83 protein-coding genes and 1 riboswitch are annotated in these 89,385 nt (G+C 60.8%); of the genes, 10 read left to right on the top strand and 73 right to left on the bottom strand.

Going from position 1 to position 89,385, the window contains the following annotated elements; translation table 11 throughout:
* The first annotated feature begins 750 nt into the window (after positions 1–750).
* The gene (locus D0T11_RS12265) at positions 751–1,896 is read left to right on the top strand and encodes an FAD-dependent monooxygenase (protein ID WP_182888374.1); all 1,146 of its coding nucleotides are present in this window, start codon (positions 751–753) and stop codon (positions 1,894–1,896) included.
* Here the strand turns inward: D0T11_RS12265 and D0T11_RS12260 are convergent.
* Positions 1,889–2,293, bottom strand: a complete 405-nt coding sequence (locus tag D0T11_RS12260; protein ID WP_245990815.1) for a hypothetical protein — start codon at positions 2,291–2,293, stop codon at positions 1,889–1,891. The two genes, D0T11_RS12265 and D0T11_RS12260, sit on opposite strands and share 8 nt — an antisense overlap.
* Before the next feature lie 236 nt (positions 2,294–2,529).
* Here D0T11_RS12260 and D0T11_RS12255 point away from each other — a divergent pair, with 236 nt between their 5' ends.
* Positions 2,530–3,303 (top strand): 4'-phosphopantetheinyl transferase family protein, encoded by a 774-nt coding sequence (locus D0T11_RS12255; RefSeq protein WP_182888373.1) that lies wholly within the window; start codon positions 2,530–2,532, stop codon positions 3,301–3,303.
* Here the strand turns inward: D0T11_RS12255 and D0T11_RS12250 are convergent.
* From D0T11_RS12250 to D0T11_RS12145, 22 genes are all read right to left on the bottom strand, one after another.
* The gene (locus D0T11_RS12250) at positions 3,248–4,531 is read right to left on the bottom strand and encodes a hypothetical protein (protein ID WP_147374633.1); all 1,284 of its coding nucleotides are present in this window, start codon (positions 4,529–4,531) and stop codon (positions 3,248–3,250) included. The genes D0T11_RS12255 and D0T11_RS12250 overlap by 56 nt on opposite strands.
* Before the next feature lie 23 nt (positions 4,532–4,554).
* Positions 4,555–5,346 carry an outer membrane lipoprotein-sorting protein gene (locus D0T11_RS12245; RefSeq protein ID WP_119656084.1) on the bottom strand — a complete coding sequence of 264 codons (792 nt, stop codon included), beginning with the start codon at positions 5,344–5,346 and terminating at the stop codon, positions 4,555–4,557.
* Positions 5,347–5,412: 66 nt separating this feature from the next.
* Positions 5,413–7,794 carry an efflux RND transporter permease subunit gene (locus tag D0T11_RS12240; RefSeq protein WP_119656083.1) on the bottom strand — a complete coding sequence of 794 codons (2,382 nt, stop codon included), beginning with the start codon at positions 7,792–7,794 and terminating at the stop codon, positions 5,413–5,415.
* 40 nt (positions 7,795–7,834) lie between these two features.
* The gene (locus D0T11_RS12235; protein ID WP_119656082.1) at positions 7,835–8,254 is read right to left on the bottom strand and encodes a hypothetical protein; all 420 of its coding nucleotides are present in this window, start codon (positions 8,252–8,254) and stop codon (positions 7,835–7,837) included.
* The gene (locus D0T11_RS12230; protein WP_119656081.1) at positions 8,251–8,484 is read right to left on the bottom strand and encodes a hypothetical protein; all 234 of its coding nucleotides are present in this window, start codon (positions 8,482–8,484) and stop codon (positions 8,251–8,253) included. Before D0T11_RS12230 ends, D0T11_RS12235 begins: the two co-directional genes overlap by 4 nt.
* 108 nt (positions 8,485–8,592) lie before the next feature.
* Positions 8,593–9,123: a DUF2867 domain-containing protein gene (locus tag D0T11_RS12225; protein WP_119656080.1), complete on the bottom strand. Its 531-nt coding sequence runs from the start codon at positions 9,121–9,123 to the stop codon at positions 8,593–8,595.
* Positions 9,120–9,611, bottom strand: coding sequence for a hotdog family protein (locus D0T11_RS12220; protein ID WP_119656079.1), 492 nt, complete (start codon positions 9,609–9,611; stop codon positions 9,120–9,122). The genes D0T11_RS12225 and D0T11_RS12220 overlap by 4 nt, the downstream gene beginning before the upstream one ends.
* Positions 9,612–9,613: 2 nt before the next feature.
* Positions 9,614–10,699 carry a beta-ketoacyl synthase N-terminal-like domain-containing protein gene (locus tag D0T11_RS12215; protein WP_119656078.1) on the bottom strand — a complete coding sequence of 362 codons (1,086 nt, stop codon included), beginning with the start codon at positions 10,697–10,699 and terminating at the stop codon, positions 9,614–9,616.
* A gap of 10 nt (positions 10,700–10,709) precedes the next feature.
* Complete coding sequence (locus D0T11_RS12210) at positions 10,710–11,948, bottom strand: beta-ketoacyl-[acyl-carrier-protein] synthase family protein (protein WP_119656077.1); 1,239 nt, start codon at positions 11,946–11,948, stop codon at positions 10,710–10,712.
* A gap of 13 nt (positions 11,949–11,961) precedes the next feature.
* The gene (gene fabG, locus D0T11_RS12205) at positions 11,962–12,714 is read right to left on the bottom strand and encodes a 3-oxoacyl-ACP reductase FabG (protein WP_119656076.1); all 753 of its coding nucleotides are present in this window, start codon (positions 12,712–12,714) and stop codon (positions 11,962–11,964) included.
* A 52-nt stretch (positions 12,715–12,766) separates the two neighbouring features.
* Complete coding sequence (locus D0T11_RS12200; RefSeq protein WP_119656075.1) at positions 12,767–13,930, bottom strand: FAD-dependent monooxygenase; 1,164 nt, start codon at positions 13,928–13,930, stop codon at positions 12,767–12,769.
* 3 nt (positions 13,931–13,933) lie between these two features.
* The gene (locus D0T11_RS12195) at positions 13,934–14,848 is read right to left on the bottom strand and encodes an MBL fold metallo-hydrolase (RefSeq protein WP_119656074.1); all 915 of its coding nucleotides are present in this window, start codon (positions 14,846–14,848) and stop codon (positions 13,934–13,936) included.
* A gap of 16 nt (positions 14,849–14,864) precedes the next feature.
* Positions 14,865–15,860, bottom strand: a complete 996-nt coding sequence (locus D0T11_RS12190) for a 3-oxoacyl-ACP synthase III family protein (RefSeq protein ID WP_119656073.1) — start codon at positions 15,858–15,860, stop codon at positions 14,865–14,867.
* A 3-nt stretch (positions 15,861–15,863) separates the two neighbouring features.
* Positions 15,864–16,211 (bottom strand): SCP2 sterol-binding domain-containing protein, encoded by a 348-nt coding sequence (locus tag D0T11_RS12185; RefSeq protein WP_182888372.1) that lies wholly within the window; start codon positions 16,209–16,211, stop codon positions 15,864–15,866.
* Positions 16,212–16,243: 32 nt separating this feature from the next.
* Entirely contained in the window at positions 16,244–17,248 is a 1,005-nt protein-coding gene (locus tag D0T11_RS12180) for a diiron oxygenase (protein ID WP_119656071.1), read from the bottom strand.
* A 59-nt stretch (positions 17,249–17,307) separates the two neighbouring features.
* On the bottom strand, positions 17,308–18,807 hold the full coding sequence (locus D0T11_RS12175) for a phytoene desaturase family protein (protein ID WP_119656070.1): 1,500 nt from the start codon (positions 18,805–18,807) through the stop codon (positions 17,308–17,310).
* A gap of 37 nt (positions 18,808–18,844) precedes the next feature.
* The gene (locus D0T11_RS12170) at positions 18,845–19,105 is read right to left on the bottom strand and encodes an acyl carrier protein (protein WP_147374632.1); all 261 of its coding nucleotides are present in this window, start codon (positions 19,103–19,105) and stop codon (positions 18,845–18,847) included.
* A 44-nt stretch (positions 19,106–19,149) separates the two neighbouring features.
* Positions 19,150–20,184 (bottom strand): 3-oxoacyl-ACP synthase III family protein, encoded by a 1,035-nt coding sequence (locus D0T11_RS12165; protein WP_119656068.1) that lies wholly within the window; start codon positions 20,182–20,184, stop codon positions 19,150–19,152.
* Between the two features lie 4 nt (positions 20,185–20,188).
* Positions 20,189–21,094 carry a beta-ketoacyl-[acyl-carrier-protein] synthase family protein gene (locus D0T11_RS12160; RefSeq protein WP_119656067.1) on the bottom strand — a complete coding sequence of 302 codons (906 nt, stop codon included), beginning with the start codon at positions 21,092–21,094 and terminating at the stop codon, positions 20,189–20,191.
* Positions 21,095–21,098: 4 nt separating this feature from the next.
* A complete protein-coding gene (locus tag D0T11_RS12155; protein ID WP_119656066.1) occupies positions 21,099–22,661 on the bottom strand; it encodes an AMP-binding protein in 1,563 nt (520 codons plus the stop codon).
* A gap of 211 nt (positions 22,662–22,872) precedes the next feature.
* Positions 22,873–23,646, bottom strand: a complete 774-nt coding sequence (locus D0T11_RS12150; protein ID WP_182888371.1) for a thioesterase II family protein — start codon at positions 23,644–23,646, stop codon at positions 22,873–22,875.
* 167 nt (positions 23,647–23,813) lie between these two features.
* On the bottom strand, positions 23,814–24,467 hold the full coding sequence (locus tag D0T11_RS12145; protein ID WP_147374631.1) for a Crp/Fnr family transcriptional regulator: 654 nt from the start codon (positions 24,465–24,467) through the stop codon (positions 23,814–23,816).
* Positions 24,468–24,635: 168 nt separating this feature from the next.
* Between D0T11_RS12145 and D0T11_RS22120 the strand changes: the two genes are divergently transcribed.
* The gene (locus D0T11_RS22120) at positions 24,636–24,857 is read left to right on the top strand and encodes a hypothetical protein (RefSeq protein WP_147374630.1); all 222 of its coding nucleotides are present in this window, start codon (positions 24,636–24,638) and stop codon (positions 24,855–24,857) included.
* Between the two features lie 397 nt (positions 24,858–25,254).
* Here the strand turns inward: D0T11_RS22120 and D0T11_RS12140 are convergent, their stop codons facing one another.
* The 19 genes from D0T11_RS12140 to D0T11_RS12050 form a co-directional block, all read right to left on the bottom strand.
* Positions 25,255–25,815: a histidine phosphatase family protein gene (locus D0T11_RS12140; protein WP_119656063.1), complete on the bottom strand. Its 561-nt coding sequence runs from the start codon at positions 25,813–25,815 to the stop codon at positions 25,255–25,257.
* Positions 25,800–26,594, bottom strand: a complete 795-nt coding sequence (locus tag D0T11_RS12135; RefSeq protein ID WP_119656062.1) for an adenosylcobinamide-GDP ribazoletransferase — start codon at positions 26,592–26,594, stop codon at positions 25,800–25,802. The genes D0T11_RS12140 and D0T11_RS12135 overlap by 16 nt, the downstream gene beginning before the upstream one ends.
* A 15-nt stretch (positions 26,595–26,609) precedes the next feature.
* Positions 26,610–27,653 carry a nicotinate-nucleotide--dimethylbenzimidazole phosphoribosyltransferase gene (gene cobT / locus D0T11_RS12130; protein WP_119656061.1) on the bottom strand — a complete coding sequence of 348 codons (1,044 nt, stop codon included), beginning with the start codon at positions 27,651–27,653 and terminating at the stop codon, positions 26,610–26,612.
* Positions 27,650–28,258: a cob(I)yrinic acid a,c-diamide adenosyltransferase gene (locus tag D0T11_RS12125; RefSeq protein WP_119656060.1), complete on the bottom strand. Its 609-nt coding sequence runs from the start codon at positions 28,256–28,258 to the stop codon at positions 27,650–27,652. The genes cobT and D0T11_RS12125 overlap by 4 nt, the downstream gene beginning before the upstream one ends.
* 25 nt (positions 28,259–28,283) lie before the next feature.
* The gene (locus D0T11_RS12120; RefSeq protein WP_119656059.1) at positions 28,284–28,787 is read right to left on the bottom strand and encodes a bifunctional adenosylcobinamide kinase/adenosylcobinamide-phosphate guanylyltransferase; all 504 of its coding nucleotides are present in this window, start codon (positions 28,785–28,787) and stop codon (positions 28,284–28,286) included.
* A gap of 3 nt (positions 28,788–28,790) precedes the next feature.
* Positions 28,791–31,013, bottom strand: a complete 2,223-nt coding sequence (locus D0T11_RS12115) for a TonB-dependent receptor (RefSeq protein WP_119656058.1) — start codon at positions 31,011–31,013, stop codon at positions 28,791–28,793.
* A gap of 47 nt (positions 31,014–31,060) precedes the next feature.
* The gene (locus D0T11_RS12110) at positions 31,061–32,080 is read right to left on the bottom strand and encodes an ABC transporter ATP-binding protein (protein WP_245990812.1); all 1,020 of its coding nucleotides are present in this window, start codon (positions 32,078–32,080) and stop codon (positions 31,061–31,063) included.
* Between the two features lie 5 nt (positions 32,081–32,085).
* Entirely contained in the window at positions 32,086–33,213 is a 1,128-nt protein-coding gene (locus D0T11_RS12105) for a FecCD family ABC transporter permease (protein ID WP_317127267.1), read from the bottom strand.
* On the bottom strand, positions 33,210–34,358 hold the full coding sequence (locus D0T11_RS12100) for an ABC transporter substrate-binding protein (RefSeq protein WP_182888370.1): 1,149 nt from the start codon (positions 34,356–34,358) through the stop codon (positions 33,210–33,212). Before D0T11_RS12100 ends, D0T11_RS12105 begins: the two co-directional genes overlap by 4 nt.
* 102 nt (positions 34,359–34,460) lie before the next feature.
* Positions 34,461–34,662, bottom strand: a riboswitch (cobalamin riboswitch).
* 39 nt (positions 34,663–34,701) lie between these two features.
* The gene (locus tag D0T11_RS12095) at positions 34,702–35,235 is read right to left on the bottom strand and encodes an AAA family ATPase (protein WP_119656055.1); all 534 of its coding nucleotides are present in this window, start codon (positions 35,233–35,235) and stop codon (positions 34,702–34,704) included.
* Positions 35,236–35,250: 15 nt separating this feature from the next.
* Complete coding sequence (cbiB, locus tag D0T11_RS12090) at positions 35,251–36,204, bottom strand: adenosylcobinamide-phosphate synthase CbiB (protein ID WP_119656054.1); 954 nt, start codon at positions 36,202–36,204, stop codon at positions 35,251–35,253.
* Complete coding sequence (locus D0T11_RS12085) at positions 36,183–37,211, bottom strand: pyridoxal phosphate-dependent aminotransferase (protein ID WP_119656053.1); 1,029 nt, start codon at positions 37,209–37,211, stop codon at positions 36,183–36,185. Before D0T11_RS12085 ends, cbiB begins: the two co-directional genes overlap by 22 nt.
* Positions 37,212–37,236: 25 nt before the next feature.
* Complete coding sequence (locus tag D0T11_RS12080) at positions 37,237–38,709, bottom strand: cobyric acid synthase (protein ID WP_220473727.1); 1,473 nt, start codon at positions 38,707–38,709, stop codon at positions 37,237–37,239.
* 172 nt (positions 38,710–38,881) lie between these two features.
* A complete protein-coding gene (locus tag D0T11_RS12075) occupies positions 38,882–39,517 on the bottom strand; it encodes a hypothetical protein (protein ID WP_119656051.1) in 636 nt (211 codons plus the stop codon).
* Positions 39,518–39,957: 440 nt separating this feature from the next.
* Positions 39,958–40,827 carry a ChaN family lipoprotein gene (locus D0T11_RS12070; RefSeq protein WP_119656050.1) on the bottom strand — a complete coding sequence of 290 codons (870 nt, stop codon included), beginning with the start codon at positions 40,825–40,827 and terminating at the stop codon, positions 39,958–39,960.
* A 122-nt stretch (positions 40,828–40,949) separates the two neighbouring features.
* Positions 40,950–42,275, bottom strand: coding sequence for an ABC transporter permease (locus D0T11_RS12065; RefSeq protein ID WP_119656049.1), 1,326 nt, complete (start codon positions 42,273–42,275; stop codon positions 40,950–40,952).
* Positions 42,276–42,332: 57 nt separating this feature from the next.
* Positions 42,333–43,277, bottom strand: coding sequence for an ABC transporter ATP-binding protein (locus D0T11_RS12060; RefSeq protein WP_119656048.1), 945 nt, complete (start codon positions 43,275–43,277; stop codon positions 42,333–42,335).
* A gap of 81 nt (positions 43,278–43,358) precedes the next feature.
* Positions 43,359–43,997 carry a hypothetical protein gene (locus tag D0T11_RS12055; RefSeq protein WP_119656047.1) on the bottom strand — a complete coding sequence of 213 codons (639 nt, stop codon included), beginning with the start codon at positions 43,995–43,997 and terminating at the stop codon, positions 43,359–43,361.
* A complete protein-coding gene (locus tag D0T11_RS12050) occupies positions 43,997–44,509 on the bottom strand; it encodes an RNA polymerase sigma factor (RefSeq protein WP_119656046.1) in 513 nt (170 codons plus the stop codon). Before D0T11_RS12050 ends, D0T11_RS12055 begins: the two co-directional genes overlap by 1 nt.
* Before the next feature lie 203 nt (positions 44,510–44,712).
* On the opposite strand from D0T11_RS12050, the gene D0T11_RS12045 reads away from it, so the two are divergent.
* Entirely contained in the window at positions 44,713–46,281 is a 1,569-nt protein-coding gene (locus D0T11_RS12045) for a T9SS type A sorting domain-containing protein (protein WP_119656045.1), read from the top strand.
* A 135-nt stretch (positions 46,282–46,416) separates the two neighbouring features.
* On the opposite strand, the gene dnaJ is transcribed toward D0T11_RS12045, so the two are convergent.
* The 7 genes from dnaJ to D0T11_RS12010 form a co-directional block, all read right to left on the bottom strand.
* Positions 46,417–47,562: a molecular chaperone DnaJ gene (gene dnaJ / locus D0T11_RS12040; RefSeq protein WP_119656044.1), complete on the bottom strand. Its 1,146-nt coding sequence runs from the start codon at positions 47,560–47,562 to the stop codon at positions 46,417–46,419.
* Positions 47,563–47,715: 153 nt separating this feature from the next.
* Positions 47,716–48,285, bottom strand: a complete 570-nt coding sequence (locus D0T11_RS12035) for a nucleotide exchange factor GrpE (RefSeq protein WP_119656043.1) — start codon at positions 48,283–48,285, stop codon at positions 47,716–47,718.
* Positions 48,286–48,538: 253 nt separating this feature from the next.
* Positions 48,539–49,534 (bottom strand): GTPase ObgE, encoded by a 996-nt coding sequence (gene obgE / locus D0T11_RS12030; protein ID WP_119656042.1) that lies wholly within the window; start codon positions 49,532–49,534, stop codon positions 48,539–48,541.
* Between the two features lie 171 nt (positions 49,535–49,705).
* A complete protein-coding gene (locus tag D0T11_RS12025) occupies positions 49,706–50,329 on the bottom strand; it encodes an adenylate kinase (RefSeq protein WP_119656041.1) in 624 nt (207 codons plus the stop codon).
* A gap of 121 nt (positions 50,330–50,450) precedes the next feature.
* Entirely contained in the window at positions 50,451–50,990 is a 540-nt protein-coding gene (gene hpt, locus D0T11_RS12020) for a hypoxanthine phosphoribosyltransferase (protein WP_119656040.1), read from the bottom strand.
* A 201-nt stretch (positions 50,991–51,191) separates the two neighbouring features.
* Positions 51,192–53,393, bottom strand: coding sequence for a sodium-translocating pyrophosphatase (locus D0T11_RS12015; protein ID WP_119656039.1), 2,202 nt, complete (start codon positions 53,391–53,393; stop codon positions 51,192–51,194).
* A gap of 157 nt (positions 53,394–53,550) precedes the next feature.
* On the bottom strand, positions 53,551–54,465 hold the full coding sequence (locus tag D0T11_RS12010; RefSeq protein WP_119656038.1) for a M20/M25/M40 family metallo-hydrolase: 915 nt from the start codon (positions 54,463–54,465) through the stop codon (positions 53,551–53,553).
* 112 nt (positions 54,466–54,577) lie between these two features.
* On the opposite strand from D0T11_RS12010, the gene D0T11_RS12005 reads away from it, so the two are divergent.
* Both D0T11_RS12005 and D0T11_RS12000 read left to right on the top strand, forming a co-directional pair.
* A complete protein-coding gene (locus D0T11_RS12005) occupies positions 54,578–55,831 on the top strand; it encodes a tol-pal system protein YbgF (protein WP_119656037.1) in 1,254 nt (417 codons plus the stop codon).
* 12 nt (positions 55,832–55,843) lie between these two features.
* Entirely contained in the window at positions 55,844–57,226 is a 1,383-nt protein-coding gene (locus tag D0T11_RS12000; RefSeq protein ID WP_119656036.1) for a hypothetical protein, read from the top strand.
* A gap of 135 nt (positions 57,227–57,361) precedes the next feature.
* On the opposite strand, the gene D0T11_RS11995 is transcribed toward D0T11_RS12000, so the two are convergent.
* The 4 genes from D0T11_RS11995 to D0T11_RS11980 form a co-directional block, all read right to left on the bottom strand.
* Positions 57,362–58,315 carry a GNAT family N-acetyltransferase gene (locus tag D0T11_RS11995; RefSeq protein ID WP_119656035.1) on the bottom strand — a complete coding sequence of 318 codons (954 nt, stop codon included), beginning with the start codon at positions 58,313–58,315 and terminating at the stop codon, positions 57,362–57,364.
* Positions 58,302–59,159, bottom strand: coding sequence for a carbohydrate deacetylase (locus D0T11_RS11990; RefSeq protein WP_119656034.1), 858 nt, complete (start codon positions 59,157–59,159; stop codon positions 58,302–58,304). The genes D0T11_RS11995 and D0T11_RS11990 overlap by 14 nt, the downstream gene beginning before the upstream one ends.
* Before the next feature lie 57 nt (positions 59,160–59,216).
* Positions 59,217–59,609 (bottom strand): MaoC family dehydratase, encoded by a 393-nt coding sequence (locus D0T11_RS11985; protein ID WP_119656033.1) that lies wholly within the window; start codon positions 59,607–59,609, stop codon positions 59,217–59,219.
* Between the two features lie 147 nt (positions 59,610–59,756).
* Complete coding sequence (locus D0T11_RS11980; protein WP_119656032.1) at positions 59,757–60,827, bottom strand: glycosyltransferase family 4 protein; 1,071 nt, start codon at positions 60,825–60,827, stop codon at positions 59,757–59,759.
* 201 nt (positions 60,828–61,028) lie between these two features.
* Here D0T11_RS11980 and D0T11_RS11975 point away from each other — a divergent pair, with 201 nt between their 5' ends.
* On the top strand, positions 61,029–61,970 hold the full coding sequence (locus D0T11_RS11975) for a glycosyltransferase family 2 protein (protein ID WP_119656031.1): 942 nt from the start codon (positions 61,029–61,031) through the stop codon (positions 61,968–61,970).
* Complete coding sequence (gene rffA, locus D0T11_RS11970; RefSeq protein ID WP_119656030.1) at positions 61,967–63,127, top strand: dTDP-4-amino-4,6-dideoxygalactose transaminase; 1,161 nt, start codon at positions 61,967–61,969, stop codon at positions 63,125–63,127. Before D0T11_RS11975 ends, rffA begins: the two co-directional genes overlap by 4 nt.
* 20 nt (positions 63,128–63,147) lie before the next feature.
* Here rffA and D0T11_RS11965 read toward each other — a convergent pair whose 3' ends face one another.
* From D0T11_RS11965 to D0T11_RS11875, 19 genes are all read right to left on the bottom strand, one after another.
* Positions 63,148–64,281 carry a glycosyltransferase family 4 protein gene (locus tag D0T11_RS11965; protein ID WP_119656029.1) on the bottom strand — a complete coding sequence of 378 codons (1,134 nt, stop codon included), beginning with the start codon at positions 64,279–64,281 and terminating at the stop codon, positions 63,148–63,150.
* On the bottom strand, positions 64,281–65,543 hold the full coding sequence (locus tag D0T11_RS11960; protein ID WP_119656028.1) for a glycosyltransferase: 1,263 nt from the start codon (positions 65,541–65,543) through the stop codon (positions 64,281–64,283). Before D0T11_RS11960 ends, D0T11_RS11965 begins: the two co-directional genes overlap by 1 nt.
* Positions 65,540–66,754 (bottom strand): glycosyltransferase family 4 protein, encoded by a 1,215-nt coding sequence (locus tag D0T11_RS11955; RefSeq protein WP_119656027.1) that lies wholly within the window; start codon positions 66,752–66,754, stop codon positions 65,540–65,542. Before D0T11_RS11955 ends, D0T11_RS11960 begins: the two co-directional genes overlap by 4 nt.
* 3 nt (positions 66,755–66,757) lie before the next feature.
* A complete protein-coding gene (locus D0T11_RS11950) occupies positions 66,758–67,930 on the bottom strand; it encodes a glycosyltransferase family 61 protein (protein WP_119656026.1) in 1,173 nt (390 codons plus the stop codon).
* A gap of 37 nt (positions 67,931–67,967) precedes the next feature.
* Positions 67,968–69,515 (bottom strand): lipopolysaccharide biosynthesis protein, encoded by a 1,548-nt coding sequence (locus D0T11_RS11945; RefSeq protein WP_119656025.1) that lies wholly within the window; start codon positions 69,513–69,515, stop codon positions 67,968–67,970.
* A 32-nt stretch (positions 69,516–69,547) separates the two neighbouring features.
* Positions 69,548–70,474 carry a glycosyltransferase gene (locus tag D0T11_RS11940; protein WP_182888369.1) on the bottom strand — a complete coding sequence of 309 codons (927 nt, stop codon included), beginning with the start codon at positions 70,472–70,474 and terminating at the stop codon, positions 69,548–69,550.
* 1 nt (position 70,475) lies between these two features.
* Positions 70,476–71,075, bottom strand: coding sequence for an acyltransferase (locus D0T11_RS11935; protein WP_119656023.1), 600 nt, complete (start codon positions 71,073–71,075; stop codon positions 70,476–70,478).
* Between the two features lie 377 nt (positions 71,076–71,452).
* Positions 71,453–72,574, bottom strand: coding sequence for a DegT/DnrJ/EryC1/StrS family aminotransferase (locus tag D0T11_RS11930; RefSeq protein WP_317127266.1), 1,122 nt, complete (start codon positions 72,572–72,574; stop codon positions 71,453–71,455).
* A 39-nt stretch (positions 72,575–72,613) separates the two neighbouring features.
* The gene (locus tag D0T11_RS11925) at positions 72,614–73,813 is read right to left on the bottom strand and encodes a glycosyltransferase family 4 protein (protein ID WP_119656021.1); all 1,200 of its coding nucleotides are present in this window, start codon (positions 73,811–73,813) and stop codon (positions 72,614–72,616) included.
* A complete protein-coding gene (locus D0T11_RS11920; protein ID WP_119656089.1) occupies positions 73,813–74,787 on the bottom strand; it encodes an NAD-dependent epimerase/dehydratase family protein in 975 nt (324 codons plus the stop codon). Before D0T11_RS11920 ends, D0T11_RS11925 begins: the two co-directional genes overlap by 1 nt.
* 150 nt (positions 74,788–74,937) lie before the next feature.
* Entirely contained in the window at positions 74,938–76,053 is a 1,116-nt protein-coding gene (locus D0T11_RS11915; protein WP_182888368.1) for a glycosyltransferase family 4 protein, read from the bottom strand.
* 31 nt (positions 76,054–76,084) lie between these two features.
* Positions 76,085–76,954, bottom strand: a complete 870-nt coding sequence (locus tag D0T11_RS11910) for a glycosyltransferase (protein ID WP_119656019.1) — start codon at positions 76,952–76,954, stop codon at positions 76,085–76,087.
* 20 nt (positions 76,955–76,974) lie between these two features.
* Positions 76,975–78,174, bottom strand: coding sequence for a glycosyltransferase family 4 protein (locus tag D0T11_RS11905; RefSeq protein WP_119656018.1), 1,200 nt, complete (start codon positions 78,172–78,174; stop codon positions 76,975–76,977).
* Positions 78,175–78,290: 116 nt separating this feature from the next.
* Positions 78,291–79,418 (bottom strand): glycosyltransferase family 4 protein, encoded by a 1,128-nt coding sequence (locus D0T11_RS11900; RefSeq protein ID WP_119656017.1) that lies wholly within the window; start codon positions 79,416–79,418, stop codon positions 78,291–78,293.
* Positions 79,419–79,705: 287 nt separating this feature from the next.
* Positions 79,706–80,851: a glycosyltransferase family 4 protein gene (locus D0T11_RS11895; RefSeq protein ID WP_119656016.1), complete on the bottom strand. Its 1,146-nt coding sequence runs from the start codon at positions 80,849–80,851 to the stop codon at positions 79,706–79,708.
* A gap of 72 nt (positions 80,852–80,923) precedes the next feature.
* Positions 80,924–82,471, bottom strand: coding sequence for a glycosyltransferase family protein (locus tag D0T11_RS11890; protein ID WP_119656015.1), 1,548 nt, complete (start codon positions 82,469–82,471; stop codon positions 80,924–80,926).
* Entirely contained in the window at positions 82,468–83,748 is a 1,281-nt protein-coding gene (locus D0T11_RS11885; RefSeq protein ID WP_119656014.1) for an ABC transporter ATP-binding protein, read from the bottom strand. Before D0T11_RS11885 ends, D0T11_RS11890 begins: the two co-directional genes overlap by 4 nt.
* 32 nt (positions 83,749–83,780) lie before the next feature.
* Positions 83,781–84,689: an ABC transporter permease gene (locus D0T11_RS11880; RefSeq protein WP_245990809.1), complete on the bottom strand. Its 909-nt coding sequence runs from the start codon at positions 84,687–84,689 to the stop codon at positions 83,781–83,783.
* Between the two features lie 847 nt (positions 84,690–85,536).
* Complete coding sequence (locus D0T11_RS11875) at positions 85,537–86,496, bottom strand: glycosyltransferase family 2 protein (RefSeq protein WP_119656012.1); 960 nt, start codon at positions 86,494–86,496, stop codon at positions 85,537–85,539.
* Between the two features lie 414 nt (positions 86,497–86,910).
* Here D0T11_RS11875 and D0T11_RS11870 point away from each other — a divergent pair, with 414 nt between their 5' ends.
* Both D0T11_RS11870 and D0T11_RS11865 read left to right on the top strand, forming a co-directional pair.
* Positions 86,911–88,257: a hypothetical protein gene (locus tag D0T11_RS11870; protein WP_119656011.1), complete on the top strand. Its 1,347-nt coding sequence runs from the start codon at positions 86,911–86,913 to the stop codon at positions 88,255–88,257.
* Between the two features lie 203 nt (positions 88,258–88,460).
* Positions 88,461–89,162 carry an acyltransferase family protein gene (locus tag D0T11_RS11865; protein ID WP_119656010.1) on the top strand — a complete coding sequence of 234 codons (702 nt, stop codon included), beginning with the start codon at positions 88,461–88,463 and terminating at the stop codon, positions 89,160–89,162.
* On the opposite strand, the gene D0T11_RS22935 is transcribed toward D0T11_RS11865, so the two are convergent.
* The coding region (locus D0T11_RS22935; protein WP_220473726.1) for a hypothetical protein at positions 89,146–89,385 on the bottom strand (240 nt) is incomplete at its 5' end. The genes D0T11_RS11865 and D0T11_RS22935 overlap by 17 nt on opposite strands.

The raw sequence follows: 89,385 nt of genomic DNA, 5'->3' as shown, positions 1-89,385 counted from the left end.
CCGCAACCAGGCGGCTCGACAACCGGGTGTCCCGTATAGGGGATGTTTCAAAAAAGGTAGGTTATTTTTTTAGCACAGAAAAATAACCTACCTTTTTTGAAGAGCAAACGCCTGACCAAACAGCCGAATGCTTTGGCCGCGTCTGAGGTCACTGTGATGAGCGTGCGGCTTCGGAAACGCTCACCGCTACAGTAGCCCTGGAGGCTGAAAATGACAGGACCTACCGTTCATGCGTTTGTTCTGCCTTTTCTAAAGGATGACAGTCCATGTGGCTCGTTTATTCCCGACGTCCGCTTGAATGCTATTCCCATTTCGTGAACAGTTCATCCGGTTGCAATAGAGCCGCCTAGCTGCGCCTCGTTGTTCGCGCCTACATAGCGAGTTTGGCGAACCATAAACCCGCGCCGTAGAGAGGCCTCATTGCGTCTCGGCATCCGCGCTGTTCGGCTGGTTTCGTTCAACGAGCAGGCGCCAAGATGCGTCTCTATAACCGACTGGGGGCACCGTTCTCGAAACCGCTATATCAACTAACTGCGCGCTCACACTTTCAACAACCCTCCCTTTCTACACCGCAAAATCACGTTTGATATGTGGCTGTGCAAATTATTTCACTTGCTGCAAATACAAAAATGTACCGGATATTCAGCTATTTTTTTTCAAGAAAAACAGCTAAGTATCCGGCCCTCCCTTTCATCGTTTTTAAAAATTTAATGAGTAACTAGGCCCGTCATTCATATTATATGTTACTACATGAAAATTGCAATTGTAGGTGGTGGTATCGGCGGGTTAACAACCGCCATTGCCCTGCACCGGAAAGGCATATCCGCCACGGTATTTGAAACCAGCGCGGAGCTAAAACCCGTGGGCGCGGGAATAATTCTGGCCAACAACGCGACGCAGGTATTGCAGCGGCTTGGCCTATTGGCGGCGCTCCGGAACGCGGGTCACCCGATTAGCGAGCTACGCATCACCGATGCGCAGCTGCACCCTATTTCCCGTAGCGACCTTGCTTATTTCGAGCGCCTCAACGGGGCCGGAAGTCTGGCCATTCACCGGGCCGAGTTGCAGCGCATCCTGCTCGAGCACTTGCCCGCCGGCCAGTTCCGGCTCAATAAGCGGGTGGAGCGGGTGGAAGTGGTGCCGGGCCAGGGCGCTGATCTTCAGTTCGGGGATGGTACCCGGGAAAGGTATGATGCCGTCATCGGGGCCGATGGCATTCATTCGGTTGTGCGCAATGCGGTAACCACGGAGAGCACCATCCGCAAAGCCGGGCAAATCTGCTGGCGTGGTATTGCCGCCTACCGCCTGCCGGCGGCGGCGCAGCACTGCCTACAGGAGGCCTGGGGAACGGGCTTACGGTTCGGATTCACGCATATTTCCGCTACGCACGTGTACTGGTATGCCCTGGCTACCGGGCTCGACCTGACTCCGCAGAGTCCCGCGCAGTTGCAGCAGCTGTTCCGCGATTTCGCCCCGCTTGTCGGCCAGATTCTGAGCCATACTTCGGCGGCTCAGATCATGACCCATGAGATTCTGGATTTCAAGCCCTTGAGCACCTGGGAGCAGGGCGCGGTTTGCCTGATCGGGGATGCTGCCCACGCCACTACCCCCAACCTCGGGCAGGGAGCCTGCCAGGCAATTGTGGATGCCTACACGCTGGCCGAATTATTTACGAGCGGCACCGAGGTGGCCCCCATATTTCGGCGCTTCTATGAAACCCGGCACGCTAAAACGGCGCTCGTTACGACCACCAGCTGGAACGTGGGCAAGTTGGCCCACCTGCAAAATCCGATGGCCTGCCGCCTGCGCAATACCCTGATGCGCCTGACCCCGGCGTTTATTAGCCGCAAGCAAAATGAAAAATTATTCGCATTGGAATTAGATTCCCTTACGTAGCATGTTTTAATAAGCCTAGAAAGGAAAATAAAAGCATTTCCGCCGAATTTTCATTTTGATGATTATTTTCCTTTTCCACCCTCTGCTTCAGGGCAAGCCCATAGAGAAAATACCAAACCAGCGTTGCAAGCATATCCGTAGCATGGGGGGCTTGTGGGGCAGGGCCAACCTGTTGCTGAACTGCCACGACAAACCGGGCCTGAATTAATTGCCCGACAGCGGCCATTTCTTTTTCGGCCGTGCTTGCCGAGTGGCGGCCGGCATCAGCCTGAAAAAGCTGGTCGAAAGAATCGGGGCAGCTGCCGGCGAAGCGCAGCAGCCCCTGGCTCATGGCCACCAGTCTGGTGAGGGGGCTCGTGTTGGGACAGGCGTGCAACTGCTCCAACAGCGTTTCCATGCAGCCCTGGTGGATGGTGCAGAGCAGGTCCTGCTTGCTGCGAAAATGATAGTAGATAGCGCCCGGGCAACAGCCTACGTGCTGAGCGAGCCGGCGCATGTTGAGCTGGCGCAGCTCCTGCCCGTGTTGCAGCTGGTGGGCAACCGCTAAAATACGACTTCGAAGATGGTCTTGAGTAACAGGTTCCATTCGCTTTTTGCTGGCGACATATTGCACTAGCGATGCCGGGTGAATATTTGGTTTGCACGCGCGCCCGGCCGGGGGAAAGCCCTCAGCCCGTCGCCATACTGCACCTGGAGCCCCTGGCGCGGGAGCCCCTCGCCCCTGCCGACTGGCTGCACCCCGTGGAGCAACGCACCTACGATGCGCAGACCCGCCGGACCCGGCAGCGGGAGTTTTTGCACGGCCGCATGCTGGCCAAGCGCGGGCTGGCTGCACTGGGGGTGGCAACCCGCGCGCCGGAAATGGCGATCCAACCCGGCTGCTTTGGCCAACCGCTGGTGGCCGGCGACGGCCTGCACGGTCACGGCATCAGTATCAGCCACGCCGGGCCGGCCTGGGTGGGGGCGCTGGCTTTCCGGGAGCAGGTTCCGATGGGCTTGGATATTGAGCTGATCAGCCAGCGGCCGGGCCGGGCGCTGGCTACCCGGCTCACAGCAACGGAGCATGCGTTGATAGCCAACCAGGGCGAGTGGGGCGCGACGGCGCTCTGGGCGGCGAAGGAGGCGCTGGCGAAGCTGCTGCGCACGGGCCTGAGCTCCCCGTTTCCGTTGTTCGAAGTAACCGGGCTGACAGCCATGAACGGCTATTGCGAGGTGCGCTTTCACTTCTTCCCCCACCTGAGCGCCGCCGTTTTTCACCTGGGCTCCGCCATGCTGGCCTTGGCGGTGCCGGCGGCGGCCACCGTGCAGGCCGATGGCTACTGTTACGCCTTCGAGGCGCTGGCTGCTCAGCTTACCAGTAACGGCGCAGGCCCAGCTGCACCGCGCTGTTGTACTGAATCACGCTGAGCGCATCCGTAGCCACCAGGGCCGGGCCGACGTAGCTCGTCCAGCCCAGGGTGGCCTGCCAGTGCTCAGCAAAATGCCGCTTCGCTTCCACGTTGAGCAAGGGCGTCCAGGATGCGCGGTTCGTGAGCAGATGGATGGCAAGCTCGGATGTGTGCAAGCCCCCCAGGGTCAGGCGGGCCGCCGTGAAAAACATATCCGCGAACGGGTACTGGTTGTCCTTCTTCCACGGGTCCCGCAGGTATTCGGCCGCCAGCAGCACATCCAGGTTATGCCCGCTCAGGTTGGCAAACAGGTATTCGAGGCCCGCGTTGTAGCTCAGGTAGTTTTTGCCATCGGCCCGGTAGGTAAACTCGGCTTTGGTGGTGAGGTTGCCCCGGATCCATTGCGTTTCCAGGCCCGTTTGGTGGATGGTCCGGTAAACGGGCACCAGCAGGAACCGCTGGCGGTCGAAGTGCATGACCGGTGCCCGGTTGGTGCCGTAAAAGTGCGAAAGGGCCAGGTCGAAGTTGCCCGCCCGCTGCGTGTAACGGGCCGCCAGAGCCGGCCGGTTTTCGTGCTCAATGGTTTGCTGGTCCGTGGCAATGGGGAGCGGGAAGTAGAACAAGCGGCTGCGCACCCCCGGAAACGCCTTGGGCCGGAACCCGGGAGCCACGTACAGGCGCAGGCTGCTGGTTTCGCCCACGTGCGCCACATCCAGCAACGGTTGGCCCAGCCGCTCGAACTTGGTGAAGTCCTCCCGCTCATCGGTCTGGTTGAGGATGTTGACCAGCGAAGGGCCGAGCATGTTGCCCCAGGCCACCGATTGCACGCCCGCATTCACTTCCCAGGCATGATGGCTCCAGCTCGCGTACAGCTCGCGCACATCGGCGTGGGTGCGGCTGGCGTCCACGGCGTCGAGCCGCACGAATGGGCGCACCGTGAGCTTCAGGCCGGCCTGGGCCGCAGTCAGGATGTATTTGGGCTGGGCAACCAGCGAGGCGTAGGAATCCCGCTGGTCGGGAAAGTAGGCCGCATCGTAAAACCACGCTCCCTCCAGCGCTATCTGCCCCGACCACTCGCTCTGCAACCGGCGCGTTCTGCCAGCGGCGGCAGATTGTTCGGGGCGGGCCGCCGGTTCGGTTTCCGGGGTGCCCAGGCTGTCGGCGCGCAGCGGTGCGGGGGCCTCCTGGGCCAGCAGGCCCGCCGGCAGCAGCCAACAGGCCGCCAGCAATTGTAGTATCCGAGACATAAGCAGGCAGAAGAGCAGGCGCGTTACTCCATTTTCATGAACTTCTCCGGGGCCAGATAGGACGGGTCGATCTGGTAGGTGAAGTCGTAGTTAGTCCAGGTCGTGACAGTGGTGCGACCGTTCTGCACGTTTTTCATATCCTGGCGCACCGGCAGCCAAATGGTATTTTTCTTGAACTGCCGGTACTGCGGCACATCCACCTTGTAGAGCTTTTCCTTTTTGTCGAAGTAGCGCACCTCCCCATCCAGGTAGGTGGCTTTGTCGATGTATATTTCAATGAAGGAGTAGCTGGTGTACTTGCTGGCGGGCGTGCTTTTCAGCACGTAGTAGTTGCGGCCCTTGTATGTTTCTTCCCGCACCAGATGGTGTTCCATCTTCTTTAGTTTGGCGTTACCCAGGTCTTCAAAGGCAATTTCGCTCCCGAAAAAAGCGCCCGACTTGTTCTCGTTGGCAATGCGTTTGGGCCGGTTCAGGGCGGGCAGAAAAAGCCACTGGTCATCGGGCCGGTCGGCGTGGGCGTACATGAGTATCTTGGAGCCTTTCACATCGGCCGGCGTTTTAAATACGCCCACAGTGCGCTCAAAATCATCGGGCTGCTCCACCACGTATTGCCGGATCTGGCGCTGGAAGCTTTTGCCATTTTCCAGGATCAGCTGCATCTGCATGTCCACGGCGTAGTGGTCGTAGCCGGTGGTGTTTTTCAGCACGTGCCCGATAATTTCCTTGGCGCGGGCGTCAGAATTCTCGTAGCTCTGGGCCTGGGCGGCGGCGGCCAGCAGAACGGCCGGCACTAGCGCGGCAAGCATCTTGTTCATAAGAAAGGGCGGAAAGTGGTGAAGGCCGGCTGGCCGGCGAAGAGCCGGCCAGCCGGCATCGAATACTCAGGTAGTAGCCATTGCAGGCTTGGCGTCCGGGGCAGGCGCGGCGCGGGGGGCAGGCGTGGCGCGCTGGCGCAGGCCGCGCTCCAGCAACAGCACCAGCGAAGGCGTGAGCAGGAAGTCGTAGAACAAGGAAAGCGCCAGCGTGAGGGCACTGAGCATGCCCATGTGCGAGTTGAGCTGGAACGGGGACAGCACCAGAACCAGGAAGCCCACTACCAGAATCAGGGTGGAGACGAACATGGAGGAGCCCGCCACGCGGAACGTTTCCACCGTGGCCTCTTCGGGCGTTAGGTCCTGCTCGCGCCGGATGCGTTTGTATTTGGTGATAAAGTGAATCGTGTTGTCTACCACGATGCCCAGGGTGAAGGACGTTACGAAGGCCACGGCCATGCCTACTTTACCCACCAGCAGCCCCCAGATACTAAAGGCAATGAGACTCGGCAGCACGTTGGGCAGCAGTGTAATCAGGCCCAGCCGGAACGAGCGGGTGGCCAGCATCAGGCAGATAACGATGGTCAGGATGCCCAGCGAGAACCCCTCGATCAGGAAGCGGATGTTTTTTTCGGACAGGTAGCGGAACATCACCGAGGTGCTGGTCCCGTCGAAGTACATGGTGGCCGGGGCATGGTCGCGCAGCCATTGGTTGGCGGCCAGCTCAATTTTCCGCAGGTCCTCGGTGTACATGTTCTGAAATACCACCCGGAAGCGGGACGAGGACTTGTCGATGTTGATCTGGTTGGTCAGGTTCTGTCCCTGGGGCAACGACATTTCGTAGGCCAGCAGGTACTGGGCCCCGAGGGCGTCGGTGGCCGGCAGCCGGTAGTAGGAGGCGCTGTCGCCGTGCATGGTCTTGTTGAGGGTCTTGACCACGTCCACCACCGAACTCACCTGAATAACGTGGGGCTGCTGGCGGAACCACTTGGCAAACTCCTCCGTCTTGCGCAGGTAGGCCTGGCTCGTAACGCCCCCGGCCCGGCCCGCTCCCAGGGAGTACTCGATGGAGTAAATGCCCGTCAGGTTGTTGACGGTAAAAGTGGTGGCTTGCTTCACCGGCAGCGAGTCGCTGAAGAAGTCCAGGAACATATCGTTGAGCTTGTTGCGCGTGATAAAGGGCAGCATCAGCGCGCTGGTCAGGGCCGTTACCACCAGGATGCGCCGCCAGTTGCGGGTGACGAATACGCCCACGAAGTCGAAGTTGAACACCTTGGCCTGGGTACGGGCCATTTGCTCGCGCAGGGGCAGCACCAGCAACAAGGCCGGCAGCCAGAGAATGGACAGCACCCAACCCACGGCGGCCCCGATGCTGACCAGATTCCCCAGGTCGCGGAACGGGGGCGAGTCGCTCAGGTTCATGGTCAGGTAGCCCAGCACGGTGGTGAGGGTCGTCAGAAACAGCGGCACCATGTTCAGGCGCACCGCTTCGCGCACGGCCTCCTCCTTGCCCAGCCCCCGCTTCATGGCCAGAATCACGGACGTGAACACATGAATCCCGTCGGCAATCACGATGGTCATAATCATCACGGGGCCGGAGGTCAGAGAGGCCGTTACTTCCATGCCCATGTAGCCGATAATGCCCATAGAAACCGCCGCCGACAGCAGCACGATGGCAAGCGAGGTGAGGGTGCTGATCCAGGAACGGCTGAAGTAGTAGACCAGGGCCGTAATCACCAGAATCATGAGCGGAATGAGCGTGGCCATGTCCTGCGCGCCCGATTCGGCAAAGGCATTGTCCACCATCACCGTGCCCGTCAGGTGCACGTCGATATCGGGGTGAGGGTGGCGGGCCAGGGCCTCCTGCATGAATTTGATGAGCGTGGGGCCTTCGGAAATGAAGTCCTTCTTCGGAAAATTGGCGGTCAGGAACAGGCCGGCCACGTGCCCCGAGGGCGACACCAAACGCTTGAGCAGCATACTGTCGGCGAGGGCAATCCGGCGGACTCGGGCCAACTCGGCGGGCGACATCGTCCGGGCGTTTTCCACCAGACTCCGCACCGTCAGATCATCACCCGAGCTGCTCACGTGCTGGTACGAGGTCAGGGCATCGACCCGCGCCACGAAGGGTGCCCGCTGGGCCTCCGCCACCAGCTGCTCTATAAAGTCCAGCGTTTGGCGGGTGAATACGTTGCCGTTGCGCGGCGCCACCACCACCAGCAGGTTATCCGTTTTCTCGTACTCGCGGTGGATGTGCTCCAGCCCCTGCATCTGGGGGTTGTCCTTGTCGAAGTAAACGTTCAGGTCGCCGTTGATGCGCAGCAAGCGCACGCCCGAAGTCAGGGCCACCACCAGGAGCAGCATCCCCCACACAATGAGGTGACGCCACTTTCTGAGGAACTCAAAGTACGCATCGAAGAAGGCTCGGGGAGCCGCGGAAGAAGCCGGCATAACACGTCAGGACGAAAGGATGGGAAGAATTAGGATAGCGCTAACCGACAAGCACCGCTTCGGGAGCCGGCACGGGTGCCGCTGCCGCAGTTTGGGCCGCCGCCGCGTGGCCCTGCCGACGCAGCGCCCGCACCTGGCCGATCAGCGTGAACAGCCAGCCGCCCATGCTCAGGCTCAGCGACATGATGGAAGCCCGCATGATCCAGTCGCGGTTCACCAGGGCCGGGTTGTCGCTGAGCGCGTAACCGGGGGGACCAACAATGCCGCAGGCCATCAGGCCCCCGATGAAGAGGAAGATGTAGCCGAGCACGGTGGCATTGGAGTACGGATGGGCAAACTCCGGCCTACGGCAGCTTTTCACCCAGTTCCACAAAAACACGGAGTACGCCAGGGAACTGACCACCCCCATTGTTCCGAAAGCCACCCATACCAGCGGTTGATAATTAGCGGGGAAGGTCATGAGCGCGCGATTTTTTTGGTGAGAGTACCGGCGAAAAACACCAGGGACATGGCCCCAAACGGCAGGAAGCCTTTGAGCAAGGCCCACCACCCGTCCGTAGGATCGAGGGGAAAAGTGGCTTTAATGCCCACCAGCGACCAGAAAAAGTGCACGGTAGAGTGGTAGTGGAACAGCACCATAGCCAGCGAAAAGAGCAGCAGTGGCCCCCGGTAGCGACGCGAAACAGGCATAAGAGAAGAGAGGTTGAGGAAGCAGGAAGAAGGCGGACAGTGGGAGTACCCCGGCCCTGGCAAAGCGGCGGGGCCGGCGGCGAACAGACGCCCGCTCAGCGCGGAGAATCAGGCAGTGGGAGCGGCTAGCAGTGCCTGCCGGATGTTGCGCATCATGCTGCGCACCACCAACCGGTGGGGGCGCTTGATGAGGCCGAAATACAGGCGGCCCATCGTGTTGTGCAGCTCTACCGTGGTGGTGATGTAGAGCCAGGTGCGGGTTGGCTCCTGGTCGAGCAGAATGGAGACGCGGAAGTTGAGGTGGCGGTCGTCGCTACCCATAATCAGCTCCCGCTCGTGGCGCTCGTAGATGTGGAACAGGCCCAGGGTGGTGCCCGGCTCGAAGCGCACGCCCTCCAGACTCTGCGCCGGCTCGGGGCCTTGGGTGTGGTAGCCGAGGCGGCCCATCACCCGGTCGCGCAGGGCCATGGCCTGCCGTACCCAGGCGGGCGCCCCATGAAAAAAGGCCCGGACCGCATCGTCCAGCGTAACGTCCGTGGTTGGCACGTCCATGCGGTAGCAGTCGCGGTAGTGCGCCCGCTGGGCCGTGGCGCGCAGGGCCGACTGCGGCGGCACCCGTACTTCCTCCAGGCTGCTCATGCGGGAATGAGGGCCGTTTTGGGGGCCATCGCCACGATGATAGAGCCGCGGGCATATACCGAGTGCTCGTCGCGGGCTTTCACTTTCAGCGAAGAGGCCGCTCCCCGGCTCCAGTCCAGCTCGGCATGCAGCTGAATCATGGCTCCCGGCAACACCGGCCGGGTCAGGTGCACGTTAATGGCCCCCAGCACTCCCAGCTCAGCCGCTTCCCCGGGGCGGCCGTCCAGCGGGTCGCCGGGGCTCCAGTCGAGGCGGGTGAGCTCCAGCAGCAGGGCGCAGGTCTGGCCCAGCGCTTCCACCAGCAATACGCCCGGGAAGATCGGAAACCCCGGAAAGTGCCCCCGCAAGGCCGGTTCCCCCACGCCTATTGCTTTGAGGGCCACAATGCGCTGGCCCGGCTCGAACTCAACCACCCGGTCTACCAGCTGAATGGGGTAGCGGTGGGGCAGCAGTTGCTGAATCTGATGGTTATGAAGTAAGGTATTCATACTTAGTTTTTAGAGAAGAGGAGCACGATGCCGTAGCCCAGCGTATCGATGGTGGCCAGCAGGTGGCAGCCGGATTGTGGCGCGCCGGGAAGCTGATCATTATACACCCCGTCGAGGTAAGCCGCCGGCAACCCGGAGCCCCGGCCCTGCTGCAACCCCAGGCCAAAGAGCAGGCCGGCCAAGCCCCCCGCGTTGTCGCCTACCCCGTACACGGTTTCGGGAAACAGCACCTGCGCCTGCACTCCGGCCGCTTGCAGCGCGGCACGAAGCTGGCGCGGGTCCAGGTTGTGGCCGCCCCCCCCCACGATGCAGTAGTCGGCCGCCACCTCCGCCACCGGCCCCTGGCATGTTTCGACCAGCCGGGCAAGCAAGGTTTCGTTGGTTTCCCCGGTCAGGCGCTGGCCCGAGGCCACCGACAGAATGCGGCCATAAGGCGCGGGCATTGCATTCTGGGAGCGTTCTACCCCTACGGCAATGCCCATTTCGGGGGCGGCGGGCAGGGTAGTGTTGCGCTGCTCCCCGCGGCGCACCGCTTCATGGTAGCGGGAGGTCACTTCGGTGGTGCCCACGATGCCGTAGCTCGTCATGCCCTGGGTGAGGTGGAGCAAGGACACGTCCAGGGCCTGCAAGCCCGCGCAGGCCCCGCCGCACACCGTCACGTTGGGGCCTTTGATTTGCGCCTTGATGGCCATCTGGCTCGACGAAGCATTGTCGATGGTATTGGGCGCGCTCATGGGGCTGGCCTTATCGGGGCCTTCCACTTTTGCTACCAGATCGAAAACGAATCCGTCCTCGATGTTCGAGAGGTCGGACCCGTCATACAGCCCTACCTGACTGGGGTGCTGCCGGATAAACTCGCCCAGGGTAGGGTGGTCGGCGATGCACTGGTAGGCCACGTTCCCGTAGAGCAGCGTGGCGCGGTTGAGGTAGCGGATACCCTTGGCCCCCATGTAGCCCTGGGGGTCGTAGTGGCGGATGCTGGTGGTGAAGCCGTTGCTTTGCACTTGCTGCCAGAAAGCTTCCAGGCCGGTTCCGGCGGCAGAAGTGTAGCCGACGGAAGAGATGGTAATGTCGAGCGGGGTAGCCATCGGAGAAGAGTTAGCGGGGAATATACTGGCTGAAAATCACGGAGCAGATGTTGCCGCCAAAGGCAAAAGCATTGCTGAGCACGTGGCGGACGGGCGTTGTTTCGCTGGCCGCGCGCAGCGGGAAGGGAATGGCAAAGGAGCTGTCGAGCTTCTCGGTATTGCGGGTGCCCGGCACCCGCTGGTCGCGGATGGAGAGCACGGACGCCACGGCCTCGAAGGCGCTGGCCGCGCCCATGCAGTGGCCGAGCAGAGATTTAAGGCCGCTCACGGGAATTTCCTGGAGCCGCTCGCCAAACACCTTGGCCATGGCCTTGGCCTCGTGGGCATCATTGGCCTTGGTGCCGGTGCCGTGGGCGCTGATGTAGCTGATGTCGTCGGCCGTCAGCTGGCCGGTCCGCAGGGCTGCTTCCATGGCCAGGATTGCCCCGGAGCCCTCCGGATCGGGGGCCGTGGAATGGTAGGCGTCGCAGGAGAGGCCGTAGCTGGTTACCTCGGCATAAATGCGGGCTCCCCGGGCCAGGGCGTGTTCCAGCTCTTCTACCACCAGCATGGCGGCCCCCTCCCCCACTACCATGCCGGTGCGGTTCTCATCGAAGGGCCGGATGTCCTGCTGCGTCATGGCCCCCAGGCGGTAGAAAATGGTGTAGCAGGAGCGGGTAAACGGGTCGGCTCCTCCCGCCAGGGCCAGTTGGGTGCGGCCCTGCTGAATCAGGGAGTAGGCCGTGCCGATGGCGTAGTTGCCGGCCGCGCACGCCGTTGGAATAACCAGGTTGGCTCCCCCCAGGTTGTAGTAGCTGGCTACCGTGGCGCTCAGTTCCAGGGGCCGGAAGTGGGCCAGCATCTGCGCGGCCTCATCCGAGAGCTCGTCCTCCGTCGTTTGCAGGTCGAAGTGGTTGATGGTGCGCTCCACCATGTCCTGGTTGCCGCTGGTGGTACCGATAATAACGGCGTGGTTGTTCGGCGAGGGCAGGTAGGTGGGCAGGCCGGCGTCTTCCAGGCTCAGGCGGGCGGCGGCCACGGCGTAATGCACCGCCTGGCCGTAGGGGGCCAGATCCTCTCCGTCGGCCAGGTCCACGTCTTCCAGCCCCTGCACTTCGGCCGCCAGCGGGTTGCCCCGGTACTCCGCCCGGTCCAGCTTCGTGAGCGGCCGGACGCTGGTGGTGCCGCTGGTCAGCTGGTCCCAGAATGCTTCCAGCTGGCAGCCCAGCGGACTTACGACTCCCAACCCGGTGATAACTACTCGTTTCATACAATTCAGAAGGTTAAGCGGTGAGCCCGCCGTCGATGACAATAGTTTGGCCGGTGATGTAGTCGCTGGACGAGGAGAGCAGGAAGGCAACCACCTCCGCCACTTCGGCGGCCTGGCCCATGCGGCGCAGCGGCACCATACTCCGGATCGACTTCTGCACCCGCTCGTCCAGCTGCGCCGTCATTTCGGTGGCAATAAAGCCCGGCGCCACGGCGTTGGCTTGCAGGTTGAAGCGGGCAAACTCCACGGCCAGGGTTTTGGTGAAGGCAATCAGGGCCGCTTTGGTGGCCGCGTAGTTGGCCTGCCCCGCGCTGCCGCGCAGGCCCGATACCGACGACATGTTCACGATTTTGCTGGCGTCCCGCCGGATCAGCCCGCCAATGGCCTGCTGAGTTAAGTGAAACACGCCATTCAGATTGGTATCGACCACCTGCTGCCAGGATTCGGGGGCCATCTGGTGAAAGGGTTGGTCGGCGGTGATGCCGGCATTGTTCACCAGTCCATCGAGCGGGCCGAGCTGGTCGGCCACGCCCTGGAGCAAGGCGGGGGCGGTGGCCGGCGCGCACACATCGTAGTGGAAGGCCACAGCGCGGCCAGTACCGGCCGCCGCCACCTCCTGTTCCAGGGCCTCCGATTCGGCCTGACCCCGCTGGTAGGTGAAGGCCACCTGAGCGCCCGAAGCGGCGAGCTTGCGCACCACGGCCCGGCCTATTCCGCGGCTGCCGCCGGTCACCAGAAATACTTTGCCCGATAAATCAACTTGCATGCGGAGGGGGAATAAGGAGCGACTGAAAAAAATGGGCGGGCGGAGCCGGCGCCTACACCATTTCGAGGTGCTGGGGCTGGCGGCCGCTGGTTTGGATGGTCAGGTTGAGGCAGCCGGCAAACTTGGCCACATCCGCGAGGCTGGTCGCCAGCTGATCGGCGTAGCGCACAATCTTGTCGTTGATGAAATGGCGCTGCTCCTGGTAGGCCTGCAAGGCGGCGGCCACGCTCTGAGTACCGGCAAAAAACAAGGTTAGCTGGTGGGCCAGCTCCCCGGCGTCTTCAATAGCCAGGTTCATGCCCTGGCCCGCTATCGGATGAATGGCGTGCGCCGCATTGCCGAGCAGCACGGCATTGCCGTGCACGTAGGCTTCCAGGTGAAGGCGGCACAGGGGGAAGGTGTTGAACTCGTGCAAAGGCCCCAGGGCCGGCAGCACATCCGGGCTGGCGCTTACGAAGCGGCGCAGGCGCTGCTCCAGGGCCTGGGCATCCTGGCCCTGGCAGAGGGCCTGGCCTTCGCTGCTGAGCAGGCCAACCACGGCCCGGAACTGGGTGCGGTTGATGGGGTAGAAGTAGGCCAGCCCAAAGTCCTCATCCACGTACAGCCGGTTGATTTCCCGCACGCTCGCCACCATCGGGCGCTGCTGGTAAAACATCATCTGCTCGTAGAAGTGGGGCCTGGCCGTCACGCCCAGCAGATTGCGCAGCGTGGAGTTAACGCCATCGGCCCCTACCACTACGGCAACAGGCACCACGTGCTGCTCATTCAGCACCACGGCCTCCAGTGTGGCCGGCGCGCTGGCGGAGTAGCGCAGGCCGGTCAGGGCCGTATTGAAGCGGATTTCGACATTGGAAAAGGCCCGGAGTGCTTCCAGCACCGTGCGCACCACCACCTGGTAGGGCACCAGGTAGAAGTACGGGCGGGCATTGTTGTCGCGCCGGTAGTCCATCACCTCCAGCAGCGTGCCGTTGTGGTAAATTTCTACCTGCTCCCGGCGCTGGGCCTCGGCCGCGAGCAGGGCGGGCAGCAGCCCCAGCTGCTCCAGCACGGCTATACCGGCCGGTTTGAGCACGTCGGCCCCGTTCAGGTTGATGGTCGCGTTGCGCTCGGCCACCAGCACGCGGCACCCGGTGGGGGCCAGGCCCAGGGCCAGCACCAGGCCCGCAATACCGCCGCCACTAATGCACACATCCACGGAGTCTGACAGGGAATTCATACGCTATACCGTTTGGGGTTCGGAAAGAAAAGCCCCCTGCTCCAGTACCTGAAGCAAGCGGAGCATACTACTATGGTGGAGGCCGGCGGGCAAAAAACCGGCGCTAAGGCCCCCAAACTGCGCGGTTAGGGCCGCCGCCAGTTCCGGCGCACCAGCTCCCTGGGCGCGGCGCCGGGCAAGCCAGCGGCAGAGGCAGTACAGGCTGCGCAGGCTGCGGCGCGGGGCCTGCACTGCCGCCCGGCCCTGCAACACCTGATGATGGGCCAGCGCCAGCGTAGTTGCCCCCAGCGTTTCGATGCGCCGGATAGAGGCCACGTAAGCCGGCGCGTCGTCGAACACCAGCGGGCACCACTCCCCCGACTCCTGGAACTCGCCCAGCGCGTCCGACGCGAACAGGCGGTGGTGCGCTACGTCCCACAGGCTTATGTGGCAGGCGCTATGGCCCGGCGTAGCCAGTACCTGCAAGTGCTGGTGGCCTCCCAGCGCCACGCCCGCGCCCTCGTGCAGGGGAGTGATGGGAACCCGGCTCAGGCACAGGGCCGCTGCTGCCGGGGCCAGGCCCGGGCACTGGGTTACTGCCTGGTTGAGGCGCTCTATCACCCGCCGGCTCTTCTCCTGCTGAAACACCCGGGCCGTGGCGGCGGAAGCATACACCTGCACCCGGGGCAACTGAGCATACAGGGTGGTGAGCAGGCCGCAATGATCGTAGTGAGAGTGGGTGATAAACCAATGGCGCACACACGCCAGCTCCGGCACCACCTGGAGCAGCTGCCAGCGCACCAGGTCGGCCATCCACGCCAGCCCCCCCTCAATCAGCGTCCAGCTCAGCCCCTGCCCCACCAGGTACACCGGGACTTGCGGGGTGCCCAGCACGTAGAAGTCCGGGGCCAGGCAGCGGGGAGCAATGGGAGGGAGCATCAGACGGGATGTAGCGTTAGAATTGGTAGAGGGCCGCCCCCCAGGTAGCGCCCGAGCCGTAGCCCACCAGCAGCACCAGCTGCCCGGGCTGGTAGCGGGCACTGTGCCGGTAGCGGCTCAGCGTAACGGGCAGGGAGGCGGAGGCCATGTTGCCCAGCTCCGCCACGTTGGTTTCTACCTTGCCGGGGTCCAGTTCGAGGCGGGCAATTACCTCTTCCAGGATGCGCAGATTGGGTTGGTGGGGAATAACCACGTCAATGTCAGCCAGGCGCAGGCCATTGCGCAGCAGAATCTCGTGGCACACCGCCGTGAAGTTTTCCACGGCGTGCGCAAACATGGGCTTGCCGTTCATGCGGAAGTAGGGGCAGGCGGCGGGGTCGTTGAAGTGAGGCGCCGCCGTGCCGGGACCCTGGGTCCAGAGCAGCTCGTAAAAGCGGCCGTCGGCTTTCACGATAACGTCGCGGAAGCCCTCTGCACTGCCCTCGGGAGCGGCCGTGAGCACCACGGCCCCGGCTCCGTCGCCCAGCAGAATGGACAGGTTGCGGCCGCTGTCCGACGTGTCCATCCGCTTGGACAGCACCTCCCCGCACAGCAGCAGCACGCAGCGGTGGGCGCCCGTGGCAATCAGGTTACGGCCCAGGTGCATCCCGTAGATCAGGCCCGTGCACTGAGCCCGGATGTCGAAGGCGGGTACCGCGCCGAGCCCCAGGCGCGCCTGAATCAGACAGGCCTCGGACGGGTCGTGGAAGTCGGGGCTGAGCGTGTTGACGATGAGCAGGTCCACGTCGGCCGGGGTGAGGCCGGCCTGCTCCAGGGCCATGTGCGCGGCCGGCACAAGCAGATCCTGCAAGCCCATACTGGGCTCCACGTGGTAGCGGTTGAGCACCCCCGTCCGCTCCTCAATGAAGCGGACCGTGGTGTTCATGCGCGTCACCGTTTCTTCGTTGGAAACGGCCCGCTCCGGCAAACAGTGGCCCGTTCCGGCAATAAGAGTTTCCCGCCAGCTGCGCATCACCTAAATGAATATGCGGTTGAGTTTCTGGGCCAGGCTGATGCTGCCCCGCACCCGCAGCTTGCCGGTTACCACGGCCATCACGTCCTTCATCTGCCCGTTCACCAGCTTGAGGTACACCTCCTCCGACGACTCGATGCTCACGCTCGGGTCGGGGTGAGCCCCGTCGTGGATGCGGAACGTGCCCTTGTCGATGCTGATGTGAAAGGTGCGGTCCGGCTGGCTGAGCTTCCACTGGTAGGTAGCCACCAGGTCCCGGCAGTTTTCGGGATGAAACCGGGCCGGCATCGACGCAATGACGTCGTCCACGGAGTGAAGAAGGGTATCGGGTTTGCTGATGTCCGTTGCCACAGGCGTAAGGATGTAAAAGATGGAAGAAAAGCCTAAACGGGCGTATCGAGCAGGTTGTCGTTCGCGTCTGGCCGGCCGTTGTGCCGGGCCAGTACCTGCTCGAGGGCGGGGCCAAAGCGGGCCGCCTCCCATAGTTCGTGGAGGGCAGGCGTGTAAATGGTCGTCTCGACGAAGAAGCGCAGCAGCGGCTCCATGATCCGGCGGTTGATCTGGTCGCGGTTTTCGCAGAACAGCGCGGCCTCAAACAGGCGCTCCTGATCCTGGAAGGCAGGGTGGCTAAACCCGACCCGCGCATACGTTTCGGGGTTCACCGTCGACATATCGAGCAGGTTGCGCATGAAGGGGGCGGTGTACTCCTGGGCTTCCTCCAGGAAGCCGGGAACGCGCTCCGCAAACTCCCGAATCATGGATTTGCCCCACTCAATGTGGCGGGCTTCCTCCTTGTGGTGCTCCACGGCCACGGCCCGCGCCAGCGGCGAAACGAAGTCGTTGTTGCAGTCGAGCATGGCGTTGTTTTCCGCGAACCACTCGATGATGATGGTCAGGAACACGGCCTTGAGCGGAAAATCCGCCAGGGCCGCGTTGTCCTTGTAGAAATCCTTCAGGTTATCGGGCACGGGGAAGGGCGCGATGCTGAAGTGCTTCATGGCCTTGCGGAACACGAGGGCGTGGGTAATTTCCTCGCGGCAGAAGTGATGCATGTACTTAATCACGGCCGGAAACGGGGCCAGGCTTTCGTGATTGATGATCTTCATGTAGTACTCCGTCACCAGGTTCTCGAAAATGACGAAGGTGTGCCACCAGCAGCCCGTTTCGTACACCGACAGCAAGCGCCGCTCCTCCTCCGTGGCGAGGTCGTAAAATTCGGTGCCGTAGATGGAGAGGTTTTCGCGCTTTTTCAACCACGCGCCCTCCGGCGAAAGGTCCCAGGGGTGGTCGTGCAGCACCGACATTTGCTTGCGGTCGGATACTTCGTTGAGCCGGTTGATGAGCTTGCTGAACTGCGGACTGAGCGTAGGTTCGAGGGTAGTTTCCAACGTAGTAGCTTGAGGGAAGAAAAGGGAAAAACTGACAGATTAGAACGGGGCCGCCGCCCTTACACTGGCACGGGCGCGGTGCGCCGCTGGCGCTCCAGAAAGGCGTGGGTGAAGCCCAGGCAAAGGCCCGTTTCGTAGCCCGGCCCCGTGCCCCAGCCGCCCACGAAGCGCAGGCCGTCCACGGGCGGGCGACTCAGAAAGCGCATGTTGTCGCGCGGCAGCACTTTGTAGCCAAAAGCAGAGCCTTTGGGCGAGTTGGTGTAGCGGAAATTGGTGCGGGGCGTGGAGGCCTCGACGTAGGTGATGTGCCCGCGCAGCGCCGGAAAATACCGGTAGGCACGCTCCAGCAGCAAGTTTTGCACCCGCTCCTTCTCGGCCTTGTACTCGGCTTTGGTCAGGCAAAACCAGCGGCCATCGTGGTCGAGGATAGTTAGCTGCACCACCATACCACTCTGCGGATCGAGCTGATGGTAGTTGGTGGCACTGAGCGTCAGCTTTTCGTAGCGGGCATCCGTGTGCCACTCGCTGGCCGGCAGGTCGTCACCGGCATCGTGCACCAGCAGGTATTCCGCTTCCGTGAGGCCCAGTTCCGCCGGGGGGCGGTCCGTTACCAGGTACAGGCTGATGTGGCCCCAGCCTTCTTCCAGCTGGCTCAGCTTGTGCTGGAAGCTTGCGTACTCGGCAGCCTGCGGGGCGGGCAACAGGCTCATCACCACCGCCGGAGCGCAGGTAGCCGTTACTTTGGTCGTCAGAAACCGGCACTTCTGGGTGGTCACGGCCACAATGCGGCCCTCGTGGGTTTCGATGCCCAGCACCGGGTTGCGCACCGTAAGCTGCCCGCCCCGGCGGGCAAACTCCCGGGCCAGCGTATCCGACAACGACTGGGACGTACCGCGCACGTAGGCGGGCCGGGTTTCGAAGGCCGCGTAGAGGTAGTGCAGGAAGTAGAAGGCGTTGGCTTCGTGGGCAATGGCTCCCAGGTAAATGGCCAGGGAGCTCAGAATTTCTATCAGCGCGTCGTCGCGGAAGCGCTGGCGGAAATACTCCTTGGTGGTCAGCTTCGACAAAGCCCGGCTTTCGGGCAGCAACTCCTTGTCCAGGGCGTATTCGCCGAGCATCATGCGGGCAAACATGTAGTTCTGACGACCGTGGGTGTTGATGTCGAGGTGAAAATGCCGGATTCCGGCCGCCTCGTGCGGAAACTCCCGGAGCAGGAACGCCTCAATCTCGGGGCCGGTGGCCGGAAAGTGGTAGGCTTTGCCCCGGTGCAGCACCGTCGCCAGCTCGTTGAAGTACTCAAACCGGAGCTTGTCCCAGAGGCCGGCCCGCACCAGGGCATTGCGCAGGTTGCCGTTGGGGCCAACGCCGGTAATCTTGTGCTGGCTGCAATCAAACGCTACCCGGTTTTTCAGGCGCCTGAAATTGGTGGCGTACCCGCCGGGCTTGAAGTGGCTCTCGGCCAGGGCCACCCGGTAGTCGGGGGCCACGGCCACGTTGCCGTACATCAGGCCCGTGAGGCCGGCACCAATAATGAGTTCGTCTACTTCCAGGGTTTGCATACCAGTGAGGGGCGGCGTGGGGAGCGGCGGCGGGTATTTAGGCGGCTACCTCGGTAGCCAGCACTTTCTGCACGGTCGCGTAAATGTCCTGGGCCGTTGTCATGCGGGCCAGCTCGCTTTCCGAGATTTTGATTTTGAACTTGCGCTCCAGCGACACCAGCACTTCCAGGCCCATCAGCGAGTTCAGTCCCAGCTCCTCGGGCAGGTTGGTATCGGGCTTGATGTCTTCGACCTCGCACTCGGCTACATCGGCCAGAATGGCGACAATCTCTTGGTAAACAGCGTCAGCGTTGCTCATGGGGATAAAGGAAAAAAAGTGAAGAATGAAGTAAAAAAACCGGGTTAATTCCACTGAATAGGGCCTACTTCCCAGACCTGGGCCCCGAAGCCCCAGCCCGTTGCCGCGCCGGCAATAACCACGCGGTTGCCCGGCTTGATGAGACCCTGGCGCAGGGCTTCGTACAGCGTTACGGGCATCGAAACGGACACCATGCAGCCGTACTCGCCCAGCGTGAGCAGGAAGCGGTCCTCGTCTACGCCCAGGTTGTTGGCCCACAGCGACACCAGGATTTTGGACGGTTGGTGGAACACGTAGAAATCAATGTCGTCCGGGGTCAGCTCCGCCTTGGCCAGGGCTTTGCGCACCACGGCGGGCACGCCCTCGGGCACGAACTTCTGCATCTCGGCGGGCGCGTTGCGGTCCAGCGTGAAGTAGGACCAGAACTGCTCGGGTTGGGGGGGGCCGTTCACGGGGTAGCGCCATTTCACGGTCGCCAGATCGTAGAAGTCGGCGTTGCTGGCATAGGACGAAGCCAGCAGCTTACCGGCCGACGCCGAATCGGCTGAGACAACCGCAACGGCCGCCCCATCGCCGAACGTAGTGCTGGACAGGTCGCTGAAATCCAGCACGCCCGAGATGTACTCGGAGGCGCACACCAGCACGTGGCGGGCCTGGCCGGAGGCAATGTAGTGGGTGGCCATCTGAAGCGAAATCAGGAACGTGATGCACTCCTGCTCCACGTCGATGGCCAGGGCACCGACGCAGCCCAGCCGGATTTTCAGCTGCTGGGCAAAGCGGGGCAGGGCCTTGGAACGCTCCGTCGACCAGCCGGCAAAGCAGGTGCTGTTGCACAGGATCAGGTCGATGTCCTGGGGGCGGAGGCGGGCCTGAGCCAGGGCTTTTTCGGCGGCCTGCACCGCCAGGGTTTCGGCCGTTTCGCCCTGCTCCCGATCAATGAGGTAGCGGGCCTTGATGCCCCAGAAGCGCCACCAGTTGTGCGGAATGTCCGGAATGCTGGCGTAGGGCTCCTCGTCGTTGCGCACGTGCCGGGAGGGCATCTGAATGGCGAGGCTGCGGATGGCGGCGTTGGGTAGCATAGCGTTACAGAGTCAGGCGCCGACCAGCGTAGCGCATCAGGAAAGGATTGAGTGTGACGCTGACCAGCTGGATGGGCGCGGCCGAGGGCCGGTCCTGGAGCAGCTGCTCGGCGTAGTAAGGCAGTCCGAACGGCCCCAGGTAGTCGTAGCAGGCATGCGGCTTCAGCTTTCCGGGGTCTTGCAGCACGGCGGGCTGGCCCGGCAGCCAGGCTTCCGTCAGCACAACGTCTGTTGGGTTGATGCCAATTTGCCGGGCCATGTCGGAGGCCCGTTCCGTGAGCATTTCGGCCTTCCCGGCCTCGTAGGCGAAGGTGAGCTGGCAGCGCCCACTGCCACTACCCAGCGTTTCGGGGGGCAGCAGGTCAATCCGGAGGCCTTCCCAGCCTTCGGTGTCCTGCTCGTAGCGCACGGGCGTGGCGCTCAGGCTTCCGTCGGCGGGCAGCGTCACCAGCAGGGCTCCTACCCCATCGGCCAGGCCGAAGCCAGAGTGGGCATCGGGGAGCATGGAGACGGAGGTATGCTCGGCCCGGATGAGCAGCGCCCAGCGGTAGTCCTGGCTGCGCATGAAGCCCTCGGCCACATCCAGCGCCGTCGTCCAGTCCGCATCAATCAAGTCGAATACAAAGGCATTGCGCGCGCCCAGGTCGCGTTGCAGCGGGTGGCAGAGGCGCGGGGCCGCCACCTCCTTGCTACCCACCAGGTGGTCGGGCGAAACCGACACGCTGATGAGCAGGTCCAGGTCCAGCGGATCGAGGCCCCGGGCTTTGAGAATGCGCCAGCACACGGGCAGGGCCATGCCCACCAGCAGTTCCTCATCGGCCGCCTGGGGGCGGCAATACGCGTAGGGCCGGCCGCAGGCAACGCGCTCGGGGGCCGATGGAAGGTAAACGGAAGCTCCGGCAATGTGCATAAAATCAGATGTAGTGCTCGGCCAGCTTGACGAGCTCGGCGCGGAGCAGCTTGCCATTATCGTTGCGGGGAAATTCTTGCAGGCGGAAACTGTGCTTGGGCATTTTGTAGCCCTCCAGTTGGGGGCGCAAATGCTGCATGAGGTGCTCCAGACCAATGATGGTTTCCTTGGAGGAATAGAAGAGCGCGGCTTCCGTGTTGCCATCGGCCCCGGAAATACCTACCAGGGCGCACTCCTCCACTTCAAAGTGATGGATAACCAGGTCCTCCACTTCGCCCGGCATCACCCAGCGGCCGTTAATTTTGAACAGGTCGTCGTTGCGGCCCAGGTAGCGGTAAGAGCCATCCTCGGCCCGGCTGAATACGTCGCCGGTTTTGTACCAGCCTTCCTGAAACTTGCACTGGTTGGTTGGCTCGTTTTCCCAGTAAGTGCCGGGCGTAAAGCTGGGCTTTACCCACAGCTCGCCCCGGCACACGTCGGCCGCTAGCGGTACCGGCCCGGCGGGTACCAGCTTCACTTCGTAGCCCGGCACGGGCAACCCGGTTTGGCCGGGAGTAACCGCATCGGGCCTGTTGCTGAGGTAGACGTGGCCCATTTCCGTGGTCCCGATGCCATCCGTAATGTACTTGCCCGTTAGCGCATACCACTTCTGGTTCAGCTCGGCCGTGAGGTAAGAGCCGGCCGAGAAAAAAACGCGCACCTGTTGCCACGCCGGCAGGGCCAGCATTTCGGGGTACTGGCTGAGCAGGGAGTACACCTTGGGAACGCCAAACAGCACGGTAGGCCGAAATTCCTGGATGTCGGCGTCTATGCGCTGCACGGTGGGCCAGCCGGCGTCCAGCCACACAACCGCGCCGGTAGCCAAAGGAAAAAACAAGCTGTTGCCCAGGCCATAGCCAAAAAACATCTTGGCAACGGAGTATATCCGGTCATCCGGACCGAGCTGCAATACGCCCTGCGCGAAGTGCCTGATGGAGCTCAGCATCACCTCCTGGGAGTGCTGCACTGCCTTGGGTGGCCCCGTGGTGCCCGAGGTGTATTGCCAGAAGGCAATGCTGGTCGGCTTCTTGGGATAGAATTCAAAGCCGTACGCCAGTGCGTCATCCTGCAGAAACCACTCCAGCGGAAACCGCCGCAGCTTGTAGTTGTACACCTGCCAATGGTCGGCCGCGCCATGCGTAATGTGCAGGTTCACGTAGCTGGAGCGTTCGATAACGTCCGTTAGGCGGTCGGCCTCCTGATCATCGACAATCACGACCCTGGCCCGGCTGTCGAGGAGCAGGTGGCGCAGGTTTTCCGGACTGATTTTCGGGTTTAGCAGCACCGGAATGGCCCCGATAGCCAGCATAGCCAAAAAGCTGACGATCAGGTAGGGCGAATCGTGCATCAGCAGCAACACCCGGTCATCGGGCGTTACCTTCAGCGAGGCCAGATTGCTGGCTACGTTCAATACCCGCTGTTGCAGCCACTGGCGGCTCAGGTGCTGCCCCTGCCAGACGATGGCCAGACGCGAGTTCTCCAGCGCCGGTTGGTAGAGCAGCACTTCCGCCAGATTGCAGTGGTCCATGGCTATGCGTTTAGGGAAATTGGATAGGGGCAGGCCGGATTCGCCAGCCCAACGAGCAGCAGCAACGGCGGCCCGTGTGGTAGCCGGACAGAAGGCAAGGCGCGGCCACTCCTTCAAAAAGAAGGAAGCAGAAGGCCTGATAGGAAACGGCGGCGAAGAAGGGCACCGGGGGCCAGAGCGCCGGGGGCCGCTGAGCACCGGAACAGGGGTGCTAGGGAGAGATAGTGAACCGGTCCGGAGCCCGCGCCGGGCCAGGTGCGGGCCGCCCGGCCGCTACCCCCAGCCGCAGCTGCTCCCCCACTGCCGGCCGGTTCCGATAGATGAAAAAGTGGTCACCCGCCACCTCCTGATAGGCGACGCTGGCGCTGCTTTCCTGCTGCCAGCGCCCCCACTCGGTTGGGGTAGGGCGCTCCTGCCGACTCACCAGCACGCGAATGGGCACGGGCAATCCGGTAGGCGGGGGTTGGGTATATGATTCGAGGGCCCGGATATCGGCCCGGATAATGGGGAGGAACTGGCGTAACAGGTCCGAGCCGTCGGAGAGAAAGGCGGGAAGTCCGCCCAGCTGCCGCAACTCGGCAATAAACTGCTGTTCCGGGAGCCGATGCAGCACCAGATCAGTGGGTTGGCGGGTGGCCACTTTGCTGGTGTGCAGCAAAAACAGGGGTGAGCGTACTTGTTCGCGCAGGAGCCGGGCCGTAAGCCAGCCGGTGATGGCGGCCCCCATACTGTGACCCCATAGCACGTAGGGCTTCTGCGCAGCCGTTACCAAAGGCACCAGTTGCTGCCAGTAGTCGTCCAGAATGGCTTCCAGACAGGTGAGCAACGGTGCTTCGCCGCGTAAGCCGCGCCCCGGAAGCTCCAGGGCCTGGAATTGCAGACCCGGAAAATCCTGGGCTTTATAGGTGCTGAACGAGTTGGCACTGCCCCCGGCAAAGGGGATGCAGTAAACGGTTACCGGGTCTGCGGGGGAGCCAGCTTGCACAGAATGGACCTCGTTTTTCAACTGCTAAACACTGTTCAGATTGATGTTCCAAACTTACCAGCATTCGCAGGGGCAGTGCTTACCGGAAAACAAAAAGCCAGTTGTCGAAAAGCAATTTATTACTGGATTGCAGTCAATAAAAACGAGTAATTACCTGATAATCAATTTTATAACGAAGGAGAAGCGCGCAGCCTACTTAGCGTCGACGGCGTCAGACTGAGAAAGGAAGCAATGTATTTCAATGGTACCCGGGAAGAAAGGGCCGTGTGCCGCCGCTCAAAATCGCGGAACCGGTCCTGCGCTTTAGGGATCTGTAAGAACCGGATGCGCTCCTCACAACGCGCCAGCATCTTCTCCTTGAGTAAGCGCCCGAACAGGTTAAGCTCGGTGTGCTCCTGGTACAGAGCTTCTAACTGGTGAACACACAGGGCCACGACCTCGGCTTTCTCCAGCATTTCCATGTACTCCAGCGAATCCGCAGCGCGGGCCTCCTTGACGGCAGGCAGAAAAAACTCGTTTTCGCTGATAAACCACGACGTCACGTCCTTGCCTTCGGCATTGTAATAGAATACCCGGGCTATTCCAGACCGCAAAAAAAACAGCTTCTTGCTCACCTCGGCGTCGAGCACTATAATAGCTCCTTTGGGAAGCTGCTGCGTAACCAGCTGCTGCTTGAAGTTTTTCACCGACTCGCAGGAGAAAAAAGCAGCTTCGGTATCGGGGCAGGAGAAGAAAAGTTTTGCAGTTAGCTCACACAACGATACTGAACAGGAACTACGAGGGTGCACGACCGGTGCGGGTAAAGGAAGTTTGGCAGACACAGCGCTAGGATAAGGGAAAGGGAAGGGAGCGGAGCAATGAGCAGTTCAGGCAAAGGCGGGATGCAGGAAGCGCGGATAAGTAGGGCACGGGTATAGCGAACCTCAAGCCGTCGGGCTGACAAGCCCTGAAACCACAGCAATAAAGAGAAGGAGTTGCGGGTAAATAAGATGACGCAGCACAAGCTTGGTCAAATAGGGCTGGAGAAGTTAGTCCAGCATAAGTTTCAGATCCTTGGAGCAGGGCCGCAGTGCAACGGCGGTAAAGTTTCAACTAATTATAGAAACAATATCAATTCTGTAAAACTTTTTTACTGCTTTTGTGTGCTGGTGGCGCGCGGGCTTCAAAAAGCCGCTTTGGCTGCGTCAGAAAACATCCTTTCCAGCCAATGAGCAGCGGACAGTGCACGCTACCTGCTTTCTGCCACTCGATAAAGCTGGTCGGCCTCCTGCCTCACCAGCCACGACAGGCCAGGCCAGTGTTTCAGGAGAGCTTTTTTACTGGGAACCCAGGCCCTGCACGCCGGGCCAGCCGGGCCAACTACCTGAGGTGCGCAGCGGATGCAATGCTGCCCAGTTGCAATGCCTCCGCGCACTGGTTGATTGCACCTTTTCACCGCGAAATATATCCGCTGGCTGGCTGGCCCTGCGTGCCCGCACCAAAGGCAGGCGCAGCGCTTACCAGGGGCGGTGGCAAGGGGGCATCAATTCCCGCAAGGGCAGCTCCTGCTCAACGACGATCTGCGCCGGGAGCCGGCCCAGCTTCCCTGGGTTGCGCGCAGGTTTTGGGTCAGCTATTGAAGGCCGACAGGTTCCAGCGCTCATGCTGGTAGTGCAGCCGGGTGATGGATGCAAAGTCAATCCGCAACTGAAATGCGTTGCGCAGGGGTATTTCCAAACAGTGGCACAGTATCGCCCGGATGGTGCCGCCGTGCGTGAATAGCAGGGCAGGCGTCTGGTCTTGCCCTGCCGTCAGCTCCGCCAGAAACGCCGCGGTACGCTGCTGCACCGCGCCAAACGTTTCGCCGCCGGGCGGGGCCAGGGTGACGTAGTCGGCCATCCAGGACGCGGTTTCCGCCGGGGGCAGCTCGTTCCAGGCGCGGTTTTCCCAGGTGCCGAAGTGCATTTCGCGCAGGCGCTCATCGGGGGTGATGTCCGTTGTGAACTCGGCCGCCAACGTCAGGCAGCGCAGGGCCGGGCTGCTGAAGACCCGCTGGCCGCTGGCCGGGGGCAGGCGGGTGCGCAACGTCGCTACTTCGGCGGCAAACGTGTCGGCTAGCGGCACATCATAATGGCCGTAGCAAATACCGGGTGCCTGCACCGCAGTGTGGCGGACTAAAGAGAGCTCCATGACGTCAGAAGAAGGAAAAACAGGTACACCGTGACTTCCGCCGTTTGCTGAATGGCTCCCAGACAGTCGCCGGTGTAGCCGCCAATCCAGCGTTGGAAGTAGCGGGCCAGGTAGAATTTTACGGCGAATACGGGCAGCAGCATTAAAAAAACGGCGGGACTACGCGCCCAGCCCGCATACACCAGCAGCGGCAGCGCCCCTAGCACCAGCCCCGTGGCCAATTCCGCCCGACTGATTTTTTTGGCCACCGGCTTGGCCTTACTGTCCTCGTTTTCGCGGGCGTACTGATGGCTGAAAATGCAGGTAAGCGCCGTGGCCCGGCTCAGCGGATGGGCCACCAACAGCGCGATGCTAACCCCGGCGGGCGACAAACCGCGCAACGCTGCGAGCTTGAGAGCCAGTAGCAGCAGCAGACCCACCGCCCCGTAGGTCCCGAGGCGGCTGTCCTTCATGATTTCCAGGATGCGCAGCTTGGTCCAGCCGCCCCCGAACCCGTCGCAGGTGTCGGCAAAACCATCCTCGTGGAAGGCGCCGGTGAGTAGAATGCCGGCCCCCAGGCTCAAGACCAGCGCCACATCGTCTTGGTGAAAAAGCAGCCGCCCGCCCGCGTATACGGCCGCCGTGAGTCCCCCCACCAGCCAGCCAATGACCGGGAAGTAGATGGTGGCTTTATTGAGCAGCTCGTCGGAGTAGCCTACCCAGGCGGGTATCGGCAGGCGGGTATAAAACTGCACGGCTAGCAGCAGCAGGCGCAGATGGTGCCGGAGCAAGGAGGTCATGGGCTGGCAAGATACTTACGCGCCGGAGTCATCCTGCACGCCAGCGCTTTCAAAGGACGCCATTTGGTTGAGGAAACCTACGGCGGCCTGCACCAGCGGGTAGGCCAGGGCGCAGCCGGTGCCTTCGCCCAGCCGCAGGCCCAGCCGTAGCAGGGGCCGGCCACCCAGCTCGGCCAGCAGCAGGCGGTGGCCCAGCTCGTCCGACTCGTGGCAGAATACGCAGTAGGCCAGCACTGCCGGGGCCAGCCGGGCCGCCACCAGCAGCGCCGCCGAGGCAATAAAGCCGTCGATGAGCAGCAGCATCCGGTGTTCGGCGGCCCGCAGCATGGCCCCGCACAGCTGCGCGATTTCGAAGCCGCCGAAGGTCGCCAGCACCGCCAGCGGCTCCGGCCCCACGGCCGGGTGCGCGGCCACGGCCCGCGTGAGGGTGGAAAGCTTACGGGCCAGGCCCGCCGCATCGAGGCCGGTGCCGCGGCCCACGCACTCGGCCAGCGGCCGGCCCGTGAGCCGGTGCAGCAGCAGGGCGGCCGACGAGGTGTTGCCGATGCCCATTTCGCCCAGCCCCAGCACGTTGCAGCCACCGGCGTGCAGCTCATCCACGAGGCGCGCCCCGCGTTGCAACGCCTCCTGGCACTGGGCAGTGCTCATGGCCGGCTCCTGCAGAAAGTTGCGGGTACCCTCGGCTATTTTCTCGTCGCGCACGGCGGGCAGGTCCGCGAAGCTGCCGCGTACCCCGGCGTCCACGATGGTGAGGGCCAGGCCGTTTTGGCGACAGAACACGTTGATGGCCGCGCCGCCCGCCGCGAAGTTGCGCACCATCTGGTGCGTTACTTCGGGCGGGTACTGGCTCACGCCGGCCTGGGCAATGCCGTGGTCGGCGGCGAATACTACCAGGTGGGGTTGGCGGAGCTGGGGCGTGAGGGTTTGCTGCACCAGGGCCACTTGTCGGGCCAGGGCTTCCAGCTCACCCAGCGCGCCCACCGGCTTGGTTTTGGTGTCGATTTTGTGCTGAATGGCGGCGCTCAGCTTGGAGTCGGGGGAGGGAATGTGCCAGCTCATGCGGTGGGCTCCTGGGGTTTGGGAGCGTCTTCCGGACGCTTGAAGCGCTTGTAGAGGAATAGCTGCCACTTTTCTTCGGCCACGCCGGCCTTGTCCATCTCGGCCCGGGCCAGGGTGAAGAACAAATCCGAGAGGCGGTTGATGTAGGCCGGGATGATGGGGTTCACCTCGTCGGTGGCCATCAGGCTCACCAGCCGCCGCTCGCCCCGGCGCATCTGGGTGCGCACCACGTGGCACAGAGCCGATATTTCGTTGCCGCCGGGCAGCAGGAAGTAGTCGGAAGGCGACGTCATCTGGCCCTCCAGCTCGTCCATCCACTCCTCGCAGAACTGCGCCCCGTCGGCGGGCATGGGATTGGTGTTCACCTTTTTGGCGTCCGAGGGCCGCGCCAGGTGCGACATCATGTCCATCAAATCCTTCTGGATGCGGTGCAACTGCGGCTGCCAGGCGTGGGCCGCGCCCAGTTTCACGCGCAGCAGGCCCAGCGTAGAGTTGGCTTCGTCCAGGTCGCCCATGCACTCCACGCGCACGTCGTCTTTGGGCACGCGCGAACCGCCGAACAGGCCGGTAGTGCCGGCATCACCCTTTTTAGTGTAAATTTTCATGTCAGAAATTCAAGTTGAAAAGAACTTATTTTACCACTAGCGGCAGCCCCGATACCATGAAAATGGCGCGGTCGGCCCGCTGGGCAATGTGCTGGTTGAGCCAGCCCTGCAAGTCGGCAAACTTGCGGCCCGCCTCGGTGGGTGCGTGCAGGCCCATCCCGATTTCGTTGGAAATAACCAGCAGCGTGCAGTCCTGCCGCATTAGCTCGTCGAATTCCTGCTGCGCCTGCCCGAGCGTGGCATCCACGTCGTAGGCGGCGTCGGCGAAGAAATTGGTCAGCCAGAGCGTCACGCAGTCCAGCACCACGGTACGGCCCGTCAGGTCGCGGCGGCTCAGGTACTTTTCCTCCTCCCAGGTGGTCCAGCGGGCGTCGCGGTCGGTTACGTGGCGGGCAATGCGCTGGTGGTGGTCGTCGTCCCAGGCCCGCGAGGTGGCCAGGTACACGGGCGCGGGGCTGAGTTGCAGGGCCAGTTGTTGGGCGTACCGGCTCTTACCCGAGCGCTGCCCGCCCGAAATGTAGGTGAGCATGGGCTAGAAAGTGAGCGTGTAGCGGCCCGTGACGGTGCGGCCGGGCAGGTTGTAACCGCGCTTCTCGTAGTAGTTTTCGTCGGTCAGGTTGTTCACCAGCACCGCCAGCGTGTGCTTCCGGGCCAGGGTGTAGCCCGCCGAAAAGTCCAGGGTCATGTAGCGCGGGTACTCAATCTGCGGCGACCGGACGTCGGTGAAATCGGTGTCGCGGCGGCGGCCCACGTAGTGGCCGCCCAGGCGGGCGCGCAGGCCGCGGTTGTTGTCGAAGGCCACGCCGTAGTTGCCGCTCAGGCGGGCCACGTTGAAGATGGCGCGGGTAGTCTGGGTGCCATCAGCGGCATTGGTCACGTCTTCCGCCTTAAAAATGCGGGTGCCCCCGGCAAATACCCGCAGCGAGTAGCGGTTGTCGGCGGCCACTCCGAAGTCGTAGCCGGCTTCGGCCTCCAGGCCCCGGATACGGCTGTCGTTGGCGTTGACGTAGGTAGTGCGGGCCCGCACCACGTAGCCCTCGGCGGTGGTTTCGCCCACGGGGTTGGCGGTGCGGGTGGTGATGCGGTTTTTCACCTGCGTGGCGAAGTAGGCCGCGCTGGCCGAGAAACCGCTGGTAGGTCGGTCGAAGCGCAGACCCGCGTCCCAGGTCACGCTACTTTCGTTTTTCAATCCGGCATTGCCCGTCGTGATGGACACTTGCCGGGCCGCGTTGGGGGCAGTCTGGGAGTAGCCGGCCACGTTGTAGGCGTCGGGCGTCACGTAGGCCCGCCCAATGGTGCCGTGCACACGCAGGCCCCTGAGCACCTCGTACTGCGCCCCCAGGCTCGGGCTGAAAAACGGATTGGTGGTTTTGCCGGGCGTGAAGGTGGTGAGCAAGTCGGTCCGCTTCACGTTGTAGGTAATGAAGTCGTAGCGGACCCCGGGCGTCAGGACCAGCTTTTCGGCCAGCAGGCTCAGTTGGGCCTGGGCGTAGAGGCCGGTCGTGTTGAGTTCGTAATTGGGGTTGTAGGGCGCAATGGCCTCGCTGGTGGCACTAAAGCGCTGCGAGTTGCTGCTGGCTTCGTTGCGGTCGAGGCCCACCGTCAGGCGCTGGCGGCCCAGCGTCAGCACGTCCTTCACCTGCAAGCCCCGCCACGCGTACTGGCTCTGAAACGAGCGATAGGGCGCAATGGGCACGTTTTTAGCCCCCGACAGCGTGTTGTTGTCGTTGGTTTCCCGGGAGGCGTAACCGCGCACGAACAGTTCGTGCCGCGCGTAGGTGCCGGTGGCGCTCAGGTCGATGTTCTGCCGCTCAATATCCTTGCTCGAAGGCCCCAGGTTGCCGTAAAAAACATCGTTCGGCGACTCCACGTTGCGGGCCACGAACCGTTCGCCACGCACATCGGCGCGCCAGTGCTCGCTTAGCTGGTAGCCCAGGCGCAACGCCCCGGAGTAGTAGCCCAGCTTGGTAAACTGGCGGCGCTGGCCGTCGGCGCGGCGGTCGTCGGTTTGGGCGCTGCTGTCGTTGGCGTAGGTTTTGGTGGCGCTGCCGCCCTTGAGCCAGCCCCGCAGCACGCCGTCCTCGCCCAGCTTGTAGTCCTTGGCGCGGTCGAACAGGCCGAAGGAGAGGTCGAAATCCAGCTTTTGCGTGATGTTGCCCCCGGTGGCCCCACCTACTTTAAAGGTCTGAAAGCTGCCGTATTCGGTGAACAACGACGACCGGACGGCCCCGCGCGACTGGCGCGTGACGACGTTCACGACCCCGCCCATGGCCTGGGAGCCGTACAGGGCCGAGGCTGGTCCTTTGAGCACTTCCACCTGCTCCACGCTGTTCAAATCGAGGGTAGCCAGGTTGCTGGTGCCGGCCGGCCGACCATCCACCAGCAGCAGGGCCCGCTGGTTCAGCCCTCCCGTTTGGGGCCGAAACCCGCGGATGCCCACCCCGGCCAGCAGGCCGGGATACTGGATTACATCGACCGAGGCATTTTTTTTCAGCGCGTCGGTAAAGTCCTGGGCGGGCGTCTGTGCAATGTCTTGGCGGCTGATAATCTGGAGCTGCTGCGGGATTTTGCTGCGCTCCGTGGCTGCACGGGTAGCCGTTACCACCACCTCGCTCAGGCTTTGGCGGCGGAGTGTATCGGCCTGCGCCTGCGCCTGAGCGGGCCGGAACGGACCGGCCACGAGGGCCGTGCTCAGCGCCAGTGCCGCGCCGAAGCGGGGCGTCGCGTTACCGCTGCGAGAGTTTTTGGGTTGCATAAGGTGCGTAATCAAAAGCAGGAAAAAGATGCGGGTAACTCCCGGAACTACGGGGTAGAAGTCGGCTTCAAAGCGCGGAGTAAGGCGCTCATCGTATTGTGCGAGTACTCGGGGCCGCCGGCTAGCCGGCTGGTCCAGCGGGCGGGGTCGAGGGTGGCCGTGACGCGCCAGGCGGCGGGGGCGGCCGTGGGCACGAACCCCTCGCGCTCCAGCGCCCGGCGCGTCCAGAAGGCCGCAGCCCCGTCGCCGACCAGCTGCACTGGCGGGCCCGTGGGGGCGTGCAGCTCGAAGGTGCCGGTGGCCGGATTGAAGGCCAGCCCCTCGCGGGCGAAAGCCGCCGCGAAGGCTCCGCTCAGCACCAAATCTTCGGGAGTGCCCGTGCGCAAAGCGTCCTCGGCCGACAGCAGCCACACGCGGTCGGCGGCCTGCAAAGCCAAATCCAGCTCGTGGGTCGAAAGCAGGATGGCCTTGCCGGTTTGGCGGGCCAGGCGGTGGAGCAGCCGCATGAGGGCCACGCGGTTGGGCAGGTCGAGGTGGGCGGTGGGCTCGTCGAGCAGAATCAGGGGCGTATCCTGGGCCAGGGCGCGGGCCAGCAGGATTTTCTGCCGCTCCCCGTCGCTCAGCTCCCCCACCGGGCGGTGGGCCAGGCCCGCAGTGCCGGTAGCGGCCAGGGCAGCCTGCACCTGCGCTTCGTCGTGGGCCGAGAGGCTGCCGAGCCAGCCCGTGTGGGGGTGCCGCCCCAGCCGCACCAGCTCGTGCCCGGTGAGGTTGCCGCCGTCTACCCGGTCGGTGAGCACCACGCTGAGCTGCCGCGCCCGGGCCGGCGCATTCAGGGTCGCCAGCTCCTGGTCGCCTAGCCGGAGCTGGCCGCCGAGGGGGGGCTGCAAGCCGGCCAGCGTGCGCAGCAGCGTCGATTTGCCGGCCCCGTTCGGCCCCAGCAAGCACACCAGCTCGCCGGGCCACAGCGCCAGGCGCAGGGAGCCGGCCACGGGGCGGGGCATCTTTTTGCGGCCGAAATAGCCCACCGTCAGATCCTCGGCGGTCAGCAGTGGAGTAGCAGGGCGCATGAAACTCAGGAAAACGAGGAACGGATATTTTGGCGGCGCAGCACCACCCACAGCACCACCGGGGCTCCCAGCAGCGAAGTCACCACGCTCAGGGGCAGGGTGGTTTGGCTGCCGGGCAGCTGCGCGATACAGTCGCAAGCCAGGGTGAGGGCCGCCCCGGCCAGGCAGCTGGCGGGCAGCAGCGCCCGGTGGTCGGCGGTGCGCAGCAGGGCCCGGGTGAGGTGGGGCACGGCGATGCCCACGAAGCCAATAGGGCCGCAAAACGCCGTGATGGACCCCGCCAGCAGGCTGGTACTCAAAATAACGAGCAGGCGGGAGCGGCCCACCACCAGGCCCATACTCCGCGCGTAGTTCTCGCCCAGCAGCAGGGCATTTAACGATTTCGCCGAGCTAAATGCCAGCCCCAGCCCAACTGCTACCACGCTGGCGAGCACGGCCAGGTGGCTGCCCGTTACGCCGCCCAGCGAGCCGAAGGTCCAGAGCAGGTATTCCTGAATCTGCTCGGGGGCGCTGAAATACTGCCACAAACTCACCAGCGCCCCCGTCACGCTGGCTAGCATCATGCCCACGATGAGCAGCACTACGTTGTCGCGCACGCGGCCGGCCAGCGCCAGCACCAGGCCCATCACCAGGGCCGCCCCGGCCGTGGCGGCCAGCACCAACCCCCAGCTACCACCCACGCCCAGGGTCCGGATGGCGAGGCTGCCCGCCACGCTGCCACTGGCCAGCATCACGGCCGCCACGCCCAGCCCGGCCCCGGCCGTGAGGCCCAGCACGGAGGGTCCCGCCAGCGGATTGCGGAACAGCGTCTGCATCTGAAGGCCGCTCACCGCCAGGCCGCTGCCCACGGCCAGGGCCGTCAGGGCCTTGGGCAGCCGGATTTCCCGCACGATGAACTCCCAGGCCGCCGTATCTGCCTCGCCCGGTTGCCCGAGCAGGATGCGCACCACCGCCGGCAGCGGCACCGCCACCGAGCCCAGGGCAATATCAAGTACGAAGCCCAGCCCAACCAGCAGCAGCAAAACCAATAGCCAGGCCGCAGACCGCCCCATGCCCGCCGCCGGTGGCGGACCGAGGGATGGAGCAGGTACCGGCGGGGCGGCCGGGGCCACCCGCATCGTGGTAGTCCTCACTTGAGTTGCTGGTAGTAGTAGAGCGAGCCGGCGGGCAGCAGGCCGGGGTGCAGTACGCGGAGCAAGTCGGCCAGCACCAAATCGGGCCGCACCGCCCCCGATTCCCAATAGTCGTTGGAGCCCTCGGCGTTGGTGCGGTGGTTGTTGTTGAACACCCGCCCCTTGGCGAAGGGAGCGAAAACCGCGTAGCGGGAATCCTGGGCCAGCATATCGGCCTTGGAAACCGCCGAGCCCGTGTGCAGCCAGTAGTCGGCCGTGAGGGCTACCGGGGCCACGGTTTCAAACGACAGCGCGAGGCTACCCTGGGGCGCTTTGGTCTGGTCCCAGGCGTAGGTCGCGCCCGCGTCGCGCAGAAACTGCGCCATGTAGCTGTCGGCATCGGGCACGTACCACACGTCCTTGAAGGGCATCCCCACCACCACCTGGGGCCGGGGGGTGGCCCGGCGGCCCAGGGCGGCCAGGCGCTGGTACTCACGGGCCACCTGTCCGAATTTCTGGTTTACCAGGTCTTCCTTATTGAGCAGTACGGCCAGCACTTTCACCCACTCGGCGCGGGCCAGTGGCGTGTTTTCCACCCACTCTGAGTTAATCATGACCGGAATTCCGGCGGCGGCCAGCGTTTGGAAGCGGCTCAGGTTTTCGCCGGGCCAGCCGGTGGCCATCACCAGGTCGGGATGCCGGACCACCAACTGCTCGTTGTTGAGTTCCTTGCCCTGGCCCACGGCGTACACCTTGCCCTCGGCAATACGCTGGCGCACCTTCGGGGCCGACGCGTATTGGAAGCTACCCAGGCCCACCACGACATCCTCGGCCCCCAGGAAACCGGCCAGCGCCACGTGCATGGACGAGAGGCCCACCAGGCTGCGGATGGGGGTGGCAATAACGTGGGCATCGGGGTAGCCGGCGGGACGGGCCATGCCGCGGGGCACCAGCAAATAGCGCGTAACCGTGGTAGTGCGCTCAAACGGACTCCGAATGGTGACGAGCTTGCACCGGCCGACGTAGGCAATTGAGAAGCCCTTGGCGTAGATGACGCTCGTGCGGCCTTTGGTGGGAGCCGCCGCCGGGGTTGGGCGGGCCTGCGGGGGGCGGATTTGCTGGCCGAAGCCGGGCAGGGTAGTCAGCCACAACAAGCTGACTAGCACGAGGCCGCGGCTAGCGGCTAGATGCGTGAATATGCCTCCGGCACGGCCGGGGGGAAGCGGGGGTCTGGGCATGGTACGACGAGCCTTTCTGCCGAAAGCTGTGACTGTATAAAGCAAACGGCAGGTCTTCTGACTCCCTCCCCGGACCGATGGCCTTCCCATTCCTGCTGGAACAGTGGCGCCACGTATCGGCCGAGTTTTAGATAGAGGTTACAGCAGCGGAGACTGTCCCGGATTCGCACCGGATTCCCTTTTAAAGCCGTCCCGCACCGCGGAAACGACTACCAATTACTGCGGCGAAGGTAGGAAAAATTCCTGCGCGACGGGCCGGGGAGGCTTTTTGCTAGAGTCCGGTGGCCGCCCGCACGAAGGTCACCCGCGCCGCCACGGTGGTTTGGGGCAGCTCCAGCACTGTGTACCCCGCCCGCCCATACACCCGCCGCAGGGCCTGGTAAATAGCCACGGCTTCGTCGAAGGTTTGCCAGCGCTCGGCATCGTTCACGTAAATTTCCGGCCACGGCGGGGCCATGAATACCTGGGGCTGATACGGATGGGCCGCCACCGCTGCCTGGCAGGCGGGCGGGGCCGGGTGGCCGGCTACTTCCAGGTAGGCCAGCAAATCGGGCAGGCCCCGGTCGAAGAAGGTGGTGCCGCCACGGTGGGTAGCCTGCTGGTGCTGGGCCACCATGCGCGCCAGGGCCAGCTCCGCAAAGCCGGCCAAATCCCGCCACGGCACCTGGTGGCCGCCCAAAGCTACCTGCTCCTGAATCAGCCGGCGCGACACCTCCTCGGCCACGGCAAAACCGGCCTGATGTAATGCAGTTAGCAGAGTAGTCTTGCCGGCTCCGGGGCTACCGGAAAGAACATAGAGGGCCATAGTGTGGTGGTTAACCTACTGTTGAGTACGGCGGCGCTGCCCCCACAACAGCCCGGCAATACCGGCCACCACCACGGCGCACACGGCGTGGTTGAGCCGCGCTACCTGGCCAATTTCGTGGTGCCCGATTAGGCGTGGGTTGGTGCCGAGGTAGGGCTTGGGCACCAGCTCGCCGTGGTAGTAATTCGGCCCGCCGAGGCGGCAGTTGAGTACGCCCGCCAGAGCGGCCTCCGGGTAGCCGGCATTAGGACTTTTGTGCTGGTGGCCGTACCGGAGAATGAACCGGAACCCGCGCCAGCTCCCGCCCAGTAGCGCCAGCAGGCCCGCCGTGAGCCGGGCCGGCACGAGGTTCACCACGTCGTCGAGGCGGGCGGCCACCTTGCCGAACTGCTCGTAGCGCGGGCTGCGGTAGCCCACCATCGAGTCGAGGGTGTTCACCATTTTGTAGGCCATCAGGCCCGGCACGCCCGCCAGGGCGTAGTACAGCAGGGGGGCAACCACGCCGTCGCTCAGGTTTTCCGCCAAGCTTTCAAACACGGCCGTGCGAATTTGCTGCGGGTCGAGCCGCTGCGTTTCGCGCCCCACGATGCGGGCCAGCTGCCGGCGGCCGGCTTCCAGACCATCCCGCGCCAGCACTTCAAACACGGCCCGGCCTTCCCGCACCAGGCCCGTATTGGCCAGCCCATAGAACACCCACAGGCCATTGAGCAGCAGCGGCCCCGGCGGCGGGAGGCGGCGGCCGGCGCGGTCCAGCAGCGTGAAGGCCCCGAACGTGCCGCCCACCAGCCCGCCCGCCAGCAGCGCCCCCTTGGCCAACCGATAGGAGCCGTGGTTTAGCCGCCGCTCACCCGCGGTAATGAGGACCCCGTAAGTGCGCACGGGGTGGGGCCAGCCTTCGGGGTCGGCCAACAGCAAATCGAGGGTGTATCCGAGCACCAGCGGGCCGGTCAGGCGGGTAAAGCGGTCCATTCGCGCAGGGCGTTGATGAGCAGTTGGTTCTCGGCCGGGGGACGGGTGCACAGCCGGAAGTGCGCGGGCGTGAGCCCCCGGAAGTTAGCGGCGTCCCGAATCAGCAGGCCGTGGTGGGCCAGCAGCCAGGTTTTCAGGTTGGCGGCGGTTCCGCGCCGCAGCTGTCCCACGAAGTAGTGGGTGTGGCTGGGCTGAATTTCCAGGGCGTTGTTGCCCGCCAGCTGGGCCGCGAAGGTAGCGCGGTCGGTCAGCAGTTGCGCGGTGGGGGGCTGCACGGCGGCGAAGTGCTCAAACAGAAAATGTCCGGCGGCGGCAGCCAGGGCACTCACCGTCCAGGGGGCTTTGCCGCGGATTAGCCGGATAATCAGGCTTTCCGGGGCCGCCACGTACCCCAGCCGTAGCCCCGGAATGGCGTAGGCTTTGGTCATGGAGCGCAGTATTACCAGGTTGCTGAACCGGCTCAGCAGCGGCAGCGTGGTGGCAATGCTGGTGGTGAATTCGATAAACGCCTCGTCGAGCACGAACACCGTGTGGGGGTTGCGGGTCAGCAGCTCTACTACTTCGGCCTCCCGCAGCACGCTGCCCGTCGGGTTGTTGGGGTTGCAGATAAACACCAGGTCCGCCGCCAGCGGCGGACCCGAACACAGGTGCTCCCAGGCCCGGAAAGTGAGCTGGTGGCCGTGGAGCCGGGCCGCGTCCTCGTACTCGGCAAAGGCCGGCGTGACGATGGTGGTCCGGGAGCCGCCCCAGGCCTGGGCCAGCAGGTAGATACTCTCGGTGGTGCCGCTGCTCATCAGCACCTGACCCGAACGCAGGCCGTGGTGGGCGGCAATGCGGGCGGCCAGGCTTTCGGCCAGCACCTCCGGGTAGCGGTTCACAGTGGCCCATTGGCCGAATACGTAGTCTTTGAGGCCTGCCGGCTCGCCCCCGTACCAGACGTTGGTACTGAAATCGGCTACCACCTGGTGGGCGTGGCGGTATCCGTCGTCGCCGTGTCCGTAGAGCATACTTTGTTTTGTAACGGCGTTGGACTCAGTGTTGCAGCGCCGCGTAAATCTGCTGCATGTCCACGTTTTCGCGGATAAGCGCGGCCAGGCGGTCGTACTGCTCTTGCTTGAAAGCGGCAAAATCGACCGGGGCGCTGGCTGCTTGCCGGGTGTGCGGGGCCAGCAGCGCGTCAATCACCACCGGATTGTCCAGAATGCCGTGCAGGTAGGTTCCCCAGCAGTGCGGCCCGGCAAAATAGCCGTCGGGCGTGCCGTCGTCGAGGGTGGCCACGGGCTGGGGCGGCCCCTCGGCCAGGGTCTGGCCCATGTGAATTTCGTAGCCCCGGCAGCTGGCCGGGCGCTCATCGCGGAAAGCGAACTGCCGCTGACGGGTGGTTTTTTCGCCCTGGAGCACCGTGCGCACGGGCAGCAGCCCGAGGCCGGCGGCGGCCCGGACCGGGCCTTCTACCCCGTCGGGGTCTTCCACCGAGCGGCCCAGCATCTGGTAGCCCCCGCAAATGCCCACCACGGTTTTGCCCGCCCGGTGCGCCGCCACAATGGCCGCCGCCAGCCCATTCCGGTGCAGGGCCAGCAAGTCGGCAATGGTGTTTTTGCTGCCGGGCAGGATGATGATGTCGGCCTCGTTAATCTCCGGGGCCTCGTGGGTAAAAAACACGTCCGTCCGGGCATCGTGGTTCAACACGTCGAAATCGGTGAAGTTGGACATGCGCCCCAGCAGCACCACGGCCACGCGCACCCGGCCCGCCGGCCCGGCCCGCCGCTGCTTGTAGGCCAGCACCACGGAATCTTCCTCCTCCACAAAAATGTCGCGGAAGTAGGGCAGCACGCCCACTACCGGCACGCCGGTCAAGTCTTCGAGCTGCTGGCGGCCGTCGGCGAACAGCCGCGCATCGCCCCGGAATTTGTTGATGATGATGCCCTTGATACACGCTTTTTCGGCTGGTTCCAGCAGGGCCAGCGTGCCGAACACGCTGCCGAATACGCCGCCCTTGTCGATGTCGGCAATCAGGTAGGTAGCGGCCCCGGCGTGCCGGGCCATGCGCAGGTTGGTGATGTCGCGGCGCTTCAGGTTCAGCTCCGAAATGCTGCCGGCTCCTTCCAGCACGACGGGCGAAAAACGGGCCGCCAGCCGGTCGTAGGCCTGGGTAGCGGCGGCAAACAGCTCGTGCCGGTCGTTTTTCCGGAAGTACTCGTAGGCCGTCTGCGTACCGATGGGCCGGCCGTTTAGCACCACCTGCGAAGCTTGGTCGGAAGTGGGCTTGAGGAGCACCGGGTTCATATCGACGTGGCAGGCAATACCCGCCGCCTCGGCCTGCACCGCCTGGGCCCGCCCGATTTCGTGCCCCTCCGGCGTGGCGTAGCTGTTCAGGCTCATGTTCTGGGCCTTGAAGGGCGCGGGCTGGTAGCCGTCCTGCCGGAAAATCCGGCAGAACCCGGCCGTAATAACGCTCTTGCCCACATCGGACGCGGTGCCGACAAACATAATGGAACGAAGCATAGACGATACCAAGTGAAAGCTGCCAACCAGCGCAACAGCTGCGCCAGCAGTTCAGTCGGCCAGGGGCCGGAATCGGGTACATAAGCAGTCAGACGGCCCGGAAGCTGACCGGCAGCACACGCTGGCCGGGCCGAACAGCAACGCCCTGCTAACGGACAACGGCGGCCGCGCCCTAGCCCAACTCGTGCGGGTAGCCGATGGCGGCGAGGTCGGCGGCCAGCTGCGGCCAGTCGCTGAGGTCCGGGTTCAGGGTTTCGGCCGTGGCGCGGGTCAGGGGCTCGTGGCGGTAGAGGCGGGCCACAACGGCCGTTTCGAGGGGTTCGCGCTCGGTTTCGTCCAGGTAGTACTCGTTGGCCCAGTCGGCGTAGGTGGCCGGGTCCTGGTCGAAGATGGCCAGCAGCTCCTCGGAGCCGTCGTCGTCGGTTTCTACCACGCCGGTTTGCCAGCCGTGGGCGGGCGTGCACCAGAGGCAGAACGTGGTGCCGATGGAGCTGACCGGTTCGCCGAAGATAAACTCGTCGAAGGCGGCGGGCAGGCCCCGCGTAATCTGGGCCTTGGCGGGCTGGTCGTATTCGTGCAGGAAGCCGCTGATGCAGCAGCCCTCGGGCCGGAACAGCACCAGCATCTGGTCGCCTTCGCCGTCGCTCATCTCAAACAGGGCTTCTGCTTCGTCCCAGGCCGGGTTGTAGGTGTAGTAGCGGAATTCGGGGTCGGGGGAGTTGATGGCATCGAGGGCGGCCAGGGCCTGGCAGAGGCGTTGCAGGTCGGCGGCGGCGGGCAGGGCGGAAAGGTCGAGGGAGGAAAGCATAGGGAAGAGCTGAAAAGCAGGAAGCGGAGCGGGGCCACGGGCGCCAAAGATAACGGGGAATTCCCGGGCGCGGTGGCCCGCCTCCCCCCCACCCTGCCCCGAAACCCAACCCCGGCAAGTGGTAGCGCCGGCCCGGCACACCTGGCTTACCTGCTGGCTGCCTGTAGGGTTTGGCGCGTTAAATTGAAAAATACCCTACAACTAGTGTAGGGTATTTTTCAATTTAACGCGCCAAACCCTACAGATAGAAGTGCTCGAATCCGGTCCAGACCAGCTTTTTTGTATATCAGCGTCATACCGGCCGGTACTACCAGCACTTTCATCTGTATAGTTTGGCGAACAAAATCGGAGAAAACTATACAGGTAGCGTATAGTTTTCTCCGATTTTGTTCGCCAAACTATACAGGCAGAGGAACATGAATCCGGCCCCGACCGACCCTTTAGTATGTCCGGGTCATGTCGGTTGGCACCACCAGCACGAAGTCGGCCTTCTGCTGATTCGCCTGTTCGAGCTTTGCCAGCTGCTCCTGCGAAACGGTGCTGATGGTGAGCACCTTTAGCTGGGGGTTCTGCTGACGCAGGTAGGCCAGAATGCCATCGTGGTTGTCGGAGTGGTAGCTGCCGTTGAGGTGGAGCAGCAAGTGGCCCGGCGGGCGGGCCTGGTTGAGGTAGTAGGCCATGGTGGCATCTTTGAGGGCCTGGGCCGCCACCATCTTCTGCGGGCTCGTGTTGCCGTGCGTACTCTCGCCCATCAGGGCCGCCATTTTTTGGTATCCCGGCAGGTTGTAGTCGACTCGCAACGGGAGCGGCATGAGCCAGGTTTTGGCCTGGGCCGAAATGGTATCCAGCGAAGCGGGGCCGTAATACGCCACCTGCCGGGCGTAGGGACGCGGCACGTTGGTGCCCACCACCCGGAACTTCTGCTGCCGGGCCAGGCGCAGCAGCGGGCGGTAGTCGGTGGCGTAGTTGGGCCAGGGCCGGCTCTGCGCCTCGAAGGCTTCGTCGGTCAGCTCGCCGGTCGTGTAGGCGTCCACCAGGTGCTGCACGTCGCGCTCGAACATTTCCAGGCCCAGCACCAGCCGGCCCTGCTTCAGGCGCAGCAGGTCGCGGGTGAGCTGCAATTCCAGCCAGTGGCCGATAGGGTCGTTGTGCTGCTCGCCGAAGAACACCACGTCGGTGGCGGCCAGGGTTTTAAGCATCGCCTCGTAGCGTACGGGCTGGCCGGCGGCCGTGAACAGGCGGTAGGCCGGCCGGTCCTGGCCGTGGGCGGCGGAACCCAGCAGCAGCAATAACAGAAGCAAGATGCGCATAGCCCAAAGATACGCGGCCACTGCGCCTTCCACGAAAACACCGCGCCCTCGGCGGGCCATAATCGGTGGAACGACTCAGCCCACCGAGGACGCGGTGTTTTCGTGGAAGGCGCGGCGCGCGGTTAGCCTTTATAGAAGAGCCACTTCGACAGCTCGCCGTAGGTGATTTTCTTGCCGTACATCAGAATGCCCACGCGGTAGATGCGGGCCGCTACCCAGATGGCGAACACGAATCCTCCGATCAGCAGCAGCATCGACAGGGCCAGCTGCCAGGTCGGCACGCCGCCGAAGGGCAGGCGCATCATCATGGCAATGGGGGAGGTGAACGGGAACATCGACATCCAGAAGGCCACCGGGCCGTTGGGGTTGGTGGTGAGCACGGCCTGCGAGACCACGAAAGTGAGCACCAGCGGCATTGTGACGGGCAGCATAAACTGCTGGGTGTCGGTTTCGTTGTCTACGGCCGCGCCAATGGCCCCGAACAGGGCCCCGTAGAACAGGTAGCCGCCCAGGAAGTAGAACAGGAAGCAGCCCACCAGCAACGGCACGTTCAGGTCGGCCTGGCGCAGGGCTTTCACAATCTTGTTGCTTTCCTCCTGGCTTTGCTTGGCCGGCCGGGTGCCCGTAACCGACGCGCTGTTCACCCGTTCCACGCGGTCCTGCACCATTTTCTCGGGGCTCATGGAGCCGGCCATGGCCGTGGCAATGCCCAGCGAGAGCAGCACCCAAATCAGGAGCTGGGTGAAGCCCACGGCGGCAATGCCCAGCACCTTGCCCATCATGAGCTGGAAGGGTTTCACGGAGGAAATCACCACTTCCACGATGCGGCTGGTTTTCTCCTCCATCACGCCGCGCATGATCTGGATACCATACATGAAGATGAAGATGTAAATCAGGAAGCCGCAGGCGTAGGCCACACCCGTGCTCACGCCCGTGCTGGAGCTTCGCTCGCCCTCGTCGCTGAGGCTGATGGTTTGCAACTCCACCTTCACCTTCATGTTGTCGAGGGTGGCCCGGTCGATGCCGGCCTGGCGCAGGCGCTGGTTTTCCACCGCGTCTTCCACGGCCCGGCGCATGTCGTTTTCCAGCGACATGCCCAGCCCTTTGCGCGAGAACACCTGAAACCCGTTGGGGTTGACCAGGTCCAGCTTGGGCACGTGCAGCAGGGCATCGTACTTGGTTTTGTTGAATTCGGCTTTGGCCGTGGGCAAATCGGCCGAAACCCGGGTGAAGCGCAGACCGTCGTTGTCTTCGGGCAGGGTCTGGAACAGGCCGCCCGCGTCGGAGATGGCCACCACCTTGCCGCTGTCCGACATTTTGGCAATCATCACGGGCACGGCAAACAGGGCCACAGTAAGCAGCGGCCCCACCAGGGACATAATCAGAAAGCTTTTTTTGCGCACCCGGGTCAGGTATTCGCGCTGAAAAATGAGGAGCAATTTATCCATGAGTCGGGAAGACGGGCTAGGGCTGGGGTTGGGGAAGGAAGCGGCGACCGGGCGGGCTTAGGGCACCAGTTCGCCTTCGCGGATGGTTTCGGGCATTGTTTCGCGCACCCGCCGGATAAAGATTTCGTTGATGCTCGGAATCAGCTCCCGGAAGGCGTGCACCTCCACCTGGCCGATGAGGTAGCGCAGCAGGTCGTTAGGGGCGGTGCCGGCGTGCAGGCGGATCACGTCGTAGAAGTGGCCGTTTTCGCGCTCGTGGTGTTCGAGCACCTCAAAATCGGGGTGCACTACCAGCAGGCGGCCCCGGCCCTCCACGGCGTAGGTCTGGGTCCGGAACGTGTCGCGGATGGCCCCCACCGAGCCATCGAGCACTTTGCGGCTGCGGTTGATGAGGGCAATGTTGTCGCACATCTCCTCCACCGATTCCATGCGGTGGGTGCTGAAGATGATGGTCGCGCCCTTGTCGCGCAGGGCCAGAATCTCGTCTTTGATGAGGTTGGCGTTGATGGGGTCGAAACCCGAGAACGGCTCGTCGAGGATAATGATTTTGGGCTCGTGGAGCACGGTAGCCACAAACTGCACCTTCTGCTGCATACCCTTGCTGAGGTCCTCCACGTTCTTGTCGGCCCAGGGCGTGAGGTCCAGGCGCTGGAGCCAAGCCTTGATGCGCTGGGTGGCGTCGGTGCGGGTCAGGCCTTTGAGGCGGGCCAGGTAGAGGAGTTGCTCGCCCACCTTCATCTTTTTGTAGAGGCCGCGCTCCTCGGGCAGGTAGCCGATTTCGGCAATGTGGCGGGGGGCCAGCTTCTCGCCCCGGATGCGGATTTCGCCCTCATCGGCCCCGGTAATCTGGGTGATGATGCGGATCAGGGACGTTTTGCCGGCCCCATTCGGCCCCAGCAGGCCATAAATGCTGCGTTCGGGAATGTCGAGGCTCACGCCGTCGAGGGCCACGTGCTGGCCGTAGGCCTTGCGCACGTTCAGGGCTTGTAGAATAGGTTGCACAGAGTGGAAACAGGAAGGTTGGAAGGACTAATGTAGCGTTTTGCCTATACTACCGGGGCAGATTTCAACGAACCGGCCGCTTTACTCCCGCAACTCGCGCAGGGCCGCCGCCAGTTGGTCGAGGTGGCGGCCGTACCGGTGTTGATGCTCTTTTTGGCCAACACGATACGCGGCATACATCAGGATCAGCAACAGGATGATGCCCACCCCCMCCATACTCACGTGCCAGCCCCAATTGGGTTGGGCAGGGTGCAGGTAGGCCCTCAGGTAAGCCCACCGCACCACTACCCCCGTTAACGCCAGCAGCGCCAGGGCACCTACGCCTACATAATCGTGCAGGCGCATGAGGTAGCGGAACCGGCCGATCCTGCTCTGTAGAAAGTGATACAGATCATCGTGTTGCTGCTCCATCTGGCGAATGAGTTTCAGGCGCTGGTACACAATGAGCCCCACCAGACAGATTATCAAAAAAACACCGGCGGCAAACAGCAGCATTTTAGATGCATTACGGAAGAATACCAGCGCATCAAAGCCAATCAATAGCATTGCTGCCAATACCAGCTTTAGCTCCCGGGAGGCATTTTTTTTCAGCCTGACCAGGGGGCTGGAGGCGTTGTGGGAAGTAAGCATGGCGCGGAGGTCTTGTTCGGAAGTAAGCGTATCAGCAGGCAGCTCAACGGGCTGGGCCTGCCACTGCCGCTTCAAGTCATCGAGTTCCATCAGGCGGGTTGGGTTAGCAGGTGGCGCAGCTTATCCTGCACGCGATGCATTTTCACGCGCACGTTGTTTTGGGTAATGCCGAGAATGTCGGCCATTTCGGCGTAGGAGCGCTCTTCGAGGTAGAGCAGCACGAAGGCCTTCTCCACGTCGGAGAGCCGCTCAATGGCCCGGTAGAGCTGGGCCAGATCATCGGGGTCGGGGCCTTCGGGGGGCGGGGCGGGCAGCTCGGACCAACCGGCGGGGCCGAGGCGGGCGGCGGCGGGGCGGCGGGTGCGCTGGCGCAGGTCGGAAATGGCCACGTTCAGGGCCACCCGGTACAGCCAGGTACCCACCTGCACCTCAGGCCGGGCCTCGTAGCGGGGCCACGCCCGCCAGAGTTGCAGCATAATGTCCTGGTACAAATCCTGGCGGTCATCGGCCTCGGGGCAGTACAGGCGCGCCACCCGCCGCAGCCGGGGCTGGTGGGCGGCGAGCAGGTCCAGAAATTCCGGCGTGAACGGGGCAGACGACATCAGGGAGGAAGTTTTGCGGGGTATATCGGCCGTTTTCAGCCGGCATTACAATCAGTAGGAGTTTTTTTTCTCGCGGCGGGCCGCACGGCTTCCCAAAAAACATTCCCCCTGTGGTCCTCAACTCAATTGCAAGGCTTTGACAGGCCGCCCGGCCGTCCTACCTTGCGGCGCAATTGTATTTTTTTATCCCTTCGTTTCCTTCCATGAAACCACTTTATTCCCTGCTGCTATCCGCCACGCTGGCAGGCACCATTTCACTCGGTATGGCCCAGTCGCGGCCCACCCCGCCCCGGCCAACCCACCAGCTCTTTAAGCGAAGCGCGCACCCGGCCCCGCTGCCCCGCGCCCCGCACCGCCCCCAGGCCGCCGGCCTGGCGGGCATCGTGGTAGAGCACCAGTGGGACCCGAACGCGGGCGTGTGGAGCAACGGCATCAGAACGGCCTTCACGTACGACGGCCAGGGCCGGATACTGGAAACCGTGCGCACGGACACGGCCACCAGCCAGGTGCTCGACAAGCAGATTTACACCCTTTCGGCCCAGGGGTTCCTCACCCAGCGCCTGACCCAACGCTACGACAATGCCGCCCGCACCTTCGTTGACGAAGCGCGGGAGCTGATTGCCTACAACGCCGCCGGCCTCGACACGCTGCGCCTGGCCCAGCGCTACGACCTGCAAACGGCAACCTTCGTGGATGAGCGGCGCGAACGAAAGCGCTACAACGCGGCCGGCCTCGACACCCTCTCCCTGACCCAGCTATACGACGCACAGGCGGGCGCTTTCGTCAACGAGCAGCGCCTGCGCCAGCGCTACGATGCCCGGAACAACCCCAGCCTCTACCTCTACCAAACGTGGGATACCGGCCGCAGCGCCTGGCAAACCCGGTCGGGCTCCCGCACTGCCAGCGTCTACAATGCCACGGGCGGCCTGCTTCAGGAAACGACCGATTACTACGACAACTTAACTGGCTCCTTCGAGCCCGATCAGCAGTTCAACTACCTGCTCAACGCCCGCAACGAACCCACCGCGGCAGTCTACGCCGGGTGGGATGAGGTGGCCAGAACGTTTGTCAACCGCCTGCGCTTCCACAACATCGTTTGGTATGACTTTTCGCGGGAGCAGGTTGCCTACGCCGAGTCCCAGCAGTGGGAGCCAACCACCGCCACCTGGCTGAATTCGGAGCGTAGCACCGGCGTGTACCAGCTCAATGGCAGCAGCGTGGTAATTATTCAGGAATTTGTGGCGGCTCCCGACGTTTACCGCAACGCAAGCCGCGAAACGGAAACCTACGACAACATCGGCAACCTGCTGCTGACGCGCTACGAAGAGTGGGACAACGGCCAGTGGGAAGTGCAGAACGAGGGGCGGGCCCTGATTGCCTACACCCCCGACAACCAGGTGCGGCGGCTGGTGCTCCAACAGCTCGACCTGACCACCAATCAGTACGAGAACCTGGCGCTCACCCGCTACGATAATTTCAGCCCCGTTACCAAAGCCCAGCCCGCCACCAAGCTGGCCGCTGCAACGGCGGTATTTCCGAATCCGGCACCGGGCAATACCGTCACGGTTCGTTTGAGCAGCCTGCCCACCGCGGCTCCCGTCCCAACCGAGCTCTACAATTCGTTGGGCCAGGTAGTGCGCACCTTCAGCCTCCAGCCCCGGCAGGGCCGCATCGAGCAGGAGCTGAACCTGACCGGCCTCCCCGCCGGCCTCTACATCCTGCGCCTCCACCCCGGCTCCGAGTCCATTAGCCAGCGCATCGTGAAGCAGTAAACCAACCCGCCCATCTGCCCCTTGCGCGTTCATTTCGCGGGAGTTGGCAGCCACCAAAAAAGAGCCAGCCACCCCGGATGAGGTGGCTGGCTCTTTTTTGGTACACCCACGCCAACGGCGCGGCTGCGCGCGGTTTTACTGGAAGTACTCCTTCACTTTCTCGAAGAAGCCCTTATCGTTTTTACCGGGGCTGGGCACGAAGTTGCGCGAGTCGCGCAGCTTTTCGAGCAACTCCCGCTCCTCCCCGCTCACGGTCTTGGGCGTCCAGACGTTGAGGTGGATGAGTTGGTCGCCGCGGCCGTAACCGTTGATGTCCTTGATGCCCTTGCCACGCAGGCGCAGGATTTTGCCCGGCTGGGTGCCCGGCTCCACCTTGATTTTCACCTTGCCCTCAATGGTCGGCACCTCAATGCTGGACCCCAGGGCGGCATCCACAAACGAGATGTACTGCTCGAACATGATGTTGTTGCCGTCGCGGCGGAGCAACTCGTGGGGCTCCTCCTCAATCTGGATGAGCAGGTCGCCGGGCACGCCACCCCGCTCGGGGTAGTTGCCCTTACCGTTCATGCTCAACTGCATGCCCTCGGCCACGCCGGCCGGAATATTGATCGGAATAACCTCCTCGTGCAACTGGCGACCTTCGCCGTGGCAGACGTCGCACTTGCTGGTGACCACTTTGCCCTCGCCCTCGCAGGTGGGACAGGTGGAGGCACTCACCATCTGGCCGAGCATGGTGTTCACCACGCGCTTCACCTGGCCCTGGCCGTTGCAGGTACCGCAGGTTTTGAGGTCGGTGCCGTTCTTGGCGCCCGTACCCGAGCAGGGCGGGCAGGCCACGTAACGCTTCACTTTGATCTTCTTCTCGACGCCGTTGGCGATTTCCTCCAGATCGAGTTTGAGCTTGATGCGCAGGTTGGAGCCCTTGCGCACGCGCCGGCCGCCCTGCTGGCCCCGGCCGCCCCCGAAGAAGCTCTCGAAGCCGCCGCCGCCGCCCCCAAAAATATCCCCGAACTGGCTGAAAATATCCTCCATGTTGGGACTGCCGCCGCCGCCACCCATGCCCTGGTGGCCATGCCGGTCGTAGCGGGCGCGCTTCTGCTCGTCGCTGAGCACTTCGTAGGCTTCGGCCGCCTCCTTAAACTTGTCCTCGGAGGAGGGGTCGTCGGGGTTTTTGTCGGGGTGGTACTTGATGGCCACCTTGCGGTAGGCCTTCTTGATTTCGTCGCCCGCCGCGTTTTTGGCTACGCCCAGCACCTCGTAATAATCTCGCTTCGTTGCCATAAGTAGGGAGCTTTTAGCTTAGAGCGGCTAGCTGTCAGCTTTTGTTCTGTTCGACTATTGATTACGCCGGAGACAAGAGTGTGTTTGTGAGCAGTATTCTGGTAAACAAAAAGAAAGCTACCCGCTACTTCCTGCCAGCCAACAGCTTAGCACTTATTGTCCCAGCACCACTTTGGCGTGGCGGATTACTTTGTCGCCGAGGTAGTAGCCCTTCTCCACCTCGTCCACGATTTTACCCTTCAGGTCCTCCGACGGAGCCGGAATCTGGGTAATGGCCTCGTGCAGCTCGGGGTCGAAGGCATTGCCCTGAGCGTCCATCGACACCAGGCCCTTCTGGGTGAGCGTCTTCTGGAGCTTGTTGTGGATGATGTCAACAGCTTCACGCACGGCGTTGGCGTCGTCCGTATTCTGGGTGTGGTGGCGGGCCCGGTCGAAATCGTCGAGCACGGGCAGCAGAGCCACCATCAGCTCCTGGTTGGCGGTCTTGAACAGGTCGGTGCGCTCCTTGGAGGTGCGGCGCTTGTAGTTCTCAAATTCGGCGGCGAGGCGCAGGTATTTATCCTTGAGGTCGGCCAGCTCGGCTTCCGTTTTAGTGGCGCCGGCAGTTTCCTCCGCCGCGTCAGCCACGCTGGTTAGCGGGGTTGCATCGGTCATTTCACCGGTTATATGCTCAGCGGAGCCCGACAGATTGTCGTCCTGGGGCAGTTGTTGTTCGTCAGCCATTTTCGAAAAGTATCGTCGGAAAGGGTTTTTCACTTGATTAGCCTAAGGGCAGATGCCCGGGCGCAAGGAGTAGGCCAAAGGCATTTTGGCTGTCAGTTTGGCACGGGGAAGTGCGAAAGTTAAAAAGGTGGAAAGTTAGCAAGTGCTGGCCAGCACCCTGGATTCGAGCGGCTGAATGCTTACTGCACAGCCAAACACCTGACCACGGCACCGGTCACTTTCTACCTTCTCAACTTTTTAATTTCTCAACTATCTACTCTGCGTGCAGCGCCGTCCAGATCAGATCCTTGAGGGGCTGGATATTCTTGTTGGTGAGGCTGGAAATGAACACCGTGGGCAGCTCCGTGGGCAGGGTTTCGCGGATTTCAGCTTCCAGCTCCTCGTCCAGCATGTCGGATTTGGTGATGGCCAGCAGGCGCTTCTTGTCCAGCAGGTCGGGGTTAAACTGCTCCAGCTCGCTGAGCAACACCCGGTACTCGGCGTTGATATCGGGCGAGTCGCAGGCAATCATGAACAGCAGGATGGAGTTACGCTCCACGTGGCGCAGGAAGCGGTGGCCCAGGCCTTTGCCTTCGGCCGCGCCCTCAATAATGCCCGGAATGTCGGCCATCACGAACGACTTATAGTCACGGTAGGCTACTACGCCCAGGTTGGGCGTGAGGGTGGTAAAGGCGTAGTCGGCAATTTTGGGCGTGGCGGCCGATACCACGGAGAGCAGCGTGCTTTTGCCCGCGTTCGGGAAGCCCACCAGGCCCACGTCGGCCAGCAGCTTGAGCTCCAGAATTACCCACTCATCCACTCCCTCCTCGCCGGGCTGGGCGTAGCTGGGGGCCTGGTTGGTGGCCGATTTGAAGTGGTCGTTGCCCAGGCCGCCCCGGCCGCCGGGCGTGAGAATAATCCGCTGCCCGTCCTCCGTGATTTCGAGTTTTTTCTCGCCCGTTTCGGCGTCACGGGCTACCGTGCCGAGAGGCACCTGGATGATAATATCCTCGCCCTGCTTGCCGGAGCGCAGGTTTTCGCCCCCGCCTTCGCCGGCCTGGGCAATCAGGTGCTTGCGGTATTGCAGGTGCAGCAGGGTCCAGAGCTGGGAGCTGCCTTCCAGGATGATGTGGCCACCCCGCCCCCCGTCGCCGCCGTCGGGGCCACCGTTGGGCAGGCCCTTGGCCCGGAAGAAATGGTGCGAACCCGCGCCCCCCTTGCCCGAGCGGCAGTTGATTTTGACGTAGTCGATGAAGTTATTGGAAGCCAATTTGTGAGGAGCTAGGAGGTAAAGAAACGGTCATTCCGACGAAGGAGGAATCTGGGCAAAGCCGATGAACTAAACTGTTCAACGAATTGCCCAGATTCCTCCTTCGTCGGAATGACAGTGCTGTATTTGACAAAATACGGCCGTTGCCCGGGGTGGGCAGCGGCTACAAAGTTACGCTTTTACTTCTTTGGTAGCCGACTGGCTGCTTTCGGCGGCGGCGGGCTGCTGCTCGTCGAGAATAGCGCAGATCTGGCCGAAGATGTCCTCAATCACTCCAATGCCGTTCAGGGCGTGGAATTTATTCTGCTGGGCGTAGTAGCCGGCCACCTGGGCAGTTTCGGTGTTGTACACCGTTACGCGCTTGCTGATTTTGACTTCGTCCTGGTCATCGGGGCGGCCGGAGGTTTTGCCGCGCTCCAGCAGGCGCTTCACCAGTTCGTCTTCCTTCACTTCCAGCGCCACCATGCACGAGACGTTGGTACCGTGTTCGGCCAGCAGCCGGTCGAGGCTTTCGGCCTGAGGCACGGTACGCGGGAAACCGTCGAAAATGAAGCCGGAAGCCTGTTTGTTTTCCTTCAGGGCCGAGCCGATCATGCCAATTACCACTTCATCGGGCACCAGCAGACCTTCGTCCATGAGCTTTTTAGCCCGCAGGCCGAGTTCCGTACCTTGGGTTATCTGGGCGCGCAACAGGTCGCCGGTGGAAAGATGAACCAGATTATAGCGGGCAATCAGCTTCTGGCTTTGCGTTCCTTTACCGGCCCCGGGAGGGCCGAAGAGCACGAGATTCAGCATGAGTAGCGAAGTAGTACGCGGGGAGTAGAAAACGAGTGGGTTCTGGAAATATAAGCAAGGAATGGCAAAGCCCCTCCGCCAATCGGCCGGCAACGGCCCCGGCGTAGCGCCCCCAACACCCCTATACGGCCTTGTAGACGTCGGGGTAGTTGCGGCCCAAACCGTCGAAATCCAGGCCGTAGCCCACGATAAAGTCGTTGGGAATGCTCAGGCCCACGTAGCGCAGGGCCAGTTCGTGCTGGAGGCATTCGGGCTTGAGAAAAAGCGTGGCCACTTCCAGCGAGGCCGGGGCCTGGGCGCCGAGCGTATCCAGAAGCATGCGCATGGTGTGGCCGGTATCCACGATGTCTTCCAGAATAACCACGTGGCGGCCGCGCAGGTCTTCGGTCAGGCCCAGCACCTGCTTCACCTCGCCGGTGCTGCTGGTGCCCTGGTAGGAGGCCACCCGAATAAAGCAGACCTCGCAGGGCAGACTGATTTCCTTCAGCAAATCGGCGGCGAACATGAACGATCCGTTGAGCACCACCACGAACAGCAGCTGCTGGCCGGCGTACTCCTGGTTGAGGCGGGCGGCGACGTCCCGAATGGCCGTCGTCAGCTCCTGAGCCGACAGGTAGGGCTCGAACTGCTTGTTATGCAGCGAAATATGGTCCGGAGTCATCCGTTTGGGGTTGGGCCGTGGGTGAGCGGGCCGGGCAAAGGTAGCGGAATGGGTGGATTGGTGACTGATTCGACGCAGGAACTGTCATTCTGACGAAGGAGGAATCCGGGGCAATTCGTTGAACAGTTTCGTTCACCGGCTTTGCCCAGATTCCTCCTTCGTCGGAATGACAGCCCCTTATTTCAACGCTATTTCCCTCCCCTAACGACGCACCAGCACGGGCGCATCGGGGGCGGGGGCCATTACGGCGCGCACGTGGGTAGCGGGGGCGGCGGGTTCCTGGGCCACGCCGCGCTCGGGAGCGGCAATGTGGGGGGCAATGACCAGCGACACGATGCTCATGAGCTTGATGAGGATGTTCATGCTCGGGCCGGAGGTATCCTTGAACGGGTCGCCCACGGTGTCGCCGGTTACGGAGGCTTTGTGGGCCTCGGAGCCTTTGAACTGCATTACGCCATCAATCATCACGCCCTTCTCGAACGACTTTTTGGCGTTGTCCCAGGCTCCGCCGGCATTACTCTGGAACATGGCCATCAGCACTCCGCTCACCGTCACGCCGGCCAGGGTACCGCCCAGCACTTCGGGGCCCATTGTGAAGCCCACCAGCACGGGTACCACCAGGGCAATGGCCCCGGGCAGCATCATTTCCCGGATGGCAGCCTGGGTTGAAATGGCTACGCACTTCTCATATTCGGGGCGGCCCGTGCCCTCCATGATGCCCGGAATTTCACGGAACTGGCGGCGCACTTCCTGCACCATCGCCATCGCCGCCCGACCCACCGCCGAAATAGCCAGGGCCGAGAAGATGAACGGAATCATGGCCCCCACAAACAGGCCCGCCAGCACCCGGGCGTTGCTGATGTCGATGCTCGTGATGTTGGCCGTGCCCATGAAGGCCGCGAACAAAGCCAACGAGGTAAGGGCGGCGGAGGCAATGGCGAAGCCCTTGCCGGTGGCGGCGGTGGTGTTGCCCACGGCGTCCAGAATATCGGTCCGTTCGCGCACTTCCTTGGGCAGCTCGCTCATTTCGGCAATGCCGCCGGCGTTGTCGGCAATGGGACCGAAGGCGTCGATGGCGAGCTGCATGGCGGTAGTAGCCATCATGCCGGCTGCCGCAATGGCCACGCCGTAGAGGCCGGCGCACTCGTAGCTGAAAATGATACCCGCCGCCAGCACGATAATTGGGAGCACGGTGCTTTCCATGCCCACGGCCAGCCCTCCGATAACGGTGGTGGCGTGGCCCGTGGAGCTTTGGCGCACGATGCTCAGCACCGGCCGCTTGCCCATGGCCGTGTAGTACTCCGTGATGATGCTCATCAGCGTGCCCACAATCAGGCCCACTACCACGGCGTAGAACACGTTCATGGCGTTGAACGTGACGCCCCGAATCAGCAGGTCCTCGGTGGGCAGCATCCAGCGGATGATGAAGAACGAGGCGATGCCCGATACCACCACCGACACGTAGTTGCCCAGGTTGAGGGCCGCCTGGACGTTGCCGCCCTCCTTCACGCGCACGCACAGAATCCCGATCAGGGAGGCCACAATGCCCATGGCGGCAATTACCATCGGGAGCAGAATGGGTGAAAGGCCCTCGAACTGGTCGCCGCGGGCCACTACTTCCCGGCCCAGCACCATGGTGGCCAGAATGGTAGCCACGTAGGAGCCGAACAGGTCGGCACCCATACCGGCCACGTCGCCCACGTTGTCGCCCACGTTATCGGCGATGGTGGCGGGGTTGCGGGGGTCGTCTTCGGGAATGCCGGCTTCTACCTTGCCCACGAGGTCGGCCCCCACGTCGGCGGCCTTGGTGTAGATACCGCCGCCCACCCGGGCAAACAGGGCAATGCTTTCGGCCCCTAGCGAGAAGCCCGTGAGGACTTCCAGGGCTGTTTCCATCTCAATGCCATTGGCTCCGCCGCCCCGGTTCACCACGAACAACTGGTAGAACACGATGAACAGGGAGCCCAGGCCCAGCACGGCCAGTCCGGCCACGCCCATGCCCATCACCGAGCCGCCCGAAAACGATACGTTCAGGGCCTTACTCAGGCTGGTGCGGGCCGCCTGGGCCGTGCGCACGTTGGCCTTGGTAGCAATCTTCATCCCGATGAAGCCCGCCAGGGCCGAAAATACGCCTCCAATCAGAAACGCCACCACGATAACCGGGCTCGACTTTTCGCCGGTACTGCCTAAGTAGAAGAGAAACACAGACGCGAGGAGGCCGAAAATAACCATCACGCGGTATTCGGCTTTCAGAAAGGCAATGGCCCCGTCGGCAATGTAGCCGGCAATGGTGCGCATCCGGTCGTCGCCAGCATCCTGCCGGCTTACCCAGCCCGAGCGAATCCAGGTATATACAAGAGCCAGTACGCCCAAAGCGGGCACTGCGTAAAGAACAGACATCATAAGCGGTGGGAGATGGGTGAGTTGGTTGAGAGGTAGGAAAGAGCATTTTGGACGGGTAAAATAGAGTTTATTACCTAATACTCAAGCTTTACCTTTCTGCCAACTTTGCCCCCACCGTTCCCCCGGCCCACGCCGCTTTGGGCGGATCAACGCAAGCCTACAATTCCCGCAGCAGCACCTGATACAGGGCCAGCATGCTCTCGATGTCGCGCTTGTCCACCATTTCGTGCGGGGAATGCACGTTGTCCTCCGCAGCCCCGATGAAGCACCAGTCCCAGGGCTGGGCTCCGTGCTGAAGCTCTTTGGCATCGGAGCCGCCGCTGCCTTCCACTTCCAGCTGGTGGGGCACGCCGGCCGCCTCGGCGATGCGCCGGATACGCTCCACGTAGCTGCGGCGCGGAATCAGCGAGTCGCGTAGGGAAATGGCTACGCCCAGCCCGGGCCGCACACCTTCCGTGACCCAGGTGATGTCGGAAATCAGGGCCTGGTGCACCCCGTAGGTTTCGTAGATGTACTTGGCCAGGTAGGCCACCGAACCGCCGCCATGCTCTTCCCAGCACGAGAAGGCCACGATGCCGTCGGTCAGCGTTTCGCAGAGGCGCAGCGCGTTCCAGACGCCGAGGCGGTTATCGAGGTAGCAGCTTTGCACGGTGGTGGCGGTTTGTCGGAAGTCGCAGTGAAAGGTGAGCTCCGTCCCCCGGTCCAGGTCGCGGTGAAAGTCGTAGCTCAACGCCCCGGTCTGCTCGTCCACGACCAGCGTGCAGTCAATTTCCCCCTGGCTGTCCTGGCCCACCAGACGGTAACCGGACTCCACGGCGGGTCCTCCTATTTTCACCAGCTGCCGGCCGTAGCGAACGGTAAAGCCGATGCTGTCGAGGTGGGCAAAAACGGCCGTTCGCGGCGTGCCGAATATCAGAATAATGCAATCCTGGAACTCTCCCCCTGCCAGCACGGTTGGCGGAGTGTCCCACTCCGCCTGGTGCTGGTCAATGTAGCGCAGCAGGAACTCGGTCAGGGGGGCTTCGTTGCCAGCCGGGGCAGGAATCTGGCAAAGGGCTTGTAAAAGGTGCATGGGCCGTATCTTATTTGTCCAAAACTACGTCAAATGTTCTACTTTAGCCTCTCAGATGGGCGAGGTAGAGCATAGTTCAGCTACTGTTTGAAGCCACAACTTTACTCCAGATATGCGCCAACGCCTCCAATTTGTCCTGTTGCTTCTCCTCTTGCTGCCCCTGGCTGCACGTGCGCAGCAACCCGACACAATTGCCCCGGCTCCCCTGCCCGATACGGTGCGGCAGGTACGGCTGGAGAACGTGGATGTAGCGCCCGCCGCCGTCGACACCAAGGGCTGGCTGCTGCTCGACAAGGATATTCAGACCGAGTTGGAGGGGGCCGTGTACAACCTCTACAACTTCAAGTACGATAAGGCCGAGCGGCAATTCCGCAGCCTGCGCCGCCGCTACCCCAACCACCCCATGCCCTACTTTCTGCTGGGGCTGAGTACGTGGTGGAAAATTGTGCCGGCGGGCATCCGCACCACCCTCTACGACAAGCAGTTCTTTGCTTACATGGATACCACCATCGCCAAGGGCGAGGCCATGTACCGCGCCGACAAAAAGAACTACGAAGCCTGCTTTTTTCTCGCGGCCGGCTACGGCTTCGATGCCCGCTTGCACGCCGAGCGCCACGACTGGCGCAAAGCTACCGTGGGTGCCAAACGCGCCCTGGACTATCTCGAAAAAAGCAAGGAGGCCAATGGCCTGAGTCCCGAGTTTCTGTTTGGCCAGGCCCTGTTTAATTACTACGCCGTCTGGATCCCGGAAAATTACCCGCTTCTGAAGCCCGTATTGCTGTTCTTTCCCAAGGGCAACAAGAAACTGGGCTTGCAGCAACTGCGCAACGTAGCCGACAATGGGGTGTACGTTGGTCCGGAAGCCCGGGCCTTCTTGTTACGCATCCTGTTCAATGAGGAGAACAAGCCCGAGGAAGCCTTGCCCGTGGCCCGGTATCTGGCAACTACTTACCCCGAAAACGGCTATTTCCAGCGCATATACGCCAATGCCTGCTTCCAGGCAGCTGATTTCCGCGAATGTGAGCGGGTGAGCCGCGATATTCTCGACAAGCTCAACCGCGGTATGCCCGGCTACGAGGCCAACAGTGGGCGTTACGCAACCTATTTTCTGGCCTTCCTGCTGCAAAACCGTTACAAGGACCTCCAGAAAGCCCGGGAATATTACCAGCGGTGCATCGTCTTCGCCGAGATGAGCGGTGAAACCAACTACGGCTTTTACATGTTCGCCAATCTGGCCCTGGCCCGCCTGGCCGACAAGGCCAACGATGCCGCCGCCGCCCGCCGCTACTACTCCGTGGTTCTGAATAAATCGGACCGCAAATCGGAACAGTACCGGGAGGCTAAGGCCTACCTGAAGGCTAAATAGTTTGCCCCCCGCATGGAACTGAAGGATCTTTTCTTGACGCCGCTTTACCTGGGCTTGCTCTATGGCCTGGCCTTCGCGCTGCGTAAACGTTTCACGAATGCATTAACCAAAAAATATTTTATTCCGGCGCTAACGGTAAAATTTTTCGGAGCTATTTCACTGGGCCTTATTTATCAGTTTTATTATGGTGGCGGCGACACCATGAATTACTATAACGAAAGCAAAACAATTCATGAAGCTTTCTTTGATTCACCCAGTGTAGGAATCAAGCTTCTACTCTCCGCCGACGGTATTGCCGATGGCTCCATGGCTAAATATGCCGTGCAGATGCATTGGTTTGCCGCTGAAACAGAATATTTTATTGTGAAAGTATGTGGCTTTTTGGGCTTATTCTGTTTTCACACATATTCTGTTATGGCACTCATGTTTGCCTTCATTAGTTTTTCTGGGGTATGGGCTTTATACAATACATTTCTCAGACTTTACCCTCGCCTTTATAAACAATTGGCTATTGCAGTATTTTTTATTCCTTCAGTATTTTTTTGGGGTTCTGGAATTTCTAAAGATGCTCTTTGTTTAGGTGCGTTAGGCTGGATGTTTTTCGCCTTTTACAATCTATTTGTTGCTCGTACTAAACTAATTCATGCTATAGTAGCAATACTAGTTGCGGGGTTTGTTTTGAAGTCAGTCAAGATTTATATCCTGATCAGTTTTATCCCACCGGTCATGTTGTGGGTAACTACCCAGTATAGTGCCCGGATTAGATCAGGCGCACTGCGGGCACTGGTTATGCCCATCATGATTGTGTTAGGAGGAGCAGTCGGGCTGGCCGTGAGTCAGTCGGTTGCTTCTGGTAATAAAAACTACGATTTTGATAAGATTGAGGATCGCGCAACTGTAGCGTCAACTTATCATAACAGCATCAGCCATAGCGATACTGACAAAGGCCGAGGCATGGGAAACTCTGGCTATGCCATGGACGATTTTACCGGACCGGCAGATATTCCTAAATTAGCTCCTAAAGCCATTGTGATCGGCCTTTTTCGACCTTTTATGTGGGAGGTAAGTAATCCAGTAATGCTTCTTTCAGGATTAGAAATTCTCTGGATTACTTATTTAACTATCCAAGTATTTCGCAAAACTGGTTTATTCCGCACATTCGGTCGAATTGGCAGTACCCCGCTCGTGCTATTTTGTATAGTTTTTTCTCTACTCTTCGCTATCGGCACTGCTATTACTTCCGGCAATTTCGGCAATTTAGTTCGCTATCGGATTCCGATGTGGCCTTTTTATGTAACAGCCTTGTTCATACTACAGGATAGCATTCCCGTTAAAAGCAAGAAGAGGCGGCGCCTGATTGCCCAACCAGTAAACCGGCAGTTTGCAAGCATCTAAACAGACCCATTGTTTTAATTGTTCTACGTGCAGTTCAATTCAGATGAATTGCTCCGCGCACTAAAGAGAACAAGGCCGGTATTTACGCTATGGCGTAAATACCGGCCTTGTTCTCTTTAGTGATTATTTAATTATTTACACAAAATCCAGGTCACCAAAGAAAAAATTAAAATTCACTTTAGCCAACTCATCCGTTTCTTCCTGGCTCTTACCCTTTACCAGAAAGTCAAACTGGTTACGCCACACTTTACGCGCCACACCTTTACTGGCTGCGTCGATGAGTAGATTGCCCATATAGAGCAAGCCTACCGATACCTGTTTGGCGGCATATACTCGGGCCTGTTTGACGAGATAAGCCAAATCAGTCTGCTGATGAAACGCCACGTCCATGAGCACGAACACGGGCAGGCCTTTCTTCTGAATTTTCTTCAGAAATGCATACCCGATCAACTTACCGGCCTTTTTCACGGCCAGCGCTATGTACTTGTAGTGGTCCGATTTGAAGGTGAGATAGCGCCAGTTTAGGAACTTCTCATCCTTTTTCATGGCGTTTTCAAACTGGAAGGTGGGCGTTTGGAAGAACGCGAAGTCCAGTTTGGTTACCACTTCGTACTGGCTCCCGGCAGCCAGGTGCAGGGGGTTGGTGAAGAGCAGCGTCAGATCGGGGTAGATGCCGTGACTGTAGCTGTATTTGGCCAGGTAAATGGGCTTGGCTACGGCGTTGGGGAAGGCCAGAAAACAGTCGCCGCCACGCTCCAGAAAATCGGTGTCGGTTTTTACGTAGAGCTTGCCGAACAGTCCTTTACCGCGCACTTCGTTGCTGGTGAGCACCTTCTGAATGAACCCTGCTTTCCAGGGCCGTCCGTTAATTTCGAACTGGGCATCGTTGGAGGAGCACATGCCGCAGGCCCGGCCACCAATGCGCGAGAGGAAGAAGCTGAAGGAATTGAACGGGTTGTTGAAATACCACCAATCGAGGTAGCCCGTGGTCATGCGGTCGTCGTCGTTTTCGACGCGGTTCAGCTCCACTACATCTGCCAGATCAGCAGCGGTAGCGCGGTGCAACGTGATTTCGTCAGAGTTGGCCATAAGTAGTCAGGGTTACGGTGGGGTCAGCGGCGAACAGGGGCTGACCAGTGAGGATGCGGTGTTCCGCGTAGCATTTCTCGAAAAACGGCTGACGCTGAGCCAAATCGGTGGGGTACAGCTGGTCCAGTTCCGGGCCCGGAATGTAGGGGTGAACCATCAGTTCGATTACCTGCACCGAGGCCGGTGCTTCGTGGACCAGCGCCCGGAGCGTATCGGCGGTATAACTGGTGGGCGGCGTGCTCAGGTCGTGCACCGAAACCAGCAGGTCGTCGGTGCGGGTGCTGATCTGGCGGCGGAACCGTTGGCTGGCATTGTAGAGGATGCCCTGCTTCACGAATTTCGGCGGCCGCGAGAGCAGCAACTTCAGACTCGGGCGCACCGGAATAGCGAGCCTTACGGGCAGCTTTTCGCGTTTCAGCAGGGGCAGCATGGCCCCGAATACCACCGGGTTCATGTGGGTGTGCTGGTGCGAATCGGTATGGGTGGGCCGGATGCCCAGGGCTACCAGCCGGTTGTACTGGGCCTCGAACTCGGCGGCTACCTCGGCCTGCTCCACGCGGCCCAACAGCAGCTTTTTCATCAAAGCGCCGCGTTCCAGAAAGTTACCCTCCGCATCCACCAGGGAGGCGGCTTTGGTGAGCGGGCGACCCTCCGTCAGGCAGAAGTGCAGCCCGATGGCCAGCCCCGGGTTTTCCGCTGCCAGCTGCGCGCCTCCCTCCGTCCCGGGCATGGCCACCATCATGGTGGTGCTGGTGAGGTTGCCCGCCCGGAAGCTTTCCACAATGGCCCGGTTGACGGGGGCACAGAGCCCGAAATCGTCGGCGTTGATGATGACTTTGCGCATAAGGCAGAAAACGGCCGCCTCCCGAAAGGAGCCGGCCGGCGGGTAAAGCGAAAAAAATCAGGCGTACTTCATGGTGGCCTCGCCGGTCAGCACGAGCTTACCGTCCTGATTCACGCAGGTGGTCTGCAAGGTAGCAATGTGCTTCTCCTCATTGAGCGTCAGCACTTCCACTTCGGCCGTGATGGTGTCGTTGAGGAATACCGGCTTAAGAAACTTGAACGTCTGGCCCATATAGATGGCCCCGGGACCGGGCAGCTGGGTGCCCAGCACGGCGCTGATCAGCGAACCGTACAACATCCCGTGGCTGATGCGCTGCCCGAACAGGCTGGCCTGGGCGTACTCATCGTTCAGATGAACCGGGTTCGTATCGAGGGAGAGTTGGGCAAAGGCGCGCACGTCGGCGTCGGTGATGGTTTTGGAAAGCCGGGCTCTCTGGCCGATTTCTAACATAGCTGCAGAAGTTGATGAGGCAACAAGGTACGGACTGCCACCGGGGTATTCATCACCCGGCAACCGACCTCCCCTACGCAGGTGCCAATGGGTAGTTGCCTTACTGTATAGAGCGTGGGCTAGCGGGCGGGTCAATGGGTGATTAGCTCAGGCAAACAGCCGGATGAAATTATCCGTGTTCGAGAGCACCGAATACCGCTCCCGGACGGTACGCTGGGCATTCGCGCCCAGTTGCCGGCGCAGGTCCGCATCCTCAATCAGCCGGGCCAGAGCCTGGTACCAGTCCTCTTCGGTTTCACAGAGGAAGCCATTCGTGTTGTTGGCCACGATTTTGGTGTTCACTCCCACCGGCGAAGCCACGGCCGGAATACCCAGCGCCATGTACTGCAACGCCTTGAAGCCGCATTTGCCCAACGAAAGCGGGCTGACTTTTTCCTCCAACGGCATCACGCCCGCGTTGAACGTCACCAGATCGGCGATTTCAGTGGCCTTGCGCCAGGGCACATAATCGAAGCTTTTGAGGTCGAGTTGAGGGTCCTGGTTGGAAATCACCCGGAACGTGAAGTCGTAGGTGGCCTCCAGGCGGCGCAGTACCGGCAGCAGCGAGGCCAGGTACACCATATTAGAGTGCGTGCCCGTCCAGCCCAACACTACCTTTTCGCTGGTTTGCGGGTTGGTGCGGTTGTGCAGGTTCACGGTGTCGATGGTGGTGGGATTGAGCACCACGCTGGCGTTGAACTGGCGGGCGTATTCGCAGAGGAAGTCGTTGCCGCAGCTCACCTTGTAGCTCCACCCGCAAATGGCGGCCACCTTGCTGTGCCACTTCACTATGGCCGCCATCTGGTTGTGCTGCGAGGTGAGGGCCATCCAGATGGCATCGTCGAAGTCGTAGATGATTTTCTTGCCCAGCACTTTCGCAATCAGCCACTCAAAAACGGGCGGTCCGATGGGTGTTACTTCGCGGTGAATAAACACGTAATCATGGCCCGGCACTTCGAGCAGATGTTTCAGGCGGCGGCCAAAGCCCTGCACGATGCCCCAGATTTTAGCCACCTGATGGCCCGGCTTATACAAAATGCGCCAGGTAGCGAGGTTGAGAAAGGAACGCTCGGTGAACACAATGCCCCGCTCGCGCAGGGCCGGAAAATATTGCTCGAACCGAAAACGCTGCGACGGGGCTTCCCCGGCGGGGTACGGGGTCAGAAAAAGAATCTTCATTAGAAACAAATCAGGATAGCGGCCCGGCATACGGCATTCTGCCCCGGCCGAAGCAAGCCTACGCTGGCTGGTGCTGGCAGGCCGCGCCCCTCCTACGGGGGGGCGGCACAAAAGTACGAAACTATTCCGGCGGCTTTTGGTGCCGGCGGCCGGCCCCAACCTGCCGAAGTGGCTATATTTGGCCTCTGCCCTCCCTGCTCTATGCCCATTGCCACGCGCCTGCTTTCCGTTGTGATTCCCGTCTACCGGGCCGGCAGCGTGCTACCGGCGTTGCTGGCGCGTTTGCAGGCCGTTCTTACCCCCCTCACGCCCGCCTACGAGGTGGTATTGGTGGACGATGGCAGCCCCGACCCGGCCGACTGGCCCACTATTCAGCAGCACGCCGCCCTCGATGCCCGTGTGCGGGGCCTGCGTTTGTCGCGCAATTTCGGCCAGCACCACGCCCTCACGGCCGGCCTCGAAGCCAGCCGGGGCGAGTGGGTGGTGGTGATGGACTGCGACTTGCAGGACCAGCCCGAAGAAATTCCGCGCCTGCTCGCCAAAGCCCAGCAAGGCTACGAAGCCGTGCTGGCCCGCCGCGGCCCCCGCCCCACTGACGCCGCTTCGGTGCGGGGTGGCTCCCAGGCCTTTTACCGCGTGCTGGCCTACCTCACGGGCGAGCCCCAGGACCCCGAAGTGGGCAACTTTGGCATCTATCACCGGCAGTTGATTGCGACAGTACTGCGGCTGCGCGAAAGTACCCGCTACTTCCCCACGATGGTGCGCTGGGCCGGCTTTCGGCAGATCAGCCTGCCCGTGGCGCACGGCGCGGGCACCCGCCCCTCCTCGTACTCGCTGGCCCGTCGCCTCCAGCTGGCCCTCGATATTCTGCTCACCTACTCCGACAAGCCGTTGCGGCTGGCCGTGTATTTCGGGCTGCTACTATCGGGCGGGGCCTTTCTGCTGGGGCTGATTATGCTGGGCCGCTACTTGATGGGCCAGATTACGGTGCCCGGCTACGCCAGCCTGATTGTGTCGATCAGCCTTTTTTCGGGCATCATCATTTCGGTGCTGGGCATTGTGGGCCTGTACGTGGGCAAAACCTTCGAGGGCGTACGCAACCGCCCGCTCTACGTGCTGGCCGAAACCACCGACCCGGCATGATTCCCTCGCCCCTGCCTCCCGACTTCATTCCCTTCAACCGCCCCCACCTGGCCGGGCCGGAGCTGGAGTACATCCGCCAGGCCGTAGCGGCCGGCAAACTCTCGGGCAACGGCCTGTTCACCCAGCTCTGCCAGCATTTTTTCGAGCAGCACTACGGCATACCCAAAGTGCTGCTGACCACCAGCGGCACCGATGCGCTGGAAATGGCGGCCCTGCTGCTCAACCTGGAGCCCGGCGATGAAGTTATCGTGCCTAGCTACACGTTCACCTCCACGGCCAACGCCTTCGTGCTGCGCGGGGCCCGCATCGTATTTGCCGACAGCGGCCCCGACCACCCCAACTTGGACGTGGCGCAGTTGGAAACGCTCATCACCCCACGCACCCGCGCCATCGTGCCGGTCCACTATGGCGGCCAGCCCTGCGATATGATAGCGCTGCTGGCCCTGGCCCGGCGGTATAATCTGTGGGTGGTAGAAGACGCGGCCCAGGCCATTGAGGCCCGCTTCCAGGATCGGCCGCTGGGCACGTTCGGCCACTTGGCGGCTTTTTCCTTCCACGAAACCAAAAACCTAAGTGCCGGTGAGGGTGGCATGCTGGCCGTAAACGACCCGGAACTGGCGGCCCGCGCCGAAATCATCTGGGAGAAGGGCACCAACCGCGCCGCCTTTGCCCGGGGCGAGGCCGCCCGCTATGAGTGGGTAGACGTGGGCTCGTCTTTCCTGCCTTCGGAGCTCAACGCGGCCTACTTGTGGGCGCAGGTGGAAGCCCGGGATATAATCCAAGAGCAGCGCAAGCGGCATTGGGAAACGTATGCCGCCGCCCTGGCCCCACTGGCCGCTGCCGGCGCTTTCGGATTACTACCCGTATCGCCCGATGATAGTCAGCCCAACTGGCACCTGTTTGCGCTGGTGTGCAAATCGGAACCGGAGCGCGACGCGCTGCTGGAGTTCTTGCGTCAACGACACATCTTAGCCGTTTTCCACTACCTGCCCCTTCACCGTAGCCCCTATTACGCGTCCCAACACGATGGCCGCCTGCTGCCCCACGCCGACCGCTTCGGCCGGACCCTGCTTCGGCTACCCCTCTACCACGACCTGCAACCCGAACAGCAGAACCGGGTGATTGAAGCAGTCCGGACTTTTTACGAAACTCGTTGAGGCAACCAAACACTTACTGGTTACCCGAGCAACTCGTCGTAGAGCTGCCCCAGCTGCTCGTAACTGGCAGCGGCCCGGAACTTGTGGCGCACGAACTCGCGGCCCGCCGCCGCGAATTCCCGACGTAAGTCCGCATCCGCCGCCAGCCGGAGCAGCGCCGCCGTCATGGCGGGCACGTCGCGGTTGGGCACCAGCAGGCCTGAGCGGCCCGATTCGAAAAGTTCGGCCGGTCCGCCGCAGTCGGTGGCAATGAGGGGCGTGCCGAAGTAGAGCGCGTCGAGGCAGGTGAGCGAGAAAGACTCTGATTCGGAGAAGTTCAGCACGATGTCGGCCTGCTTGATGGCGGCTTCCACATCCTGCACGAAGCTGCCAAACGTGACGACTTCCCGCAGGCCAGCCGCTTCCACGGCCGCTTCGAGTTGGCGGCGGTAGTCGCGGTTTTTCTCCAGGCCCATGTCGCCGCCGGCAAAGTGCAGGCGCAGGTGGGGTTGCTGGGCATAAGCATTCTTAAATGCTTCCACGGCGAAATTCTGGCCTTTACCTACAATGTAATTTCCCAGGAACAACACCCGCACGGTCCCGTCGGCGCGGGGAGCCAGGGCGGTTGCCGGGTACTTTTCGCCTTCCGGAATCGGGTCAAAAACAACCTGAACATGGGGTAGGGGCTGGAAGTACGAGTACACGGCCCGCGACACGCACACTACCCGCTGGGCCAGGTGCTCGGCCACCCAGCGCCAGGTGCGGGCCAGAGGCTGCATTTGGGTGTGGGGCAGAAACCGCACGTGCGTTACCAGGGGCCGCCCGGTGAGCAGCCGCGCCATTACGCCCGTCAGGTTGTAAAAGTCGTTCATGTGCACCACGGCGGCCCGCTCCCGCCGCACCAGGGCCGCCAACCGCCAGCCATTGAGCAGCAGCATGGGCACATAGAGCAGCAGGTTGCGCACCCGCTTGCTGATTTCGACGAACGGCACCTCATGCACCCGGTAGCCTGCCGTTTCCAGCACCGCGCGCCCCGTGCTGCCGCTGGGCAGTACGTACACGAACTCGTAGCGGCCCCGCAGCCGGTCGGTGGCGTTGCGGATGGCCATCAGGGCTCCGGTTACGGCCGTGGAGTTATCGGCAATCAGAATAACGGGCTTGGTTAAATCAGGCATTATTTCGCGAGTACGTCTTCGAGCACGGCCACCCACTGGCGGAAAATCTTTTCCCGGGTGAAATCCTGCATGCGCTGGCTGGCCAGCTGGCCCAGCCGTTCCCGCTCGGCCGTGTCATTGAGCAATTGATAGAGTGTTTCAGTCCAAACCCGCTGGTCGGCGGCCAAGCTGGCGGGTTGGTTGAGCATGGGCATCAGCATCCCAAATTCGGCGCGTTCGGCTGCCCGAATGGGGGTACGGGGCGTGGTGGTAGTGGGGGCCAGAATTTCGCGGGGACCGGTAGGGCAGTCGGTCGTTACGGCGGGTACGCCGCAAATCATGGCTTCGCCCAGCGCCATTGGGAAGCCTTCCCAGGCGGAGGGGAATACGAACAGCGAGGCCGGCCGGATATACTTGAACGGATTCTGCTGGAGGCCCAGGAAATACACGTCGTACTCCGTCGTCAGCGGGGCCTCGCCCCAGGCCTCGTACACGCGCAGGCCCAGCTGGCGGGCGTGGCGGGTCAGATCGTCGCGCAGTTCCCCATCGCCCACGAATACCAGCTTGGCCGGCCGCCGCTTAATGAGGGCCGCAAAAGAATCCAGCAGCGGGGCCTGGTTTTTCTGGATCGTCAGCCGCCCCGACGTCACGAGCACCGGCGCCGAATCGTAGACCGCCTGCTCCGGCGGCGTCAGCGGCTCCCGCGACTTCTCCTCGATCTGGGCGACTTCAAAGAAGTTGTTGATGGTAATCAGCTTTTCCGGCTTCACGCCGAAGCCTTCGATGAGTTCGGGATTGATGTCGCGGCTCACTGTCACGATTTTGTCGGCCCGGTTGTAGAGGCCCGGCATGAGCACTTTCTTGCGCAGCCAGCCCACCAGGCCCGTAATGTTGCCGTCGTGCAGCTTGGAGCCGTGAATGCAGAGCACCACCTTCTCGGACCCTTTGCTGAGCAGATTCACGTAATCGGCCCCTTCCAGGTGGCTCACGCACACGGCGGTGCGCAGGCGCTTCTTCAGGGCTTTCAGCCGCCCGATACGGCGGCCAAAGTTGCGGATTTTATCCACCGGACTACCGCCCCCGGCCACCTCCAGGCTTTGCACTTCGTTGCCGCTGGGGTACATGTCGCCGCCATCCAGGTTGAAGACGGCCTCCGTTACGGCGTAGTGCTTGGCCAGCTCCACACTATGGTCGTGAAACACGCGTTGCGCGCCGCCCAGGCCCAGGTTGGAAATCAGCAGGAGCAGGTTGCGGGGGGAAGAATTGGAGTTGAGGGAGTTCATGCGGATTGACTTTGGACGGCTTGAGCCTGCTGAAACAGCTCTTCGTATGCGGCCAGGCAGTGCTTCATGCGGAATTTCTCAAAAGCCTGCGGAGCCCGCTGCTCATGCTCGGCCAGCAGGGCCGGCTGCGTCAGGTAGGCGCGCATGGCTTCCGTAAGTTGCCCGGGGTCGGTGAGCTGCCAGTTGGCCTGATCTAACAATACGCCGGCCAAGCCCTCTTCGGAGGCCAGCATGGCGGGTACTTCGCCAATCCGGCTGGCAATGACCGGCTTGCCGCACGACAGATATTCGGCAATGGAATTGGGCAAGCTCTCGGCGTGAAAATAGCTAGGCAATAGCCCTACGTCGAAAAGGTCCACCCAATCAATGGGGTTACGGGAGAAGCCGGTGAAGTGCAAGCGCGGATGCGGGTGCTGCTGGCGTAGGTGTGTGAGGTAGTCGCTCTCGCCCACCAGCACCAAATGCAGTTCCGGGTGCGCCGTTTCCAGGGCCAGAAATGAATTTACGGCGTGGCCCCACCCCTTCTCAGGGATGCCGCGTGCCACCATGCCAAATACAATGGCTTCAGCCCCAATACCCAGGGCCGCCCGATTATGCGTCAGCTTCTCGGCGGAGAATTGACCATCGAACCCGTTGTAGATTTTTCGGTTGAGGATGGAGTTCAGAGGCCGTACGCCACTCTGCTCAAAAATCTCCAGATTCTTGCTGGTCAGGTACACCACGGCCGCCGCCTGTTGCAGCGCGAAGTTTCCCTTAGGCGTCACCTCCGGAGCGTCGGCCTTGTGTAGAAACAGCTCGTAACAGCCGTGCATAGTAATTACCAGCGGAATACCGAGGCCCTGCAATGCCTTGGCGGCGGCATAGTCGGCCTTGATGGTGTGGCTGTTTATTACATCGGGGGCCAGGCGCTGAATCGTCTGGCGCAGGTGCCGTACCACCTGCTCCTCCCGTAACCAATCAGCCCGACCCAGTCGCCGGCCCAGCCCGGCGGCTTTCCGTAGCACCGCATCCAGCTTCGGCGACTCCGAACCATAGGAAATCACCGGCACGTTGGGTGCCAGCTGCTGAATCAAACTTTGATTTACGAGGTGCGCATACTGATCGTACAAGTGTACCGTGTGGCCCGCTACGTGCAGAGCCTGCGCTAAGCGTAAGGCAAACGTCTGGGCACCACCCGTGCGCAGATCCTCCAGAACGATGAGAATTTTCATGCTTTACGAAACGGCTGAAGCGGGCGGCAGTTCTGTGAGGCCGTACACGCGGCCGGCGTGCTGGTTACCGAGCATGCGCTCCACGGCGGCTTCCAGGGCGGCCACTTCTACCGGGTACTCCTGCCCATCCCGCATATCGCCCCCCACTACCACGTCGTAGTAGCGGATGCCCATTGCGTAAGCCTGCCAGTAATACAGCGGCATCAGGTAGTTGCGCGGCATAATTTCGATGACGTGGCTGTGGGCGTAGTTCATGAAAAACTGCTGAATCATGCCCGCCCCGTGCAGGGCCACCAGGTATTCGGTTTCCTGAAACAGCTGGGCCTGCTGCTCAATGGAGAGGTTTTCGGCAAACATTTCCTCGAAGCCGTGGCGCTTGAGCATGGCAACTACCTCGGATTCGTTGTCGAGGTAGCGGCCGTAGCGCTTCCGGTCCCGGTTCAGAAATACCTTGCGCCAGGGCTTCACGCTGGGCAGCGCGTACAACTCGCGCATGGTGCGCCAGGCCGCCGGACTGAAAGAGGCCGTTTGCAGCTTGTACAGCTTCTTTACCTGCACCCACTCCGCATCCGCCACCACGTGCCAGTTGAGTTGGCGCACCTGCGGGCTGCCCTGGTACAGGTACTGGAAGTACACCGTATCAAACATCTTTTTGGTAATGAGCAGGGGCGTATCCCGGGGCAGACCACTGCGCTCCCACTGTTGCAGGCTGATGAGGGCATCGACCAGATGGTGGTAGTAGTTGCGGGTGGCCGAGCCGTCGTACCAGATGGCTTTCTCCAGGTGCGTTACCTTAGAAGGGCGCAGCAGATAGGGCAGAATGTACGGATACTGCCGGTCGTGCTTGTAGACCACCGTTTGCTCAACCAACTCCCGGCCGGCCCGGATGCCGAGTAACCGCTCGGGCTCCAGGAGCACATCTTCCACCTCCACCACGAAGCTTTCCTGCATGGTCCAGCGCTTGCTGTCGTCGCCGACAAAGGCGCTGAAGACCGGGTCGGTGAACCGGGTGGGCAAGTGGGCAAAAATATCGTCCGTCTGGCGGTGCAGATAGCGGAAACCGGCCCCGTCCTGGCGGTTTTTCCAGTAGCCGGCCGCCGCCTTGCGGCCCAGGCCGGTACGCCAGAGCAACGTGCGGGTGGCTTTAGTCAGGAAGCTGGTAAGGGAAGTGGTCATGGCAGGCAGAAAAACGGCCGCATCGGCGGCCGCGAAACTAGGATTGAACGAGCAGGTAGCGGCGGAAGCGGGGCGGGACGTATTCGCCCAGCGTTTTGCGCAGGTACACCAGCCAGACGAAGCTACCCATGAGCAAAGATACGGCCGCGCCAATGGGCAGGAACCACAGCCAGTTATTGAGAAACGGCAGGGTATCCAGCTTCTGCACCAGCCAATACATCCCGATTCCGGCCGCGCTGATGCCCAGCGTAGGCCCCAGAATGGGCCGCACCAACGAGTCCATCCACGAAATTTCCAGGTGCTTACGCAACAGGAAGGGCACGTACCAGAAAGACGTGAGCAAGGCCGCGATAATGGTACCGAGCAGAATTCCGCTCATGCCCAGCTTGTAGCCCAGCCAGATGGAAAGCGTCAGGTTCAGGGCCGCCTCCACCATGGCCGCGAAGCTCAGGGGGCGGGCAATGCCCTTGGCATTGAGGAAGAAAACACCGGTTCGGGTAATGGTTTGCTGCACCATAATGATGAGGGCCAGGATCAGCACCTGCTGCCCGGCGAAGAAATCCGGCCCTACCCACAGCCGGATAAACCACTCGTCCAGGGTTAGCATGAGCCAGAACGCGGCCAGGCTCATGACCACAATCAGCAGCATCATGCGGTGAAAGTAGAGGCGGGCGCGGGCCGGCCCTTCATGCACCACGATTTCGGCAACTGCCGGCAAGGCATTCTCCGTGACGCGGCCCAGCAGATTCATCCCCACTTCCGGAATGCGCACCGTCAGCGAGAACACGGCCACCAGCGACAACGACAGCACTTTGCCGATAACGAGCCGGTCGGTGTATAAAATCACCTGCGTAGCGAGCCCGTGCAGAAACATGAAGAAGCCGTACCCCAGCATAGAGTGCGTCAGGGCCTTGTCAAAGTATTTTATCCGGATCCGGACCTCGGGATAGTAGCGGTACAGGAGTACAATCTGCACAATACCGTTGCCAAAGAGCTGAAACAGGTTGGCGTATACAAACGTCCAGAGGCCAATGCCCCGGGATAGCAACACCAGCGTCAGACCGGTAGTGAGCAGATTGACCGCGAAAATAGGCGTGGCAATGAGTGCCTGCCGGTGGTGGGCGAAGAAAATGCCGCCCAAACCCCGCTGAATAAACTGCCCCCCCACCAACAGGCTGAGCGTGATGATAATTGGAACGGCTGGTGCGGCCAGTTCCGGCCGCAGGTCGTAGGCCTTGGGTAGCAATGGGGCCAACCCAATCCCGACGCCGGCCACCAGCACCCCGAACCCGGCCGCTATCAGCACCCCCGTCGACATGATTTTATTAACCATCAGCCGGTTTTGCTCATCATCACCCCGGTGCAGGGCCAGGTTGCGGATGACGGCCGACGAGAGGCCAAAGTCGAACAGGGCCAGGTAATTTACTATCTGAAAAAAGATAATGGACAAGCCATAGGCATCCTTATCCAGATATTTTACCATCAGGGGCGTGCTGACGATGGACACCACCATGGAAATAATGGTGAATGCCTGCGTCGAGATAGTGCCCCAGAAGGCGGATTTTGTGCGCGAAATTTCAGACATGCAATCGGGTAGCGAACAGACCTGTGGCCGTTCTATCGACTCATCAGAGGACGAAGAGTTGAATACTTAATTCCCAGTCGGGCCATTAGCCAGAACAGCCCTACTTTGGGCAGGCGGGTTTCCTTAAAAGCATACCAGAGACGGGCTACGGCTTCTGGCCCCTCACTGGCGTAGTAGTGCTCTGCATGATCGGCCAGACTATGCCGGGCGGCAGCCCATTCCTCCGGTCCTTCAAAGTACGCTTTGCGGTAAATCCGAAAATACGTTTCATTCAGCGACAACCGGTTCGTGTGAATGGCCGACCGGTTATGCACCCGATACGCTCCCAGCGTACCCGGCAAATGGACAAAACGAAACTTACGGGAGATGCGCAACCACATATCCAGGTCTTCGGAAAAAAGGGTTTCATCATGCGGTCCCACGGCCTCCAGCGCCTCTCTGCGCACAGTAGTGGTTACGGTAGGCAAATAAAGCCCCCGCAATAGCGGAACAATCAGGTTTCCCTGGGGTGGCTGGTCGGCGTAAGCTGGGTTAAAGTAGCGCAAAAAGCTGGACGCAATTTCCTTCCCATCTGCATCGATCAACCGGCAATCAGTATATACTACCCCACAGGAAGGTGGTTGACGCGCGAATTCAGCTACGGTCAGGGCAATCAGCTCGGGCTCCAATACATCATCCGACCCCACCAGGGATAAATAGCTGCCAGTGGCCAACTGAGTGCAGTGACTGAAGGTGCGCACTAAGCCCTGATTCTGCTCATGCCGCACAAAAGTTACGGGATACCCCGTGCGCTCCATCCACTGCTGCACCACAGCCACCGAATTATCCACCGAACAGTCATCAACCACAATCAGCTCAATGGCCGGATACGTCTGGGCGCGCACGCTATCCAGTAGTATCTCCAGGTAGCCTGCGTTATTGTAGGAGCCAATACCGATACTGACGGTCGGGTAAATCATATTAGAGTGATTCCGGCACCAGACCGTGCGAAGCTTCGCGGTAGCGCTGCCCGGTAACTGCTGAAACCCAATAACCTGATTCCGGAGCAGCTTCCAGTTTCTGGCCCTGCTCATCTATCCACCCGTGCTGCCGGGCCGGATTTCCGTACACCAACGCATAATCCTTCACGTCGCGGGTAACTACGGAGGCAATGCCGGTCAGGGCATATCGGCCGACCGTAACGCCGGCCAGAATAGTGGAGTTGGCTCCCAGCGAACAGCCATGCTTGAGCAGAGTGGAAGAAAATACCGCCTCTTTGTTTTTACTCCGCGGCCGGATGTCATTCGTGAAAACTACATTCGGACCAATAAACACGTTGTCTTCCGCAACAATACCCGTCCAGAGATACACGCCGCATTTGAGCGTCACGTTGTCGCCTAAAACCACACCATTCTCCACGAAACAATGGTCGCAGATGTTGCAGTTGCTCCCGATACGCACCCCATCCAGTACATGAACGAAGGCCCAGATAGTAGTACCCGGACCAATGTCCATCGTATCAACGATAGCGCCGGGATGAACATAATGAGCAGGGGGAGTACCGGTATTAGGAGTAGGCATATTAGAAAATCTGAATGTCTGTGGGTTGTCGCCTAGCCACTAGCTGCCAGGTATTGGCTGGAAAACCAAGACAGCAACACTGAAGTGGTAACCCCGGCAATGTGTGGTTAGGACCGATGCAGAATGTGTGCGCTTCGATCTGAGTGGCTGAATCGGGGCGGCTGAAAATGAATTTATTCTTATCCTTTCGGAATACTCTTTCTGTCTGCCGGCAGTCTGTAGTTTGTATGCAGAGAACATCAGGTACATCCGGCAGAGGCGACGGATATCAAAAGACGTTCCAGAGTTTTGCGCGACAGACAGACTTTAAGTGCTTGTTGATATCCGGCGTATCTGCCGGATATCAACAAGCACTTAAAGTCTGATCTTCGGGCCGCTTACTTAAAGTAGGAGCGAATAGCAGCTACCACTTTCTGTACCTCCTCTTGCCCCATTCCAGGCCACATGGGCAGGCTCAGACTCGTAGCCGCCAATTCTTCGGCAATCGGAAACTGTTGGCTGGCCATGGGTTGATCAGCGTAGGCCTGCTGCCGGTGAGGGGGTACCGGGTAGTGAATCAGTGTCCCGATACTCTGGTCCGTCAAATGTTGCTGCAAACTGTCGCGCTGGGCAGTTCTCACTACGTACAAATGATAGACGTGGGTACAGCCCGCGGCAACGGACGGCAGTTGTAAATCGCCTATTCCAGCCAGCTGCTCATCGTATAGAGCCGCTACCATCTGACGTTGCCGGGTCCAGTCAGCCAAGTAAGGCAGCTTTACCGAAAGAACGGCTGCCTGCATTTCATCCAGGCGGGAGTTGTAACCAATTACCTCGTTGTAATACTTTTTCTGAGAGCCGTAGTTACGTAGGGTCCGCAGCCGTTTCGCCACCTCCGCATCGTTGGTCGTGATGGCTCCGGCGTCGCCTAGGGCCCCCAGATTTTTACCTGGATAAAAGCTGGTACCATTCGCCTGACCAAAGCTGCCCGTAAGGCCCCCATCACAGGCCGCTCCCTGGGCTTGGGCGTTATCCTCCAGTACCGCTAAATTATGCCGACGGGCAATGCCCATGATGGCCGTCATCTCGCAGGCTTGCCCGTACAGGTGAACCGGCATGATGGCCTTCGTGCGCGGCGTAATTGCCGCCTCAATCAGGTCTGGATCCAGGTTATAAGTAGTGGCACTGGGTTCTACTGGCACGGGCGTAGCTCCTACAAAGGATACGGCTAACCATGTAGCGATGTAGGTGTTGGAAGGAACGATAACCTCATCACCAGGACCAATATTTAAAGCGATAAGCGACAGGTGCAGCGCATCCAGTCCATTGGCCACACCTACGCATTGCGTTACCTGATTGTACGTGGCATAAGCCGCTTCAAAATCAGTAACCGACTGTCCGAGTACATACCACTGGCTGTCGTACACCCGTGCCATTGCAGCGAGTACTTCTTCCCGAATGGGGTGATGCTGAGGCGAAAAAGAGAGAAAAGGAACTTGCATGAGTAAAGTAAAGGTCAAATGCAAAGATACGGGAATATGCTGCTAAACCCGGCAATTTCATGGGCAAGGAAGTTCAGCTACGGGCCACAAATCCCGGGCTACCAACTCCTGTTTGAGGTGTAGTGCCCATTGGTCCCAGTTGAGAGTAGCCTCGTAACGCTGGCGGGCCGCTACGCGCATTAGCTGATAGAGCGTCTCATCCTGGTACAAATCCCGAATAGCCACGGCAAAATCAGTTCCAGTGGCACTCAATGGAAGCATCAGACCGGTTTTGCCATGCTCTACGAAGCTGGAGATCCCCCCGACGTCGGTTGTTACGACAGGTAAACCGAAAGAGTTGGCATCGGCAAACGCAATGGCAGCGCATTCGGCCCGCGACGGCAGAATGAAGAAGTTGGCCGTTCGGAATAACTCATCCAGGCGGGCCAGATCAGCCGGCTCTCCCATATTCAGGTAAGGGATGGTTGTAAAGCCCGGGTGCTGGTAATTAATCCGCTCCTGAGGCGGCGGAGCACACCCTACAACGGTAAGTGTAGCCGGTATCCCTTGCTCGTTCAGCGCTACCATGGCCTCGTAGGCAATGGCGCCCCCCTTACGTTCCCATTCCCCCCCGAGTAGAAATAGCCGGCACTCTGAGCCATTAGGTTTCGCGACGATTTCGGCAGGTTGCGGAGGCGAAGGATAGTTGGCACCAAAGGGAATAACGACCACCTTGGCAGGGTCGGCCCCGTAATCCCGAATGGCCGACTGGGCTGCCCACTGCGAAGAGTAGCAAATGAGGGTGGCCTTGTTCAGGGCACGTTTTTCGATGTGATTGAGTTCCCGCTTCGAAATTTCCAACAGACCGGTCAGGCCCGGATAAAAATCAATTAGTTGGTGTAGAGTGGAATCCTCGATATACACGATAGGGATAGTCGTATGCAGGTAGGCTATTTCCGTGAACGAAGCCGGAGCCAGTAGTAGGTCGAACGACTGCCGCGCCAACCGCTGCCCAAATTGCCGGGCGTACAGACGGGCTAGCATAACACTCCAGGAGTGATGATAGCGTTTGCCGGTAAGAGGAGTAATCAGATAATGATTGAGCTTATTGCCAATGCGCAACGGCCATACCATAGGGGCTGGTCCTAACGCGGTAACGGGTCCGAAGATGCGCTCAGCTGCCCGAAAAATAGAATAATGCACGCCGGACCAAGAGCGTCGGTCAAGTGGGTCGGTACTCGTCAGAAAACCGATGCGGGCGGGCAGTTGCGAAGTCATTATAACGCCGTTTGATAAGGCACTTTGCTGGTTTGCCCCGCAAACCACGCCCAAGTCTGAGCCAGCCCTTGTTCCAGGGACACCTCGCGTTGCCAGCCGGTAGCAGCCTGCAATTTATGGCAATCCAGAATATTGGCGGGCACATCGAACGGGCGCGGAGGCTTTATCTCTACCACCACCGAGTGGCCTGATACCTGCGCCAGGGGTGTCAGCATATCCAGCACCTGCCGGTTGGTAAAGCCTTCCCCACTTCCCAGATTATAGACTTCGCCGGGGACGCCCTCCAGCAATGCCGCCACAATACCGGTCGCCATATCGGTTACGTGCAGGTAATCCCGCACCGTGCCCTGCTCGCCAAACAGCATTAAGGGCCTCCCATCCAGAATGGAGGCAATGGCCGTAGCAACGAAGCCCTGCCCGCTGTAGGGCCGCTGCCCTTGGCCGTAGGCGTTGGCCGGCCGCACGCACACGATGGGCAGTTGCCGGGTTTCAAAATACATGTGGGCGTATTTTTCCAGGGCCAGCTTGGTTATTCCGTAGGGTGAAAGCGGTAGAGTCTGATGCAGTTCGCTGATGGGCACGGCCGGCGTACGGCCATAAACGGTCCCCCCCGAAGATATCCAGACGAATTTACGCAAGTGCGACATCGTAGCGGCAAGCTCGAACAGGCGTACTGTTTCCGGAACATTCACCAGAATATCATTTACCGGGTCCTGAAAGCTCGTTCCCGGACTGGTCGCGTACGCCAGGTCCACTACCTCCGTCGCGGCCTCCAGGGCTATGCGCACGACGTCAGTACCCGCTTCTACCGAATTTTCCAGGTAGCGCACGCCGGCGGGCAAACCCTGCGGTGAGTCGCCCCGGCCCACTACGATTACCTGCCGGCCACGGGCGACCAACTCCGCCACAACGGCCCGCCCGATAAAGCCCGCTCCCCCGATAACGCACGTGGTAGTACTTATAGCAGCAGGCATTGAATGCAACATAATCAGCACAATGGGTGAGTACTCAAAGAGGAGCCATTCGAAAGCAGGTGGGCAAAAATACTCGTTTTGGGGGATTCGGGTCGTTGTCTTTTCCAAAAGCCCCTCTCCGGCAGAGCCGCAAATCCCCTCATTGCCTCCTTATCCGGCGGCTACCAGATGCTGTAGCAAGTCTCCGGCCGGATCTGTCAGCATTTTCTCACTGGCCCAAGCGGAGCCAGCCTGGCCCATGCGGCCCCACTCCGAGCGCCGGGCCCAAGCCCGCTCCAGACTTCGGCTCAGCGATGATACCGAAGCCATGTCGGCAATGAAACCGGTTACTTCGTCCTGTACCCAGTCGCGTACCAGGCCCACGTCGGCAGCTACCATCGGCCGGCCGCACAACGCGGCTTCCTGCACCACCATCGGCCCCGACTCGATACGGGAGGGTAAGATGAGCAAATGCGTAGTGGCCCAAAGAACGTTGCTGTCGGCTACATGCCCGTGCCACGTTACCCGACCTTGCAGGTGACAGAATTCAATCAGCCTTTCCAGATAGCGCTGGTCCGGCCCCCGGCCGTACAGGTTCAGGTGCCAGGCCCGCGCCAGCCATTGTGGTTGGCACAAGGTATCCAGCAGCACATCCTGCCCTTTGCGGTCCGTATCAAAGCTACCAACCACGGCAAGCTGGACAACCGTATCGGCGGCCAGCGGTGGGTAGGGCACCGGCCAGTTGGCCGGCAGATTCAGAGGATTCTGCACCACCCGGGCATTTTGGATAGGAGCCGCCAGTTGGCGGCGTATTACCTGCTGCTGCAAATCCGAAATCATCAGCACTTCGCGGGCCTGCTCGTATAGCGTGATCATGCGCTGCCGCTGCGCTTCGCCCTGACGTACCGGGTCGTGGTAGTTGTGGCAAATGAGCAGGAAGGGCACCGACTGCAACCACGTGGCCAGTTGCTGATGAAACAGCAAATCATTCCACCCCCCCTGGCTGACCAGAACCACCTGGGGCTTGAAATGCCGTAACGCGTCGATTTCCGGCAAACGTCCCTTCCGTGGTAGGCGCGCGAGCCAGCTACGGGTCCGGAAACGCAAGGTAGGTTCGTAGCGCGGCCGCCGGCAGAGCGTGGCCCCGGCGGCAGCTAAGGCCTGGAGTGGCGGCGGCAGCTCGGGCCAAGCGTTGGTAATCACCAGCACCTGGTGGCCTTCGGCCAGCGCCCGCGCCGCCGTTTGCGCCCACAGCACTTCACTCCCACCCCACGGGGCATCGTACATTAGGGATACAAAAGCAATTCGCATCGTGCAATCAAGCGCCAAATCGTGACTGGATCAGTTGTTTCGCCAGCCACAAAGTATCCCGGTTGAGGGGGGCCAGCAGCAGGCACCGGGCCAAGTATTTCGTGACTGTGGCTGCGGCAAAACGCTGCCGGATCAAAAGCCCCGTAAACTCCTGTAATGCCCGCAGTTCCAACGCGTGGCGCTCCGGCGGCGACGGGGTTACCACGCCGAAAGGCAGCTGATTCATTCGCTTTCGCTGATATTTCAACGCGTTAACTACCCACTGCGCGTTGATATTTCCCCGGGAATGATGTTCGATGAGTAAGTCAAAGGTAACACATACGCGCAAGCCACTCCGAAAAATCTCCGTGCAATAATCCACATCGTAGAAGTGGAAATCGGTAAAGGTGTGCGCATCAAACGGGTGCCGCGCCCAGACGTCCTTCCGCGAGCACATCCACATGCCATCTATCACCGCCACATCCGTTAGCGTGGCGGCTTCGGGGTTGCGGAGCTCGCGCTCCGTGTGGCCGTCGGGAAAAACGTTGAGCACGTTCTCGCGGCAGTAGGGCAACCCACAGCCCCACCAGGCGGCGGGGGCAGCCAGCTGAAATTGCCCGCCCGTTACGCCCAGCACCCCAATGGTATCGTCGCGCAGCACGTCCACCACGGTTTGCCCCCAATCGGCCGTGCGGAAGCGGATGTCTTCGTGCATAAAGCACAACACGTCGTAGCGGGCCTGGGCCGCGCCCAGGTTGTAGGCCTCGCAAATGCCGTATTGGCCCCGGCTGTTGTCGATGGGTACGATTTCGAAGGGCACGCCAATTGTGGCGGCGGCACTCTGGCTAACCGCCGCCAGTGCCGCCGGGTCGCGGGTGCAGATAATGAGTGAGATCATACGCGTAGTCAGCGGTACGGCTAGTCGTTTACTGCTTCAGTTGAAGACGCGGCGAAGGAGCCCGCCAGCAGCTCGGCCAGCAACTGGCTCACCCTGCTGCCGGCCTGCTCCACGCTGTGCCGCTCCCGCAGCTTCCGGGCCGCGTTGTCGCCCAGGCGCTGACGGAGCGGGCGGTCGGCGCGGAGTTGCAGCACGGCGGCGGCCATCAGATCGGCGCGCAGGTAGGGCAGAATAACGCCGCAGTCCTGTTCCACGAATTCGGGCATCCCGCCGGCCCGGTCAAAGCACAGCACCGGCTTGCCCAAAGCGGCGGCTTCCAGGCACACCAGCGGATAGGGGTCTTCGCGGGACGTGAGCAGGAATACGTCGGCCGCGCTCAGGTAATCATGCGGGTTGGTCTTGCTGCCCAGAAACTGCACAACATCGGTTAGGCCGGCCCGCTCCACGTCGTGCCGGACCCGCCGCCCCTCTTCGGACTGTAGTTTTCCGCCGGGCCAGATAAAGTACACCCGCTGGCCGCCGGCAGCTACCACGTGCTGGGCTACCTGAATAAACACATCGGGGGCCTTGCGCCAGTCGATGGTGCCGGCTCCGGCCACCACAAACGCGTCCGCCGGAATGCCCAGCTCCTGCCGGACTTGTTGCCGGGCAAGCGTGAAATCGGCGGCCGCCAGCACCGGCACAAACTCGTGGATGGTGCGGATGCGGGCGGCGGGCACCTGGTAGCTGCGGCGCAGGTTCTCGGCCACGGCTTCCGACGCGGCCACGAAACAGTCGATGCGCGGGCTGAGCTGCGTAAACCGTTCCGCGCCGATGAAGGCATCAATCACCGTGGCCAACTCGTGCACGTGGCAGACCACCGGACAGTTCAGCACGGGCTTGAGCAGCAGGGCCAGATCGGCCGATACGACGGTGTTGGCGTAAATCAGCTTCGGGGCCAGCTGGTGCAACCGCTCCCGCACGCGCTGCTGATGCCGGGCCGTGTGCTTACTCACTCGCCGCAGCCGCTGCTGCCAGATACCACTCGGGGCCGCTGGCGGCTCCCAGAGTAGCGTTTCACCGATTTCGCGGAACTCCGGCTCCATTTCCCCGCCCTCCTGCAACAGCACCGTCAGCTGATAAGGCGTGTGCTGCTTGAGCCACCGCAACAGGTGCAGCAGTACAATGGGCGCGCCGGTGCGGGAGGCCTGGTGCGAAATAAAAAGAAGGTTCTTATTCATGCTTGCTCACTGAACGCGGAAAAAGGCAGGTGCTGTTTTATTTCCAATAAAACCGACCCGAAGAAAAAACCCGCTACCCCACCCGTATTTTTCCGGCTGGTCGGGCAGAAACTATTTTACGCCGGTTCTGCGGTTTTAAAATAGTTTGCCACGCTCGCATTAAAGTATTCCACTGCATCGGCGGGGTATTTGGCGGCTAGCGTAGCTGCGGCCTTCTGCCCGAGTTGGTGCCAGTCGGCCCGGCCCGCCCAGGCTCTTTCCAAGGCCTCCGCAATAGAACTGGTCGTGGCGGCGGCGGCAACAAAGCCGTTGTCGTTGTCCTCGATAAGTTCCGTGGCCCCTCCCACATCCGTTACCACGGCGGTCCGGGCGCAGGCCATTGCCTCAATCAGGGCCAGGGCCTGCCCTTCCATCCGCGAAGGCATTACCAGCAGCTGATTGGCCGCCCAGATAGCGGCTACATCGGCCTGATGGCCGTGCAGCCGCACGTTCTGAATGCCCAAATGGGTGATCTGCTGCTCCATTAGCAGGGAGTGAGGTCCGGTGCCGTAGATATTAAACAGGACGGGGCGTTTTTTCCATTCCGGCCGCCCAATCACCTGAAGAAACAAGTCGTATCCTTTATGCCAGCAGTCGAGCCGCCCTACCAGGGCTACCTGGTACACCCCCGACGGGGGCTGCGTGATAGCAGGCACGCTTTGCGCTATTTTACACGGGTTATAAATAACTTCCGCGTTCGACAACGTACCGCCCAGCATGAAATCCGTCAGGCGCTTGTTGTGTTCCGACACGAAATAGTTGCAAGTCGCACTACGGTAGGCTTGTTGAATAGCCAACAAGCGGTCATTCGTAAAGGCCCAAAAGAATGATTCTGAAGCTAGTTGAGTTACCGTCACGAAGGGCAAGCTCATACTACCCAAAAGCTGCATCACTTCCAAAGACTCATAATTATTACCCTGGGAAACAATTACGAAATCAGGGGCATACTGCTCAATAAATTGCCGGACTTTATCTTTTGGTTTGACAATTTTTCTCCATACTCTTTCAGGAAGCCCCGTTGATGCAGCCGAGGGCGGAAGCAACAGCAACTTTTCGCCGGGAACGGCACGCAATTGCTCGTGAGCGTAGGAAGTGATACTGGCTATTGCAAAACCCTGCGCCGAAAACAGGCGGGAGGAGCGCGCCCACAGCTCCTCACTCCCGCTCCAGTCCCTGTTCGTTGAAATATACAACAGCTTGATCATTTTTCGAAAGTGTGCTTTATGCGTGTTTCCTATTTTAATGAAAGTCACACTATTTATAAAAAGCAGTTTTTTATCGTTTCCACTGTATCATTTCCCTATATTTCATACCGCACAACTGCGGTTTCGGGAACGGTGCATATCCAACATAGCGGTGCGTCCTGGCATTTTTTCATCCGCGCCCCTGGTCCGTTCCCGTTCCGCGAGCCGCCGCCAGGATGCGTCGTTACAACCAGCTGGATACACCATTCGCGAACCGTTATACACCACTGGTCGAGCCCACCGTACTATCAGCGCAAGAAGCGTTCAATCACCTCATACATCTGCGGGCCGATAGTGGCAATGGTATGTTCGGCGCGTACGCGGCGGCACCCGGTCTGCCCCCGTTGCCGGGCCAGGTCGGGCGTGTTCAGCAACAAGCGGGTTTTCTCGGCCATCTGCTCAACATCCAGGTAAGGCACCACGAAGCCCGCGTCGTCGCGCACGAATTCCGGCATGCCGCCCGCGTTGGCGAAGCACACGAGGGGGGTACCGATCTGGGCCGCTTCCAGGCATACGAGCGGGAAGGGGTCCTCGCGGGAAGTGAGCAGCAGCACATCGAAGGCCTCGTAGTAGCCTTTCAGATCGCTCTTGCCGCCCACGAACAGAATCCGGTCCGTCAGGCCGATTAAGCGGATATCGCGCACCAGCTCCTTGTAGTGGTAGTCGCTGGGCTGGCCCCCCACCCACACGAAATACACGTCCGGATCGGTCCGGAGCACGTGTCGGGCCACCTGAATGAACAGATCCGCGCCCTTGCGCCAGATTAGCGACCCAATAGCGCCCACCAGCTTTGCCTCGGCCGGAATGCCGTGCGCGTGCCGGATATCGTGGGCGGTGCTGGTGCCGCGCACTTCGCTTTCAATGAAGTCATATACTACGCCTACCCGCTCTGCCGGAATAGGGCAGAACGTCGCAAAATACTCCTTCACCGCATACGAGCCGGGAATAAAGAAATCTACCTGAGCCGTATTTTTTGAAAATTCCTCTTTAGACAAAAAGAAAAACGAATTTTCCAACTCGTGCACATTCATGACCAACGGAATATGCAGGGCTGCTTTCATTTCCACGGCCAGGGCCAACGACACGGCGCTATTGGCGAATAGCATGTCGGGCTTACGGCGCGCAATACTCCGCACCATCTGTTTGCGACGGTACTGGGTCAGGCGGTCCAGCTTAGCCAGGGCTCTTTCCCGAATCGTTACGGCCGGTTTGCCCTGTTCCAACACGTGCACCTCCGCCAGTTTAGCAAATTCCGCTTCCAGCCCTCCCCCCCACATGAGTAACAATACCACCTCGTGATCGGTATTTTTCCGAATCCAGTTGATGAGATGCAGTTGCGTGAACGGAGCACCGGTTAGCGTAGCTTCGTGTCCGATGAAAAGAAGTGTCGCCATTGGAAGCCAGGAACGAGAGGAAACTTATGAAATGGGGGAAGACTACTATTAACAACCAAAAAATATACACTATTACAAATTTCCAACATCGGCAAGTTTAGAAGATTTGAATAAAAACCAAACAATATCTTTAAAAATCATCTTATCTGTTGTAATTATATTTACAATATCTCTTGCAAACAATTTACATTTCAAAGTAAAAGAAAGTCCGTAAAAATGATACGGAATAATACCCACATTAAAAACCGGCTGCATCTTATATAGATAAATGTCATTTTCATCCAGAAAACTCTTCTCTTTTTTCAGCCTTTTAAACTGGTGCTTTAGCCGGGGCAGCATATTATAGAAGTTACCCACGTATGCCTGCCAGTTGCTCACGTCATGCAACGCCAAATTATGCTTTTCGGCTTGTCCCTGGATTTTCCGCGCATCTGGCTCTTTAATAAGCCGTTGCAGGTCCCGTTTCCACTCCTTTAAGTCGGCGGGGTACTGAACCGGGTTTGGATAGTCCGTTAGTTCGTAGCGGTTCAGCAGTGGGGCGTTGTACATGCGCTGTACCGGCTTGCCCAACCGGGCGACTTCCAGGTAAGCCGTAAAGGAGGAAAATGGGTAGCCCTCCACGTAAACATCACAGGCATTACGGAACACATCCAACTCCCTGGTGGGCGCTACGAACGTGAGGCGGGGATGCCGGTACGCGCGCGCAATTTCCGTGTCGGGTGCAATACCGACCACGAACATTTTCGCCCGCTCGTCCTGGTCCAGCATGCTGCATATATCCAAGAAGAAATTCCGATCATCAATGGGCTCGTACTTGTAGCTGGCCCCAATCGACAAGAGCATCACGTCCTCTTCCTTTATGTCCAGCGCAAGCCGGCTAGCCGTGTATTGCGGGGTGGTCAGGCGGCGGGCGGCTACCGGGATGGGTAGCAGGCAGAGCTCGTTTACCTGCCGGTGTAAGCGGTCCGGTACTATCAGGTTGTCCCGGATTTCCACGAGCACGTCGCAAATACCCGCGCCCAGCCAGTAGCGATGGTCGCCGTGGTTCATCACGGCCACGGGCGTGCCGCCATCCGCCGAAAAGGCCAGCGCGGGCAACAGGTCGTTCGGGTGATGGTGCAGGACGACAACATCGTACTGCTCTTTCAGGAGCGCCAAGTACCGGGCCTGCTCCAACGGACTTTCGCCCGTTAACCGAAGTAGTTGCCCCTGCACCAGCGCCAGGGCAGCCGTGATAAAGTCGGGAACCGGCTCCTCGTAATTCGCCAGCACCAGATCATGGTGATTCCCGGCATCATTCGTAATCCAGTTTTCAATCAGGCGGGTATGGCCGCCCACCGCGTACACGTGGGTAGCGTAATGCAGCACCCGCAGCTTCTCCCCTACGGCCTTGGGCAGTTGGTCCGGCTGGGTTTGGCGGTTACTTATTTTCGCGAGCAGCACTTCCAGCCGGCCCTCGGCGTAGAAACCGCAGTAGTTGAACGTGGCAAAATCCGCCGCCTTCTGGCAGAAGAACAACGACTTATCCAGCAGACTTTTAGCGTGATAGTAGTACGCGCAGTCCACCAGAAAATCGTAGGCTTTTCGGTGGAGCCTGATTTGCCTGATTTCCTTCCTCATACCTGCACCGCATCGACAAAGGAAACCGCGTACTGAATATCCGGCCGGAGTATTCCCGGCAGAATGCTGTTGTTGCTGCCCAGGCTCTCGTTCAGCATCTCGAACTGCAATACGTCGTCCGTTGCAAACAACAGGTGGCGCTGGCTCTCCCCGAACAGTAGCTTGAACTGGTAGATACCGGCGTTCAGCAGATAGCCCGGCAACTGCCCTTTCACGGTGTAGATTCCCTGCTGGGAGTCGTTTTGCGTGGTGAGGAGGGCTCCGTGGTGGAAGATGGGAATCTCGTCGAGGTTGCGCAGCTCGAAGGTGGCGTCGAGGTTGATGCCGGCTTTCTGGTTGAAGAACGTCAGCTCGAATTCCAGGCCCGAGGAGATAGTGAGCAGCTCGCCGCGCAGGGGCTTCACGGCGAACTTGAGCAGGCGGATGTTGTCGTTGCCGGGCGCTTCCGCCAAGGGGCCGGAGTGCTCGAAGTAGGAGTTGGTGTCGCTGGAGTTCTGGTAGTAGTTGACGGCCTCCAGGGCCGAGCCCTCGAAAATGGTACTGCCGTAGCGCATCACCAGGCCCTGGGTGCAGAGCTGCTTGACGGCGGCCATGTTGTGGCTCACGAACAGCACCGTGCGGCCGTCGTTCACGCTCACGTCCTTCATGCGGCCCAGGCACTTTTTCTGAAACTCGGCGTCGCCCACGGCCAGTACTTCGTCCACGATCAGGATTTCGGGCTCCAGGAAGGCCGCCACCGCGAAGGCCAGGCGCACGTACATGCCGCTGCTGTAGCGCTTCACGGGCGTATCGATGTAGCGCTCCACGCCCGAGAAGTCCACGATTTCATCGAACTTCCGCCGGATTTCCTGCTTGGTCATGCCCAGGATGGCCCCGTTGAGGAAGATGTTCTCGCGACCCGTCAGCTCGGGGTGGAAGCCGGTACCTACTTCGAGCAAAGAGGCAATGCGCCCGCGCACTTTTACGCGGCCGGTGGTGGGGGCCGTTACCTTGGAGAGCACCTTGAGCAGGGTGGACTTGCCGGCCCCGTTGCGGCCGATGATGCCCAGCACCTCGCCCTGCTTCACCTCAAAGTTCACATCCTTCAACGACCACACGAAGTCGCTGCTGCCCTTGGTGGTGCGGTCGTTGGTTTCCCCGATTTTGGCAAACGGGTCTTCCTTGCCCCGCAGCCGGGCCCAGGTCCGGCTCAGGTCGCTGCCGAGCGTGCCGGTCCCGATTTCGCCCAGGCGGTAGAGTTTGCCCAGGTTTTCTACTTTAATGGCGACGTCGCTCATACGCTTGGCGGTAAGGGCCGGGTGGCCCGGCACTACACCGTATCGGTGAAGCTTTTCTCTACTTTATTGAAAATAATGGTGCCCACCAGCAGAATAACGGCCGTAGCCAGGGCACTGTAGCCCAGGTAGGCCCAGCTGAAGGAGCCCGAACCCAGGAAGCCGAAGCGGAACGTTTCCACAATGGCGTTCAGGGGGTTGGCCAGAATGAACCAACGGTATTTTTCGGGCAGGGCTTCCAGTTTCGCCAGCGGATAAATAACCGGCGTGGCGTACATGAGCAGCTGCACCCCGAAAGCCAGCAGCATGGCCAGGTCGCGGTACTTGGTGGTGAGGGCGCTGAAAATCATGCCCAGCCCCAGGGCCAGCAGCCCCATCAGCACCACCAGCACCGGCGTGAGCAGCAGGTAAAGGTTCGGGTGCAACGCATCGGTCGTGAGCAAATAATAGGACCAGATAAGCAGAAACAAGCCCAGCTGAATGCCGAAGCGCACCAGGTTGGACAGCACGATGGACAGCGGCATGGTCAGGCGCGGAAAATACACCTTGCCGAAAATGGCCGCGTTGGCCGTAAACACCGTGGAAGTAGCCGTCAGGGCCTGGGCGAAGTAGTTCCAGATGGTGACGCCCGACAAGTAAAAGACCAGCGGCGGCACGCCCCCGGTACTCATATTGGCAATGCCATTGAACACCACCATGTAGGTAATGGTAGTGAGCAGGGGCTGAATGAAAAACCAGATGGGGCCGAGAATGGTCTGCTTGTAGGTCGAAACAAAGTCGCGGCGCACAAACAGCAGCACCAGGTCCCGGTAGCGCCAGACCTCCTTCAGGCCCAGGTCGAGCAGCCCAACGCGGGGCTCAATAATTTCCGTCCAGTCCTCTTCGGCCGGCGGCGCGGGGCTCACCCGGGGGTCCGCCGCAGGCGACGCTTCAATAGTTTGCACGATGACCGGTGTTAGGTTCAGTGGCGGGTAGCAACGGGGCTTATTTCCGTGCCGTTTACCCGTGGACAGGTTGATACCGACCGCAAAGATAGATCAATTCAGATAGAGGATTTACCGCTTCGCCCACATCCGGCCGAAGTGCCGCCGCAGGATGTTACCGGGCGTACGCCCTGGAGTTGGTTGTGAGCCCCGGCGGGGCGGCACAATGCGTTGGCCGATTGCTGCCGCCCCGCCGGGGCTCCAGGGCTCCAGACGTATCAGGGGCTATAACCATCGCGCCCCTGCGGGGCTCGAAAGCCATTCATGTGCGGAAGTGCCAGAGCGAATTTCAGCTCAGTACAGGAGCGTCAGAACGAGGGAGGAGCGGGGCTTGCCCCCACCCCTCCCTCGTTCTTCGCAAATTGGGTTACCCATGACGCCCCACCGGGCCTCAGCCGCTGCCCCAGGGCGTGTGGCCGGTAGAGTTGCCCGCAAAAAGCAACGACACGGCACGCCCGCTCATCGGGCGGCAGTACGCAACGGTGGGCCTCCGCAACAACGCCCCGCGACGCCAGCCCCTCCCCTGCATCAACCGGAAAGCCGGCTGGAGCGAAGCATCCGGGCGGCGGCTCGCGGAACGGCAACGGGCCAACGGCGCGGATGAGAAGCCGCCCGGATGCGGCGCTCCATCGGGGCACCCCGTTCCCGAAACCGCCCTTACGGAGCTAACGCCCCGCGAAAACGGAAGCCCGGACAACCCGCCGGAAAAATCCTGAATTCGACCTGGAGCATTAAAACCAACCCGGCAGTTGAATGCTCCAACCAGCCTGGAGCATTAAAACCACACCGCGTTGTTGCGCAACGTGGATCAGGTGAGCCGCCCCGTTGCCGCTGGCTCCTGCTCATATACTTCCTTCACCACGTAGAGCGGGCGGTTGCGGGCCGCGTCGAGGCCCCGCCATACGTACTCGCCGATAACGCCCAGGGCCGTCATCTGGAAGGCCGACACGAACAGCACCACTACCATCAGGGCCGACCAGCCTTCCGGCTCCTGGCTGCCGAACAAGTGGAGGCCGATAATGTAGAGGCCGTAGGCAAACGCCGCCAGCCCCAGGGCCAGGCCGAGCACGGAAATTGCCCGGATCGGAAAAAACGAAAAGGCCAGGATGGAGTCGATGAAGAGCTTCATCTTCTTCTTCAGCGTCCAGCGCGACTTCCCGATTTCGCGCTTGCGGCGCACGTAGGGGATATTCACGTACGGATAGCCCAGCCAGACCATGAGGTAGAACAGGTTGCTGTTGCGCTCATGCAGGCGCAGAATGTGCTCGGCCACCTGCCGGTCGAAGAACACAAAATCAAAGCCGCCGTCGGGAATGTTGGGCAGCGCGATTTTCTTCATCAGGGCGTGGAAGGTTTTAGCGAACAGCTGTTGCAGGCCCGTTTCCTCCCGGTCCTGCCGGTTGCCGATGATGAGTTTGAGCCCTTTCTGCCAATAGTCGTACATCTGCACCATCAGCTCGGGCGGGTCCTGCATATCGGCCGTAATGATGGCCATGCAGTCGCCGGTGGCCTGGGCCATACCGGCCACAATGGCGTTGTAGGAACCCACATTACCGGCCAGCTCCACTACCCGTACTTTTTCGGGATACGCGGCCCGGAAATCGAGCAGCGCCTGCAACGTGCCATCCTCAGAGCCATCATCGACGAGTATATACTCAAAACTCAGATCCGCGGGAAACAGGGCCTCGTTGGCCAATAGCTCCCGGCCAGTAACGGGAATATTGTCTTCGTTAAAGTAGCAGGGGATGATAACGGAGAGCTTGGGCATACACAGGAAGCAAGGCAAAAAGTACTCGAAAGCCAGCCGGCCAGCCTTCGCCGGTGCAAAGACGCGGAATCAGCCGTTACCTTTTGCCAGTTGACACGCTAGCATAGGCAGTTCCAAAACCAGGGTTACGGGCAAAAGCAGGGAAAGCGGGTGCTTGTCATCGGCCCGGCAGTAGCCCAACCAAAGTGCAGCACCCAACGTTTTTTCACCGAAACAGGCCTGCTTTTGTCCCTAGAGTACCGGCGAAATGGCGTAATTTGCGCATCATTTTATTTGTGACCACCCGGATAATTGAATAACGGTTGTCACTGGCCCCGTTTACTGGCCGGAGCCACCCCGGTCATTTCCCACGCCCACCCATCGAGTGGGGTAGCAAGTACAGTCCTCTCAAAACCAACGTTAGCCGTTTACTATATGCTTCAGAACGTGTACCGCAATCCTAAAGCATTTTTCGCGCTATGTATTCTGGTCATTACCATATTCTACTGGATATTTCCGGATATCATGCCGTTTCATCAGGGCTTTGCCTTCGAGGGGTATACCATCTATAAGCCGATGGCCAAGGATGTGCATGAATACCTCATTGCCCACCGCATGAACAGCTACAGTATTCAGCGCATTTTTCCCTACGTATTACTACACGTTACCTTCAAGGTATTCGGAATTGCTTTTTCCGACTTCAACATGATTTTATTCTTCCAGGTTTTTCAACTTGGCATAGCTCTCATCATCATTTACACCTGGGACAAGCTGGCAAATCACTTGAAAATTGGCTTGCCAGGGCAGTGGATTGGCTACTTGAGCATGCTCGTCAATTTTGCTACCCTCAAGCTCGATTTTTATGTACCATTTACCTACGACCGACTAGCGATGGCCTCCGGCCTGATTAGCTTCTACTGTTACCTTACGCATCGGCCGCTGGGCTTATTTATTAACGCAATCATTGCTCTCACCATCTGGCCTACGGCCTTATTGTTCAATTTGCTCATGCTGCTGGTGCCGGCGACTGAACCTGTTCCCGCCACCCGCAACCCCTGGCTAAGCCGGATTTGGGCAACGGGTATTGCCAGCGCGGTATGTGGCCTATTCGTTTTGGTCATCTACGTCAAGCACATTCCCGGTTCGCTCTACATGGCCCCCGCGGTGCGGCCGCTGCTTCCGTTAAGCATCCTGCTGATTGGGGTTTATCTGGTTTACACCCAAACGACACTGGCACAAAGACTTTTCCCGGGTTGGCAGGAAATTATTCCCCGGATAACGCAACTGCTCCGCCCCCGCCTCAGTTGGCTGTACGCGCTCGGTATTGTGGGAGCTTATATCTTCCTGACCCGTTATCTCGGTGATCCGACCCATCCGTATCTCACCCCCCAGCAGTTTGCCATCAACCTTACCTACGGGGCTTTGCAGCGACCGGCGCAGTCGTTGGTGTTTCACGTGCTATACTATGGCTTACCCTTCCTCTTCATTGCGCTGTTCTGGCGGCGTACGCTCCAGGCGGTTACGCGGCTGGGCTTGGGCATGGGGCTACTGTTCATGGCCGTCCTGATTCAAGCGGTAAATACCGAAACCCGGCAAATGGCTAACGTGATTCCGCTGTTAGCAACTCTTGCCGCGCTGGTAGCCGATGGCCTAAGCCCGCGCCCTAAAATTTTAGGCATTACTGCGGTGATAGCCGCTTTACTTTCTAAAGCCTGGGTAATATCACTTAACTATTTTGATCCAGATTATGAAAAAAATAGGCAATATATATCCAATGAATAATTTTGATCGTGGCGATTTTTTAAGATAGCCTCAACAAGCTTATTTTATGAATTTCGGTCCTTGGGCAACTATACCTTTCTTACTCATCCAATCATTGGCGGTGATTTTATCTTCTGTTGTAATCTATCTGATTTGGAGCAAGAACCGTCTGTCAGTCATAGGAGCAAATCCGTATTCTGGCAATTCAATAGTTTCATAGTAGCATGAATATTTCTTCTAATAAGCAGTATTTCAAAGCATTAACTGGCATCCGTGCTATTGCCGCTTACCTAGTATTTTGGTTTCATTTCAATCCTTTTCACAAGGGAAACTTCGCTTGGAAGCTTACCAACGAAACACACATCGGAGTAGGCATTTTTTTCGTACTCAGTGGCTTTCTTATCACAACCCGTTACTCTAACCATGTTACACTGACACGAGCTTGGTGGCAACGATACATGCAGAATCGAGTAGCCAGAATATATCCGCTTTATGCCATAATAACCGGCCTGACGTTTACTGCTTATGCTATTGCTCCCAGCTTGGATTTGACCGGCCAATGGCTGGCTTACCGAGGGTATGACAAGCTTATTGTAATAGGACTAAATTTAAGTTTTTTACGAGGATTTTTCGAAAAATTTGTCTTTACCGGCATTGCGCAGGGCTGGACATTGAGTGTGGAAGAATGCTTCTATTTATTTGCTCCACTGGCAATGTGGCTTCTATACAAAGTGCGGATGCGGTACTTGCTTCTTGTAGCAGGAGCGGTAGCACTAATGTTGCTAGGTGCGGCAATAGTTACTATCACGCGTCATCCTTTTGGCTTTTTTTCCTCATACAAATTCATGTTTCTATTCACTCTACCTGGTAGAGTAGCAGAATTTGCTATTGGTATGGCATTGGCCTACTCTACCCTACTATTTTAGTGGGTTGTCCACGAGCAAGATAGCGACTAAATACATCCAGTAGGTTCAGAATTTTGCGTGCCAGCGGCTGGTCAGGGGCCGTATGTGGCCGGGTGAGTTGGCGCAACAGATTCAGGCCGTGCCGACTAAATACATCCAGTAGGTTCAGAATTTTGCGTGCCAGCGGCTGGTCAGGGGCCGTATGTGGCCGGGTGAGTTGGCGCAACAGATTCAGGCCGTGCCG

This window comes from Hymenobacter rubripertinctus (assembly GCF_003583925.1).
Classification (GTDB): Bacteria; Bacteroidota; Bacteroidia; order Cytophagales; family Hymenobacteraceae; genus Hymenobacter; species Hymenobacter rubripertinctus.
The sequence above is the reverse complement of the archived record's forward strand: the minus strand, read 5'-3'. Positions and strand labels throughout refer to the sequence as shown.

Excerpts from the sequence above, each read along its gene's own strand:
- D0T11_RS12265 (WP_182888374.1), top strand. The coding sequence starts at position 751 with ATGAAAATTGCAATTGTAGGTGGTGGTATCGGCGGGTTAACAACCGCC.
- D0T11_RS12260 (WP_245990815.1), bottom strand. The coding sequence starts at position 2,293 with ATGGAAACGCTGTTGGAGCAGTTGCACGCCTGTCCCAACACGAGCCCC.
- D0T11_RS12250 (WP_147374633.1), bottom strand. The coding sequence starts at position 4,531 with ATGTCTCGGATACTACAATTGCTGGCGGCCTGTTGGCTGCTGCCGGCG.
- D0T11_RS12245 (WP_119656084.1), bottom strand. The coding sequence starts at position 5,346 with ATGAACAAGATGCTTGCCGCGCTAGTGCCGGCCGTTCTGCTGGCCGCC.
- D0T11_RS12240 (WP_119656083.1), bottom strand. The coding sequence starts at position 7,794 with ATGCCGGCTTCTTCCGCGGCTCCCCGAGCCTTCTTCGATGCGTACTTT.
- D0T11_RS12235 (WP_119656082.1), bottom strand. The coding sequence starts at position 8,254 with ATGACCTTCCCCGCTAATTATCAACCGCTGGTATGGGTGGCTTTCGGA.
- D0T11_RS12230 (WP_119656081.1), bottom strand. The coding sequence starts at position 8,484 with ATGCCTGTTTCGCGTCGCTACCGGGGGCCACTGCTGCTCTTTTCGCTG.
- D0T11_RS12225 (WP_119656080.1), bottom strand. The coding sequence starts at position 9,123 with ATGAGCAGCCTGGAGGAAGTACGGGTGCCGCCGCAGTCGGCCCTGCGC.
- D0T11_RS12220 (WP_119656079.1), bottom strand. The coding sequence starts at position 9,611 with ATGAATACCTTACTTCATAACCATCAGATTCAGCAACTGCTGCCCCAC.
- D0T11_RS12215 (WP_119656078.1), bottom strand. The coding sequence starts at position 10,699 with ATGGCTACCCCGCTCGACATTACCATCTCTTCCGTCGGCTACACTTCT.
- D0T11_RS12210 (WP_119656077.1), bottom strand. The coding sequence starts at position 11,948 with ATGAAACGAGTAGTTATCACCGGGTTGGGAGTCGTAAGTCCGCTGGGC.
- fabG (WP_119656076.1), bottom strand. The coding sequence starts at position 12,714 with ATGCAAGTTGATTTATCGGGCAAAGTATTTCTGGTGACCGGCGGCAGC.
- D0T11_RS12200 (WP_119656075.1), bottom strand. The coding sequence starts at position 13,930 with ATGAATTCCCTGTCAGACTCCGTGGATGTGTGCATTAGTGGCGGCGGT.
- D0T11_RS12195 (WP_119656074.1), bottom strand. The coding sequence starts at position 14,848 with ATGCTCCCTCCCATTGCTCCCCGCTGCCTGGCCCCGGACTTCTACGTG.
- D0T11_RS12190 (WP_119656073.1), bottom strand. The coding sequence starts at position 15,860 with ATGCGCAGCTGGCGGGAAACTCTTATTGCCGGAACGGGCCACTGTTTG.
- D0T11_RS12175 (WP_119656070.1), bottom strand. The coding sequence starts at position 18,807 with ATGCAAACCCTGGAAGTAGACGAACTCATTATTGGTGCCGGCCTCACG.
- D0T11_RS12170 (WP_147374632.1), bottom strand. The coding sequence starts at position 19,105 with ATGAGCAACGCTGACGCTGTTTACCAAGAGATTGTCGCCATTCTGGCC.
- D0T11_RS12165 (WP_119656068.1), bottom strand. The coding sequence starts at position 20,184 with ATGCTACCCAACGCCGCCATCCGCAGCCTCGCCATTCAGATGCCCTCC.
- D0T11_RS12160 (WP_119656067.1), bottom strand. The coding sequence starts at position 21,094 with ATGCACATTGCCGGAGCTTCCGTTTACCTTCCATCGGCCCCCGAGCGC.
- D0T11_RS12155 (WP_119656066.1), bottom strand. The coding sequence starts at position 22,661 with ATGGACCACTGCAATCTGGCGGAAGTGCTGCTCTACCAACCGGCGCTG.
- D0T11_RS22120 (WP_147374630.1), top strand. The coding sequence starts at position 24,636 with ATGACGCAGCACAAGCTTGGTCAAATAGGGCTGGAGAAGTTAGTCCAG.
- D0T11_RS12140 (WP_119656063.1), bottom strand. The coding sequence starts at position 25,815 with ATGGAGCTCTCTTTAGTCCGCCACACTGCGGTGCAGGCACCCGGTATT.
- D0T11_RS12135 (WP_119656062.1), bottom strand. The coding sequence starts at position 26,594 with ATGACCTCCTTGCTCCGGCACCATCTGCGCCTGCTGCTGCTAGCCGTG.
- cobT (WP_119656061.1), bottom strand. The coding sequence starts at position 27,653 with ATGAGCTGGCACATTCCCTCCCCCGACTCCAAGCTGAGCGCCGCCATT.
- D0T11_RS12125 (WP_119656060.1), bottom strand. The coding sequence starts at position 28,258 with ATGAAAATTTACACTAAAAAGGGTGATGCCGGCACTACCGGCCTGTTC.
- D0T11_RS12120 (WP_119656059.1), bottom strand. The coding sequence starts at position 28,787 with ATGCTCACCTACATTTCGGGCGGGCAGCGCTCGGGTAAGAGCCGGTAC.
- D0T11_RS12115 (WP_119656058.1), bottom strand. The coding sequence starts at position 31,013 with ATGCAACCCAAAAACTCTCGCAGCGGTAACGCGACGCCCCGCTTCGGC.
- D0T11_RS12110 (WP_245990812.1), bottom strand. The coding sequence starts at position 32,080 with ATGCGCCCTGCTACTCCACTGCTGACCGCCGAGGATCTGACGGTGGGC.
- D0T11_RS12095 (WP_119656055.1), bottom strand. The coding sequence starts at position 35,235 with ATGGCCCTCTATGTTCTTTCCGGTAGCCCCGGAGCCGGCAAGACTACT.
- cbiB (WP_119656054.1), bottom strand. The coding sequence starts at position 36,204 with ATGGACCGCTTTACCCGCCTGACCGGCCCGCTGGTGCTCGGATACACC.
- D0T11_RS12085 (WP_119656053.1), bottom strand. The coding sequence starts at position 37,211 with ATGCTCTACGGACACGGCGACGACGGATACCGCCACGCCCACCAGGTG.
- D0T11_RS12080 (WP_220473727.1), bottom strand. The coding sequence starts at position 38,709 with ATGCTTCGTTCCATTATGTTTGTCGGCACCGCGTCCGATGTGGGCAAG.
- D0T11_RS12075 (WP_119656051.1), bottom strand. The coding sequence starts at position 39,517 with ATGCTTTCCTCCCTCGACCTTTCCGCCCTGCCCGCCGCCGCCGACCTG.
- D0T11_RS12070 (WP_119656050.1), bottom strand. The coding sequence starts at position 40,827 with ATGCGCATCTTGCTTCTGTTATTGCTGCTGCTGGGTTCCGCCGCCCAC.
- D0T11_RS12065 (WP_119656049.1), bottom strand. The coding sequence starts at position 42,275 with ATGGATAAATTGCTCCTCATTTTTCAGCGCGAATACCTGACCCGGGTG.
- D0T11_RS12050 (WP_119656046.1), bottom strand. The coding sequence starts at position 44,509 with ATGTCGTCTGCCCCGTTCACGCCGGAATTTCTGGACCTGCTCGCCGCC.
- D0T11_RS12045 (WP_119656045.1), top strand. The coding sequence starts at position 44,713 with ATGAAACCACTTTATTCCCTGCTGCTATCCGCCACGCTGGCAGGCACC.
- dnaJ (WP_119656044.1), bottom strand. The coding sequence starts at position 47,562 with ATGGCAACGAAGCGAGATTATTACGAGGTGCTGGGCGTAGCCAAAAAC.
- D0T11_RS12035 (WP_119656043.1), bottom strand. The coding sequence starts at position 48,285 with ATGGCTGACGAACAACAACTGCCCCAGGACGACAATCTGTCGGGCTCC.
- D0T11_RS12025 (WP_119656041.1), bottom strand. The coding sequence starts at position 50,329 with ATGCTGAATCTCGTGCTCTTCGGCCCTCCCGGGGCCGGTAAAGGAACG.
- hpt (WP_119656040.1), bottom strand. The coding sequence starts at position 50,990 with ATGACTCCGGACCATATTTCGCTGCATAACAAGCAGTTCGAGCCCTAC.
- D0T11_RS12015 (WP_119656039.1), bottom strand. The coding sequence starts at position 53,393 with ATGATGTCTGTTCTTTACGCAGTGCCCGCTTTGGGCGTACTGGCTCTT.
- D0T11_RS12010 (WP_119656038.1), bottom strand. The coding sequence starts at position 54,465 with ATGCACCTTTTACAAGCCCTTTGCCAGATTCCTGCCCCGGCTGGCAAC.
- D0T11_RS12005 (WP_119656037.1), top strand. The coding sequence starts at position 54,578 with ATGCGCCAACGCCTCCAATTTGTCCTGTTGCTTCTCCTCTTGCTGCCC.
- D0T11_RS12000 (WP_119656036.1), top strand. The coding sequence starts at position 55,844 with ATGGAACTGAAGGATCTTTTCTTGACGCCGCTTTACCTGGGCTTGCTC.
- D0T11_RS11995 (WP_119656035.1), bottom strand. The coding sequence starts at position 58,315 with ATGGCCAACTCTGACGAAATCACGTTGCACCGCGCTACCGCTGCTGAT.
- D0T11_RS11990 (WP_119656034.1), bottom strand. The coding sequence starts at position 59,159 with ATGCGCAAAGTCATCATCAACGCCGACGATTTCGGGCTCTGTGCCCCC.
- D0T11_RS11985 (WP_119656033.1), bottom strand. The coding sequence starts at position 59,609 with ATGTTAGAAATCGGCCAGAGAGCCCGGCTTTCCAAAACCATCACCGAC.
- D0T11_RS11980 (WP_119656032.1), bottom strand. The coding sequence starts at position 60,827 with ATGAAGATTCTTTTTCTGACCCCGTACCCCGCCGGGGAAGCCCCGTCG.
- D0T11_RS11975 (WP_119656031.1), top strand. The coding sequence starts at position 61,029 with ATGCCCATTGCCACGCGCCTGCTTTCCGTTGTGATTCCCGTCTACCGG.
- rffA (WP_119656030.1), top strand. The coding sequence starts at position 61,967 with ATGATTCCCTCGCCCCTGCCTCCCGACTTCATTCCCTTCAACCGCCCC.
- D0T11_RS11965 (WP_119656029.1), bottom strand. The coding sequence starts at position 64,281 with ATGCCTGATTTAACCAAGCCCGTTATTCTGATTGCCGATAACTCCACG.
- D0T11_RS11960 (WP_119656028.1), bottom strand. The coding sequence starts at position 65,543 with ATGAACTCCCTCAACTCCAATTCTTCCCCCCGCAACCTGCTCCTGCTG.
- D0T11_RS11955 (WP_119656027.1), bottom strand. The coding sequence starts at position 66,754 with ATGAAAATTCTCATCGTTCTGGAGGATCTGCGCACGGGTGGTGCCCAG.
- D0T11_RS11950 (WP_119656026.1), bottom strand. The coding sequence starts at position 67,930 with ATGACCACTTCCCTTACCAGCTTCCTGACTAAAGCCACCCGCACGTTG.
- D0T11_RS11945 (WP_119656025.1), bottom strand. The coding sequence starts at position 69,515 with ATGTCTGAAATTTCGCGCACAAAATCCGCCTTCTGGGGCACTATCTCG.
- D0T11_RS11940 (WP_182888369.1), bottom strand. The coding sequence starts at position 70,474 with ATGATTTACCCGACCGTCAGTATCGGTATTGGCTCCTACAATAACGCA.
- D0T11_RS11935 (WP_119656023.1), bottom strand. The coding sequence starts at position 71,075 with ATGCCTACTCCTAATACCGGTACTCCCCCTGCTCATTATGTTCATCCC.
- D0T11_RS11925 (WP_119656021.1), bottom strand. The coding sequence starts at position 73,813 with ATGACTTCGCAACTGCCCGCCCGCATCGGTTTTCTGACGAGTACCGAC.
- D0T11_RS11920 (WP_119656089.1), bottom strand. The coding sequence starts at position 74,787 with ATGCCTGCTGCTATAAGTACTACCACGTGCGTTATCGGGGGAGCGGGC.
- D0T11_RS11915 (WP_182888368.1), bottom strand. The coding sequence starts at position 76,053 with ATGTACGATGCCCCGTGGGGTGGGAGTGAAGTGCTGTGGGCGCAAACG.
- D0T11_RS11910 (WP_119656019.1), bottom strand. The coding sequence starts at position 76,954 with ATGATCTCACTCATTATCTGCACCCGCGACCCGGCGGCACTGGCGGCG.
- D0T11_RS11905 (WP_119656018.1), bottom strand. The coding sequence starts at position 78,174 with ATGAATAAGAACCTTCTTTTTATTTCGCACCAGGCCTCCCGCACCGGC.
- D0T11_RS11900 (WP_119656017.1), bottom strand. The coding sequence starts at position 79,418 with ATGATCAAGCTGTTGTATATTTCAACGAACAGGGACTGGAGCGGGAGT.
- D0T11_RS11895 (WP_119656016.1), bottom strand. The coding sequence starts at position 80,851 with ATGGCGACACTTCTTTTCATCGGACACGAAGCTACGCTAACCGGTGCT.
- D0T11_RS11890 (WP_119656015.1), bottom strand. The coding sequence starts at position 82,471 with ATGAGGAAGGAAATCAGGCAAATCAGGCTCCACCGAAAAGCCTACGAT.
- D0T11_RS11885 (WP_119656014.1), bottom strand. The coding sequence starts at position 83,748 with ATGAGCGACGTCGCCATTAAAGTAGAAAACCTGGGCAAACTCTACCGC.
- D0T11_RS11875 (WP_119656012.1), bottom strand. The coding sequence starts at position 86,496 with ATGCCCAAGCTCTCCGTTATCATCCCCTGCTACTTTAACGAAGACAAT.
- D0T11_RS11870 (WP_119656011.1), top strand. The coding sequence starts at position 86,911 with ATGCTTCAGAACGTGTACCGCAATCCTAAAGCATTTTTCGCGCTATGT.
- D0T11_RS11865 (WP_119656010.1), top strand. The coding sequence starts at position 88,461 with ATGAATATTTCTTCTAATAAGCAGTATTTCAAAGCATTAACTGGCATC.